Source organism: Paraburkholderia nodosa, from assembly GCF_001718195.1.
GTDB lineage: Bacteria > Pseudomonadota > Gammaproteobacteria > Burkholderiales > Burkholderiaceae > Paraburkholderia > Paraburkholderia nodosa_A.
Genome location: NZ_MCNV01000010.1, coordinates 1 through 112,850 on the forward strand (window position 1 = coordinate 1; position 112,850 = coordinate 112,850).

102 protein-coding genes and 1 rRNA gene (1 of these 103 running past the window's edge) are annotated in these 112,850 nt (G+C 66.1%); 55 read left to right on the plus strand and 48 right to left on the minus strand.

Features of this window, described 5'->3' with window-relative positions:
* Positions 1-116: 116 nt before the first annotated feature.
* The 4 genes from rrf to BFD71_RS18455 all read left to right on the plus strand — a co-directional run bounded on the left by rrf (position 117) and on the right by BFD71_RS18455 (position 2,535).
* A 5S ribosomal RNA gene (gene rrf, locus BFD71_RS18440) occupies positions 117-230 on the plus strand.
* 523 nt (positions 231-753) lie between these two features.
* Entirely contained in the window at positions 754-1,431 is a 678-nt protein-coding gene (locus BFD71_RS18445; protein ID WP_069265752.1) for a CsgG/HfaB family protein, read from the plus strand.
* Between the two features lie 58 nt (positions 1,432-1,489).
* Complete coding sequence (locus BFD71_RS18450) at positions 1,490-1,855, plus strand: DUF4810 domain-containing protein (RefSeq protein WP_069265753.1); 366 nt, start codon at positions 1,490-1,492, stop codon at positions 1,853-1,855.
* A 14-nt stretch (positions 1,856-1,869) separates the two neighbouring features.
* Positions 1,870-2,535: a DUF799 domain-containing protein gene (locus tag BFD71_RS18455; protein ID WP_069265754.1), complete on the plus strand. Its 666-nt coding sequence runs from the start codon at positions 1,870-1,872 to the stop codon at positions 2,533-2,535.
* A 95-nt stretch (positions 2,536-2,630) separates the two neighbouring features.
* Here BFD71_RS18455 and rpoD read toward each other — a convergent pair whose 3' ends face one another.
* The 4 genes from rpoD to BFD71_RS41465 all read right to left on the minus strand — a co-directional run bounded on the left by rpoD (position 2,631) and on the right by BFD71_RS41465 (position 6,806).
* Entirely contained in the window at positions 2,631-4,613 is a 1,983-nt protein-coding gene (gene rpoD / locus BFD71_RS18460) for an RNA polymerase sigma factor RpoD (protein WP_069265967.1), read from the minus strand.
* Positions 4,614-5,026: 413 nt separating this feature from the next.
* Positions 5,027-5,617: a class I SAM-dependent methyltransferase gene (locus BFD71_RS18465; RefSeq protein ID WP_069265755.1), complete on the minus strand. Its 591-nt coding sequence runs from the start codon at positions 5,615-5,617 to the stop codon at positions 5,027-5,029.
* Between the two features lie 150 nt (positions 5,618-5,767).
* The gene (locus BFD71_RS18470) at positions 5,768-6,205 is read right to left on the minus strand and encodes a GFA family protein (RefSeq protein WP_069265968.1); all 438 of its coding nucleotides are present in this window, start codon (positions 6,203-6,205) and stop codon (positions 5,768-5,770) included.
* A 259-nt stretch (positions 6,206-6,464) separates the two neighbouring features.
* A complete protein-coding gene (locus BFD71_RS41465; RefSeq protein ID WP_069265969.1) occupies positions 6,465-6,806 on the minus strand; it encodes a helix-turn-helix domain-containing protein in 342 nt (113 codons plus the stop codon).
* 79 nt (positions 6,807-6,885) lie between these two features.
* Between BFD71_RS41465 and BFD71_RS18480 the strand changes: the two genes are divergently transcribed.
* Positions 6,886-7,782, plus strand: coding sequence for a hypothetical protein (locus BFD71_RS18480; RefSeq protein ID WP_069265756.1), 897 nt, complete (start codon positions 6,886-6,888; stop codon positions 7,780-7,782).
* Positions 7,730-7,978, plus strand: coding sequence for a hypothetical protein (locus BFD71_RS18485; protein WP_069265757.1), 249 nt, complete (start codon positions 7,730-7,732; stop codon positions 7,976-7,978). Before BFD71_RS18480 ends, BFD71_RS18485 begins: the two co-directional genes overlap by 53 nt.
* Positions 7,979-8,191: 213 nt before the next feature.
* On the opposite strand, the gene bcsR is transcribed toward BFD71_RS18485, so the two are convergent.
* The 9 genes from bcsR to bcsB form a co-directional block, all read right to left on the minus strand.
* On the minus strand, positions 8,192-8,389 hold the full coding sequence (bcsR, locus tag BFD71_RS18490) for a BcsR/BcsP family cellulose biosynthesis protein (protein ID WP_256094794.1): 198 nt from the start codon (positions 8,387-8,389) through the stop codon (positions 8,192-8,194).
* Positions 8,390-8,400: 11 nt separating this feature from the next.
* Entirely contained in the window at positions 8,401-9,987 is a 1,587-nt protein-coding gene (bcsG, locus tag BFD71_RS18495) for a cellulose biosynthesis protein BcsG (protein WP_069265758.1), read from the minus strand.
* Positions 9,988-10,026: 39 nt separating this feature from the next.
* Positions 10,027-12,621 (minus strand): UDP-forming cellulose synthase catalytic subunit, encoded by a 2,595-nt coding sequence (gene bcsA / locus BFD71_RS18500; RefSeq protein ID WP_069265759.1) that lies wholly within the window; start codon positions 12,619-12,621, stop codon positions 10,027-10,029.
* Positions 12,618-13,451, minus strand: coding sequence for a cellulose biosynthesis protein BcsQ (bcsQ, locus tag BFD71_RS18505; RefSeq protein WP_069265760.1), 834 nt, complete (start codon positions 13,449-13,451; stop codon positions 12,618-12,620). Before bcsQ ends, bcsA begins: the two co-directional genes overlap by 4 nt.
* Positions 13,448-13,651: a hypothetical protein gene (locus BFD71_RS18510; protein ID WP_069265761.1), complete on the minus strand. Its 204-nt coding sequence runs from the start codon at positions 13,649-13,651 to the stop codon at positions 13,448-13,450. Before BFD71_RS18510 ends, bcsQ begins: the two co-directional genes overlap by 4 nt.
* A gap of 9 nt (positions 13,652-13,660) precedes the next feature.
* Complete coding sequence (gene bcsE, locus BFD71_RS18515; protein ID WP_069265762.1) at positions 13,661-15,514, minus strand: cellulose biosynthesis protein BcsE; 1,854 nt, start codon at positions 15,512-15,514, stop codon at positions 13,661-13,663.
* 72 nt (positions 15,515-15,586) lie between these two features.
* Entirely contained in the window at positions 15,587-19,726 is a 4,140-nt protein-coding gene (locus tag BFD71_RS18520; protein ID WP_256094795.1) for a cellulose synthase subunit BcsC-related outer membrane protein, read from the minus strand.
* Positions 19,708-20,985, minus strand: a complete 1,278-nt coding sequence (gene bcsZ / locus BFD71_RS18525) for a cellulose synthase complex periplasmic endoglucanase BcsZ (RefSeq protein ID WP_083245328.1) — start codon at positions 20,983-20,985, stop codon at positions 19,708-19,710. Before bcsZ ends, BFD71_RS18520 begins: the two co-directional genes overlap by 19 nt.
* Positions 20,986-21,047: 62 nt before the next feature.
* Entirely contained in the window at positions 21,048-23,465 is a 2,418-nt protein-coding gene (gene bcsB, locus BFD71_RS18530) for a cellulose biosynthesis cyclic di-GMP-binding regulatory protein BcsB (RefSeq protein ID WP_083245329.1), read from the minus strand.
* Between the two features lie 469 nt (positions 23,466-23,934).
* On the opposite strand from bcsB, the gene BFD71_RS18535 reads away from it, so the two are divergent.
* Positions 23,935-24,603, plus strand: a complete 669-nt coding sequence (locus tag BFD71_RS18535; protein ID WP_069265763.1) for an O-methyltransferase — start codon at positions 23,935-23,937, stop codon at positions 24,601-24,603.
* A gap of 101 nt (positions 24,604-24,704) precedes the next feature.
* Here BFD71_RS18535 and BFD71_RS18540 read toward each other — a convergent pair whose 3' ends face one another.
* Positions 24,705-26,936 carry a TonB-dependent receptor gene (locus BFD71_RS18540; RefSeq protein ID WP_069265764.1) on the minus strand — a complete coding sequence of 744 codons (2,232 nt, stop codon included), beginning with the start codon at positions 26,934-26,936 and terminating at the stop codon, positions 24,705-24,707.
* A gap of 115 nt (positions 26,937-27,051) precedes the next feature.
* Between BFD71_RS18540 and BFD71_RS40610 the strand changes: the two genes are divergently transcribed.
* The 3 genes from BFD71_RS40610 (at position 27,052) to BFD71_RS18550 (ending at position 28,872) form a co-directional block, all read left to right on the plus strand.
* Entirely contained in the window at positions 27,052-27,288 is a 237-nt protein-coding gene (locus BFD71_RS40610) for a hypothetical protein (RefSeq protein ID WP_141710720.1), read from the plus strand.
* A 160-nt stretch (positions 27,289-27,448) separates the two neighbouring features.
* On the plus strand, positions 27,449-28,180 hold the full coding sequence (locus BFD71_RS18545) for a PIG-L deacetylase family protein (RefSeq protein ID WP_069265765.1): 732 nt from the start codon (positions 27,449-27,451) through the stop codon (positions 28,178-28,180).
* Entirely contained in the window at positions 28,177-28,872 is a 696-nt protein-coding gene (locus BFD71_RS18550; RefSeq protein ID WP_069265766.1) for a 4-carboxy-4-hydroxy-2-oxoadipate aldolase/oxaloacetate decarboxylase, read from the plus strand. Before BFD71_RS18545 ends, BFD71_RS18550 begins: the two co-directional genes overlap by 4 nt.
* Before the next feature lie 92 nt (positions 28,873-28,964).
* Here the strand turns inward: BFD71_RS18550 and BFD71_RS18555 are convergent, their stop codons facing one another.
* Positions 28,965-30,092, minus strand: coding sequence for an aminotransferase class V-fold PLP-dependent enzyme (locus tag BFD71_RS18555; protein WP_069265767.1), 1,128 nt, complete (start codon positions 30,090-30,092; stop codon positions 28,965-28,967).
* Between the two features lie 210 nt (positions 30,093-30,302).
* Entirely contained in the window at positions 30,303-30,725 is a 423-nt protein-coding gene (locus BFD71_RS18560; protein WP_069265768.1) for a hypothetical protein, read from the minus strand.
* 167 nt (positions 30,726-30,892) lie between these two features.
* Here BFD71_RS18560 and BFD71_RS18565 point away from each other — a divergent pair, with 167 nt between their 5' ends.
* The gene (locus BFD71_RS18565) at positions 30,893-32,050 is read left to right on the plus strand and encodes an NADH:flavin oxidoreductase/NADH oxidase (RefSeq protein ID WP_069265974.1); all 1,158 of its coding nucleotides are present in this window, start codon (positions 30,893-30,895) and stop codon (positions 32,048-32,050) included.
* A 34-nt stretch (positions 32,051-32,084) separates the two neighbouring features.
* Here BFD71_RS18565 and BFD71_RS18570 read toward each other — a convergent pair whose 3' ends face one another.
* Positions 32,085-32,477, minus strand: a complete 393-nt coding sequence (locus BFD71_RS18570) for a cupin domain-containing protein (protein WP_069265769.1) — start codon at positions 32,475-32,477, stop codon at positions 32,085-32,087.
* 2 nt (positions 32,478-32,479) lie between these two features.
* A complete protein-coding gene (locus BFD71_RS18575; protein ID WP_069265770.1) occupies positions 32,480-33,070 on the minus strand; it encodes a LysE family translocator in 591 nt (196 codons plus the stop codon).
* A 101-nt stretch (positions 33,071-33,171) separates the two neighbouring features.
* On the opposite strand from BFD71_RS18575, the gene BFD71_RS18580 reads away from it, so the two are divergent.
* Positions 33,172-34,062, plus strand: a complete 891-nt coding sequence (locus BFD71_RS18580) for a LysR substrate-binding domain-containing protein (RefSeq protein ID WP_069265771.1) — start codon at positions 33,172-33,174, stop codon at positions 34,060-34,062.
* A gap of 27 nt (positions 34,063-34,089) precedes the next feature.
* Here BFD71_RS18580 and BFD71_RS18585 read toward each other — a convergent pair whose 3' ends face one another.
* Positions 34,090-34,980 (minus strand): LysR substrate-binding domain-containing protein, encoded by an 891-nt coding sequence (locus tag BFD71_RS18585; protein WP_069265772.1) that lies wholly within the window; start codon positions 34,978-34,980, stop codon positions 34,090-34,092.
* Positions 34,981-35,101: 121 nt separating this feature from the next.
* Between BFD71_RS18585 and BFD71_RS18590 the strand changes: the two genes are divergently transcribed.
* A complete protein-coding gene (locus BFD71_RS18590; RefSeq protein WP_069265773.1) occupies positions 35,102-35,842 on the plus strand; it encodes an SDR family NAD(P)-dependent oxidoreductase in 741 nt (246 codons plus the stop codon).
* 52 nt (positions 35,843-35,894) lie between these two features.
* Entirely contained in the window at positions 35,895-36,047 is a 153-nt protein-coding gene (locus BFD71_RS40615; RefSeq protein ID WP_370684288.1) for an NAD(P)-binding domain-containing protein, read from the plus strand.
* Between the two features lie 99 nt (positions 36,048-36,146).
* Here the strand turns inward: BFD71_RS40615 and BFD71_RS18595 are convergent, their stop codons facing one another.
* Positions 36,147-36,644, minus strand: a complete 498-nt coding sequence (locus BFD71_RS18595) for a hypothetical protein (protein WP_141710721.1) — start codon at positions 36,642-36,644, stop codon at positions 36,147-36,149.
* Positions 36,645-36,774: 130 nt separating this feature from the next.
* On the opposite strand from BFD71_RS18595, the gene BFD71_RS18600 reads away from it, so the two are divergent.
* Complete coding sequence (locus BFD71_RS18600) at positions 36,775-37,659, plus strand: bifunctional helix-turn-helix transcriptional regulator/GNAT family N-acetyltransferase (RefSeq protein ID WP_069265975.1); 885 nt, start codon at positions 36,775-36,777, stop codon at positions 37,657-37,659.
* 68 nt (positions 37,660-37,727) lie between these two features.
* Here the strand turns inward: BFD71_RS18600 and BFD71_RS18605 are convergent, their stop codons facing one another.
* On the minus strand, positions 37,728-38,987 hold the full coding sequence (locus BFD71_RS18605; RefSeq protein ID WP_069265775.1) for a LysR family transcriptional regulator: 1,260 nt from the start codon (positions 38,985-38,987) through the stop codon (positions 37,728-37,730).
* A 40-nt stretch (positions 38,988-39,027) separates the two neighbouring features.
* Positions 39,028-39,771, minus strand: a complete 744-nt coding sequence (locus tag BFD71_RS18610) for a GntR family transcriptional regulator (RefSeq protein ID WP_069265776.1) — start codon at positions 39,769-39,771, stop codon at positions 39,028-39,030.
* Between the two features lie 373 nt (positions 39,772-40,144).
* Between BFD71_RS18610 and BFD71_RS18615 the strand changes: the two genes are divergently transcribed.
* The 5 genes from BFD71_RS18615 to BFD71_RS18635 all read left to right on the plus strand — a co-directional run bounded on the left by BFD71_RS18615 (position 40,145) and on the right by BFD71_RS18635 (position 44,279).
* Complete coding sequence (locus BFD71_RS18615) at positions 40,145-40,990, plus strand: gallate dioxygenase (protein WP_069265777.1); 846 nt, start codon at positions 40,145-40,147, stop codon at positions 40,988-40,990.
* On the plus strand, positions 40,987-41,346 hold the full coding sequence (locus BFD71_RS18620; RefSeq protein WP_069265778.1) for a protocatechuate 3,4-dioxygenase: 360 nt from the start codon (positions 40,987-40,989) through the stop codon (positions 41,344-41,346). The genes BFD71_RS18615 and BFD71_RS18620 overlap by 4 nt, the downstream gene beginning before the upstream one ends.
* A gap of 193 nt (positions 41,347-41,539) precedes the next feature.
* The gene (locus BFD71_RS18625; protein ID WP_069265779.1) at positions 41,540-42,655 is read left to right on the plus strand and encodes a porin; all 1,116 of its coding nucleotides are present in this window, start codon (positions 41,540-41,542) and stop codon (positions 42,653-42,655) included.
* Between the two features lie 160 nt (positions 42,656-42,815).
* Positions 42,816-43,925 carry an NAD(P)/FAD-dependent oxidoreductase gene (locus BFD71_RS18630; protein WP_069265780.1) on the plus strand — a complete coding sequence of 370 codons (1,110 nt, stop codon included), beginning with the start codon at positions 42,816-42,818 and terminating at the stop codon, positions 43,923-43,925.
* Positions 43,926-43,985: 60 nt separating this feature from the next.
* Complete coding sequence (locus BFD71_RS18635; protein WP_028202455.1) at positions 43,986-44,279, plus strand: antibiotic biosynthesis monooxygenase family protein; 294 nt, start codon at positions 43,986-43,988, stop codon at positions 44,277-44,279.
* Positions 44,280-44,303: 24 nt separating this feature from the next.
* On the opposite strand, the gene BFD71_RS18640 is transcribed toward BFD71_RS18635, so the two are convergent.
* Positions 44,304-45,425 (minus strand): CmpA/NrtA family ABC transporter substrate-binding protein, encoded by a 1,122-nt coding sequence (locus tag BFD71_RS18640; RefSeq protein ID WP_069265781.1) that lies wholly within the window; start codon positions 45,423-45,425, stop codon positions 44,304-44,306.
* A gap of 19 nt (positions 45,426-45,444) precedes the next feature.
* Positions 45,445-46,029, minus strand: coding sequence for an ANTAR domain-containing response regulator (locus tag BFD71_RS18645; RefSeq protein ID WP_069265976.1), 585 nt, complete (start codon positions 46,027-46,029; stop codon positions 45,445-45,447).
* 411 nt (positions 46,030-46,440) lie between these two features.
* Between BFD71_RS18645 and BFD71_RS18650 the strand changes: the two genes are divergently transcribed.
* The gene (locus BFD71_RS18650; RefSeq protein ID WP_069265782.1) at positions 46,441-48,207 is read left to right on the plus strand and encodes a SulP family inorganic anion transporter; all 1,767 of its coding nucleotides are present in this window, start codon (positions 46,441-46,443) and stop codon (positions 48,205-48,207) included.
* A 64-nt stretch (positions 48,208-48,271) separates the two neighbouring features.
* Here the strand turns inward: BFD71_RS18650 and BFD71_RS18655 are convergent, their stop codons facing one another.
* A complete protein-coding gene (locus tag BFD71_RS18655) occupies positions 48,272-49,291 on the minus strand; it encodes an alcohol dehydrogenase (protein WP_069265783.1) in 1,020 nt (339 codons plus the stop codon).
* A gap of 150 nt (positions 49,292-49,441) precedes the next feature.
* Positions 49,442-50,410 carry a LysR family transcriptional regulator gene (locus BFD71_RS18660; protein WP_069265784.1) on the minus strand — a complete coding sequence of 323 codons (969 nt, stop codon included), beginning with the start codon at positions 50,408-50,410 and terminating at the stop codon, positions 49,442-49,444.
* 108 nt (positions 50,411-50,518) lie between these two features.
* On the opposite strand from BFD71_RS18660, the gene BFD71_RS18665 reads away from it, so the two are divergent.
* Positions 50,519-50,920, plus strand: a complete 402-nt coding sequence (locus BFD71_RS18665) for a hypothetical protein (protein ID WP_256094799.1) — start codon at positions 50,519-50,521, stop codon at positions 50,918-50,920.
* A gap of 285 nt (positions 50,921-51,205) precedes the next feature.
* Here the strand turns inward: BFD71_RS18665 and BFD71_RS18670 are convergent, their stop codons facing one another.
* Positions 51,206-52,105 (minus strand): LysR family transcriptional regulator, encoded by a 900-nt coding sequence (locus BFD71_RS18670; protein WP_069265786.1) that lies wholly within the window; start codon positions 52,103-52,105, stop codon positions 51,206-51,208.
* A gap of 189 nt (positions 52,106-52,294) precedes the next feature.
* Between BFD71_RS18670 and BFD71_RS18675 the strand changes: the two genes are divergently transcribed.
* On the plus strand, positions 52,295-53,071 hold the full coding sequence (locus BFD71_RS18675; RefSeq protein WP_069265787.1) for an SDR family NAD(P)-dependent oxidoreductase: 777 nt from the start codon (positions 52,295-52,297) through the stop codon (positions 53,069-53,071).
* Here the strand turns inward: BFD71_RS18675 and BFD71_RS18680 are convergent.
* A complete protein-coding gene (locus BFD71_RS18680; RefSeq protein WP_069265788.1) occupies positions 53,056-53,676 on the minus strand; it encodes a TetR/AcrR family transcriptional regulator in 621 nt (206 codons plus the stop codon). The two genes, BFD71_RS18675 and BFD71_RS18680, sit on opposite strands and share 16 nt — an antisense overlap.
* Before the next feature lie 174 nt (positions 53,677-53,850).
* Here BFD71_RS18680 and BFD71_RS18685 point away from each other — a divergent pair, with 174 nt between their 5' ends.
* The 4 genes from BFD71_RS18685 (at position 53,851) to BFD71_RS18700 (ending at position 56,599) form a co-directional block, all read left to right on the plus strand.
* Positions 53,851-54,621, plus strand: a complete 771-nt coding sequence (locus BFD71_RS18685; RefSeq protein ID WP_069265789.1) for an alpha/beta hydrolase — start codon at positions 53,851-53,853, stop codon at positions 54,619-54,621.
* A gap of 141 nt (positions 54,622-54,762) precedes the next feature.
* Positions 54,763-55,239 carry a carboxymuconolactone decarboxylase family protein gene (locus BFD71_RS18690; protein ID WP_069265790.1) on the plus strand — a complete coding sequence of 159 codons (477 nt, stop codon included), beginning with the start codon at positions 54,763-54,765 and terminating at the stop codon, positions 55,237-55,239.
* Positions 55,236-56,093, plus strand: a complete 858-nt coding sequence (locus tag BFD71_RS18695; protein ID WP_069265791.1) for a sigma-70 family RNA polymerase sigma factor — start codon at positions 55,236-55,238, stop codon at positions 56,091-56,093. The genes BFD71_RS18690 and BFD71_RS18695 overlap by 4 nt, the downstream gene beginning before the upstream one ends.
* A gap of 98 nt (positions 56,094-56,191) precedes the next feature.
* Positions 56,192-56,599 (plus strand): DUF2000 domain-containing protein, encoded by a 408-nt coding sequence (locus BFD71_RS18700; RefSeq protein ID WP_069265792.1) that lies wholly within the window; start codon positions 56,192-56,194, stop codon positions 56,597-56,599.
* 16 nt (positions 56,600-56,615) lie between these two features.
* On the opposite strand, the gene BFD71_RS18705 is transcribed toward BFD71_RS18700, so the two are convergent.
* The 4 genes from BFD71_RS18705 to BFD71_RS18720 form a co-directional block, all read right to left on the minus strand.
* On the minus strand, positions 56,616-58,418 hold the full coding sequence (locus BFD71_RS18705; RefSeq protein WP_069265793.1) for a chloride channel protein: 1,803 nt from the start codon (positions 58,416-58,418) through the stop codon (positions 56,616-56,618).
* Between the two features lie 12 nt (positions 58,419-58,430).
* Entirely contained in the window at positions 58,431-58,844 is a 414-nt protein-coding gene (locus BFD71_RS18710; protein WP_069265794.1) for a MarR family winged helix-turn-helix transcriptional regulator, read from the minus strand.
* Between the two features lie 120 nt (positions 58,845-58,964).
* Positions 58,965-60,122: an HPP family protein gene (locus tag BFD71_RS18715; RefSeq protein ID WP_069265795.1), complete on the minus strand. Its 1,158-nt coding sequence runs from the start codon at positions 60,120-60,122 to the stop codon at positions 58,965-58,967.
* Positions 60,123-60,401: 279 nt separating this feature from the next.
* Positions 60,402-61,007: a hypothetical protein gene (locus tag BFD71_RS18720; protein WP_141710722.1), complete on the minus strand. Its 606-nt coding sequence runs from the start codon at positions 61,005-61,007 to the stop codon at positions 60,402-60,404.
* 258 nt (positions 61,008-61,265) lie between these two features.
* On the opposite strand from BFD71_RS18720, the gene BFD71_RS18725 reads away from it, so the two are divergent.
* A complete protein-coding gene (locus BFD71_RS18725; RefSeq protein WP_069265797.1) occupies positions 61,266-64,844 on the plus strand; it encodes an indolepyruvate ferredoxin oxidoreductase family protein in 3,579 nt (1,192 codons plus the stop codon).
* Between the two features lie 15 nt (positions 64,845-64,859).
* Here the strand turns inward: BFD71_RS18725 and BFD71_RS18730 are convergent, their stop codons facing one another.
* From BFD71_RS18730 to BFD71_RS18740, 3 genes are all read right to left on the minus strand, one after another.
* Positions 64,860-65,618: a glycosyltransferase family 2 protein gene (locus BFD71_RS18730; RefSeq protein ID WP_069265798.1), complete on the minus strand. Its 759-nt coding sequence runs from the start codon at positions 65,616-65,618 to the stop codon at positions 64,860-64,862.
* A 240-nt stretch (positions 65,619-65,858) separates the two neighbouring features.
* A complete protein-coding gene (gene fabG / locus BFD71_RS18735) occupies positions 65,859-66,575 on the minus strand; it encodes a 3-oxoacyl-ACP reductase FabG (protein ID WP_069265799.1) in 717 nt (238 codons plus the stop codon).
* A 71-nt stretch (positions 66,576-66,646) separates the two neighbouring features.
* Positions 66,647-66,907, minus strand: coding sequence for a phosphopantetheine-binding protein (locus tag BFD71_RS18740; protein ID WP_069265977.1), 261 nt, complete (start codon positions 66,905-66,907; stop codon positions 66,647-66,649).
* Between the two features lie 527 nt (positions 66,908-67,434).
* On the opposite strand from BFD71_RS18740, the gene BFD71_RS18745 reads away from it, so the two are divergent.
* The 12 genes from BFD71_RS18745 to BFD71_RS18800 all read left to right on the plus strand — a co-directional run bounded on the left by BFD71_RS18745 (position 67,435) and on the right by BFD71_RS18800 (position 81,610).
* Positions 67,435-68,091: a hypothetical protein gene (locus BFD71_RS18745; RefSeq protein WP_069265800.1), complete on the plus strand. Its 657-nt coding sequence runs from the start codon at positions 67,435-67,437 to the stop codon at positions 68,089-68,091.
* A 68-nt stretch (positions 68,092-68,159) separates the two neighbouring features.
* Complete coding sequence (locus BFD71_RS18750) at positions 68,160-69,899, plus strand: AMP-binding protein (RefSeq protein ID WP_069265801.1); 1,740 nt, start codon at positions 68,160-68,162, stop codon at positions 69,897-69,899.
* Positions 69,896-70,939: an LpxL/LpxP family acyltransferase gene (locus BFD71_RS18755; RefSeq protein ID WP_141710723.1), complete on the plus strand. Its 1,044-nt coding sequence runs from the start codon at positions 69,896-69,898 to the stop codon at positions 70,937-70,939. Before BFD71_RS18750 ends, BFD71_RS18755 begins: the two co-directional genes overlap by 4 nt.
* A complete protein-coding gene (locus tag BFD71_RS18760) occupies positions 70,936-71,589 on the plus strand; it encodes an outer membrane lipoprotein carrier protein LolA (RefSeq protein WP_083245330.1) in 654 nt (217 codons plus the stop codon). The genes BFD71_RS18755 and BFD71_RS18760 overlap by 4 nt, the downstream gene beginning before the upstream one ends.
* A complete protein-coding gene (locus BFD71_RS18765; RefSeq protein ID WP_083245331.1) occupies positions 71,589-74,132 on the plus strand; it encodes an MMPL family transporter in 2,544 nt (847 codons plus the stop codon). Before BFD71_RS18760 ends, BFD71_RS18765 begins: the two co-directional genes overlap by 1 nt.
* Positions 74,129-74,989 carry a polysaccharide deacetylase family protein gene (locus BFD71_RS18770; RefSeq protein WP_069265802.1) on the plus strand — a complete coding sequence of 287 codons (861 nt, stop codon included), beginning with the start codon at positions 74,129-74,131 and terminating at the stop codon, positions 74,987-74,989. Before BFD71_RS18765 ends, BFD71_RS18770 begins: the two co-directional genes overlap by 4 nt.
* 29 nt (positions 74,990-75,018) lie before the next feature.
* On the plus strand, positions 75,019-76,224 hold the full coding sequence (locus tag BFD71_RS18775) for a beta-ketoacyl-[acyl-carrier-protein] synthase family protein (RefSeq protein WP_069265803.1): 1,206 nt from the start codon (positions 75,019-75,021) through the stop codon (positions 76,222-76,224).
* Between the two features lie 5 nt (positions 76,225-76,229).
* Complete coding sequence (locus BFD71_RS18780; protein WP_069265979.1) at positions 76,230-77,057, plus strand: beta-ketoacyl synthase chain length factor; 828 nt, start codon at positions 76,230-76,232, stop codon at positions 77,055-77,057.
* A complete protein-coding gene (locus BFD71_RS18785) occupies positions 77,054-77,572 on the plus strand; it encodes a hotdog family protein (RefSeq protein WP_256094800.1) in 519 nt (172 codons plus the stop codon). Before BFD71_RS18780 ends, BFD71_RS18785 begins: the two co-directional genes overlap by 4 nt.
* A 22-nt stretch (positions 77,573-77,594) precedes the next feature.
* The gene (locus BFD71_RS18790; RefSeq protein ID WP_069265981.1) at positions 77,595-77,888 is read left to right on the plus strand and encodes a hypothetical protein; all 294 of its coding nucleotides are present in this window, start codon (positions 77,595-77,597) and stop codon (positions 77,886-77,888) included.
* A 296-nt stretch (positions 77,889-78,184) separates the two neighbouring features.
* On the plus strand, positions 78,185-80,518 hold the full coding sequence (locus BFD71_RS18795; RefSeq protein WP_069265804.1) for a putative bifunctional diguanylate cyclase/phosphodiesterase: 2,334 nt from the start codon (positions 78,185-78,187) through the stop codon (positions 80,516-80,518).
* 126 nt (positions 80,519-80,644) lie between these two features.
* Positions 80,645-81,610: a chemotaxis protein gene (locus BFD71_RS18800; RefSeq protein WP_069265805.1), complete on the plus strand. Its 966-nt coding sequence runs from the start codon at positions 80,645-80,647 to the stop codon at positions 81,608-81,610.
* A gap of 152 nt (positions 81,611-81,762) precedes the next feature.
* Here BFD71_RS18800 and BFD71_RS18805 read toward each other — a convergent pair whose 3' ends face one another.
* Positions 81,763-82,548: a maleate cis-trans isomerase family protein gene (locus BFD71_RS18805; protein WP_069265806.1), complete on the minus strand. Its 786-nt coding sequence runs from the start codon at positions 82,546-82,548 to the stop codon at positions 81,763-81,765.
* Positions 82,545-83,789 carry a D-amino acid dehydrogenase gene (locus tag BFD71_RS18810; RefSeq protein ID WP_069265807.1) on the minus strand — a complete coding sequence of 415 codons (1,245 nt, stop codon included), beginning with the start codon at positions 83,787-83,789 and terminating at the stop codon, positions 82,545-82,547. The genes BFD71_RS18805 and BFD71_RS18810 overlap by 4 nt, the downstream gene beginning before the upstream one ends.
* A gap of 271 nt (positions 83,790-84,060) precedes the next feature.
* On the opposite strand from BFD71_RS18810, the gene BFD71_RS18815 reads away from it, so the two are divergent.
* The 5 genes from BFD71_RS18815 to BFD71_RS18835 all read left to right on the plus strand — a co-directional run bounded on the left by BFD71_RS18815 (position 84,061) and on the right by BFD71_RS18835 (position 89,722).
* Positions 84,061-85,227, plus strand: a complete 1,167-nt coding sequence (locus BFD71_RS18815) for a branched-chain amino acid ABC transporter substrate-binding protein (protein WP_069265808.1) — start codon at positions 84,061-84,063, stop codon at positions 85,225-85,227.
* A gap of 16 nt (positions 85,228-85,243) precedes the next feature.
* On the plus strand, positions 85,244-86,143 hold the full coding sequence (locus BFD71_RS18820) for a branched-chain amino acid ABC transporter permease (RefSeq protein ID WP_069265809.1): 900 nt from the start codon (positions 85,244-85,246) through the stop codon (positions 86,141-86,143).
* A gap of 3 nt (positions 86,144-86,146) precedes the next feature.
* A complete protein-coding gene (locus BFD71_RS18825) occupies positions 86,147-88,006 on the plus strand; it encodes a branched-chain amino acid ABC transporter ATP-binding protein/permease (RefSeq protein WP_069265810.1) in 1,860 nt (619 codons plus the stop codon).
* Positions 87,997-88,758, plus strand: a complete 762-nt coding sequence (locus BFD71_RS18830; protein WP_069265811.1) for an ABC transporter ATP-binding protein — start codon at positions 87,997-87,999, stop codon at positions 88,756-88,758. Before BFD71_RS18825 ends, BFD71_RS18830 begins: the two co-directional genes overlap by 10 nt.
* 175 nt (positions 88,759-88,933) lie before the next feature.
* Complete coding sequence (locus BFD71_RS18835) at positions 88,934-89,722, plus strand: AraC family transcriptional regulator (RefSeq protein ID WP_069265812.1); 789 nt, start codon at positions 88,934-88,936, stop codon at positions 89,720-89,722.
* Positions 89,723-89,749: 27 nt separating this feature from the next.
* Here BFD71_RS18835 and BFD71_RS18840 read toward each other — a convergent pair whose 3' ends face one another.
* The 9 genes from BFD71_RS18840 to BFD71_RS18880 all read right to left on the minus strand — a co-directional run bounded on the left by BFD71_RS18840 (position 89,750) and on the right by BFD71_RS18880 (position 98,085).
* The gene (locus BFD71_RS18840) at positions 89,750-90,649 is read right to left on the minus strand and encodes a LytR/AlgR family response regulator transcription factor (protein ID WP_083245332.1); all 900 of its coding nucleotides are present in this window, start codon (positions 90,647-90,649) and stop codon (positions 89,750-89,752) included.
* Positions 90,646-91,788, minus strand: coding sequence for a sensor histidine kinase (locus tag BFD71_RS18845; protein WP_069265813.1), 1,143 nt, complete (start codon positions 91,786-91,788; stop codon positions 90,646-90,648). Before BFD71_RS18845 ends, BFD71_RS18840 begins: the two co-directional genes overlap by 4 nt.
* Entirely contained in the window at positions 91,785-92,162 is a 378-nt protein-coding gene (locus BFD71_RS18850; protein WP_069265814.1) for a DUF2306 domain-containing protein, read from the minus strand. Before BFD71_RS18850 ends, BFD71_RS18845 begins: the two co-directional genes overlap by 4 nt.
* A gap of 154 nt (positions 92,163-92,316) precedes the next feature.
* The gene (locus tag BFD71_RS18855; RefSeq protein ID WP_069265815.1) at positions 92,317-93,840 is read right to left on the minus strand and encodes an ATP-binding response regulator; all 1,524 of its coding nucleotides are present in this window, start codon (positions 93,838-93,840) and stop codon (positions 92,317-92,319) included.
* Positions 93,837-95,246: a sensor histidine kinase gene (locus tag BFD71_RS18860; RefSeq protein ID WP_069265816.1), complete on the minus strand. Its 1,410-nt coding sequence runs from the start codon at positions 95,244-95,246 to the stop codon at positions 93,837-93,839. The genes BFD71_RS18855 and BFD71_RS18860 overlap by 4 nt, the downstream gene beginning before the upstream one ends.
* Complete coding sequence (locus tag BFD71_RS18865; RefSeq protein WP_069265817.1) at positions 95,239-96,366, minus strand: ATP-binding protein; 1,128 nt, start codon at positions 96,364-96,366, stop codon at positions 95,239-95,241. The genes BFD71_RS18860 and BFD71_RS18865 overlap by 8 nt, the downstream gene beginning before the upstream one ends.
* Positions 96,351-96,776 carry an ATP-binding protein gene (locus BFD71_RS18870; protein ID WP_069265818.1) on the minus strand — a complete coding sequence of 142 codons (426 nt, stop codon included), beginning with the start codon at positions 96,774-96,776 and terminating at the stop codon, positions 96,351-96,353. Before BFD71_RS18870 ends, BFD71_RS18865 begins: the two co-directional genes overlap by 16 nt.
* A 42-nt stretch (positions 96,777-96,818) precedes the next feature.
* The gene (locus BFD71_RS18875; RefSeq protein ID WP_069265819.1) at positions 96,819-97,178 is read right to left on the minus strand and encodes an STAS domain-containing protein; all 360 of its coding nucleotides are present in this window, start codon (positions 97,176-97,178) and stop codon (positions 96,819-96,821) included.
* 40 nt (positions 97,179-97,218) lie between these two features.
* Positions 97,219-98,085 (minus strand): STAS domain-containing protein, encoded by an 867-nt coding sequence (locus tag BFD71_RS18880; RefSeq protein WP_069265820.1) that lies wholly within the window; start codon positions 98,083-98,085, stop codon positions 97,219-97,221.
* 550 nt (positions 98,086-98,635) lie between these two features.
* Between BFD71_RS18880 and BFD71_RS18885 the strand changes: the two genes are divergently transcribed.
* From BFD71_RS18885 to BFD71_RS18915, 7 genes are all read left to right on the plus strand, one after another.
* A complete protein-coding gene (locus BFD71_RS18885) occupies positions 98,636-99,268 on the plus strand; it encodes an MlaC/ttg2D family ABC transporter substrate-binding protein (protein ID WP_370684290.1) in 633 nt (210 codons plus the stop codon).
* Positions 99,269-99,438: 170 nt separating this feature from the next.
* Positions 99,439-101,394 carry an AI-2E family transporter gene (locus tag BFD71_RS18890; protein ID WP_083245349.1) on the plus strand — a complete coding sequence of 652 codons (1,956 nt, stop codon included), beginning with the start codon at positions 99,439-99,441 and terminating at the stop codon, positions 101,392-101,394.
* Positions 101,395-101,478: 84 nt separating this feature from the next.
* Positions 101,479-101,730, plus strand: a complete 252-nt coding sequence (locus BFD71_RS18895; protein ID WP_256094801.1) for a hypothetical protein — start codon at positions 101,479-101,481, stop codon at positions 101,728-101,730.
* A 364-nt stretch (positions 101,731-102,094) separates the two neighbouring features.
* On the plus strand, positions 102,095-102,835 hold the full coding sequence (locus BFD71_RS18900) for a 3-ketoacyl-ACP reductase (protein WP_069265823.1): 741 nt from the start codon (positions 102,095-102,097) through the stop codon (positions 102,833-102,835).
* 228 nt (positions 102,836-103,063) lie between these two features.
* The gene (gene ligD / locus BFD71_RS18905; RefSeq protein ID WP_069265824.1) at positions 103,064-105,580 is read left to right on the plus strand and encodes a DNA ligase D; all 2,517 of its coding nucleotides are present in this window, start codon (positions 103,064-103,066) and stop codon (positions 105,578-105,580) included.
* A gap of 76 nt (positions 105,581-105,656) precedes the next feature.
* Complete coding sequence (gene ku, locus BFD71_RS18910) at positions 105,657-106,583, plus strand: non-homologous end joining protein Ku (RefSeq protein ID WP_069265983.1); 927 nt, start codon at positions 105,657-105,659, stop codon at positions 106,581-106,583.
* A gap of 29 nt (positions 106,584-106,612) precedes the next feature.
* Positions 106,613-107,419 (plus strand): tetratricopeptide repeat protein, encoded by an 807-nt coding sequence (locus tag BFD71_RS18915; protein ID WP_176732914.1) that lies wholly within the window; start codon positions 106,613-106,615, stop codon positions 107,417-107,419.
* A 78-nt stretch (positions 107,420-107,497) separates the two neighbouring features.
* On the opposite strand, the gene BFD71_RS18920 is transcribed toward BFD71_RS18915, so the two are convergent.
* Together BFD71_RS18920 and BFD71_RS18925 are read right to left on the minus strand one after the other, a co-directional pair.
* Positions 107,498-108,358, minus strand: a complete 861-nt coding sequence (locus BFD71_RS18920) for a class I SAM-dependent methyltransferase (RefSeq protein WP_069265826.1) — start codon at positions 108,356-108,358, stop codon at positions 107,498-107,500.
* Between the two features lie 34 nt (positions 108,359-108,392).
* Positions 108,393-109,376: a LysR substrate-binding domain-containing protein gene (locus BFD71_RS18925; RefSeq protein WP_069265827.1), complete on the minus strand. Its 984-nt coding sequence runs from the start codon at positions 109,374-109,376 to the stop codon at positions 108,393-108,395.
* Positions 109,377-109,542: 166 nt separating this feature from the next.
* Between BFD71_RS18925 and BFD71_RS18930 the strand changes: the two genes are divergently transcribed.
* The 3 genes from BFD71_RS18930 to BFD71_RS18940 all read left to right on the plus strand — a co-directional run.
* Positions 109,543-111,294: an IlvD/Edd family dehydratase gene (locus BFD71_RS18930; protein WP_069265828.1), complete on the plus strand. Its 1,752-nt coding sequence runs from the start codon at positions 109,543-109,545 to the stop codon at positions 111,292-111,294.
* A 75-nt stretch (positions 111,295-111,369) separates the two neighbouring features.
* Positions 111,370-112,725, plus strand: a complete 1,356-nt coding sequence (locus BFD71_RS18935) for an MFS transporter (protein ID WP_069265829.1) — start codon at positions 111,370-111,372, stop codon at positions 112,723-112,725.
* A gap of 40 nt (positions 112,726-112,765) precedes the next feature.
* A protein-coding gene (locus BFD71_RS18940) for a dihydrodipicolinate synthase family protein (protein ID WP_069265830.1) crosses the window boundary here: on the plus strand, positions 112,766-112,850 show its 5' portion. The gene runs 845 nt beyond the window's last position; 85 of the gene's 930 nt are visible here — the first part of the coding sequence; the start codon lies at positions 112,766-112,768; its stop codon lies beyond the right edge, outside the window.

Genomic DNA, 112,850 nt, shown 5'->3' on the forward strand with positions numbered 1-112,850 from the left:
CACACTATGTGTGTTGTGCCTGAAACAACACAACCCCAATTCAGCATCACCCTCTTTACGCTTCTTCCCGATTGGCTGTGGCGCGAACACAAAGCGCGACGCAGCAACCCGTCAAGCCTGATGACCATAGCGAGCTGGTCCCACCCCTTCCCATCCCGAACAGGACCGTGAAACAGCTCCACGCCGATGATAGTGCGGATTGCCCGTGTGAAAGTAGGTAATCGTCAGGCTCCTTATGCTGTAACGTCCAGAACCCCGGTGTCTCCGAAAGAGAACCGGGGTTCTGGCGTTTGGGCGCCAGAAAGAACGATCATTTTCTGCGACCTGACTTATTCGCAGTCGATAGCGAAAATCTCCAAATCGTCTTAAATAGCATTTCATGCGTGCGTCAATACACCTCAGAAATCGCGCAAACAAAAATCTAATTCGCATTAAATTGCAGATCTCCTAAAGTTTCTTCCTAATCCGGCCGATAGACGCGTGTGTAGTCAGCAACTACAAACTAAAGATCACACGCTACACGAATAAAAACCGGGGAGCTTCTGCGCATGCGCTCGCGTGCGGGAAGCGAGAAACATGCACGACCGATGGAATGACTTGCGCGCGCAGCGACGCACTGCGCCCTCTATTTCCGCCGCAACGACGCTTACGGGGACGCCCTGCGTGCTCCGCGTGCACGCCGCCGCCGTCTGGCTCCGCATCTCGCCGATCTCCCTTGTCCAGCCTCTTTTGCCCTGACAACAAGGAGAATTCATGAAGTCGTCCAAGACGTGGGGTGCGCTTCTCGCCGCCGCCACCATCGCAGCCCTTGGCGGTTGCGCGACCGAATCGTCGCGTTCGCTGCCCGTGCCGCCTGTCACCAGCGCGCAGCGCCCGCCCGTTGGTAAGCCGGTGCAGATCGCAGTCGGCAAGTTCGATAATCGCTCGAGCTACATGCGCGGCATCTTCTCCGACGGCATCGACCGGCTCGGCGGGCAGGCCAAGACCATCCTGATCACGTCGATGCAGCAAAGCGGCCGCTTCAGCGTGCTCGATCGCGACAACCTTGACGAGATCCGCCAGGAAGCGGGCTTCACCAGGAAGGCCCAGGCGATCAAGGGCGCCAACTACGTCATTACCGGCGACGTCACCGAGTTCGGTCGCAAGGAAGTCGGCGATCACCAGCTGTTCGGCATTCTCGGCAGCGGAAAGAACCAGATCGCCTACGCGAAGGTGAGCATCAACGTTGTCGATACCACGACTTCGGAAGTCGTCGCTTCGGCGCAGGGTGCGGGCGAGTACAGCCTCTCGAACCGCGAGATCATTGGCTTTGGCGGCACCGCGAGCTACGACTCGACGCTCAATGGCAAGGTGCTCGAGCTCGCGATCCAGGAAGCAGTCAACCATCTGGCCGACCAGGTCGACGCGGGCGCGCTGCGCTCCGCACACTGACCGCCTACGTCGGCCGCGCTTCACGCTGAATCAGAACAACTACTCATACGGGGTTTTCATGAAATACATCGGCACGCTTCGGGGGCTCTGCCTGCCCATCACGGCGGCAACGCTGCTGCTCGCAGGCTGCGCGAACACCACGCCGCCGCTCTACCAGTGGAGCGGCTATCAGCCCGGGGTCTACGACTACCTGAAGGGCGAGAAGGCACCGCAGCAACAGATCGATGCGCTCGAGAAGTCGCTGCAGGAAATCCGCGCGAAGGGCAACACGCCGCCGCCAGGCTTCCACGCGCAACTGGGCATGCTCTACGCGAACGTCGGCAACGACACGCAAGCCATGCAGGAATTCGACGCCGAGAAGCACCTCTTCCCGGAGTCGTCGACCTATATGGACTTCCTCATGAAGAAACCGAAACAACAATAAGCGAGCGTACCGATATGTCCAGATTTTCCACTCTCAAGCTCTGGCTGGCTCTGTCCGCGCTCGCATTGCTGGCCGCTTGTGCACAGCCGGTCAAGCACGCGGATTACACGGCGTTCAAGAATGCGCGCCCGCGCTCGATCCTCGTGCTGCCGCCCGACAACGCGACGACGGATGTGAATGCGTCGAACAGCATGCTCTCCCAGATGACGATGCCGCTCGCCGAGGCGGGCTACTACGTGATTCCGGTCGCGGTCATGGAGGAGACGTTCAAGCAGAACGGACTGACGACGGCAGGCGACATCCAGCAGACCCCGCCGGAGAAGCTGCGCGAGATCTTCGGCGCCGATGCGGTGGTGTATTCGAAGATCACGCAATTCGGGACGCAATATCGTGTGATCGACAGCGCGACGGTGGTGACGGCGACGGCGAAACTCGTCGATCTGACAACCGGCAAGGTGCTGTGGCAAGGCGCGGCCAGCGCCAGCAGCAACGAAGGGAACAACAGCGGTGGCGGCGGCCTGATTGGCATGCTGGTGGTGGCGGCAATCAAGCAGGTCGCGAATTCGCTGACCGACAAGAGCCACGATATCGCAGGTGTCACGAGCTATCGTCTGTTGCACGCGGGGCCGCCGACGGGCCTGCTCTACGGTCCGCACTCGCCGAAATACGGCACGGACTGACCGGCGGCGCTCGCGCCGCATAAAGAAAAAGCCCGTCACCGGAAGGTGACGGGCTTTTTTCAATCCAGCTCAAGGGAGCGCAGCAGTAAAACCGCTTAGCGCTCCAGGAACGGACGCAGCTTGTCCGCGCGGCTCGGGTGCATCAGCTTGCGCATCGCCTTGCTTTCGATCTGGCGGATACGCTCGCGCGTCACGTCGAACTGCTTGCCCACTTCTTCGAGCGTGTGGTCCGACGTCGTGTCGATGCCGTAGCGCATGCGCAGCACCTTCGCTTCGCGCGGCGAGAGCGCCTTGAGCGCCTCGTCGATGGCAGCGCGCATGTTCGCGTGAATCGCAGCATCAGCCGGCGAGGCCGAACCTGCGTCCTCGATCATGTCGCCGAGCGTCGCGTCGCCGTCGTCGCCTACCGGGCTTTCGAGCGAGACCGGTTGCTTGGCGATCTTGAGGATGCCGCGCACCTTCTCTTCGGTCATGCCCATGCGCGCGGCGAGGTCCGCCGGATGCGCTTCCATGCCCGTTTGCTGCAGGATCTCGCGCGAAATGCGGTTGAGCTTGTTGATCGTTTCGATCATGTGCACCGGCACGCGGATCGTGCGCGCCTGGTCGGCGAGCGCGCGCGTCACGGCCTGACGCACCCACCAAGTCGCGTACGTCGAGAACTTCCAGCCGCGGCGATATTCGAACTTGTCCACCGCCTTCATCAAGCCGATGTTGCCTTCCTGGATCAGGTCGAGGAACTGCATGCCGCGGTTCACGTACTTCTTCGCAATCGAGATCACGAGACGCAGGTTGGCCTTGACCATCTCGCCCTTCGCCTGACGCATCTTCGATTCGGCGACGGTCATGCGGCGATTGATCGCCTTGATCTGCTGCAGCGACAGCGATGCGGCCGCTTCGATCTCGGCGAGCTTGCGCTGCTCCGCCTGGATAGCCGGCAGGCTGCGCTCGATCGAGGGACCGTACTTGCTCGACGCGGCTGCGGCGCGCACGCCCCAGTCCAGATCGGTTTCGTGGCCCGGGAACTGCTCGACGAAGGCTTCGCGCGGCATGCCGCAGCGATCGACGACGATGGAGAGTACGTTGCGCTCGATCGCGCGAATCTGCGCGACCTGCTCGTGCAGCAGCGAGCACAGGCGGTCGATCGTGCGGGCCGTGAAGCGGATCGGCGCGAGTTCCGTCTGGATGTCGGCGCAGATCTTCATTTCCAGGGCCGTAGCGCGCGCATTGGCGTCCGTCGTACAGGCCATCTGTTCGAACAGCGCGCGAACGCGCGCGAAGATCGCGAGGCTGTCTGCCTTCAGTTGCGCGAGCAGGGCTTCGTTCGCCTTGCTGTTGTCGGCGTCGCTGTCTTCGTCGTCGCTCGAGTCGTCCGACTCTTCTTCTTCCGATGCCTGGGCTTCGACTTCTTCGCTCGCGTCTGCGTCGGCCGCCGTGGCCGGTTCCTGCGCCGCTTCGTCGCTGCCGATGCCGTCGACGAGTTCATCGATGCGCATCTCTTCAGCCGCGACGCGGTCGGCGTCGGCGAGGATGGTCGCGACGATCGACGGGCATGCCGCGATCGCCTGGATCATTTCCTGGAGGCCGTCTTCGATGCGCTTCGCCACTTCGATTTCGCCGGCGCGCGTGAGCAGCTCGCTCGAGCCCATTTCGCGCATGTACATGCGCACGGGGTCGGTCGTGCGGCCGAATTCGGAGTCGACGGTCGAGAGCGCGACTTCGACTTCTTCGTCGGCTTCGTCGTCGGCCTGCTGGTCGGCGCGGGAATCTTCGTTCAGGAGCAGCGTGTCGGCGTCGGGCGCCTGCTCGTACACCTGCACGCCCATGTCGTTGAACGTGGCGACGATCGTTTCCAGCGCGGCCGTCTGCGCGAAGTTGTCGGGCAGATGGTCGTTGATGTCCGCGTGGGTCAGATAACCGCGTTCGCGGCCGAGCTTGATGAGCGCCCGCATTTGATGCTGGCGTTTTTCGAGTTGCGAGCCTGCGTCCATGGGCGTCGTATCGCCGGTCTTGTCTTTGGACGAGCGGCGTGCGGGGCGGGCAGACGAGGTCAGCGCGTCGTCCCGGTCATGGCTTGTCAATACATTCTCCTCGAAGGGATAGCCCGACAAGGGCAAAAAGGGTCACGCGCCAGCGGCGTGGCGTCCTGGCGATGACGAAATTGCAGGGGAGTGGGCGGGGGCGCATGCCGGTCCCGCCAAGCGAGCGCCAAACGTCTGACGACGTGGCAGCCTGGATTTTCGTGCAATGCAGAAAGACCGCGTATGGTAGTGCGTTACGGCATGCGAGGCAACCTGAATCGTCGTGTTTGCGGCACATTGACCGCCTTCAGGGTCGTATCGTTTGGGTAGCGCTTCACCTTACATATTTCCTACATGAGTCCCTTAGACCATTTTTCAAGTGAGAAGTTCACGTTTTTGTCACTCGCCTGGCCTATGGCACGTTGATATTCCCCGCTGATTCCCCGTTGTCCGGTCGCCATGCGTGGCAGCGCTCACGCGCGAATCGCGACAATGCGTTGAACGCGTTTGCCGGAGGACCGGTTGACCGCCTCCTCGTCGAGCGCGATGGTCGTGCCCTCGAGCTGGCTGGTGACGAGCGCCGGATCGAACGCACTATATAGACGCCCCGCTGGGTCGCGCGCGCTGTCGCCGTCGGTGACGCGCCAGCTCAGATAGAGCACGCCGCCCGGCTCGAGCAGTTCGACGAGGCGGCGGCAGGCCGGGCCGATCTGCGCGACGGGCAAATGCATGATCACGGTCTCGCACAGGACGTTGTCAAAGCTCGCGGCGGGCACGCCCTCTAGCTCGGGCAACGTGGCCAGACCGAAGGCGCACTGCGGGTGGTCAGCGGTGGCCCGGGCGATCAGACCCTCCGACGCGTCGTAGCCCGTCGCGGGGTAACCATGGGCGTTCAGCCATGCCACGTCGCGGCCCGAGCCGCAGCCGATATCCACGGTCCTTCCGTGGGGCCGGAAATACCGCATGAGACGCGCATAGAGGTCGTCGGGCGCAGACTGGTTCGCCCATTCGGCTGCGTAGTTTGCGGCGCCACTCGTGTACGTCTCGATCGTCATGGAGTCCATATGGGGCTCGCGGTTCCTGTGACAAGAGGGAGGGACGCTTCGAGACTAGCCGATCGACGCAACGAGAGGCAGTCGCGCGGCGATACCGGTATCGCCGCTGCCACGCTCGCCGCTTGGCGCCGCGCGACGGCCACGCTGCACGCAGCGTCGTCAGGGCGGGAATTCGTCGTATTGGGGCAGCGAGTCGGCGATCTCGAACCACGGCGCTTTCGAGCGCACGAAGATATGGCCGGCGGGGCGAATGGCCGGCGGATCGGTCAGCGTGCCGAGCGTCACGTGCACATACGCTCCTTCGCGCACGACTGAATAGAGCAGCGAGCCGCAGCGGCCGCAATGGATGTCGTGGGCGGCCTGCGGATCGCCGTAGACCAGCGTCTGCCCTGCGCCCTCGGTGAGTCGCAGCGCCTCGCTTTCGATGCCCGCAAACGGCTTGAACGCGGAACCCGTGGCGCGGCGGCACTGCGAGCAGTGGCAATTGAATGCGTAGCGGAACGCATTGGCTACCGCATAGCGCACGGCGCCGCAAAGGCACTGGCCGCGCAGCGTGGCGGGAGCATTCGTGTGGTTGGGGGCAGTGTCGGCGGACATGATGGGCGCGGTGCTCTGGTGGCAAGTGTCGAACATTGCGATCGGGCGGCTGCGGTGTGCGCACTCACATCATACGTTTGAGTCGCCCGCGGCGCAGGAAAACGCAAAGGTCACCACATATGGGGATTGGCCGGCCAGTCATGGCCTCCGCACGGTTCGTGGCGCCCCTGTAGCCCCGAAATGCAAGCCGAATTTCCCATGGATGGTTACCTTTGGCGCCCTCGCGCAAAACGCACCGCCCAAGCCCACCCAGGCGAATCTACGCGCCCCGTTCCCTCAAGTCCTTCAATCCCTTGATGACGACAAGCAGCGCGCGGCCGTGCTCTTCCGAACCGTCCCACGCCTCGACGATCGCATTGCGCAGCAATTCGTTGTAGGCAGCCGCGTGCCGGCTGGACGGCAGCGCCTTCACACCATAGAAACTGCATAGCTTATTGAATGACGCGCTCCGGCGTACCCGCCTCCCGTTCGACGTGCGAAGACGCGAGACAGTAGGCTGGCTGACCCCGGAAAGCCGCGCAATTTCGCTGGCAGAGCGTGAATCGTCCGATAACCGCCGCAGCAGTTCCTGCACCGGAAAATGAGTATCTGGGGCTTCCATGTCATGCATTATACCTATACAGTAACGGTTATTGAATTGCTCGCCGAAATCGGCGGGCGGCTGCATTCCGAGGAAGTCGATGGCACTAAAACACCTACCGCCCACGTTTTGCTGGTCCCGTATCGGGCCAGAGGCCGGCATGGATCTCCCCACGCTGATCCTGCGCAAGGAGTGGGAGCGTCGGCAGGGCGGAGGCCGCTTCCTGTGGGGCATCGGCCAGTCGCTTGGCAACAGCGCTCAAATCGCCGCGCTGCGCACCGGCTCGCTTCTCGCGCTGTTTTCGCCGGCGGCAAGCCGCCCGCGCGTCATGCAAGACAAGCGCGGCAAGCGTGCCGGGGTGGTGGTCTGGAATGCGTGGGTCGACGCGAGCGGTCAGGTGCGCCAGCTTCCGCAGCATGTGTTCGTTACGAGCAGCGCCACGCTGCCCTCGGGCGCCGCACGCGAGCATCACTACGCGCTCGTGTGCGTCTCGCCAACCGAACTGAGCGTCGGCAGCTCACTGCGGGTGGTTCCGGAGCGGCTGCGCAGCGTGAGCACGGCGAAGGCGCCATGCCGCTCGCAGGGCACGGTGGTGGTGGATTGCGTCGAGCGCGCCGCCCAGGCGGGCGGCAAGAGCCATCCTCTCGTGTTCACGGCGGAGCTGGAGGCGCCATACTTCGTGCGACTCACACAGCCCACGCTCGTCAAGGCGCGCGACCTCGCGGCCATTCACGAGGCATCGCGCATGGGCGACTTCGACACCTACACAGATCTCACCAAACGCGTGCGCAGCGAAGCCTGCGCGCAGCAGGCGCGCGGCGTCACGCGCGATCTCTTCGACGTGCCGCCTGCCGATCACACGGCGTCTTCACGGCTTGGCGGAGCAAGAACGCGCCATGTCTCCCGGGCGGGAGACTGGACCCAGCTCACAATGGAACTCTTCCATGGCGATTCACATCCGTTCACAAGAGGCCGAGGCCGCGCAACGCTTTTTTGAGGCGAGCCGCAACGTCGACCGGGCATTTCGCGCCCTGCGTGCCGAGGCCCACGACCACGTGGCCGCGCCGCTCGCCTATGGCGCCGCGCAATCACGGCTCGATCACGCGCTGGACGAACTGGCGCGTGCCGAGGCGTTGTTCGATTCGGTGACTGACGTACAAACGCGTCAGATGAGGGATCATCAGGATCACTGAGGAAATGGTGCGAAGACCCGCCGCGACGCGGCGCGTACGGGTACGGGTCCCGCTACGCTGGTAACCATCCCGAGCCCGAGGCATTCGCGCGGCGCTCCTTCGCGCCCATGGGCCGCCCGCTGACTCGCATGCCGCTGGAGCGCTGCGTCCTCGCGCAGCGCGTGGAGCGCAGCGCTTTCTGAGCGCGCCGCAGAGGCGAGTTCGCGCGCGAGCTCAGCCCTTTTCCGCCTCCACCGGCAACTCCAGCACGGCCGCCACGAGCGGCCAGCGCTTCGCGGCCGCCTGCCAGGCGTCCTCGGCTTGAACGTCGAGATAGCGGTCGCGGTCCACGCCCTCGACGAGACGCGCGAGCGCGTCGATATCGCTCGGCAGCGCGGGACCACTGCGCGAACGCCGGCTGGATCCCCACAAGCGCATCGCCATCACTTGCCCTCCACCCACACGCCGTCCGGCGTATGGATCACATAGCCGGTTGGCGTCGTCATCGTCACCGTGCCTTCGTTTTCGCCGACCATGCGCGTTTGCGGCAGGTTGTTCGCATACTGCGCGAGCGGCGGCGCGCCGGTGGCGAACGGGCTGTGCGCCACGAGATTCGAAAGCAGCTGCGCGAGCGCGAGATAGCTCGTGGGCGTGTCGATCGTCGTCACGCCGCCGGTGTGCTCGCTGCCGGCCGGCAGCCCCACCACCTTCACGCCCACCGGCACGTGGACGATGTTCGGCGTGGGGATCTCGCGCATGCCGGCAATCTGGTTCTCTTCGCCCTGCAGCGCCGCGCCGTGTTCGGGTACGAAGACGATCACCGCCTTGCGGCCCGACTGCGCGACGAGGTCGATCAGCTTGTCGACGTCTCCGAGCAGCCGCTGCAGGCGAATCGGGTAGGACTGCAGGCTCGTGAGCTTGTCGTTCGGCGCGGGCAGCCGGTTGCCGTCGTGCATCGAGACCGTGTTGTAGTAGAGCGCGACTGGCCCGCCGCCAGCGGCAATGCGCTGCTTGTACCAGCGCGAAAGCGCGTCGTAGTCGTCGGCCAGCGCGGAACCGTCGAACTCCTTCATGAACTCCGGGAAGCCTTCGTTCGCGGGGATCGTCACGCCCGGCACGCCGATTTCACTGATCACCGTGCTGCGGAAATTGTCGAAACGGCCGTTGTGGTTGAGCAGCGCGTTCGGCGTGTAGCCGGCCTGCGCGAGCTGCGCGAACAGGTGGCACTCGGCAGGCGCGGGGTCGTAGAGCGCCTTGTGCGGCTCTTGCCCGCAGGTGGCGCGCAGCACGCGGATCGCGGCGGGCCCGCTATAGCTGGCACCCGAGCTGAAGTTCTGAAAGATATAGTCGAAGCGCGAGAAGAGCGGGTTGTTGCGCATCTTCACGACATCCATGTCGTTCCACGAGAGCGAGCAGATGTGCACCATGATGATGTCGAACTGCGCGTTCGCGTCGGTGGTGAGCGGCGTGAAACTCACGTGCCGGCCTTCCTCGTTGGCGCGGAACGCCGCGAGCTGCTGGTCGTAGCTGCCCGACTGCTCGTCGCGCTTCTTGCCGGTGCCGCCGTCCTCGTCGCCGTTGCTGGCGAGTGAAGCGTTGGCGGTCGCATTCGCCACGAACGAGCCCACGCCCTGCCAGACCGGCATGACGACGAGCGCGATCAACACGAGCGTCGTCACGCGTACCCAGCGGTTGATGAGGAAGTAGAGCAGCACGGCGATCACCGCCGACACGGCCATCGACAGCGATATCACGCGCCGCGTGAGCTCGAACATGTACGAGGGCGTGAAGGTGAGGAGCACGGGGATCTGCGAGATCGCCCGGCCGATGTCGGGCATGCTCGACTCGTGGTACGCAATGGCGATGCCCACGATCACGGCGATCACATCGCGCGCAATACGCAGCCACCGCCTGTGCAGCGGCACGAGCAGCAGGATGACGAAGGCGAAGTTCATCCACCACTCGGGCTTGAGCGTGCCGATCGAGTAGAGGTACAGCTTGGCGAGGAAGTAGAGATTCCAGAGACCCATAGTGTTTCGCGTTCCAGGGTGTAGCGGTGGTTCCGGTTATCAGGGCTGGCGGACCTGGCCGGCCCGGCGTCGCGTGAAGAAGTTTTCCAGCGCGTCGAAGAACGCGTCGACGAGGCGCATGTAGCCTTGCCAGCTCAGCTCGATCAGCTGAATGAGGCCGTGCAGCGGCGCGTCGGAGGGCGGCACGTCCTCCCATTCGAGCCAGGCATCGGCGCGGCCGAACGTGCATTCCACGAGCTTGCGCTCCATCTCCATCGTCATGCCGACGAAGCGCACGCCGAGGCGCCGGTCGGCCAGACGCGCGACCACGGCGGGGAAGTCGTGCTCCAGCACGCCGCGCGCGAGCGTCACGTTGATGCGCTCGCCGGGTTCGAGCTTCGCTACGGCGTCGGCGGGCAGCATGAGACCGAGGCCGCCCATCGAATAGTTCTCGGTCTTGCACGCGAGCGTGCGGCCGTCGGGCAGCGTGAGCATGGCGGGCACGCGCAGCGGAATGCGGTGCGCCACGCGCACCTGCTTCGCCTCTTTGGCCACGCCGAGCGCGAGCCCGAGAATGGTGAGATTCACGCCGGCCCAGAAGAGGTTCATGAACACGGTGGCGGGCTCGTCTGACCGCCAGATCGTGAGGCGGCCGATACCGGCGAGGACAGAGCACACGTTGATCGCGAGCAGCACGAGGTAGGGCTTCGAAATCGTCCAGTCGAGATACTCGTGCTCGATATGGCCGCCCTTCGAGGTCACGTTGAACTTGCCGAGCTTCGGATTGATGAGCGCCATGGTGGTGGGCAGCACGATGTACCACGCGAGCACGGACTCGTAGGCTTCGGCCCAGAACGAGTGCCGGTAGCGTCCCTGGATGCGCGAGTTGGCAATCGCGGCAATCACCAGATACGGCACCACGTAGGCGAGGATCACGGGCGCAGGCGTGTTGATCACGTGCAGTCCGAAATACAGGTACGCGCCGGGCATCACGAGGAAGATGAGCCGCGGGAAGCCGTAGAAGAAGTGCAGCATGGCGTTGCTGTAGCACATGCGCTGGAAGAACGAGAGTCCCTTGCCGATCCACGGATTGTCGACGCGGAAGATCTGCGTCATGCCGCGGGCCCAGCGGATGCGCTGGCCGATGTGGTCGGCGAGGCTGTCGGTGGCGAGGCCCGCCGCCTGCACGGTGCGCAGATAGGCCGACGTATAGCCGTGGCGATGCAGCCGCAGCGAGGTGTGGGCGTCCTCGGTCACGGTCTCGGTCGCGATGCCGCCAATGTGCTCGAGCGCCGAGCGCTTGATGACCGCGCACGAGCCGCAGAAGAACGTGGCGTCCCAGAAGTCGTTGCCGTCCTGGATCAGCCCGTAAAAGAGGCTGCCTTCGTTCGGCACGCGGTGGAACGTGTCGAAGTTGCGCTCGAACGGATCGGGCGAGAAGAAGTGGTGCGGCGTCTGCACCATCGCGCATTTCTCATCGGCGAGAAAGACGCCTATGGTCGTTTGCAGGAAGGAGCGCGTGGGGATGTGGTCGCAATCGAAAATCGCGATGTACTCGCCCTGTGTGAGCGGCATCGCGTGATTGATGTTGCCGGCCTTCGCATGCGTGTGTTCGTCGCGGCGCAGGTAGCCCACGCCCGCCTCGCGCGCGAAGTCGCGGAATTCGTCGCGGTCGCCGTCGTCGAGGATGTAGACGCGCAGCTTGTCGCGCGGCCAGTCGATCGAGCTTGCCGCGAACACGGTTGGCCGCACCACTGAAAGCGGCTCGTTGTAGGTCGGAATGTAGAGGTCGACGGTCGGCCAGTCGGCCGGATCGTCGGGCAGCGGCTGCGGCTTGCGGCGCAGCGGCCACGCGGTTTGCACGTAGCCGAAGATCAGCACGATCCACGTGTAAAGCTCGGCCGCGTAGAGGATGTAGCCGACGATGGCCTCGGCAGGGCTCGAAAGATGCAGCGTTTGCGTGCTGCGCCACCAGACGTAGCGGCCCGTCATGAGGATCGACAGCATCACCATGAGCATGGTGGCGAGGCGCCCCGGCAGGCGGCGCGCGATCATCACCACGACATACACGAGCAGGAACAGCAGCACCTGGCCGGCGAACGGCAGCGGCGTCGTGCACACGGCGACAGCCGCGACGAACGCGAGCCACAGGAGGCCCTGGCGCAGGTAGGGCACGCTGTCGAGCGCCGCCGAAAGCTTTTCGAGGTGCTGCTCGATGCCTTCCCACGGCACGTCGGGCAGCCGCGCGCCGACTGCCGCGCTCGCGCGCGAGGCGCGGCGATAGACGGGTTCGAGGCGCCTGTCGAGCCACGCGCGCAGTGCGAAGCGATGGTGTCCTTGCGGCGCCTTGTGAAGCTTGCGCAGATCGGCGGCGAGACGCTGACGCGGGCGCCGCGGGCGCAGGAAGATGCGCAGGAGCCACGCTCCAGCGGTGCGGTCGCGGCCGATGTTCAGGCGCTGGCGGATGTCCTTGCCGAGCCGCGCGAAGGCGAGCGCGGGCACGTCGCGCTGGCCCGGGCGCGGCGGCCGGAAGAAGGCGCGCAGCAGCCACTGGCCACCCGGCGCGTCGGGCGCGAGATTGAACTCGGGCGCGCTCACGCGGCGCAGCGACAACCAGAACGCCGTCCACAGGGCAGCGATGCGCTCGCGGATCATGACGTGCTCCCGTGCGCGACGTGTTGCGCGAGCAGTTCGTCGGGCGCATCGAGGCTCGCACCCGTGCTCCAGTGCGAGAGCCACGAGGCGATGCCGTGAAGGTCGTGCGCGGCTTGCGAGCTGGGCGCGCTCAGGCAGAAGTTTTCGCCCGCGGCGAGTGCGGCGGGCACACCGGTGTCCGCATGCACGAGATACGGGAGCATGGCGGCGCCCAGGCGCGCGCGCAGCAGTGAAACGACGTCCATGTGCAACTGGCGCGCGGGCACGACCGCATTGGCGACGAACACGCTGCGCTTCTGTGCGCGCACGAGCGCGGCGATCAGGCGCGGCAGCGTCGCGCAGGCGGCGGCGCAGGGTGTGAGGACGCCGAGCACGAGGTCGGCGGCATCGATCGCCTGACGCGCGTGCGCCGAGGGCCACGTGCCCGCATCGACGAGCGCGATCGTCTGCGCCGGCAGGTCCACGCGGGCAAGCAGTTCGCGCAGCCAGCCGGGGCGCGCGTCGAGCAGGGCGCAGGCGTCGTCGTCGTGCGGGTCATCGGATGCATGGCCGTCAGCGAGGCTGCCCCACGGCAGCACGAGCACGCCGTCGTCGCTTTGCAGCGCGGCGCGCGACCAGGCGTCGTCGGCGCCAGGGCCGCCCGCCAGATGCGTGACGAGGCCTTCGCGCGCGCTCTCGCGCAGCCCGAAATGGAGCGCCAGCACGTTGCGCGGGTCGCATTCCGCGGCGAGCGCAACATGTTCGCGCGCCGCCAGCAGACCGGCGAGCGCGGCGGTGAGGGTGGTGCGGCCCGCACCGCCCACGCTGGAGACGATGGCGATGGTCTTCATCGGCGCGGCCCCGTCTGGCTGAAACGGCGCTGGCCGCGAATCAGCAGGGCGTCGACCTGCGGCGGGAGCTGGAGCGGGCGCGAGCGCGCGGGGCGCAGCCACATGGGCACGAAGCGCGCGAGCCGCAGGCGCCAGCCGATCCAGTAGAGCGGCACGGCCAGTATCAAGCCCCAGACGAAGTAACCGAGGAAGATGTTCATGTCGCTCTCCTATGCTTTGAGCGGCAGCGGCGCGCGCTGCGGCGCGGCTCGCGGTTTCGCGTTGTCGGTGCGCGCGGCGGCGTCGAGCGCGGGCAACAGGTCGCCGTTTATGGGAGCGATGTTGACGGGCACTGCGGGTTCCGGCACTGCGGTTTCTGTCGTGGCTGCCGTCGCTGAGCCCGATGCGATCGCGGAAGCCGCCGCAGGCGGCACGGTCTGGCCGTTGGCCTGCACCGAGACGGCCGCGGGCGCGGCGGGCTGCCCCTCATTGATTGCGAGCCAGCCCGAATAGTCGGGCGGCGGCGTGGTGTCGATTTCCTCGCCGAGCGTGTCCAGCGCCTCCGTGATCGCGCGGCCGTCGCCGTAGCGCTCCTCGCCCTGGAACAGCTCCGCGAGCGAACGCTGGAACACGCGCCGGCACACGGCGTCGGCGTCGCTCATACGGCAGGCGAAGAAGAACACGTAGAGGCTGTCGCCGCTCGCCGTCACGATGTCGCCCGCGCGGCGCAGATGGCACGCCTTGAGCGCATCCACGTGCGCGACTTCCGGCATCAGCGCGAGGCGAATCAGCACGCTCGGCAGCTGGATCACGCGGCTGCGCTCCACCGCCGCGCGCACGAGTTCGACGAAGTGTGCCGCGCCCACGTAGCCGCTCTCTTCGCCATGCACCACGGCGGCGAGCGCCGCACGATAGTCGGCGGGCATGGGCCGCGAATACACCTGGCCCTGCAGACTGTCGACGATGGCCTCGACCTGCGCGAGCGGCGTCTGCCGCGCGATCACGCGGTTCGCGCCCAGGTTCAGCATGAGCGACTCGTAGCGCATGGCCACTGCGTCCTCGCGCACGATGATCTTGAGCGCTTCGCCGCACTGCAGGCGTAGCGTGTGCACCTGCTCCGCGAGCATTTCGAGGTCGCGGTTCACGCTGAATTCGAGAATCACCGTGGCCGCGACCGAAGTGCGCGCGGCGGCCACGGCGGCCTCGTTGTTATCGACGATCTGCCAGGCCGGCGGCAGTACGCGCTCGTGCAACATCGCGTCGCGCGAAACGATCACGCGGCCTTCGTCGGGTGCGAGCAGGCCCGCCTCGCCGATTTCGGTTTCGAAGGTGCCGCCGGAAACCGTGAGCCGGTGATCGGCGGCGGAAAAGCGCAGCGGCACGCTCTGGCTGCCGTGCACGGCATCGCCCGCGCGCCAGAACGCGACTTCCCAGTGATACTGCCCCTGCACCTGGTGCAATTGTGCGGCGCCCGCGAAGCGCGCCTGGAAGGCGGCGAGTTCGGGATGCTCCTGATCGTCGCCGAGGCCGGGCGGCGCTGCCACCATCAGCACGCCGTAGCGATGCTGCGCGCACCAGCCCGCGAGCTGCGCGCCTTGAGCGGCGAGCGCGGCGGGGTCCTGCCAGTTGAAGAACGCCTCCGCGCCTTCGATGAAGAACTGGCTTTCGGGCGCGGCGCACTGCCCGGCGAGCGCGTTGAGCGCTTCGATCAGCACCTGCGCGCCGTCGCGCTCCGGCAGTGTGCGTAGCGCGCATACGTTTGCCCATGCATGCGTCGAACCGCTCTTGTCGAGATCGACGCCTTGATCGCGCAGCGCCGCCGTGAGGCTCGCGCCGTCGCGCGTGGAAAGGACGGTGGCGGGACCTGTGAGCGCGGCGGCGGCGGTTTGCCAGAACAGCGCGTCGCGCGCGGGCGAGGCGCTCGCGTAGACCACGTGCACCTGGCCCGCGCCGAGCGAAGCGAGCGAGGCCGGCAAGCCGTCGATCGCGAGCGGCTCGCGGCGCGCGAGCCGCGAGAACAGCGAGCGGCGCGTATCGCGGCCGGCGCCGGCGGGCGCAGCGGAAAGGGTGGCGGGATCGTTCATCGTATTGCTCGTCTCGCGGATTGCATCGTCGCGGGTTTCATCGTCGTCATGCGCGCTCGCTCCGTGGCCATGTCAGTAGGCCGAATAAGGGACGACCGGCCGCGGCGGGAACGGCACCGGACCCTTTTGCGGGGAGAAGAAGTAGCGCAGGTAAAGCACGCCTACGTTCGGCGCATAGTCGCGCGAGCGGTCGAGCCGGAAGCGGCCGCCCACCACGAAGTGCTCCGTCACGCGATATTCGGCCGCCGCTTCGACCGCATAGCTGAAGCCGCCGCCCGAGCCGCCGCCAAAGAACGGCGAACCGAGGTCGTTGGCGCTCATGAACGCGAGCGCCTGGGCCTGCAGGCCTGGGCGCGTCGGGTAGAACGGCGACTCGTTCTCGTTCGTGAACGACATGCCCACCGATCCGTCGATCTCCCAGGAAAGCTTCTTGTAGCGTCCGGTCCAGTCGAGCGGAATGCTGACCGAAAAATAGCTCTGCGGACTGTAGTAGCCGCCGTTACCGAACGTGTAGTTGTGTTCGTTCTTCGAGTACTTCCAGTAATTGAGCGTGAGGCCGCTCGACACGATCTGGTCGGGCCGCTTGAACACCGACCAGTCGTAGCCGCTGCGAACCTTGAACTCCTGGTTCGTCTCCACGTTGGTGCCGGTCAGCAGGCCGAAGCCGATGCTCGTGAAGATCGTGCCCGGCCCGAAGTCCTGCGCGCCGCGCACGGTGAAGCCGTTGCGCACGACACCGCCCCACTTCTCGCCCGTGACCGGATCGATGCCGCCCGCATAGGAAACCAGGCTCGCGGTCACAGGGCGGCGCGAGACGTCGAGCGAGAGCGACGAACCGCTCGGGAAGTCGTGGCGATATTGAATGCCGCCCAGCACGCTCGTGATCGGGAAGCCCACCGGCGTGCTGCCGATGTCGGCGCGCCAGCTATTGTTCGCACCGCTGAACTCGTAACCCGCCGCGAGCGCGACGCCCGTCGCGGTCTCGTTGACAGAACCGAGCCCGGCGTTGCCGAGCGCGGCGATCTTGCCGTACTTGTACGCGATGTCGAGGTCGTTGCCGGGCAGCGTGCCCGCATTCAGATAGACCGTATCGGCGTGGAAGAAATAGTGGCCCGTATAGCCATCAGGAATGCGAACGTATAGCGGGACTTCGGTGGCGTGCAGCTCGGAAATGCCGGGGTCGCCCGAGAGGTTCGACTGATACCAGCCGGTCGCGACCTGCCCCTGCTTGCGGTCTTCCAGGCCCTGCAGCGCGCGGCCTGCCGACGTCGTGCCGTCGGCGTCGGGCCGCGTGCCTTCGGCCACTTCCTGCGTGCGCGAGGTGCGATAGAGGCTCGCGGCTTCGTTGTAGTTGCCGCGCGCCTGCGCAACGCGCCCCGCCTGGATCGTAATGTCCGGGTTGTCCGGATACTGCTCGCGCAACGGATCGACCACGGCGGAAGCCTCGTCGTTCAGCCCGAGCGCGGTGAAGCGCCGCGCCACGGCAAGGCGCGTGTCGATGTCGTTCTCCGCGGTGTCGGCCAGCACTGCGCGCACCATGTCGGCGGCCTCCCGGTCTCGGCCCATGCGCTCCAGCATACGCGCAACGGTGAGGCGTGCATCGGCGTCGTCGGGTTGCGTCACGAGCACCTTCTGCGCGGAGGCCATTGCGCCCTTGTAGTCGCCCTTCGCCTCGCGCAGATCGACGTCTTCGAGCCGCCAGCGCTTGGTCGTCTTGAGGCGGTCCGGCACGGCGTCGAGCGTATGGCGGGCGCCCGTCAGGTCGCCCGCCTCGATCTGACGGCCGGTTTCGCGCGCGACGAGGCGCAGCTCCTGGTCGTCGAGACTGGCCTTCTGTTCGTCGGTGATGCCGGGCTGATCGCGCGTCGCGTCGATCCAGTTCGCCCACGCGTCGTCGCGGTTGGCCGCCGCCAGCAGCTCGCCGTAGCGCACGCGCGCGCCGTTCGCCGCCGGGTCGTCGGGGTGCGCCGCGAGCCAGTCCTGCACGAGCTTCAGGCCCCGGTCCGGCTCGCCGATCGCGATCCACTCGCGCCCGACCGTGGCGAGCATCTGCGGGTCGTTGGCCGCGTTCGCGTCGGCGGCGGCGGAATCGAGCAGCGCGCGCGCCTCGTCTTCCTTGCCCTGAGCGATGAGCTGGCGGGCCTGCGCGATCTTCTTCTGCGCGGCGAGATTGCCCATTAGCTCGCGCATGCCTTCGCTGCGCTGTGCTTCGGGCACCGCGTCGAGTTGCGCGGCGGCCGCTTCGACGTCGTCCACGGAATTCAGATAGAGCGCCGTGGCGTAGCGCATGTCGGGCGCCTGCGAGACCTTCAGGCCGTCTTCCATGACCTGGCGGCCCAGTGCGGGCAGGCCCAGATCGCGATATTGGCGCGCGAGCCTGAAACGCGTCCATGCGTCGTCGGGCGTGAGGCGCACGGCTTCTTCGAGTTTCGCGATGGCCGGACTCTTGCGGTTGTCCGCGAGCAGCTGGTCCGCCTGGATCGAGAGCAGTTCGGCGTGCAGCTGCTTTTGCTCCGCGCTCGAACCGCTCACGCGCGGCGTCGTGGCGGCGATGAGCGGCTCGATCTCGCTTTCGCGGCCCGTTTCGCGCAGTACGGTCACGAGGCCGCGCAGCGCGTCCATGTCGGGCTTGGGCGCGTTCACGAGCGGCCGCAGCACGGCTTCGGCTTCGGGCCACTTCTTCTGCGCGATGAGCGCGTTGCCGAGGATATCGCTGGCGGTCGTGTTGCCCGGATCGAGCTTGAGCGCCTCGCGCGCGAGCGTTTCGGCTTCTTCGGGCTTGCCCTGCGAATTGGCTTCGCGCGCCTTCGCAATGGTGCCCCAGATGGTGGCCGTCTTTTCGAGGCTGCGCCACTTGCCGGCGTTGTCCGGGTCGAGCTTGAGGGCGCGCGCGAACAGCTCGCGCGCTTCGTCGTGGCGGCCTTCGCGCAGCCGCACGAGACCGAGCGCGCCGATGGTTTCGCCGTCGTTGGGGTTCGCGCGCTGCGCGCTTTGCAGCGAGGTTTCGGCATCCTTGAGATCGCCGCGATCGAGTTGCGCCAGACCGCGCGCGCGATCGGCGGCGCCGGGGCCGGGGGGCCGTGCACGCGCCTGGGTTGACGCTCGCGCGTTGCCCGCTGCCGTGGCCGGCGGCGCGCTAATGACGGCCGACGGGTTCTGCGCCAGCGCTTGCGCCTGCGCCTGGCCCTTCGCGCCGAGCTTCTTGCCGAGATCGGCGACGGTCTGCTTCGCGTCGGAGTCGTCGGGTACTTCCTGCAAATAGCGCAGATACCACACGTAATAGGCGGGATCGTCGTGCCCCGCGCTCGCGAGCGCGCGCCGCCACAGTTCGAGCGCGAACGCGCGGTTGCTGTCCTGGCGCTGGTACACGTGATAGATGAGGTTGAGGCCTTCCATGCGCGTGTCGGCGCGGTCGGTGAGCAGGTCGCCAAGGATCAGCGCGAGGCGGGGATCGTTCGGATTCTGCTTCACGCGCGTGCGCAATTCGCTGATCGCCTGCGCGCGGCCCGCGGTCGTGCCGGCCAGGATGCGGTAGTAGTCGCCCGCGAGATCGCCTGCGGGTGCGCCGTTCGGAAAGAGCTTGAGCAGGCGCGCCGAGGCTTCCTCGCTCTTGCCGGCGGCCGAGAGCAGGCGGATCTGGGCCATCTCCATCTTGCCGCTCGTGGCGACGCGGTAGGCGTCGTCGAGTTCTTTCGTTGCGTTCGCATTGGGCGCGATCTTCTTGAGCTGCGCGAGGATTTTCGCGGCTTCGGCCGGGCGGTTCGAGCGCAGCTCGATTTCGCCGAGCAACGCGAGCGCCTCGGGTTGCTGCGGGTCGAACAGCAGCGCTTTTTGCACGAGCCCGCGTGCGATATCCGGACGATTCTTGCCTTCCCACATGCGTGCGGCCGAGAGCAACTGCGCGGCCTGGGCGGAGGGCGTGGCGGCGTTGGCCGCCGGCTGCGGACCCGCCTGCGCGGATGCCAGATACGGCGAGGCCGCGAAGAGCAGCGCGACGATCGGCGCGAGTCTGGGTGCGAATCCTGGTACGCGTTTTGGTACGAGTTTGGGTACGAGGCGCGGTGCGATGTTCGGCAACAAGCGTTGCGGCATGCGTGAAACCGCTTCGCCTCGCAAGGCGTGCGCAGCCGCGCGCCGCGCCTCACGGCGCGCACTGCGCAGATGGGCGGCGCGGCGGGCAGACACGAGAGCGTTCAGCGCGGCGTGGGGCATGCGCTCGTCCATGCTGGGGCAACGCGACCTTGCGCGTCGAAATGGTACAGCCCGTCGAGGTAGCCGAGCCCGAACAACATCAGCACGCTGCTGTAGTAGCCAGGCGGCGACTTTTGCGCGAGCGTGCGGCCGCGCTCGACCTGGGCGTTCGCGAGATCGCTGCGGCCGAGTGCCGACAGATACGGCGCGACCGCGGCGGAAAAGCCGCCGTTGCCCTCGTTGGGCCCCGCTGTGCCCGTGGTCGTGTCGACGCGCTCGGGCGGAAAACCATGCGCGCCGACGAAATCCGCGAGCGGCCTGAAGGTGGCGAGCGTGCTGGCGCGCAGAGGGTCGTCGCCCGCGAGCATGCCGGCCCACAGATACACGCGGATGGCGTTGTACGCGCTTTCGGCATGCGTTTGCGCGTCGGGGGCGAAGCCGCCTTTCACGTGATATTCGACCCAGTCGGGCGAGTAGCCCTTGGGCGCGGTCTCGTTGACGAGTCTCGCCGACGAGGCGAGCAGCGCCTTCCATTCGCCCGCCTCCGGCAGCGCGAGCATGAAACGCCGCATGACCTGGAGCGGCACGTAGCTCGGGTTCAGGCGCCAGCCGTCCTTGCCGATCGTAAAGCCCACGGGTCCCGGCAGCACCGTGCGGCCGAGACCCGGCAGCACGGCGGTTTCCTCGCGCACGATGTTGCGGGCCATCACCGTGCCGAGCGCGGTGTAGCGGCGCTCGTTCCAGAGGCGTCCGGCTTCGAGCAGCGTGTAGGCGATCCAGAGATCGGCGTCGCTGGCGGGGTTGCTGTCGATCACGCCCCACTGCGGCTCGCCGGCATGCGCGGCGCCTGAAGTGCCAGACGCTGCCGACGCCGCAACCGGCTTGCCGTCCTCGCCGATGTCGCGCCGTCCCCAGATCCATGCCGGCAGATGCGTGGCGAGGTCGCCCTGCGCAAGATTGTTTTCGGTCCACGTAAGGACTTTGTCGAAGCTCGCGCGGTCGTTCGCGACCAGCGCAAAAAAGAGCGCGTAGGACTGTCCTTCGGAAACGGTCACCTGGCGCGGCGTGCTCGCGTCGATCACGCGGCCATCGGCGCTCAGCAGCGTGCTGCGAAACGCGTTCCACGCGGGCCAGGCGCAGGCCGCGGGGCTGGCGGATTTTGCCGCGCTGCCGCTGGCGCTGGCGGCCGGCGCGGCCGCGTGCGCTGTCGCAGCCGGCATCAGCAGCGCCAATGTTGCGAGCGGTGCGCAGGCAAACGCGCCCGCCGCGAGCCAGCGCATGAGCCGGGGCGCAAGCCGGGGCGCCAGAGCGGGCGCGAGCGTAGCCAAACCCGGACGCATCGTCAGGTCCCGGAGCGGCGGGAGGCCATGCGGCCGAGCGCCCAGAACACGGTGAGCGCAACGATCAGACCGGCCAGAATGCCCGCGAGCGCCATCAGTGCCGGGTAGCGCGAGATAAACACCCAGGCGCGCGCATACCACGGCAGATCGCCGACAAAATAGCGGTTGCCCACGCGCAGGCCCTCCACCTGGCCTTCGCGCACGAGCGTGAGATCGCCGTGCATCTGCGAGATCTTGCCGCCGTCCTGGAGCGCGTCGAGCACGTCGCCGAACTGCGCCGACGAAGTCGCGGCGAGCGCCACCACGCTCCTGCCTGACTTCAGCGGCGACTCGAAGCCGATCAGCGCCGCCATCGGTCCGCCGAGCGTAACGATCGAGCGGCCCGACGGCGTCGGGTCCTCGTCCTCGGTGCCGCCGAGCCAGCCGGGCCAGCCGCTGCGCTGGTCGCGCGTGGTCACCTCGGTCTTGCCGCGCTCGATGAGAAGCGGCAGGTCATTGCCCCACTTCTCGAGCAGTTGCGCGCCCGAGCCCGAACCGATCACGAGCAGGTTGCTGTCGCGCACGCTGTCCACCTGGCTGGCGGGCACGATCGTCAGGCGCAGCGAGGGGAGGCCCGTCCACTGGCCCATGTGGCCGAGCAGCGTGAGCACGGCTTCCTGATCCTTCGTGTCGGGTTGGTCCGGAATCACGAAGGCCGTGTCGGAGAGGTCGGCCATGCGCGTGAACGGATAGCCGCTGTTCGCGAAGTAGGCGAGGTTGGGCAGCGACGTGTAGTGCGCGAAGCCGCTGAAGTCGATGACCGAGTCGGGATCGACGGCCGCGCGCGCAACATCGTTGGCAGTCGAGGTGCACAGCCCCGTCTTCTGCGAATCGATATGGAACTGGAACTGGAACTGGTTGTCGCTGCCCACGCGGAACGCGGGGATTTCCAGATTCGTTGATGAACGGGTGTCCGAGCCCGAAAGCAGCGGCACGTTGATGCGCGCTTCGTCGGAGGCGCGCGTGACGGGACGCAGCCGTTGCGAGCGCACGAGTTGATCGTTGATGCTCACGTTGAGCACCGAGTCGTTCCATGCGGAAGGCGCCGTGTAGCGATAGCGGATGTCGAGCGGCACGTTGCCCCGCGCCCACGCATAGAGGTCGGCGGGCACGCGCAGATTCACGCGGATCGCGGGCGGGTTGTAGCCCGATACCTGGAGCTGCTGCGGGTCCGTCACCAGCTCGCGGAACAGCACGGGGCGGTCGGTGGGCACCCAGTTCGGCGCGTCGTAGGGCTTGCGCGCCGGGCCGAGATCGATCGACTTCACCATCACGCTGTTGCCGGCCATGCCGGCCTGCCCGAGCGCGACCGCGTAGGCGGCGTTCAGCAGTTCCTCGGGCGTGCGGCCCGCGAGCACGAGGAGCTTGCGGCCCGACTGCGGATCGGCGGCTGGGTTCGCCATGACCGAGACCGTGGGGCCCTTGATTTCCGGCAGGTTCAGCCCCTCGGGCACCTGGCCCGGCAGCACGAGCGCAATGGCGTTGGCGTCGGGCGGCACGGTGCGCGAGACCGGAAAGCGCGAGCCGCGATAGCTCGCGAGCGCGCCAAGCCACGACGAGACGACGCCCGCCGCGTGCAGCACGGGCACGCCCGCGTTGGCGGCGAGTACGAAGGGCACGCGCACGAGGCGGTTGTCGTGGCGGTCGAAGAACGGCACAGGCAAGAGCCCGAGGTCGTCGGGCAGCACGATGCCCGCCGTGTTGAGCGTGAGCGACGTGTCGGGGCTGATGTCGGCCCAGAGGCTCGAATGATAGGCATCCTCGCAATGATCGAGCGTGTAGTGCGCGATCATCTGCACGGTGATGCGGTTGTAGTCGGTGAAAAGGCGCGGGTCGAGATCGATCTCGCTCGTCACGAGCTGCCCGGCCGTCTCCTTCACGAGCGGAATCGTCGCGACGACTTCACCGTTCACAAACACCCTGAGATGCGAAAGCGAAAAGATCAGCGAGGGCGAGTAGGTGTAGACGAGCTTGAGCTTTGCGCTGGTCACGACTTCGTCGGTGCGAACGTCTACATTCATGCCGCCGGTGGGATCGAGGCCGCGCAGCGGGATCGGCCCGTACGCACCCATCTGGCGCAACGTGAACGTGCGCGTGCGCGGCTGCCCGAGCGGCGTCGAAGCGGCAGGCTCGGGAATGACGGAGCCCGGTGCCGTCTGGATGACAACGGGCCCCGTCACAGGGGCGGAAGCAGCGGCCGCAGCGGAGGCCGTAACTGGCGCTGCGGCGCGAGCGGAGGCGGGAACGTCGCTTGCTCCCGCCGCGGCCGCCTTTGTCGTCTGCGTAGCGGCGACAGCCGATTTGTCCACCGCGAAAAGGCTCGCCCCCAGCAGTAATCCGGCGACGAGCGCGCCCAGCCCAACTTGAACGGAGAGTCGCATCGCAACAGCCCTTTGTTTTCTTCGCAGTGGCTGTCTTTATCTTGCAAAGACAGCGGCTATGGCTATTGGCGGCGTGGTGCCGCCAAGCGTTATCTCGAAACGGCGTCAATGTGTGGTGGAGTTTAGCGGAGAGCCAAGGATCGCGCCCTATGAATGCACGTGTTTATGCCCGTTGCGTAAAGCGCGCAGATGACGGGCTGGCGCGGCCTGACGGCCGGTTTGACAGTTGGGCGCTCGGATTGGGCTGGCGGGTCGGCGCGCTTGACAATTCCTGCGCGCGCAACGAAAGGCGGTGGCGTTGCGAGCGCGCAACGCGGTCGCCGGAGATGGTGCGCCAAAAGCCGGCCCTCCGGTTCATTCAATTACTAAGGACGTCGAATCGATGGGGCATGCAGCCACCTCGCGCATGTGCAGTGTCGCGAGCGGTGAGGTAATCTTGGCGGCTCAGATCCAGAAGCGGAGCAGGGTAATGAACGAGCAAACGTGGCAAGCAGTGGACGACTGGTTCTGCGAGCGGCTGATCGGTCCCGATGATGCGCTCGACGGCGCGCTCGCCGCAAGCGCCAAAGCGGGCCTTCGCGCGATCAACGTGGCACCGAATCAGGGCAAGTTTCTGCATCTGCTCGCGCGCATCCAGGGCGCGCGGCGCATCCTCGAAATCGGCACGCTGGGCGGCTATAGCGCGATCTGGCTCGCTCGCGCGCTGCCCGATGACGGCGCGATGGTGTCGCTCGAATTCAGCCCGGAAAACGCGGCCGTTGCGCGGGCCAACATCGCGCGGGCGGGGCTCGATGCGAAGGTGACGGTCATGACGGGCCTCGCGCTCGAATCGCTCGATGCGCTCGTCGCGCAAGGCGTGCCGCCGTTCGACTTCGTGTTTATCGACGCGGACAAGAGCAACAACCCGAATTACCTCGAACGCGTGCTGAAGCTTTCGCGTCCGGGTACGGTCATCGTGGCCGATAACGTGGTGCGCGAAGGGCGCGTGGCCGACCCCGCGCATCACGAGGACGATGTGGTCGGCTTGCGTCGCTACTTCGACATGCTTGGAAACGACAGGCGGCTTGCGACCACGGCTGTGCAGACGGTGGGCAGCAAAGGCTGGGACGGGTTTGCGATCACGGTGGTGGGCGGGTAGCAAACGTCGATCGCCCATACACATGCGCCAAAGGCAAAAAGGGCCTGGCAGATGAACTGCCCGGCCCTTCGTCCGTCTAGCTACGCGCTGACGATCGCCGGTCAGAAGTCCGTCGTCATCGAGAACAACACGGTACGCGGCGCGCCCATCGTCAGATAGCCACCGTTGGTCGACGACCAGTACGCCTTGTTGGCGAGGTTATAAACATTGGCGCGGAACGTAGTCGGACGGCCGAACACGTTCGTCGCATAGCGCGCGCCGATGTCCACGGTGTCCCACGCCTTGATCGACATGGTGTTGGCCGCATCGAAATACTGCGGACCCGTATGCGTCCAGCGTGCCGAAAGCGTGAGGCCCTGCACCCCGGGCACGTCGTATTCGGCGCCCAGGTTGAGCAGGAAGCTCGGCACGCCTACCGGGGTCTTGCCGTCGGTCGAACCCCCGTCGGTGTCGAGTTGCACGGCGTTGATCCAGGTTGCGCCCGCGATCAGACGCACGCCCTTGTACACCTCGCCGAACACCGACGCTTCCACGCCGCGATGGCGCTCGTTGCCGTTGGCCACATAGGCGCCCGCGCTGTTGGTGTAGGTCTGCGGCTTTTCGAGCTGGAACAGCGCGAGCTGCGCGCCGTACTTGCCGTTGTCGTACTTCGCGCCCACTTCATACTGCTTCGTGCGCTCCGGCGCGAGCTGGTCGCCGTAGTTCGTCGTGCCCTGAGGCGCAATGCCGCCCGCCGAAAGCGACTCGCTGCGGTTCGCGTAGATCGAGACGTTCTCCCACGGCTTGACGACGAGGCCGAACAGCGGCGTGGTGATCGAGTCGTTGTAGTTCGAGGTCTGCAGCAGCGTCGACGACGAGTAGCCGTTCGACAGGATCTCCTGGTGACGCACGCCCACCGTAAACAGCACGCGGTCGTGGAAGAAGCCGAGCGTGTCCGAGGCCGAGACGCTGCGCATCAGGTTCAGTGCCGTGATCGGCGGGTTGCCGTCCATGCCGGCCTGATAGGCCGTCGCCGGATACGGCACCTGCACGCCGCTGTAGAGGCTGGTCGGGAACGAATTGGAAAGCGTCCAGCCCGACTGCGTTTCCACGCGCACGATCGAGGCGCCCGCGGTTACGAAGTGGCTCACCGGACCGGTGTTGAAGTGGCCGCGCACGCCCGTTTCCGCCGAGGTCGCGCCTTCCTTGCGCACGACGCCCAGGCGCGAGCCGGTGGTGGTCGTGGGATCGGTGTAGTAGGGCGAGAAGTATTCGCCGTGCTCGTTCGTGTGGCGCACGCCGCCCGTCACATACGCGGTCCAGCCGGGCAGGAAGTCGTATTCGGCGCGCAGGATGCCGACGGTGTCTTCCGCGTCGCTATACGACCAGGTCTGCGCGTAGTTGTGCGTCGCCGAGGGCACACCCGGAATTTCGTCGCCGAGCACATAGACGACGGGGCGGCCGTCCGAAACGTGCTGACGCTGATACATGAAGTCGCCTTCGAGACGCAGCTTCTCGCCGCGCCAGTCGAGCGCCACGGCCGTCTGGTTGGCGCGGCGCATTTCGCTGTCGATGCTCGTTTCGCCGTCGCGGTTGTACTGGTTCACGCGGATGCCGAACTGGTCGTTGTCGCCGAAGCGGCGCCCCACGTCGATATGCGTGCCGAACTCGCCCGAGGCGCTGCCTTCGAGCGTCACGCGCGTGAGCGGCTTGTCGTCGGCGCGCTTCAGTTGCAGGTTCACGCTGCCGCCGATCGAGGTGCCGTTGGGCGCCGCGCCGTTCAGGAACGCGCTCGCACCCTTGAAGATGTCCACGCGCTCGAGCGCAGCCGTCTCGACGAGCTGGCGCGGCGTGATGCCGTACAGGCCGTTGAGCGAGATATCGTCGCTGTCGAGCGTGAAGCCGCGAATGACGTATACCTCCTGGAAGTTGCCGTAACCGTAGGCGGTGCGCACGGCCGGGTCGTTCGAGAGCACATCGGCAATGGTGCGCGCCTGCTGGTCCTCGATCAGCTTCGCGGTGTACGTCGTCATGCTGAACGGCACGTCGATGTTCTTCTGCGAACCGAGCACGCCGAAATCGCCGCCGCGCGCCACATGGCCGCCGCCAAAAGTCGGCTGCAGGTCGCCCGGCAGCGCTTCCTGGGACGCCTGCACTTTCACGGTGGGCAGCGTGGCGTTGCTGGCGCTACCGGTTGCGGCGGCGCCGCTCGCTGCGGCGGGCGCCGCGGCGGTTTGCGCGAACGCCGCGGCGGGCAGGCTGAACGCGACGGCGATGGCGGCGAGGATCGCAACCCGGGAAGCGGGGAGGTGCGAAGGCAAGTTGGAAGGCGTGTGCAGACGGGATGCGGACATAAAAAGGGTCGTAGCGAAGGTGGCGCTGGCGCCTCGTGCTGCCTTGGCGCTGTGCGCAGGCTCCGGGCGAATGGTTATGCTTTGCCGGTCAGACAGGGCTCGCGGAGCTGGCCCCATGAACGGCCCGGAAAAGTATGCGGATTGTATTGCAAATGAGAATGCGTGTTATTTAAATATTGATGTCAGTCGTTGTATTCAGCGTTTACGCAACAATTTCAGCGTCAGGCATTCGATGTGGGCGCAACGAAAGGTTGGGAAATTCGGGGTCACAAGGCGTGCGTGCGCCGCGCGCGAACGCGCGGCGTCGTCCAGCGTCGTTGCGCGCTCAACCAATGCACAGCGCGACGCTTGACGCCGCATGGGCAAGACGCGGCCTGGCCCGTTTTCGAGGCGCGTTCCATGCGGCGCCGATAAGCAGATTCGATGCCTTTCGGCAGTCCTTTCGTTGGTTCGCACGGCGCGCTCAAACCTACAATGAGGCTTCGTGATGTTCGACGTCTGGTGAACCGGAAATGACTGAAAAATCGATGCTCGTGGTGAGCGCACACAGCGCGGATTTCGTATGGCGCGCGGGCGGTGCGATTGCCCTGCACAAGAAGAACGGCTATCGCGTGAAGGTGGTGTGCCTCTCGTTTGGCGAGCGCGGCGAGTCTGCGAAGCTCTGGCGCAAGGGCCCCGACATGACCATCGAGAAAGTGAAGGCCGCGCGCCGCGAGGAGGCGCTCGCCGCCGCCGAGATTCTGGGCGCGGAGTGCGAGTTCTTCGATCTGGGCGATTACCCGCTGCGCGTTTCCGATGAAGCGCTTCTGCGCCTCGTCGACGTTTATCGCGACGTGCAGCCCGCGTTCGTGCTGAGCCATTCGCAGAAAGACCCGTACAACTTCGATCATCCGCTCGCGATGCACGTGGCGCAGGAAGCGCGCATCATCGCCCAGGCCGAAGGCCACAATCCGGGGCAGAAGATCGTCGGCGCGCCGCCGGTCTACGCATTCGAACCGCACCAGACCGAGCAGTGCGAGTGGATTCCGAACACCTTCCTCGACATCACCGAAGTGTGGGACGTGAAACGCCGCGCCATCGAATGCATGGCGGGCCAGGAACACCTTTGGGAGTACTACACGCGTGTCGCGCAACAGCGCGGCGTGCAGGCCAAGCGCAACATCGGCATTGCGGCGAAGCGCGACATTCAATACGCGGAAGGCTATATGCGCCTGACGCCCGCAGTGGTGGGAGATCTGTCATGAAACGTGGTGTCGTCGTCACCCAGATTCCGCGCGCCGACGCGCGTCACATCGAAATCCTCAAGGAAGCCGGCACGGCCACCGTGCACGAGGCGCAAAGCCGTCTCGGCCTGCTCGCCACGTATCTGCGGCCCATTTATTCGGGCGCCGCGATCGCGGGCTCGGCCGTGACCGTGCTCATGCCGCCCTCGGACAACTGGATGCTGCACGTGGCCGTGGAGCAGTGTCGCGAAGGCGACGTGGTGGTGGCCGCACCCACTTCGCCTTGCGAAGATGGCTACTTCGGCGAGCTGCTCGCCACCTCGCTCGCGGCGCGCGGCGTGCGCGGCCTGATCATCGACGCGGGTTGCCGCGACGTGCGCGCACTGAAGGCGATGGACTTCCCGGTGTGGTCGAAGGCCGTTTCGGCGCAAGGAACGGTGAAGGAAACGCTCGGTTCGGTGAACGTGCCGGTGGTGTGCGCGCAGCAGATCGTGCACCCGGGCGACGTCATCGTGGCCGACGACGACGGCGTGGTCGTGGTGCCGTTCGCCACCGTTGCGAAGGTCGTGGAAGCGACCCAGGCGCGCCTCGCCAAGGAAGAAAAGACGCGCGCGGTGCTCGCGGGCGGCACGCTCGGCCTCGACTATTACGGCATGCGCGAGCGCCTGGCCGAAAAGGGTCTGCGCTACGTCGACACGCCGGCAGACGCGTGAGTCCGCAGCGTTTGACTTCACACGAGGCGCCAAAACGACAACGAGCGCCGCAAGGGCGCTCGTTTCGCTTCGCGATGACCTGACGAAGCGGGTTAAAGAATGCGGTCCAACGCCTTCGCGAACCTCGCGACCGTGCCTTCGATGTCATGCAGTTTTTCGAGGCCGAATAACCCGATACGGAAGGTCTTGAAGTCTTCAGGCTCGTCGCATTGGAGGGGAACGCCAGCCGCGATCTGCACGCCGGCATCGGCGAACTTCTTGCCGGATCGTATGCCGTCGTCGTCCGAATAGCTGACCACGACGCCCGGTGCCTCGAAACCTTCGGCCGCGACGCTTCGGAAACCCTTGCTCACGAGCAGCGAGCGAATACGCTTGCCGAGTTCGAGCTGCTCCGCCATTACCTTGTCAAAGCCGTATGCCTCGGTTTCCTTGATCACGTTGCGCAGCGTCGCGAGACTGTCCGTGGGCATGGTCGCGTGGTAAGCGAATCCGCCGCTCTCGTAGGCTTCCATGATCTGCAGCCACTTGCGAAGATCGCAGGCGAAGCTGGTGCTGGTCGTTGCGTCGATCCGTTCGCGGGCGAGCGGGCCGAGCATGACGAGCGCGCAACAGGGTGACGCGCTCCAGCCCTTTTGCGGTGCGCTGATCAGGATATCGACGCCGCTTTTCTCCATGTCGACCCAGACCGTACCGGAGGCGATGCAGTCGAGTACGAACATGCCGCCTACGGCATGCACGGCGTCGGCCACCGCGCGCAGATACGCATCGGGCAGCATCATTCCCGATGCGGTTTCGACATGCGGCGCAAAGACCAGATCGGGCTTGTTCTCCTTGATCGCCGCGACGACTTCTTCGACCGGGGGCGGCGCATAGGCGGCCTGCCTTCCCTGTTCGACCGGGCGCGCCTTCAACACGATCGATTCAGAGGGAATGCTGCCCATGTCGAAAATCTGCGACCAGCGGAAACTGAACCAGCCATTGCGAATGACGAGGCACTTCCTGTTCGTCGCGAACTGCCGGGCAACGGCTTCCATGCCGAAAGTCCCGCTGCCTGGGACGATCACGACCGACTTCGCGTTGTAGACTTTTTTCAGGGAGCTGGAGATATCCCGCATGACGCCCTGAAAGAGCTGCGACATGTGATTGATCGAGCGGTCGGTGTAAACCACTGAATATTCGAGGAGTCCCTCGCGGTCGACATTGGGAAGTAAACCTGACACGCTCGCCTCCGATAAAGGATGAACAAGGTGAGCAGCATGTGCGATTCGATGCTGCTGCACCCATGCAGATGGGTTGGTTGTCGCGACGAAAATAGATTCTAACGAATGCCGTCTGCAGGCTGGGGCATATTTTTCTGTGCTATCTGGCGCAAGTACAAAGCGCCTGGTGGCCCGGGGCAATGGTGCGATGCGGCAGAACCGGTGTCTGTCTCACGTGCGCGCGGGCGGCTGCGGATTGTTGGCCGGGTTCGTGTCGAACCGGTTCACGCTTTCGATGCCCAGCTGGTCAGCGAGGGCCGAGAGCCGAGCATACAGCCCGTCGGCGCTTTCCCTGTCGTAGACCGCTTCACCGCGAATGTATATCGCGAACGACTTCAGGTACTTCGCCTTTTTCGCTGGATTGGCGATCGTCTCTTTCGTCCATTGATATAGCGGATAACGTTCCCGCCCGGCGCGTTCCGCCTCTTCGACATAATCGGCGAATGCGTCGAACTGGCACTTCAAGGAGGCGTCGTAATCGCGCAAGACGGCTTCGAGTAAGTCGCGCCCCGCGTAGGAGCGGTTGTCCCGCAGCGCATCGGCCAACTCGGGCACGACGGTGATGCGGACCTGGAATTGCCACGTTTCTGCCATGCATGCCTCCTGCGTTGACGCACAGCATAACCGCTCTGGGGCGGCCGCATGCTGCCGCTCATGGCTATTCTCGTCGGGAATCGGGCTTATGAAGAATCTGCGAATTATCGCTCCGTCATGTGGCCACTACGATCTACCTGTCACTCATCACCCGGCAGAAGATTTTCATGTCCACACCCGCAGGCAAAGTCGCCGCGAATAGCGGCGCCACGACTGGCACCGGTTCGAGCCATCCACTGCTGTTCACGCCGATACAGATCGGCAACCTGAACCTCGCCAACCGGATCGTGATCGCCCCGATGGCCCAGTACTCGGCCGAAGAAGGGCTGATGAACGATTGGCACCTGATTCATCTCGGCCAACTGGCGCTTTCCGGTGCGGCGGCGCTCACCATCGAGGGGACGGCGGTCACCCCCGGGGGGCGCACGAGTTACGGCGACGTAGGGCTCTATTCCGACGAGAGCGAATTCGCCATGGCGCGCGTGCTGCAGAGCGTTCGGCGCTGGTCCGACACGCCGATTGGGATCCAGCTCAACCATGCCGGCCGAAAAGGCTCGCGGCAGAAGTTATGGGACGGCGGCGCACAGATTCCTCATGGTCGCGCAAACGGCTGGAACACCTACGGCCCATCCCCGGTTGCTTTCGCGGCCGGTGAGACACCACCCACTGCCCTGGACCGCAGCGGACTGGCCGCGATTCGCGATGCCTTCGCGGCCGCCGCGCAACGCGCCTCACGGCTCGACCTGAACTTCATTCAAATCCTCGGTGGGCACGGGTATCTGCTCCATCAATTCCTTTCGCCGCTCTCGAACCACAGGGACGACGAGTACGGCGGCTCGCTGGAAAACCGCATGCGCTTTCCACTCGAGGTCTTCGAAGCCGTGCGAGACGCGTTTTCGCACGATCGCCCCGTGACGATGCGGATCTCCGCGACGGACTGGATGGACGGCGGGTGGTCCGTGCACGACGCGATCGCTTTTGTCCACGCACTGGAGGCCAGGGGCTGCGCTGCGATCAATGTCTCGAGTGGCGGCTCGAACCCCGCCGCGCAAATTCCCGTCGGGCCCGGCTATCAGGTTCCCTTCGCACGGGCCGTGAAGCAGGCGACGACGCTCCCTGTCATCGCCGTCGGCATGATCACCGAGTTCGAACAAGCCGAATCCATCCTCAGCACGGGAGACGCCGATCTGATCGCGCTGGCCCGAGCGGTGCTTTTCGACCCGCGCTGGCCATGGCACGCTGCCGCTCACTTCGGAGCCCAGGTCAGGGCGCCGAAGCAGTATCTTCGCGCTCAACCCAGTCGGCTGCAAAAGGTGTTTGTTTGAAGCGGCGATGTCGATGTCCGCGGGCCAGGCCGCCTCAGCGCGCTTGGCCCAACTGCTCGTCGATCGTCCTCGTCAACGGCGATTCCACGCGCCCGGTATGCAATGTCTGCACGGGCTCGATCAGCACGACCCAGCATTCGTCCTCTGCGACGGGATTGTGCAGCGTGCCGCGCGGCACGACGTGCATCGAGCCCGCGGGCAGATCGACGACACGCCCGTCCTCATACTCGATTTTCAGGTGCCCGCGCACGACGAAGAACAGTTCGTCCTCGTGCTCGTGGTCGTGCCACACGAGCTGCCCGCGCACTTTGGCAACCTTCACGTACTGATCGTTGACCTGGGCGACGACTTTCGGCGACCAGTAATCGGACACGCCGGCGAATGCGGCTTCGAGGTCGAACGATTCGGCAAACGGATGACCGGACATCGTTATCTCCATGCTGGAATGACGGATGCGGCGAGCAGTACGCCCATCGCAAGGTTAAGGATGCGCCAATGGCGCGGCGTGCGAAAGAGGCGGGCGAGCAGCACGCCGAGCGCACACCACAGCGCGAGCGAGACGCATGCGGCCACGCCGAACGCAGCGCTGAGCAGCAGCGCGAGTCGGTTCGGACTGCTTGCGAGCAGCGCGAACGACGCCGCGGCGCCGATCGTCATCGCCCAGCTTTTCGGGTTGAGCCATAGCAGCAGGAATCCGTTGACGAGCGTGATGGGGTGCGCGGGGCCGTTACCTGCGTTCGGCGGCCCGCTGCGCGCGATGCGCCACGCGAGCCACAGCAGATACGCGGAGCCGACTGCCTTGACCGCCGTTTGCAGCGACGGCAGCGCGAGCAGCAGACCGCCCAGGCCGAGCCCGGCGACGGCGGCGAGCACAGCCAGGCCGATCGCGATGCCGAGCATCAGCGGAATCGAACGCGCGAAACCGAAGCGCGCACCCGAAGCGGTGGCGAGCGTGGTGGCGCCGCCGGGCGTCACGGTCGCAATGACGACAAACAGGAGAAGCGGCAGGATCGAGGTCATCGGTGCAGATCCGGAAGAATGAAACTTGCACTGTACGGATCGCCGCCGCATCATCAAAGGCAATAATCCTGATGCGATTCATTACGCGGCATAATGCATCCATGAGCCGAAACCTCGACCTCGATCTGATCCGCACCTTTGTTGCCGTCGCCGACAGCGGCAGCATGACGGTCGCCGCGAATCTGCTGCATATGACGCAAGGCGCCGTGAGCCAGCAGGTGAAGCGTCTCGAAGACGTGCTGGATTGCCTGCTGTTCGTGCGCAAGACGCGCAAGCTGGAGCTATCGCGCCATGGCGAGTCATTTCTCGTGAAGGCGCGCCAGCTGCTGCAGTTGAACGACGAAATCTGGGCCGATATGACGGGCCGATCACTGCGCGGCAGCCTGCGCGTGGGCGTGCCCTACGATCTCGTGACACCGCTCGCCCCGGCGATGAAGGCGTTCGCCGATGCGCATCCGCAAGTGGAGATTTCGCTCGTGTGTGCGGCGTCGCCGGAATTGAGTGAAGCGGTGCATAGCGGCCGCGTGGATATATCGCTGGTCGAATATGTCGAGAGCGAAGCCGAAGGCGAAGTCGTCCGCATCGAGCCGTTGGTATGGGTCAAGGGGCGCGGCAGCGATGCCTGGCAGAAGCGGCCGTTGCCGCTGTCGATGGTGGACGAGCGATGTGCCTTCCGGCCGGTCGTGCTCGGCGCGCTTGCAGAGGAGGGCATTGCGTGGCGCACGGTATTCGAGAGCGGCAACATCGAGGCGACCGCTGCGACGGTGCGTGCGGGCCTCGCGATCACGACCTGGCTCGCCTCCACGGTGCCGGCCGACCTCGAGACGCTCGCGCCTCAAGCAACCGGCTTGCCCGCGCTGCCGCCGTTCGCGATCTGCCTGCGATTGCCCGCGACGGTTCAGCCCGCGGCGCAGGAATTCGCGCGCCACGTGCGCGAATCGATGTCGAACGACGCAGGCACTCGACGCCCGCAGCTCGCGAGCATTGCCTGATCTCTTGCGTTCGAGGCCGTCGCGCTTCTACAAGCGCTGCGGTAGGGCATCCGCAAAAAAGTCGGTGATCCGGCGCACGCGCGCAGGCACGAAGCGACGGCTCGGCCAGACGATGCTGACATCACGGGCGTCCCCAATGAAGTCGTCCAGCACGGTGACGATGTCGGGATGCTCGAGTTCGGCGGAGAGCGAGAGCTTCGCGAAGAGGCCGATTCCCACACCCGCGAGCACGGCCGATCGTATCGTCTCGACGCTATTGGACGACAGGTTGCCTTGGACCGGCACGTTGAAGCGCCCTTGCGGCCCATGAAACGGCCAGTTCGCCGATTCCATCAGACCGCCATAGACGAGGCAATTGTGCCTCGCGAGTTCCGCAGGATCCTTCGGTATGCCGTGCTGCTCGAAATAGCGGCGCGATCCCACGCAGACCAGCGGGGTGCTCGCGATTTTCCGCACGACCGAATCTGGATCGTTGATGGTACCCACGCGAATCGCGAGATCGATTCGATCCTCCACCATATCGCGAACGAAATCCGACAACACGAGATCGACCCGAAGACCAGGATGGCGCGACAGCAGTTCGGGAATGAGCGGGAGAACGTGCAGGCGGCCGAACGTCGAGGCGGCGGCGATGCGGGCCAGGCCCGAGACATCGAGCGTGCTGCTGCTCAGTTCGTTGTCGGCTACCTCGATTTCGTCGAGCAACGGCTTGGTGCGCTCGTAGTATTTCTGCCCTTGATCAGTGAGAGTCACGCTGCGTGTGCTGCGGTTCAATAGCTGCACGCCGAGGCGTTTTTCCAGCGCACCGATCGCCTTGCTGATGGCGGACTGTGAATCGCCGGTTCTACGCGCCGCTGCGGAAAAGCCTCCCGCTTCGACAACGGCGATGAAGGCGTTCAATTCGTGAAATCGATCCATTGCATGTCTCTCGTGAGACCCATTCCCTCGAAGAATAGATCTCATGATAACTCCGCTGATTATCATTCGTTGGGGCGGCAATTACGATGTCGATTCCGTTCACCAACAAGCAGGAATTTCAATGTCGACTCTCACAGGCAAGGTCGCCGTCATTAGCGGCGCAACGACAGGTATCGGCTTGGCGATTGCCCAGCGGTTCGTCGCCGAAGGCGCGCACGTCTTTATCTTTGGCCGTAGGCAAGGTCCGCTCGAAGAGGCTGCCAAACTGATCGGACGCAACGTGACTGCGATTCAGGCCGACGCCGCGAACCTCGATGACCTCGACCGCGTCGCCGCGGCGGTCAGGGAAGAAAAGGGTGTCGTGGACATCATCGTGTCGAACGCGGGCTTTACCGAGCAGGCTTCGATCGACACCATCACCCCAGAGCATTTCGACAAGGCATTCAACCTCATGGCGCGCGGCCCCGTCTTTCTGGTGCAGAAGCTGCTGCCGATGATGACAGGGGGCGGATCGATCATCCTGGTTTCTTCGGCCATGCACGTCATGGGCATTCCCGGGCACACGGCCTACGCGGCGACCAAGGCCGCGTTGCGTTCCTATGCGCGCACCTGGGCCGCCGAATTCAAGGATCGCGGCATTCGCGTCAACATGCTCAGTCCTGGCGTCACCGACACGCCGATACTCGACGCCCAGTCGGCGACGCGCGAGGATCTGGTGAGCATGTACAAAAGCATGGTCCCGCTCGGTCGACTCGCCCGCGCCGAGGAGATGGCCAGCGCGGCACTCTTTCTCGCCTCCGAACAGAGTTCGTATATGACGGGCGCGGATCTGATGAATGACGGCGGCATCGGCCAGGTCTGACAACCGATGCACACAATCGGCCAAAGTGATTTCCTGTTATTCAGGAATACGAATGGAGGGTGCAATTAGCTATGCAATCATCGGGCTCGGCAAGATCGGCACGGCCATCGCGCAGGCATTTGCCGATCAGGGCATCGAGGTAGCCATGGCAGGCAGACGCCCGGTCGATTCGCTCGCAGCGCAGATTGGGCCGTCGCTGGATTGACCGGCCGCGCGCTAACTCGCTTGCCGCGAGAGCGCTTTCATAACGGGCATGGCGTTGCTTGTGGACGGACGCTGCCCGTTCGCCATGCGGGAGCATGGCTCACTGTACCCGCTCCGGCTGGGCCCGAAGCTTGTCCTTGATTGCGGTCAGGCAGTTCGTGAACTGGGTGCGAAGTCCCACGGAGTTGCCGCTCGGTGCGGCAAGGCTGTCGGTTGTCACAGTCCATCCGTCGGGCGTACGCGAGACATCGAGTTCGAAGTACTCGGCCGATTCGCTGTCGAGGACCACCGACTCGCGAAAGCTGCCCTTCGCCGAACGAACGACCGCCTCGCAGCCCTGCTGGAGCCTGGCCGGCGCATGAGCAGACAAACCGGGTGAGCCGTCGCGAAAGGGGACCGCGCCGTACATGCGGAACGCCTCGAATTGCGCCGGCATGGCGGCCGTGACGAACTGGATGTCCGAATCCGAAACGGCATTTCCGCATCCCGCGAGGGCGGTGACGAAGGCTGCGAGCGCGATGCGGGCGCAATGACTCCGGTTAGTGGGTTCTTGGTTCCTGCCTGCTCGTAGTCTCTGCGCAAACGTTAGCGTTCTCATCTCCACTATTACGGCGTGCGTTATGCATATATTTATCGAGGTTAACCCTGGCATCGCATTTGTTTGACTCGACGAGCGGGCAATGCATGCGCGGTTGACGGATTCGATATCTCTGACTAGAGTCAGAGATATGAGCGCGTCCTCGATTCCTCAGATTCGTCGGTTTAACCGCATCGTCGCGGAAAGCATCGGCGCTATCGACGATCATTTCCTCGGACGAGGCCGCCCGATGGGTGAATCGCGCCTGCTATGGGAGATCGGTGTCGAAGGGGCGGATATCCGTACGCTGCGCGCGCGGCTGAGTCTTGATTCGGGTTATGTCAGCCGTACGCTGGCGTCGCTCGAGCGGCAAAAACTGGTCGTTGTCCTCACCGATTCGAACGACCGCCGGGTTCGCCGGGCTTGCCTGACTGAGGCGGGTCTCGTCGAAAGGGCTGAACTCGAACGGCTCTCCGACGCGGTCGCGTTACGCGTGCTCGAACCTCTCGGAGAGAAACAGCGTCAGCGACTGGTCGAAGCCATGTTCGAGGTCGAACGTTTGCTGCAGGCATCGCTCGTGCATTTTGCGCTCGAGGACCCGGATAGCAGTGACGCGCGGTGGTGCTTTGAACAGTACTTCAGCGAACTCGACCAGCGTTTTGAAGCCGGATTCGACCCGTCCCTGAGCCTGTCGGCAGATGCTGTCGAACTGACGGCGCCCGCAGGCGCGCTAATCGTCGCGAGACTCCACGGCGACCCGATCGGCTGTGTCGCGCTGAAATTCCACAAGAAGTCCCCGGCCGAACTCAAGAGAATGTGGGTGAGTCCTTCCGCACGCGGTATGGGCGTCGGCCGCCGCTTGATCGTCGAGGCGGAGAAACGTGCCCGCCAGGCCAAGGCGCGCGTTATTCGTCTGGAGACGAATCGAACGCTGTGTGAGGCGATATCGCTATACAGGCAATCTGGATTCGTCGAAGTCGATGCATTCAACGCCGAACCGTATGCCCATCACTGGTTCGAAAAGCGCCTGGACTGAACGAGCGCAACGCTTTGCACTACGGACTTTCGATTCTCGCTGACGATCGTCTCATGGGGCTTGCGGATTCACCCCGCGCGCCGCCCCTCCACCACACGCGTTGCGGGCGCAACCTCCATCACCGCGAGCCGGATCGCGTCGATCAGCGCGCGTGCCGCAGGCGAGGGCGAGCCCTGCGCGCGCAGTGTCAGCCCGATATCGCGGCGTGTGTGCTGCAGCGGCACGTCGAGAATCACCAACTGGCCCGATTCGATTTCGTAGTGCAACTGCTGCGCCGAGAGCGCCGTGATCATGTCCGTGCCAAGCAGCAACCCGCGAATCACGGCGAGATCGGCGGTTTCGACGGTGGGCAGGGGCGGCTTGAGCTTCACGCGGCGGAACTGCGCTTCGAGCAGCCCGCGCGAAGGCGAATGCGTGCGTGAAAGTATCCATTGAGCATCACGCAGATCGTTGAGCGTGAGGCTATGCTTTTTCGCGAATGGATGATCGCGCCGCGCGAGCACGACCATGTCTTCCGACATCAATCGTTCGTTGCCGAGGCCGCTTGCCGCATCGTTTTCGCGCAGCGCGCCGAGCACGAAGTCCACGTCGCCCGCGCGCAGGCCCGCCACGAGCAGTTCATACGCGCTTTCGTCGGTCACGACGCGCACGCCCGGATGCTGCGCGGAAAGGCGCGCGATGGCGGCCGGCAGGATCAGCGTGCGGCCCAATGGCAGCGCGCCCACGGTCACCGCGCCCTGGATATTGCCGTGCAGCGCCGCAATATCGTCGGGTACGTGTCGCAGTTCGTTGAGCGCGCGCCGCACGTGCAGCAGGAAGGTCTCGCCCTCGGCCGTGAGCAGCACGCCGCGCGGTCCGCGATGGAAGAGCGTGACACCCGAGCCGCTTTCGAGCACGCGCATGGCGCTGCTCACGGCGGGCTGGCTGATGCCGAATGCATTGGCCGTGCTCGGCATATGGCGGTGCCGCGCGAGAGCGACGAATAGCTGCAGCCGCCGGGTGTTGAGCAGATACGCGGGAAGCGTGCCTTCGCTCAACGCGCGCCGGCGCGCCTGGCGCGCTGCACACCACTGCGCGAGTTCTTCCAGTTCGCCAAAAATTCGCGCGCAGCGCTCGAGCACCACGCGGCCCACGGCCGTGGGCAGCATGCCCGACGGTTTGCGCTCGAAGAGCGGCGCGCCCAGCGCCGTCTCCAGTTCCTGCACCGAGCGCGTGACGGCCGATTGCGCGCGATACAAGGCCGAAGCGGCGCGCGTGGCGCTGCCCGTGTCGGCAACGAGGCGAAAAGCGCGCAGATGCGCGAGGTTCAGGAGTTCGGGCTGGCTCACGGCTCGATCATGTCGTTTTGGGTGGGATACGCGCCGTGTCTCATGCGGCGACCGTGGCAACCATGGCAACTGCGGCGGCGGCGCCATCGTCGACCGCGCTCAGATGCAGCCGGTCGACCGAGAGATTGAGGCTCTCCTTCGAAATATGCGTGTGCTCTTTCATCAGCGCCTCGACGCGTGCGCCTTCGCCGTTGACGAGCGCGCCGACAATGGCGTGATGCTGGCGGTGCGCATACGAGAGCATCATGAACTGACGCTGCTGCGCGGCCTTGTCGAACACCACCGTGCCCGGCGAGACGAATGGAATCTTGTCGTTGAGCCCGAGCGCGGCACTCACCGCAAGATTGTGCGCCGCTTCCACAATCAGTGCGTGGAAGCGGCCGTTCATCGCGGCGTAGCGCGTTTCCGCTTCGCTGTCGAGCACGCCGGCCGCGAAAATCGCGTCGCCTTCGCGCAGACAGTCTTCGAGTGCGCGCGCGAGCGCCTGGTCCACGCCGCGCTCGGCGACCGTGCGCGCGGCGAGCCCTTCGAGCACGCCGCGCACGTCGATGGCGTTGAGCACGTCGGTCACCGAAAAGCGCCGCACGGTGTAGCCGCGCGCGCCCGAGCGCTCGACGAGGCCTTCGGTCGCGAGCACACTCAGCGCATAGCGCAGCGGCGTGCGCGAAATGCCGAGGCGCTCGGCGAGTTGCGCCTCGACGAGCCGCTCGCCGGGCTCGAGTTCGCCGGAGAGGATGCGCGTGCGCAGCGCCTGCACGATGGTTTGCTGGGTCGTCCCGTTCATGTCATGCGTGAATCGCAGCGGGCGAGGCGCGCGGCGTATGGCGCGCGCGGCCCTTGCGAGTTCGTTCTTTTGATATCTGTTTCGTTTATGAGGAGGTTGCCGGGGCGGATCGGCCGCACTTCCCGCAACAGGGTTTCAGGATACCAAAAACCGTTGCGGCGCGCGGGTTTGCGCGATCGGCCGAATGTGCGCAAGCGCGCACAAGCCTTGAATTCATGAGGGAAAGGGAAAAAATCGTGGTTAACCCTTGCTTACGGTTTGGGCGGCGTTTTTGTAATTTCGTATCCCAAGTGATGGATCGAAGGCGTCTGCCGGCGCATCCGGTCCAGCGCGGCGCGAGTGCGCCGCATGAACAGCAGCAGAGGGCAAGATCATGGCAAGAATAGTGGGCGGCATCGGCACATCGCACGTGCCGACAATCGGCATGGCATACGACAAGGGCAAGCAGAACGAACCCGCGTGGGCGCCGCTCTTCCAGGGGTACGAACCGGTGGCGAAGTGGCTCGCCGAGCGCAAGCCGGACGCGCTCGTGATGTTCTACAACGACCACGCCAACAGCTTCTTCTTCGACTGCTATCCCACCTTCGCACTGGGCGTTTCCGCCACGCACGAGTTCGCCGACGAAGGCGCGGGCAAGCGCGCGCTGCCGGACATCGCGGGCCACCCCGATCTCGCGATCCATATTGCCGAGCAGCTCGTCAACGACGAGTTCGATCTCACGATCTTCCAGGACAAGCCGCTCGACCACGGCTGCAACTCGCCGCTTTCGCTCATGCTGCCGCACGAAGGCGGCTGGCCCGCGGCGCTGGTGCCGATCCAGGTGAATGTGCTCCAGTATCCGCTGCCCACGGCGAACCGCTGCTACCGGATCGGCCAGGCGCTGCGCCGCGCGATCGAATCGTTCGAGCAGGATCTCGACGTGGTGGTGGTCGGCACGGGCGGCCTTTCGCACCAGGTGCACGGCGAGCGCAGCGGTTACAACAACACCGAATGGGACATGGAGTTCCTCGACCTGATCGTGAACGATCCGGAGCGCCTCGCACGCATGAAGCACGTGGACTACGTGCGCCTTGGCGGCGCCGAAAGCGTCGAGACGATCATGTGGCTCGCCATGCGCGGGGCGCTGGGCGGCAAGATCCGCGAAGTCCATCGCAACTACTATCTCGCGACCAGCACGGCGATGGCGGTCACGGTGTACGAAGAAGAGGGCCAGCAATGAATCCGCAACTGGTTGGCATCGAGGAACTGACGGGCACCTACCCCTTCGACATTCGCCAGAGCATGAAGGCCATGCGCCTGAATCGCTTCTTCTGGGAAATGCGTCTGGCGCAAGCGCGCGATCTGTGGCTGCGCGACCGCACGGCCGCCTACGACGCCGCCGCGCTCACCAGCGAGGAGCGCGCGCTCGTCGACGCGACGGACTGGCTCGGCCTCATTCAATACGGCGTGTGCTTCTTCGTGCTCGAGAAGTTCGCGCGCGTGGTGAAGATCACGAATCTCGGCATGTACGCCAGTATGCGCGGCGAAACCCTCGAAGCGTTCCTGAAGACGCGCAAGGTGCCCGACGCAGTCTGAGCGTTTGCCCGACCGTTTGATTTCCTGATTGACTTTTGCGCTCGGGCGGGCATTTTGCCCACTCGAACGCGTTTGACCCGCGTGGCCCCACATGCCGCGCGCTCGCTTGCGGCTCGCCGGATCTCGGGGCGGCGAGAGCGCTACCCTTCGATGCTCGAATAAACAGGTTTGTTCAAAACAGGAGACCTGGAGAATGCAGGATCATAAGCACTACAAAAAGATTGCATGGGCGATTACGGTGGCCATCGGTGTGATGGCGTGTGCTGCACCGGCGTTCGCGCAGAGCAGCGTGACGCTCTACGGCATGATGGACACGGGCATTACCTACGTGAGCAACCAGGGCGGCAAGCACAACGTCAAGATGGACGACGGCGTGAACGGCCCGAACCTGTGGGGCATGACCGGCACGGAAGACTTGGGCGGCGGCATGAAGGCCTTCTTCCAGCTCGTCAACCAGTTCCAGGTGGACAACGGCGCGTTCATGCCGAACAAGAGTCTCTTCAGCCGTACGTCGATTCTGGGTCTGAGCAACGACAAGCTGGGCAAGCTCACGCTCGGCAACCAGTACGACTTCATGACGGACTCGCTGTATTTCGCGGGCAACGATCCGGCGGAGCTCTCGGGCCATTTCTACGATTTCCGCGCAGGTCCGTTCCAGAAGCTCGCGCTGCCGAACAACCCGACTGGTTCGTTCGACTGGGACCGCATGGCTGGCGAAACCGTCAACAACTCGGTGAAGTATCTGTCGCCGACGTTCGGCGGCTTCAGCGCGGGCGCGATGTACAGCTTCGGCGGCGTGGCCGGTTCGATCGGCACGGCCAATGGCACGAGCTTCGCGCTGAACTACTCGGCACATGATTTCGGCGTGAACGCGGCCTATACGAACCTCAAGACCGTCGTGACGGGCGAAGGCGACGTGAGCGTGCGCAACTGGGGTATCGGCGCGCACTACCGTTTCGGCGGCTGGATCACGAACGCGCTCTTCACCACCGTGCACAACTCGGCCAACGGCGGCTCGGTGTATCAGGGCTCGGTGGGCGCGCACTACAACTTCACGCCTGCACTCAGCGCCGGCGCGTCGTACATGTACATGAAGGGCAACGACGTGGTCGACAACAATCACGCGCACCAGGTTGCGGCGATCGTCGATTACGCGCTTTCCAAGCGCACCAGCGTGTACGTGCTGGGCGTGTACCAGCGCGCCAGCTCGGGCGGTCTCGCGCAGATCAACGGCATGAACTCCTCGGACGGCGCTTCGAGCGGTCAGAGCCAGGCGGTTGCGCGCGTGGGCCTGCATACGCACTTCTGATGCACCGCTAGCTTCATCATCTCCGGCAGTTGTTTGACGCCGCCCGATCGGCTGATGGGGCGGCGTTTTTTCATGGTGCGCATCCTTTCACGAAAGGCTCGCGAATTGGGCAAAATAACGCCAGTCGCAACAGCACTCGCGTGACGAGAAAGGAAGTTTCATGACGGATACGGTGGATTGCGTCGTGATCGGCGCGGGCGTGGTCGGTCTCGCGGTTGCGCGCGCGTGCGCGCAGCAGGGCTGGGAAACCGTCCTCGTCGAGGCGGAAAACGCCATCGGCACGGGCACCAGCTCGCGCAACAGCGAAGTGATACACGCGGGCATTTACTACCCGCAAGGCTCACTCAAGGCGCGGCTGTGCGTGCAAGGCAAGCACAAGCTTTACGCGTATTGCGAAGAGAAGGGCGTGGAGTTCAGCCGTTGCGGCAAGTTCATCGTCGCGACGCACGAAGGGCAGCTCGATGCGCTGCGCGCGATTCGCGCGGCGGCCGCCGCCAATGGCGTGGACGACCTGCGCTGGCTCGACCGTGGCGAGGCGCGCGCACGGGAACCCGCGCTCGAGTGCGTGGCGGCGCTCGAATCGCCCTCCACGGGCATTGTCGACAGCCACGGTTTGATGCTCGCGCTACAGGGCGACTTTGAAGCGGCGGGTGGCATGCTCGCGTTTTGCTCGCCGGTCACGGGGGGCCTCGTGCGGCCGGGCCAGCCGACGCTCCTCAAGGTAGGCGGCGACGAGCCGATGGAATTGCTCGCCACGCGCGTGGTGAACAGTGCGGGCCTCTACGCGCAGCAGATCGCGGCATGCATCGAAGGCGTGCCGGCGCAATCGATTCCGCCGGGGCGCTACACGAAGGGCAATTACTACTCGCTGGCGGGCGCGGCGCCGTTTTCACGGCTCATCTATCCGGTGCCTGAGGAAGGGGGCCTGGGCGTGCATCTGACGATCGACCTGGGCGGCCAGGCGCGCTTCGGTCCGGACGTGGAATGGATCGACACGATCGACTACACCGTGGACCCAGGCCGCGCGGCGAAATTCTACGAGGCGATTCGCACTTACTGGCCCGCGCTGCCTGACGACGCGCTGCAACCGGGTTATGCTGGCATTCGCCCGAAGCTGGCCGAGGGCAAGCATGGCGGCGACTTCGTGATCCAGGACGCGCGCGAGCACGGCGTGAGCGGGCTCGTGAACCTCTACGGCATCGAGTCGCCTGGGCTGACGGCTTCGCTCGCGATTGCGCACGAAATCATCGAACGCCTGAAAACACACTGACTGCAGTGGCGGATCAAACGCGAATCAACGCGAATCAACGCGAATCACAAGGAGAACAGGATGGTCTACGAGATGGCGCATATCACGGTGAGCGCAGGCAAGAACGCCGAATTCGAGGCAAACGTGGCGCAGGCGCTGCCGCTCTTTCATCGCGCACGCGGCTGCCGCAGCGTGGAATTGCAACGCGGCGTGGAGGAGCCGAACCAGTATGTGCTCGTCGTGCAGTGGGACACCGTCGAAGATCACATGGTGCACTTTCGCGAGTCGGATGACTTTCAGGAATGGCGCCGGCTCGTCGGCCCGTACTTCGAGAAGCCGCCGGTCGTGGGGCACACGCAGGTCGTCGTGAAGTAAGCGGCTGGGCGCGGCCAGCCGCGCTTACGCCTTGATACCGAATCCCTCCACATACCCCACCGCGTCCTCCCCGTCCCAAACGCGTCCATCGACGAACGGCGCGGTGGCCGTCCCGGCCGGCCGCGCGATTCCCATCGCCGCCGCCGCTTGCCCGTACAGCGCGGTCTGGTTCAAGCCGCGCGCGATCTCGCGATAGTCGCTTCGGCGCGCGAGCATGCCCCATCGTTCGAACTGCGTCAGAAACCATACGCCTTCGGATTCGTGCGGATAGTTCACGCGGCCTTCCTCGAAGAACTTCATGCCTGGCGTGTGCGATGCCGGGTCCGCTTCGAGCCGTGCCGCGATCAGCGCGGCGTCCACCCCCAGCATCTCCGGGCGCGCGAGCCATTGCGCAATCTCGCGTCGATTGCCTTCGCCGTCCAGCCAGCGGCACGCTTCGAGCATCGTCTGTACGAGCGCGCGCGCCGTGTTCGGATGGCGCACCACGAAATCGCGCCGGCAGGCGAGCACCTTCTCGGGATGATCCGGCCAGATCGCCCCGCTCGCGATGATCGTGCGTCCTACGCCGCGCTGCTGCGCGAGCCCAGGCCACGGCTCGCCCACGCACAGGCCGTCGAGGCGATCTTCGGCGAGCGCGGCCACCATCTGCGGCGGCGGGATCACCACGCTCTCGATGTCGCGCAGCGGATGCACGCCTTGCGAAGCGAGCCAGTAGTACAGCCACATCGCGTGCGTGCCGGTGGGGAAGGTCTGCGCGAACACGGGCTTGCGCGCGAGCGTGGCGAGCGCGCGCGGCAGCGAGCCGTGTTCGGCGAGCGCATCTGAGAGACGGTTCGAGAGCGTAATGGCCTGGCCGTTGCGGTTGAGCACCATCAGCACGGCCATGTCGGTCTGCGGGCCGCCCAGGCCGAGCTGCACGCCATACACGAGGCCGTAGAGCGAATGCGCGGCGTCGAGCTCACCGGACAGCAGCTTGTCGCGCAGCGCCGCCCACGAGGGCTGGCGCGAGAGCTCGAGCGTGAGGCCGTGCGCGTGGCCGAACTCCAGCAGCTTCGCGGCGACAAGCGGCGCGGCGTCGGCGAGCGGCACGAAGCCGATCTTCAGATGGGTTTTCTCGGGCGCGGCGAGGGTAGGGGTGGCGTTCATGGGCGAGCTTCGTTCCTGCTCAATCGGGTCGTTCCTGCGCTTGCGCGAGCGCGACGATCTGGCGGGCGACTTCGGCGAGCTTCACGCTCTCGTTCATCGCGCGTTTGCGCAGCGCCGCGTAGGCCGCGGGTTCGGTCAGCTTCTGTTGCTCCATCAGGATGCGCTTCGCGCGGTCGATCAGCTTGCGCTCGGCCAGTTCGTTTTCGGCCTGCGTGAGACGCTCGCGCAACTGCGCTTCCTGTGCAAAGCGCGCGAGCGCGACTTCGAGGATCGGCGCAAGGCGCTCGCTCGCGAGCCCTTCCACGAGATAGGCGGTCACACCCGCATTCACGGCCGAGCGGATCAGCTGCTGGTTGGCATCGTGGCTGAACATCAGCACCGGGCGCGGCGCGGTGGCGTTCATCACCGCGAGTTGTTCGAGCGTATCGCGCGAGGGCGACTCGGTGTCGATGATGATGACGTCGGGCCGCTCGCGCTCGACGACGCGATGCAGCGCCTGCGGCGTGGCGGGCTCGGCGAGCATGTCGTAGCCGAGCTTGGCGAGCGCGTCGCGCAGGTCGCCGATAGGCTTGTCGGTGTCGGTTACGAGCAGTACGCGCAGCATGAGGATTCGGTGGTCGTCGGCATGACGTCTTCGACGGTTAATCGGTGCATTGCGCGCCATCGCTGGGCGCGCATGAGGGTTCAGCAAGGTGCGTGCCAGTTTGTCCGTTGGCCGCGAAGCCATGCCCGTTGGGGTTTTGGGCGCGCCGCGCAAAAACTCGGCGCGCGATGTGTTGTGCACCGCAGCAGTGCGATGGGCGATACGGCGCACCCAGTTGGCGCAGTGGTCGCGGGCGATGCCCGAAAAAGTGCCGGAGGGCAGCATGAGTCCGCGCTCAGGACTCCGGCGTCAAGACACGCGGACGCGGCGTCTTTTGTGACACGCATATTTCACCTATTCTTTTTAGCGCACGCCGTCGGCTCCACGATTCCCAGCGCCAGCATTCTCACGACAATTAACCGGCCAATGGAAATGGAAAGACCTGCTTCCCCCAACGCACAGCCCACCAGTGCCAGCGCAAGCCAGCCCTGGTTGCGCTGGCTGCCCGGCGTGACGTTGTTGAAGACTTATCAACGCGCCTGGTTGCTCAACGATCTCACTGCGGGACTCGTGCTGACTACCATGCTCGTGCCGGTCGGCATTGCCTACGCGGCGGCGTCCGGTGTGCCGGGTGTATACGGTCTCTATGCCACGATCATTCCGCTGCTGGCCTACGCCATTTTCGGGCCCAGCCGCATTCTCGTGCTAGGCCCCGACTCCGCGCTTGCCGCGCCGATACTCGCCGTGGTGGTGCAGGTAGCGGGCGGCGACCCCGCACGCGCCATCGGCGTGGCGAGCATGATGGCGATCGTTTCCGGGCTCGTCTGCGTGGTCATGGGGCTGTTGCGCCTCGGCTTCATCACGGAGCTGCTGTCCAAGCCCATTCGTTACGGCTACATGAACGGCATTGCGCTCGCCGTGCTCATTAGCCAGTTGCCGAAGCTCTTCGCCATCTCCATCGACGAGCAGGGGCCGATGAGAGACCTGCTCAGCCTCGCCCAGGGTGTCGCGCGCGGCGAGGCGAACTGGTACAGCTTCGCCGTGGGCGCGGGAAGCCTCGTGCTGATCCTCGCGCTCAAGCGCTTCGATAAAGTGCCCGGCATCCTGATTGCCGTGATCGTGGCCACGCTCTCGGTCAGTCTCTTTCATCTCGACACCGTGGGCGTGAAAGTGCTGGGCACGATTCCCCAGGGTTTGCCTGGACTCTCGCTGCCATGGGTCGCCAACGCGGACCTGGTCAAGATCGTGCTGGGCGGCGCGGCCGTCGCGTTGATCGCTTTCGCCGATACGAGCGTGCTCTCGCGTACCTATGCAGCGCGCTTTCATGCGCGCGTCGACCCGAACCAGGAGATGGTGGGCCTCGGCGTGGCGAACTTCGCGGCCGGCTTGTTCCAGGGCTTTCCGATCAGCAGCAGCGCCTCGCGCACGCCGGTTGCCGAAGCCGCGGGCGCCCGCACGCAGCTAACCGGCGTAGTCGGCGCGCTCGCCGTGGCGGCGCTGCTTATGGTCGCGCCCAATCTGTTGCGCTATTTGCCCAATAGCGCGCTCGCCGCCGTGGTGATTGCCGCCGCGCTCGGCCTCTTCGAAATCGCGGATCTCAAACGCATCTACCGGATTCAGCAGTGGGAGTTCTGGCTGTCGATCGGTTGCTTCGTGGCAGTCGCGGTCTTCGGGGCGATTCCCGGCATTGGACTTGCCGTCCTGATCGCCGTGATCGAATTCCTCTGGGACGGCTGGCGGCCCCATTTCGCAGTGCTCGGCCGTGTGGAGGGCGTGCGCGGCTATCACGACATCGAGCGCTATCCCGAAGCGGTGCGCACGCCGGGACTCGTGCTGTTTCGCTGGGACGCGCCGCTGTTTTTCGCGAATGCCGAATTGTTTCAGCAGCGCCTGATGGAGGCGGTGGAAGCGTCGCCCACGCCGGTGCGCCGGGTCGTGGTGGCGGCGGAGCCCGTGACGAGTGTGGACGTCACGTCCGCCGACATGCTGCGCGAACTGACTCATACGTTGCGCGAGCGCGGCATCGCGCTGCATTTCGCTGAGATGAAGGACCCGGTGCGCGACAAGCTCAAGCGCTTCGATTTGCTCGAAGACATCGGTCCGGAGCGCTTCGATCCGACCGTGAGCAGTGCTGTCGATCGCTATGTCGACGAGACCGGCCTCGCGAAGGACGAGGCCGGGCCGCAAACGGGACGGTAGTGAAAAGCCGATGCGGTGCCAGCCTCCCAGCGCCGCATCGCACCGCACTTCGCCTCGATGCGCGTCAGGCGCCGGGCTTGAGCACCACGCGAAAGCGCGCCTTGCCGCTCATCATCCGTTCATAGGCTTCTGCCGCGCGCGACAGCGGATATTCTTCGATCATCGGCTTCACCCCCGAGAGCGCGCTGAATGCCAGGGTATCCTGAGAATCGGCGGCGGTGCCCGAGGGCCAGCCCTGCACTGAGTGGCGGCCCATGATGAACTGCGTGATCGGCACTTCCACGGGCTCCTCCGATACGCCGATCATGATCAGCTTGCCGTTCAGGCCGAGCCCGCCCAGCGCAGCGCTCATGGCTTTGCCGCTCGTGGCCGTGGCGAGGATCACGCGCGCGCCGCCCAGCGCGAGCAAGGCTTGCGCGACGTCCTGCGAGGAACTGTCGATGTAGTGATGCGCGCCGAGCTGTTTCGCGAGCGGCGCCTTGTCCTGCCCGCGCGCGATGGCGACGGTGACGAAGCCCATTTTGCGGGCGTACTGCACGCCGAGATGGCCGAGACCGCCTATGCCGAGAATCGCCACGACATCGCCCGCGCGTGCGCCGCTGTTGCGCAGCGCGTTGAAGGTGGTGATGCCCGCGCACAGGAGCGGCGCGGCGTCGACGTCGGAGAGGTCGTCGGGCATGCGTGCAAGCGCTTCCTGCGGCGCCACCATGTAGTCGGCATAGCCGCCGTCGTAGCTGATGCCGGGAATCTGCCCGTTCTTGCAGAGCACGAAGTCGCCGTGACGGCAGTGTTCGCAATGGCCGCAGTGTCCGCCGTGCCAGCCCACGCCGATGCGCTGCCCAACCTTCCATTCGTCGACGCGCGGGCCAAGCTTTTCGATCACGCCTGCGATCTCGTGGCCGGGCACGCGAGGGAACTGCAGGCCGGGCCACTGGCCTTCCTTCGTGAGGGAATCGCTATGGCAGATCCCGCAGGCCTGCACCTTGACGAGGACGTGTCCCTCGGGCGGCTCGGGAATATCGCGCTCGACCAGTTCGAGAGGGGCGCCGGGTTTTGCTACCTGCACTACGTGCATCTTTGGCATCGTCTGCTCCTGGGAAAGAGAGGTTTGCACCGGTGATGTCGTGGCGACGTATGGCTACTGCGACATTGTAGGACGATGGTGCGAGCGCTTCGCGCTGCGCGGCGTAGGGGATGTTTGTTAGCGTTCGGCGTTTGTGAATGCTTTGCGGCATCAGCTTTCTATTCGCGACCCTGCGCGTTTTGCATCAGCTTTTACGCGGACTTTTCCATCGCCCGCCGTGCGGCTCTTCATATGGTCGATGAACGCGCGCAGTTTCGGCATGACCTGCCGGCGGTCCGGATAGCAGAGAAACACCCCGGGCCTCATCGGCGCGTAGGCCGCCAGCACCTCGATCAGTTCACCCGATCTCAACCCGGCAGCGGCCAGCGGCTCGGGTACCTGGGCGAGGCCCAGTCCTTCTAACGCAGCGCCCAGCACGGTGGGAAAGTCACTGGCGATGAGGGGGCCGGATACGGCGATCTCGATCGGCTCGTCTTCGTCGTTGAAGGACCATAGGGCGAGCGCGCCGTTGGACCGCCGCCATCGCAAGCAGGCATGCTGGCGCAGGTCGTTCGGGTGAGCGGGCGGGCTTGACCCGGCGAAGTAGCCCGGGCTGCCGACGACGATGAGACGGAACGGCGGCGTCATCGGCACCGCGACCATATCGGGAGCAACGAGATGACCCTGCCGGACAGCGGCGTCGAAGCCTTCGGCAGCAAGGTCGGTCACCTCCTTGCTCGCAGCAAGCTCCACCTCGACCTCGGGATAAGCCTTGCAGAACGACGTGACCAGCTCAAGCAGAGTGGGGATCACCGCGCGCGGCGCGGAGAGGCGCAGCAATCCCGCCGGTCGCTGGCCGAGTCCACGCGCCAGCTCACTGGCGGCGACCAGCTCCTCGAAGGCGGGCTTGGCGCGCGCAAAAAACTGTTCGCCGGCTTCGGTCAAGCCGACACTGCGCGAGTTGCGGATGAAGAGCGCTGCGCCAATGCGCGCTTCGAGTACACGTACTGTCTGGCTGATAGCCGAGGGCGTCACACCGAGCTCCGCGGCCGCCTTGCGAAAACTGCGATGCCGGGCAACGCTCAGGAACACTTCCACGCCGTCCAGCGCGCCCTGCCTGACTGTGAAGTTCTGCTTCATGGCCCGTCAACAATGTGATGGATAGCCGCGTGCGAATAGCGATGATACCTTGGCACCAGCCATTGGTCCGGAGCATCAGCGGCTCGCACCACAGTCACTGGACGCTGAATGGAACGCCTTCTTCTTAATTCGACCATCGCCTCTGTGCTGGTCGCTTCTGCTGGAGTTTCCATGTCGCAAACCATGCCTATGCCTGCCACGCCAACCACGAAGATTCTGGCGATCGGCACTTTTCCGCCGGGAACGGACATGCAACTTGTCCAACACACGCTTCCGACCGAAGTGCGCGAGACGGCGCAGCTTTACCTCGAGGGCAAGATTGATCAGTGGTATTCACTGCAAGACCAGGCCGGGGTGGCATTCATCCTGAACGTAACGGACGTCGACCAAGCGCATGAAATGCTCGAGGCACTGCCCTTGGGGAAAGCGCATTTGATGACGTTCTCGCTCTTCCCAATAGGCCCGCTGAAGCCATTGAGCAAGCTTTTGAATTCGCCTGCCCCCCAGTAGCAGGCACTGGAGCGTCCGGAGCATGCTGGCTTGCATCGCATATCAACGTTTTGAAACCCCTTTCAATCATGACTGGAAACGCCTTCTTCTCGACCAACCTGCTGCTTGGCTGCACAGCGTACTTCGTCGGCACCGCGAGTGCCGGGCCGAGCAACGCTTTGGGCGACGGTCGCAGCGCTGTCGTATTCGGGATCGCCGGGATCAAACTCCTGGCGACGCGTTTCTATTCCGGTTTCAGACTTCGCTTTCGCGTTGAACTGACGTTCGCTCTTCGGGGCGCGCCGGCTACTCACGCAACGTTGCGAGGGGAAGTCTGGCAACCAGTTCGTCGAATACGACACGGACTCGCCTCGACACCGGGCCGCGTTGGGGACGGTAGACGTATAGCTTCCAGGGATCGGGATCGAGGCGAGGTAGAAGCCGGACGAGTTGACCTCGCTGAATGTAAGGCCGAATCAGATATTCGGTGCATTGGCTGAAGCCAATTCCGGCGCAAGCTGCTTCGACCTCCACGGAAGTATCGTTGGTTACGAATGCAGGTGCAGCCGGCTGGAAGTGGCGTTCGCCGCGGAACATCCATGGCCACGGACGACCGCTTGCGGGGTCGATCAGGCACGTCACAGGCAGTGCTTCGAGGTCCTTCAAGTTCTTCGGTTCTCCCAACCGCGCGATCAATGCAGGCGACGCGACAGTCCACACCGGTAGTGGACCGATAGCGCGCGCGACAAACCGGTTGTCGCCAATTGCGCCCACACGCACGCCCAGGTCGATCTGCTCGTCCACGACGGCCGAGGGGGCATCCGAGAGTCTGAGATCGGCAATCAGACCGGAATGGCGGGCCATCAATTCCATCAAAATCGGCTGTACATAGTAGCGGCCCAAGGCTGACGGCGCGGTAATGCGCACAACGCCCATTGCGTCGTCGCTCATGCTTGCCTGGCCGAACAGACCGTCGACGCCTGCTAGCGCGGCCTGCGCGCGTGCGACGAACGACTGGCCGAAGGTCGTGATCTGCACGCGTCGCGTATTGCGATGGAACAGGGTTTCCCTCAGTTGCTCCTCCAGCTCACGCACCGCGCGCGTGACCACTTGCGGCGAAACGCCGAGTCGCGCGGCGGCTTCGCGAAAGCTCGTACACGACGAGGCGGCCAGGAAGATCCTCAGGAGATCAAGGCGATTGAGCATGATTGTTCCTGCGCTGAGAATGACGAGTCATTGTCGTTGAAAATTCCCAAATCAGGAATTGTGAAAGCGCGATTATTCCATTCACCTTCGAGGGCTGGGTATCCATACTTCGTTCCAGGCGTGAGGCAATGTAGCCGTGACAAGCGCGCCAGACCCTGCGCAATATCCACTGGAACCAAGGACGACATCATGAACACGATCAGCACACAACGGCAGCTCGAAGGCAAGATTGCACTCGTGACCGGCGCAAGCTCCGGTATCGGCCGCGCTTCGGCCGTCGAACTCGCCCGCCGCGGCGCAAAGGTCGTCGTGGCGGCCCGCCGCAAGGACGAACTCGACCAGCTCGTGCAGCAGATTTCGGGCGAGGGTGGCGAAGCGTCGACTTTCGTGGCGGACGTTTCGAAAGAAGTCGACATCGAGCGTCTCGTCGATTACACGGTGCAGACCTACGGGCGCCTTGACATCGCCTTCAACAATGCGGGAACCGAGGGCGTATTCGCGCCGCTCATCGAACAGGATTCCGAAAGATTCGACATGGTCTTCGACCTGAACGTGCGCGGCGTGCTGAACGCGATGAAATACGAAGCGCAGGTCATGCTCGAGCAAGGCGCGGGCAGCATCATCAACAACGCCTCGATGGGCGGGCTGATCGGTTTCGCGAACGCGTCGGTGTATATCGCGAGCAAGCACGCGGTAGTCGGCATGACCAAATCGGCGTCGATCGAATGGTTCCGCCAAGGCATACGCGTAAACGCACTGTGCCCGGGGTTGATCGAGACGCCGTTCCATCATCGCGGCATCTGGCCATCGGCCGAAGTGCAGCAGCAGTTCGCCGCCGGCACGCCCGCTGGCCGCTGGGGCACCGCGCAGGAGATGGCGACGATCGTGGCGTTCCTCGCCTCCGACGACTCGAGCTACGTTTCAGGCCACGCTCTGGTGGCCGACGGCGGCTACTCGGTCGCCTGACCGGTGGAGCGGGTGCGTTTGCGAGGCTTGACCAGTCTTTCGACCGCATCCTCGGTCACCTGCTTGAACAGCTCGACGTTCGCATACGCCCGCGCAGCGAGCATGGCGCCGTAGACCAGCGAGACGAGCGTGGCCGCTTCGGCGTGAACCGACGAATCCAGTTTGAGGAGATCGCCCTTCACGCCGGCTTCGAGCACCCGCTCGAGCCACGCCGTCAGGTGATCGAAGAACGTCTTCACCCCTTGAGCCACTTCTTCGGGCAGCGAAGGCAGTTCGGCGCCCAGCATGCCCGCGACACAGAACGGAGCCGTGTCGTCGGCAATGCAGCGCTCCCAATGGCCGATGTAGGCGCGCAACTGTGCGATGGCGTCCGCGCCGCTCGCCTCCAGCGCCGCCACATCGGCGTCGAGCGCTTCCTGCCACGCGTCCAGCACCGCCACCACGAGATCGGTCTTGGCGGGGAAATGGTGGTGAATGCTGGCCTTGCGAATGTCGATCGCATCCGCGATGTCGGCATAGCTGAAGCCGTTGTAGCCGCGCCGCATGATGAGCTGCCGTCCCGCCGCAATGATCCTGTCGGCCGTCAGTTCGCCGCTTACTGTCATTTTGCCTACCATCTAGTCGGTTGAATTACCGACAGCTTACGCGGAGCGGGAACCCATTGCCACCCCCAAGTCGCCTGCAAAATTTTTCTTGCTCCGCAGCCATCCTACTAGTAGGATGGCTGCGTCGAACAGGCGACGCCCTGTCGAGCCCTCAAAATCACCTGGAGCATGAAAATGAAGATTTCCTCATACGTCACCCGCATCGCCGCCGCCGTTGCCCTTTGCGCCGTCGCGCTCGGCTCGCAGGCCGCCACGGCCGCACCGGTCAAGAACATCGTGCTCGTGCACGGCTACTTCGCCGACGGTTCGGGCTGGCAGGCCGTGTCGAAGATCCTCACGCGCGACGGCTATAAGGTGTCCGTCGTGCAGGAGCCGGAAACGTCCTTCGCCGACGACGTGAAGGCGACGACCCGCGTGATCGACGCCCAGGACGGCCCGAGCATCCTCGTCGGCCACAGCTACGGCGGCGCGGTCGTGACCGAGGCGGGGAATGACGACAAGGTCGCGGGTCTCGTCTATGTGGCCGCGTTCCAGCCCGATACGGGAGAATCGCCGCTCGAACTGACGAAGAAGACACCGCCGGCCACCCAGGCGATCAAGGCCACCGCCGACGGCCACCTGTATATCGACCCGGCGAATTTCCACGAGGATTTCGCCGCCGACCTGCCCGCCGCCGAGGCCCGCTTCATGGCCATCTCGCAGGTCACGCCCGCCGCGCAGTCATTCGGCGTTCCGATCGCGCACGCCGCCTGGCGAACGAAACCGAGCTGGGCCGTCGTGGCGACGGCGGACCGTGCGATCAATCCCGATCTGGAACGCTTCATGACCCAGCGCGCAGGCAGCAAGACGGTCGAGATCAATTCGAGCCACGTGGTCTACATGTCGCATCCGGCGGAAGTGGCGAAGGTCATCGAGCAAGCCGCGGCGCAGTCGGCCAAAGAGTGATGCAGCGTGACGAGCCGCCTCCGGCCGTGATACCGGCCGAGGCGGCGCAATTGTCGCTAACGAACTTTTTTCGCCCCAATGTCACACGCGGCCCAGGCTGTCTCGTCATGTCATGGCAACCCAACCGAAAGGAGATGCAACATGACTGCCAAGCTCGACCTGTTCGCCGCCGCCCCGACCCTGATGAAGTCCTGGATGGGCACTTCGCTCGCCGTGTCCGGGAGCCTCGAGCCGAGCCTCATTGCGCTGGTGGAGGTGCGCGCGTCGCAAATCAACGGCTGCGCGAATTGTCTTAACATGCATACCGCCCACGCACGCGAGGAAGGCGAGACCGAACAGCGTCTCTACCTGCTTTCCGCGTGGAAAGAAGCGCCTTGCTATACCGACCGCGAACGCGCGGCGCTCGGCTGGACCGATGCCCTCACGCGCCTTTCCGAAGGTCATGTGCTGGAGGAGGCACGCGCGGCGCTCACCGACCACTTTACCGAGGAGGAGCAGGTGAAGCTCACGCTGATGATCAATGTGATCAACGGCTGGAACCGCCTTGCGGTCGGCTTCGGCCTGTGGGTCGATCCGGCGGCGGCGAAGGCCATGGCCAGGAAGATGGTTGCCGCATGACGGACGCTGGCCTCACGGACGCCGCGGCGAGTTTCGATCCGCTGCGGCGCAAGCTGATCCGCGTGGCGTACCGCATGCTCGGCTCGGTCGCCGACGCCGAGGACATCGTGCAGGACGCGTTCATCCGCTGGGCGGACGTGGAGCGCGACGAGGTGCGCGTGCCCGAGGCGTTCCTGCGCCGCATGGTGATGCGCATGTGCCTCGACCAGCTCAAATCGGCGCGGCATCAGCGCGAAACCTATGTCGGTCCGTGGCTGCCCGACCCGGTCGTCGAAGAGGACGAGCACGAGGACGTCACGCTGCCGCTCATGCTCGCGCTCGAACGCCTCTCGCCGCTGGAGCGCGCGGCGTTCCTGCTGCACGACGTGTTCGGGCTCGAGTTCGACGAAGTCGCGGCCACGATCGGGCGCGAGAGCGCCGCATGCCGCCAGCTCGCGGCGCGCGCCCGCACTCATGTGCGAGAGGCGCGCCCGCGTTTTCATGTGGAGAAAGCGCGCGGCCTCGAACTGGCGCAGGCGTTCTTCGCGGCGTCGCGCAGCGGCGACATGAGCGCGCTGGGCGCCATCCTTGCCGATGACGTGAGCCTGCACGCGGACGGCGGCGGCAAGCGCCCGGCGATCGGCCGCCCGGTGTTCGGCTTCGAGAGTGTGATGAAGCTGCATGCGCAGCTAGCCGACCTGTTCCGCAAGAATGGCTCGACTTTCGTGCGCGCGGGTTTCATCAACGGCCTGCCCGGCTTCGTCTCGCGCGAGGCCGATGGCGAGTTGCAGACCACCGCGCTCGAGATCGAAGACGGCAAGGTCACGGCCATTTACGTGATGCGCAATCCGGACAAGCTGCGGCATCTGCACTGAGATGTGCGGCTTCCGGGCGGCCCAAGCCGCCGTGCACAAACGTTCCAGACTTGCAGCGGCGTTTCGAGGATCATGACTGCCTCGAAAAAGGAGGCAGCATGTTCGATACGAAAGTCGCGCTGGTCGTGCGGGAAAATCTCGCGGTCTGGCAGAAGCTCAATGTGACCGCGTTTCTCGCCACGGGCATTGCGGCGGCGGTGCCCGAAGCGCTTGGCGAGCCCTACGAAGACGCGCGCGGGCAACGCTACGGCAGGATGCTGGGCCAGCCGATGATGATCTATGGCGCCGATGTCGGGGGATTGCAGGCGGCGCTGCGGCGCGGCGTTTCGCGCGAACTCACGATCGTGCCGTATGTGCACGCCATGTTTTCGACGGGCCACGACGCGGCGAACCGCGAGGTCTTTCGCGCCGAGGACCCGGAGAATCCCGATCTGGTGGGAATCGCGTTATACGGCCCGAAGAACGCGGTCGACAAGGCCGTGAAGGGGCTGGCGCTGCATCAGTAGACGCGCGCCGTTTCCATCACCCCGCCTTGCGCACCGGCGGAAAGCGCCGCTTGCTGTTGCCCATGGGAATGCGGCGGAAGCGCTCCTTCTTGTGCTCTTCCTCGAAGTGCGCAAGCGAGAGCTTGACGAGGTCGCTGCGCGAGACGATGCCCACGAGCCGCCGCGATTCGCGGTCGGCCACCACGGGCAGGCGTTCGAGCCCGTGAATCGCGAGGCGCGTGGCAACCTGCCGGCAGGTTTCCGCGGGCAGCGCCATGTCGGGGGAACGTTGCGCGAGCAACGAGCCGAGCGGCGTGTCGAGGGCTTCGGTCGCGGCGCTCGCGCGCACGGCGTCGAGCATCGAGCGATCCACCACACCGAGCACCGCGCCGTCGCGCAGCACCGGGAAGGCGCGGCGCTGCTGGGTCGAACCGAAATAGCGGTCGAGGGCTTCGCGCACGGTGACGTTCGCGTCGATCGTATCGACGGTGCGGGTCATCACTTCATCGACGTAATGGCGCTCGAGCGGATCGACGCCGTACTCGCGATAGATGTGATAACCGCGGCGCGCGATCTTTTCGGTCATGATCGAGCGCTTCATGACGACCGTCGCGAAGCCGTGCGCAACCAGCGTGGCCGTGAGCAGCGGCAGCAGCGCATTGGTATCGTGCGTGAGGCCGAACGCGAACACGATGGCCGTGAGCGGCGCGCCGAGCGTGGCGCCGAGCGTCGCCGCCATGCACACGAGCGGCCACAGCGCCGGGTCGCTGCCGGGCAGCACGTGGCTCAACACCGAGCCGAGCCCGGCGCCGAGCATGAGCAGCGGGGCGAGCACGCCGCCCGAGGTGCCGGAGCCGAGCGCCACGACCCAGATCACGGCTTTCACCACCAGAATCGCAATGGCGACCTGAAGAACGATGTGCTGATGCAGCAGATCGCCGATCACGTCGTAGCCCACGCCGAGCGCGCGCGGCTCGATGAAGCCGCCAATGCCCACCACGAGCCCGCCGATGGCCGGCCACCACGACCAGTGCAGCGGCAGATGGCCGAACAGGTCCTCGACCTTGTAGAGCGCCGCCGACAGTCCCGACGCGAGCGCGCCAGCCAGCAGCCCTGCGATGATGCACGAGAAGAGCGCCACGGCGTGCGGCGGCAGGGTCTGCATGGGAAAGAGCGGCGCCGTGCCGAAGAACACGGAGCGCGCGAAGCCGGCCACCGCGCACGCGAGCGCCACCGGCAGGAAGCTGCGCGGGCGCCATTCGAACAGCAGCAGTTCGACGGCGAGCAGCACGGCCGCGACCGGCGTGCCGAACACGGCGGTCATGCCCGCGGCTGCGCCCGCCACGAGGAGCGTCTTGCGCTCGGCGGAGGTGACGCGCACGCACTGCGCGAGCAGCGAGCCGAGCGCGCCGCCCGTCATGATGATCGGGCCTTCCGCGCCGAACGGGCCGCCGCTGCCGATCACGATGCCCGACGAAAGCGGCTTGAGCACGGCCACCTTCGGCGACATCTTGCTCTTGCCGAACAGAATGGCTTCGATGGCTTCGGGAATGCCGTGGCCGCGAATTTTTTCGGAGCCGAAGCGCGCCATCATCCCGACGATCAGTCCGCCAATCACCGGCACGACGATGACCCACGGCCCCAGCGTGTTGAGCGCGGGAGAGCGGTCGGCGAACGAGAACTGGCCGAAGAAGAACAGGTTCGTGAACCAGTGGATCAGGCTCAGCAGCACGAACGCCGCGAGCGTGGCCAGTGCGCCAATCACGGCGGCCAGCGCGCTGATGCCGGGCAGGCGTGCGTTCGCCGAGAAGTCGCGCTTGTGGGAATCGTCGGAATGCATGGTGAGCAGGCCCTAAAGATCGATACGCGGAATGGTGAATGCGCCCTCGAGCGACTTCAACTCGGCGCGATGCAGTTCGGCCAGGCGCGCGAGCAGCTTTTCGCCGGCAGCGAGCAAATGCACTTCCACCTGGCGCCGGTCGCGCTCGCTCACGCGGCGCTCGACGAGTTCGATCGCCTCGCAGCGCGAGACGAGCGCCACCACGCCGTGATGCTGCGCCTGCAAACGCTCGGCCAACTCGCCGATGGTCGCCCACGTGCGGCCGGGGTAACCCTTCACATGCAGCAGCAACAGGTATTGCAACGGCGTGATGCCCTCGGCCTGCGCGGCCTGCTCCGAGAAGCGCTCGAAGCGGCGCATCTGGTAGCGAAATTCGGACAGCTGTTCAAAGTCGACCTTGTCGAGCTCGCGCGCGCTTTTTTTCATCGGGAGTCCCTGGAACGGTTTAGTCTCCTAATATATCACGATATGACATTTATACCCGAAAACGCCTGTCACGTCGGCATGCGGCCAGGTGTATGGCCGCGATTCTGGCCGCCAAGCGGTTCAGGCCGGTGCCTGCTGCGGCGTCTTCGCCTGGTGATAGAGCCCGGAGATCAAATCGGCCTGCGTGATGATGCCCGCGAGCCGGTGTTCGTGATCGACCACCGGCACATGGTGGTGCCCGCGGCCCGCAAAAATACGCACGAGTTCGACGATCGGCGTCGTGTTCGCGACGGTGAGCACATGCGTGGTCATCAGCGTGCCGACACACTGGCCGGACTCTGCGTGCGGCCGGAACAGGCGCGCAATCGCGCAAAGCATGAGACGCAGCGGATGCCGTTCGCGCCCGTCGTGGGCGAGGTCGGCGCGCGTGACGATGCCTTTCACCTGGTGATGCGCGTCTACCACGGGCAGTGCCTTCACGTCGTGGCGCTTGAGCAGCGAGCGCGCTTCGCCCACGGTCGTCGCGGGCGTGATGCTCACCACGTTGGCCGACATGACGTCGGCGCAGGTCAGTTCGCCGAAGCTGCGCGCGTAGGCGCGGATCTCGGCGTCCTGGAGCACGGCTTCCAGGTCGTCGGTGTCGATGTCGAGCATTTCGTCGCGCTCGCGCAGCACGGCTTCGAGGTCGGCACGCGTGAAACCGGCTTGCGCGGGGACGGGGCCGGCCACCCGCGGGCGCCGCGCGGCATGCGGATAGCGATGCCCCGTGGCGGCGTGATAGACGAGCGCGCCGCCGAGCAGCAGGAACGACTGCAGCGCGACGGGCACGAATACGAACTCATAGCCGAGCGCATGCACGGCCGGGCCGCCCAGCACCGCGGTCAGCGCGACTGCGCCTGAGGGCGGATGCACGCAGCGCAGCGTAAACATCGCGACGATGGCCACGGCGATGGCCGCGGCGGCGGCCGGCACGGGGTCATGGATCCACATCGCCGCGGTCACGCCCACGGTGGCGGAAACGAGATTGCCGCCGATGATCGACCAGGGCTGCGCGAGCGGGCTGGCGGGGACGCCGAACAGCAGCACGGCGGAGGCGCCCATCGGGGCGATCAGGTACGGAATGCCCGCATCGCCGCCAGGCAGCCGGTGCGCGAGCGCGCCCGTCACCGCGATGCCGACCAGCGCGCCGCCGCCCGAGCGCAGGCGCTCGCGCCATGTGATGGTGACCCTGGAAGGGGTGAAGCGGGTGAGCCAGCGAAGGACCTTGAAGCGTGACACGATTCGGAGCGGAAACGGATGGGGAGCGCAGACGGCTCGGCGCCGCCCAAAGAATAGGGATAATATCGCAATATGATATATATCGCGTCACTTAGTCGCGGCGATGTTGTACCGAGGATGCGCTTCGGGCAGGAATTTTTGGGGACGCAACCGCAACCGCGCGGCGGGCGGCGGCAGGTGAGGCAAGGGGAGGAGGCGCCGCCAGAGGGATGCCGCGGCGCATTTTCGGCAGGCCAGCGAACGCTGGCCGCCGGTTTGAACTTCAATCCTTAGCCAGCCTTAACCGGCATGCGGCGGCTGACCCGCGAAACGCGGCGCGGGAGCGGCGTTGGGATGGCCGTCGGGGTGGCGGTGATGGCCGGCATTGGCGTTGGCGCTGGCGTTCGCGTTGCGGTTCGGTGCGGGCGGCGGGCGATGTTGGGCGGTGTGCGCCGGCGGATGCCCGCCCGGCTGGGGCCGGTATCCATGCGGCGGCGTGCCGTGCGGCTGCATCGTCACGCGCACGCGCTGGGGCTCGGACATGTGCGCATGTTGCATCGGCAGATGGCCTTCGTTATGCGCCATCACCACCCGCAGTTCCGCGCGGCGGTGCAGGACTTCGCCGCGCAGATCGCCGCGGCCGTAGTAGCGGCGCTGGCGGTGGCCGTCCGGCCCCACGATCCAGATATACGTGCTGCCGCCGGCGTAGACCACGTCGCGGTCGAGCACGACCGAGACATAGGCGTCATACGGTTGCGGCACATAAACGGGTTGTGCGACGACGACAGGCGGGGGCGGCGGCGGCGGAGCGACAACCACGGTCGTGGGGCGCGCGGGGGCGGTGGCGACTCGGGGGCTCGAGACGCAGCCGCTGATCAGCAGGGTTGCGGCCAGGGTTCCGAACAAGACAGATGCAGATGGCAGGGCGCGTGGTTTCGCGTGCAAGCGGGACTCCGGAATGAGTGGTTGCTGGTCCCGCGTGTTAACGGCAAATGCCCGAGGCGCTTGAGCAAGCGCCCGTCGACGCGGGGATGACTGCGCGTCCAGCCATCCGTTTTTCGCATACCGGTGTTCCCAATTTGTGATTTTACGATGGCATATCGGCTTCCTATACTCGCCCGGAAAACGTACCGATGAAGTACCGATTCCGGAGACAGCCCCGCCATGAACGCCCCAGACCGTGCCGCCGTAGACGCTGCATCGCTAGCCGCATCCGTTTCGCTCGACGATAAATACACGCTAGAAAAGGGCCGCGTGTACATCAGCGGCACCCAGGCGCTGGTACGCCTGCCCATGCTGCAAAAGGCGCGCGACCGCAAGGCCGGCCTGAATACCGCGGGCTTCGTCTCGGGCTATCGCGGCTCGCCGCTCGGCGCGCTCGACCAGTCGCTCTGGAAGGCGAAAAAGCACCTCCAGGCCCACGACGTCGTGTTCCAGCCCGGCGTGAACGAAGACCTCGCCGCCACCGCCGTGTGGGGCACGCAGCAGATCAATCTCTGGCCCGGCGCGCAGCGCGACGGCGTGTTCGGCATGTGGTACGGCAAGGGCCCCGGCGTCGACCGCACCGGCGACGTGTTCAAGCACGCCAACTCCGCGGGCAGCGACGCGCGCGGCGGCGTGCTCGTGCTCGCGGGCGACGACCATGCGGCGAAGTCGTCGTCGGTTGCGCACCAGTCCGAGCACGCGCTCATCGCGGCGGGCATTCCCGTGCTCTATCCCGCGAACGTGCAGGAATATCTCGACTACGGTTTGCACGGCTGGGCCATGAGCCGCTACTCCGGCTTGTGGGTCGCCATGAAGTGCGTGACCGACGTGATCGAATCGACCGCGTCGATCGACCTGGACCCGGATCGCGTGGCAATCGTCACGCCCGCCGACTACACCATGCCCGAAGGCGGGCTCAATATCCGCTGGCCCGACACGCCGCTCGCCCAGGAAGCGCGCCTGCTCGACGAGAAGTGGTACGCCGCGCTCGCCTATGTGCGCGCGAACCGCCTGAACCGCGTGGTGATCGATTCGCCGCGCGCGCGCTTTGGCATCATGACCGCGGGCAAGGCGTATCTCGACGTGCGCCAGGCGCTCACCGACCTCGGTCTCGACGACGAAACCTGCGCGCAGATCGGCGTGCGCGTGCTCAAGGTGGGCTGTGTGTGGCCGCTCGACGCGCAGGACGCGCGCGGCTTCGCCACCGGGCTCGAAGAAATTCTCGTGGTGGAGGAAAAGCGCCAGATTCTCGAATACGCGCTCAAGGAAGAGCTCTACAACTGGCGCGAAGACGTGCGTCCCAAGATCTACGGCAAGTTCGACGAGCGCGACAACGAAGGCGGCGAATGGTCGGTGCCGCGCGGCAACTGGCTGCTGCCTGCGCACTACGAACTCTCGCCCGCACTGATCGCCAAGGCCATTGCGCGGCGTCTCGCGCGCGCCGACGTGCCCGCGGAGGTGCGTGCGCGTATGCTCGCGCGCGTGGCGATCATCGAGGCGAAGGAACGTGAGGCAGCGAAGCCGCGCGTGACGGTGGAGCGCAAGCCGTGGTTCTGCTCGGGCTGTCCGCACAACACCTCGACGAATGTGCCCGAAGGCTCGCGTGCGCTGGCGGGCATCGGCTGCCACTACATGTCGATGTGGATGGACCGCAAGACGGAAACGTTCAGCCAGATGGGCGGCGAGGGCGTGGCGTGGCTCGGCCAGATGCATTTCTCGGGCGACAAGCACGTGTTCGTGAATCTCGGCGATGGCACGTACTTTCACTCAGGACTGCTGGCGATTCGCGCGGCCATCGCATCGAACGCCAACATCACCTACAAGATTCTCTACAACGACGCGGTGGCGATGACGGGTGGCCAGCCCGTGGACGGCGTGCTCACCGTGCCGCAGATCGCGCATCAGGTGCATGCCGAAGGGGCGAAGCGCATCGTCATCGTCACGGACGAGCCGCAAAAATACGACTCGAATATCGTCTTGCCGGCGGGCGTGGATGTTCACCATCGCGACCAGCTCGACAGCGTGCAGCGCACGTTGCGCGAAATCGCCGGCACCACCGTGCTGATCTACGACCAGACCTGCGCCACCGAAAAGCGCCGTCGCCGCAAGCGCGGCGCCTATCCCGACCCGGCGCGCCGCGCGTTCATCAACGACGCCGTGTGCGAGGGCTGCGGCGACTGCTCGGTGCAATCGAACTGCCTGTCCGTCGAGCCGCTCGACACGCCGCTCGGCACGAAGCGCAAGATCAACCAGTCGTCGTGCAACAAGGACTTTTCGTGCGTGAAGGGCTTTTGCCCGAGCTTCGTGACGGCCGAGGGCGCGCAGTTGCGCAAGCCGCGCGCGGCGAACGTGTCCAGCGCCGCAGCGATCGATTTCGACGCGCTGCCCATGCCGGTGCTCCCGCAACTGGCGAAGCCTTACGGCATCCTCGTGACGGGCGTGGGCGGCACGGGTGTCGTGACCATCGGCGGCCTGATCGGCATGGCCGCGCATCTTGCAGGCAAGGGCGTGACCGTGCTCGACATGGCCGGGCTCGCGCAAAAGGGCGGCGCCGTGCTGAGCCACGTGCAGGTGGCGGCGACGCCCGCCGCCTTGCACGCCACGCGCATCGCCACGGGCGAGGCGCGCCTCGTGATCGGCTGCGATGCGATCGTCTCCGCTTCGGGCGACGTGCTCTCGCGCACCCAGCATGGCGTGACGGTCGCGGCGATCAACAGCGGCGCGACGCCGACCGCGGAATTCGTCAAGAATCCGAAGTGGACGTTTCCGGGCGCGCAAACCGAGGCTGAACTGCGTGCGAGCATCGGCGAGGGCTGTGCGTTCGTGGACGCCAATGCGCTCGCGTTGGCCTTGCTCGGCGACACGATCTACAGCAATCCGCTGCTGCTGGGCTATGCGTGGCAAAAGGGTTGGCTGCCGCTCGAACTCGCGCATCTGCGTCGCGCGATCGAACTCAACGCCGTGGCCGTGGAGAAGAACCAGCAGGCGTTCAACTGGGGCCGCTACGTCGCGCATCATGGCGAGGCGGTCGTGCGCGCGCTCACCAGGACGCAGGCAGAGCCGCAAGCCGTCGTTCTGCGCATGCCCGAATCGCTCGACAAGGTGATCGCCGCGCGCGAAGCGCTGCTCACGGCGTATCAGAACGCCGCCTATGCGCAGCAGTATCGCCGCGTGGTCGAGCGCATTCGCGTGAAAGAGACAGCGCTTGGCTGCGACGCGAAGCTGCCGCTCACGCGCGCCGTTGCCGTGAATCTCGCGAAGCTCATGGCCTACAAGGACGAATACGAGGTCGCGCGTCTCTACGCCGATCCCGCGTATCTGCAGAAGCTGCGTGAGCAGTTCGAAGGCGAGCCGGGACGCGACTACAAGCTGAACTTCTGGCTCGCGCCGCCGCTCTTCGCGAAGCGCGACGAGCACGGTCATCTCGTGAAGCGCCGTTTCGGTCCGTGGGTGCTGCCGGTGTTGCGCACGCTGGCCCGCATGAAGGGGCTGCGCGGGACGGCGTTCGACGTGTTCGGCAAGACCGGAGAGCGTCGCGACGAACGCCGCTCGATTGCGCAATACGTCGCGCTCGTGGACGAATTCTGCGCGAGCCTCGACGCCCAGCGCCTGCCCGTCGCGCTGCAGCTGGCGGCGCTGCCCGACGAGATTCGCGGCTTCGGCCACGTCAAGGCGCGCAATCTCGCGGCGGCCGGCAAAAGGCAGGAGCGCTTGCTGGCCGACTACCGCACGAGCGCAGCGATGCGCGCCACGGCGTAAGAAGCCATCGAGCGATCAGGGCAGCAGGCGCCTGCCGAGCAAGCGCGGCAGGCGCAGCGCGAAGCCGCTCACGAGCCGCAGATGCATGCCCGCGAGCAGCAGGTTGTCGCGCACATAGTTGAAATGCGAGACCCCGCCTTCATCGGCGCCGAAGTAACGCACCGGCGCTTCGATCTGGATGGGCCGCACGCCGGCCCAGCACAGGCGCACGGCGGCTTCGGGATCGAAGTCGAAGCGGCGCATCCACGTCTGGCGGTGCATGATCGCCTTCAGTGGCGCGATCGGGTACACGCGAAAGCCGTATAGCGAGTCGCCAATGCCGGCCCACAGCGTCTCGAAGTCGGCGAAGAAGTTCGACAGGCGTCGTCCCTGCACGCGCAATTGCGGCGCGCTCGCGTCGAACTTCGGCAGGCCCAGCACCATGGCGTCGGGCGCGGCCTGCGAGGCGGCCATGAATTCGGGAATCAGCGCGGCGGGGTGCTGGCCGTCGGAGTCCATCGTCAGCACGTGGGTGAATCCGCGCGCCGCGGCGGCTTCGAGCCCCGCGAGCACCGCGCCGCCCTTGCCCCGGTTGTCGGGCAGCACGATGACGTGCAGGCCGGGGTCGTCGTTGGCCATGGCCTGCAGGCGCGCGGCGCTGCCGTCCGTGCTGCCGTCCACCACGACCCACACGGGGTTCCATTGCGCGCGTGCGCTGCGCACGGTTTCGTCGAGCTTGGCGCCCGGGTTGTAGCTCGGGATCAGGACGAGATGCGTGGACGAAGGCGTGGCCATGGCAGCGGGTGCCTCGACAGCGTGAGACCCTGTAAAAATTCTAGGTCGCGCCGCTGCGCGCGCATAACCGCCCGGGCGGACGTCCGGCGCATCGTGCGCGGGGACGTCGTATCCGGATGCTTCGGCGCTCGCGCCCGTGCTGGTGCCGGGCGCGGAGCGCGACTGCCGCTTTGCGTCGAAGGGTTGCACAGACACTCGTATTTCCTCAGAGGATGCAGCAGCGGAAAACGCGCCGCGTGTTCAAGCCAGGCCGCCGTTGATCGAGAGCACTTGCCCTGTCACATAGGCGGCCGCGTCGGACACCAGGTACGCCACCATGCCCGCGACTTCCTCGGGCTGGCCGGCGCGCTGCGCGGGCACGAGCTGCTTGATGCGCTCGGCGGGAAACGCGTGCTCCGCCATGGGCGAAGCGATGATACCGGGCGCCACGGCGTTCACCGTGATGCCGCGCGAGGCCAGCTCCAGCGAGAGCGATTTCGTTGCGCCGATCAGCCCGGCCTTCGCGGCCGCGTAGTTCGCCTGGCCGCGATTGCCCATCACGCCCGCGAGCGAGGCGATGTTGACGATGCGCCCGTGGCGCGTACGGATCATCGGCATGAGGAGCGGCTGGGTCACGTTGAAAAAGCCGTTGAGCGAGACGTCGATCACGCGGCGCCATTGCTCCCGGCGCATGCCCACCAAGGGCGCGTCGTCGTGAATGCCCGCGTTGTTCACCAGGATCTGCACGGGCGCGTCGTCCACGAGCCGCGCGAGCGCGGCTTGGGCCGCGTCGGCGTCGGTCACGTCGAAGGCGATGGCGTGCGCGCTGCCGCCCGCCGCGACGATGCGCTGCGCGACGGCTTCGGCCTCGGCCAGACGCCGGTTCGCGTGCACCCAGACCTCGTGGCCCGCCTGCGCGAGCGCCACGCTGATGGCCTGTCCGAGTGCGCCGCTGCCGCCTGTCACGAGTGCACGCATGGGTTTTCCTCCCTCAATCCTGGCCAGGTCCTGGCCTGCGCCGGCAGTCATGGCACTACGCGCCGCGCACGTCAGCGCACCCGGTGCGCCGCGACGTAGGCGGCCAGCGAGCCGAGCGTCGCGAAGATCTTTTCGTTTTCCGGATTGTCCGAGCGCAGCTCGAAGCCGTACTTCTTCGAGATCAGCAGCGCAATTTCCAGGATGTCGATCGAGTCGAGCCCGAAGCCTTCGCCGTAGAGCGGAGTGTCGGCGCCCACTTCGTCGAGCGAGACATCTTCGAGATTCAGCTCTTTCACGATCTGCGTGGCGAGCTCTTGTTCCAGTGCGTTCATCATGCGTGGGCTCTCCGGGCGTGCGGGTCGAAAGCGCCGGCCACCCGTTTTTAGGGTTCGTTTGATGTAAAAGTTACCAGGATTCTAAGTGAAGGGTATCGGTGCGTATACCGTGCTCCCAGCCGAAAGGGTTACAGAGGGTCGGTGCCAGGCGCCGCGCTTTTTTGGGATCGGAACGCGCGAGACGCTTGCACGGCTTCGGGCCTGTCTGGATCGGACAAAAACCCCGCCTGACGCGATTCCGAACATTCAGTTACAAACCGGCATCCGGCAGGACAGGTGATCGGGTCCCGCCAATCTTAAAATGTGCGTGCCTGAACACGCTTGCAAGAAACCGGCCCGATACTTGCGTTTCTTAAGAGGATTCGGGGCGCTTGCCTCACCCTACGATTCACTTACGAGTCCATTTGCGATATTTGCCAGATGCCCTCTTTGCTTAGCCAGACCGCCCTGGGTCGCACCGGGGCCGACCGCCCGCCGGCGCCCTGCGTACGGCCCTCTGGCGCGCGCGTGCGCGGAGGCGGGCGGTGAGCGCCGTGGCCGCGGCAGCGCGCGCGGCGCTTGGAGTGGCGGCTGTGGCCGCCTGGGAAATCGGCGCGCACTACGCGGTCGCGACGCCCGGCGCGCACGGCTTCGGCCTGGCCATGGCGCTGGTGCCCCCGCTCGCGATCGCGCCGGCCGCCGCCGCGCGTTCGCCGCGCCGGGCGTGGCTGCTGCCGCTGTGGACGCTCGTGGTGCTCGCGCTATGGTTCATGCGCACGCCGCTTGCTTGGCACTTTGAGTGGGGACTGTATCTGGAGCATGTGAGCTTCAACCTCGCGATGGCGTTGCTGTTCGGGCGCACGCTCGCGGCGGGGCGCGTGCCGCTTTGCACGCAGTTCGCGTCGATGATTCACGGCGGCGCGCTGACGCCGTCCGTCGCGCGCTATACGCGCCAGATCACGCTCGCATGGACGGTTTTTTTCGTCGCGATTGCCGGCGTTTCGACGCTGATGTTCGCGGTTGCACCGATCGTCGCGTGGTCGACGTTCGCCAACTATCTGGCGTTGCCGCTCGTGGCGGTGATGTTCGTCGCCGAGCACGCATGCCGGCGTTTCGTGCTGCCCGGCGAGGCGAATGCCGGCATGCTCGACGCGATTCGCGCATACCGGCAGACGACCCAGGCGCACGCGGAGCATTCCTGATCATGGACGCCGCTCGCCAGCCTGAATCAAAGCAGGGAACAACGCAGGAATCCGTATTGACTGAAGTTATGCAGACTCATCCGCTCGTTTTTCATACGTCGCCCGATCAGGTCATGGCCTGGCGCGACGGCGCGCCCGTCACGGTGCGCGCGTTCCTCGCCGATGTCACGCGTGTGGCCGCGGCACTGCCGGCGGGCGGCCACGTATTCAACGTTTGCCGCGACCGCTACCGCTTTACCGTGGGCCTGTGCGCGGCGCTCGTCTCTGGCCGCATCAGCCTGCTGCCCTCGACGCAGACGCCGGAAACGGTGCGCCAGCTCGCCTCGTTCGCACCCGACGCGTTCTGCCTGCACGACGCGCCCGATTGCGCCATCGACCTGCCGCGTTTCGCGTATCCCGAAGCCCGGCAGGAAGCCGACGGGCACGCGCCGTTCGCCGTCCCGCGGATCGACGCCTCGCGCGTCGCGGCCTACGTGTTCACGTCGGGGTCCACCGGCGCGCCGGTGCCGCATGCCAAGACGTGGGGCGTGCTGGTGGCGGGCGTGCGCGCGTCGGCCGAGCGGCACGGCCTGCTCGCCGCGCGCGACTGCACGATCGTCGGCACGGTGCCGCCGCAGCACATGTATGGCTTCGAAGTGACCGTGTTGCTGCCGCTGATCGGTGGCTTCGCGTTCAGCAACCGGCTGCCGTTCTATCCCGTCGATATCCGCGACGAACTCGAAGCCGTGCCGCAGCCGCGCGTGCTCGTGACCTCGCCGATCCATCTGCGCGCGCTGCTCGCCACCGATCACGCGCTGCCGCCGGCCGAGCTGGTGCTCTCCGCCACCGCGCCGCTCTCGGAAAAGCTCGCGCTCGAAGCGGAAACGCGCTTGAAGGCGCCGCTCGTCGAAATCTACGGCAGCACCGAAACCGGCCAGATCGCGACGCGCCGCACCGCGAAGGGCGCAACGTGGCAACTGTTCCCGCAGGTTCGCTTCGAAGCGCGCGCAAGCGCGGTCCAGGACGACGAAGGCTCCACGATGTGGGTTTCGGGCGGCCACGTGGAAGAGCCGGTGCCGATGGGCGACGCCATCGAACTGCTCGACGCGCAGCGTTTCCTGCTGCACGGACGCAAGGCGGACCTCATCAACATCGCGGGCAAGCGGACCTCGCTCGCCTACCTCAACCATCAGCTCAACGCGATTCCTGGCGTGGTGGACGGCGTGTTCTTCATGCCCGCGCACCTCGAGCACGATGCGCATACGGGACACGACATCGTGCAGCGCCTCGTCGCGCTCGTCGTCGCGCCCACGCTCACGCTTGCCGATCTGCAGCGCGCGCTGCGCGAGCGCATCGATCGCGCGTTTCTGCCGCGTCCGCTGCTGTTCGTCGATTCCCTGCCGCGCAACGACACCGGCAAGCTGCCGCATGACGTGCTCGCGGCGTTCGTCGCGCGGCAGATGCGCGGCGGCCTCGCGCCCGCCAAGCGGGAAGCGGGCGACGCTTTGGCCAAACCGGCGTCAACGCTTTCGTTCGCGATTCCCGCCGATCATCCCGCGCTGCCGGGCCACTTCCCGGGTCACCCGATCGTGCCCGGCGTCGTGCTGCTCGATCACGCCATCGACGCGATCGGCGACGCGCTGAACCGGCCGTTCACCACGTTCAAGCTCGGCACCGCGAAATTCCTGAGCCCGGCTGCGCCTGGCGAAACGCTCGACCTCGCCTGGGACGCGGCGGCGAGCGGCGCGATCCGCTTCACGTTGCGCGCGGGCGCGCGCGATGTCGCGAGCGGCGTCATCAGCGACGAAAAAACCGGAGCGCAGCCATGACGAAGCGCACCGACTGGGCGAACCAGCAGGAGCGCAGCAATACGCTGCTCCTGCGCATCATGACGTGGCTCTCGCTGCGCCTCGGCCGCCGCGCGGGCCGCGTGCTGCTGCATTTGATCGCGCTGTATTTCGTGCTGTTTTCGCCGCGCGCGTGCGCCGCCTCGCGCGATTACCTGCGCCGCGTGCTGGGCCGCCCGGCGCACTGGCGCGATATCTACCGCCACGTGTTTACATTCGCGTCGACGATTCACGACCGCATCTACCTGGCGAACGCGCGCTTCGACATGTTCGATATCCGCCCGCACGGCCATACGCTCGTGGACGAGACGCTCGCCAAGGGGCGCGGCGTGTTCCTGATGGGCGCGCATCTCGGCAGCTTCGAGATCGTGCGCGCGCTCGGCCGCACGCGGCCCGACCTGCGCGTGGTCGTGACGATGTACGAAGAGAACGCGCAGAAGATCAACGCGACGCTCGCCGCCGTGAATCCCGCGGCGAAGCCCGAAGTGATCGGGCTCGGCCAGGTTGGCTCGATGCTGAAGGTGCACGAGCGTCTTGACCAGAACTGCATGGTGGGTATGCTCGCGGACCGCACGCTGCTCGCCGACGACGCCGCCACCATGCGCCGTATGGCGTTTCTCGGCGAACCGGCGGCGTTCCCGCTCGGGCCGCTCTACATGGCCGCGATGCTCAAGCGCCCGGTGCTGTTCATGACGGGCCTGTATCGCGGCGGCAATCGCTACGACGTGCACTTCGAAACGCTGGCGGACTTCACCGACGTGCCGCGCGAGTCGCGCCAGCGCGCCATCGACGCGGCGCTCGTGCGCTACGTGACCCTGCTCGATCGCTATTGCCGCCTGGCGCCGTACAACTGGTTCAACTACTACGACTTCTGGCAGGGCGGCAGGCAGGGCGCGATGGTTGGCGCAACGGCATCGGCAACTGCGGCGGCGAGCACTGCAGCGCGTGCGCCGGCCACGGTGCGCCGCCGCGAGACGCGCCCCCATGCCGAGCTACCTGTGCACGAGGTGACCGACGCATGAGCGCGAACCGCCGTTGCGCAACCTTGCGCACTCGCTGCCAGCGTGCGCTGGCGAGCGCCGCTTTCCTAGCCGCTTCCGTCATGACGGCGGCCGCGCCTGCCGTGCCGGCACAGGCCGCCGAAACCGCGCAGCCCGCGTGGACGCTCGACCGCCTGATGTCCACGCTCGCGCAGCGCAAGTCCGGCCGTGCGAGCTTCACCGAGACGAAGTACCTCTCGATTGCGACACAGCCCGTGGAGTCGTCGGGCGAACTCGTGTTCGTCGCGCCCGATCATCTGGAAAAGATCACGCAGAACCCGAAGCCCGAGCACCTCGTGGTGGACGGCGACATGCTCACCGTGCAGCGCGAGAACCACAAGTACACGCTGGCGCTCGCGCGCTATCCGGAACTGGGTGCGTTCATCGAGAGCATCCGTGCGACGCTCGCAGGCAACCGCTTCGCGCTGGAGCAGGTGTACAAGGTCGCGCTCACGGGTGAGGGCGACGACTGGACGCTCACGCTCACGCCGCTCGACTCGCGCATGCGCAAGGTAGTGAGCACCATCACGATCGACGGCACGCGCGACGCGATGCGCAGCGTCGCGATCCAGCAGGCAGACGGCGATCATTCGGTGATGCGCCTGCATGCCCTTTCCGCGGACGCGAACTGATGGACCCGCGCGCCCATCCGGTCCTTGCGCGCGGCGTCGCGCTCGTGCAGCGCCGCGCCGTTGCGGTGTGGCTGCTGTGCCTCGTCGCGTGCGCGGTGGCGATCGGCCGCGCGAACTTCACCGCCGATCTCTCGGCGTTTCTGCCGCGCTCGCCGAGCCCCACGCAGCAAGTGCTCGTCGATCAACTGCGCGACGGGCTGGCGTCCCGGCTCATTCTGATCGGCATCGACGGCGGCTACGAGAGCACGCGCGCGGAGCTTTCGCGCCGCGTGGCGGCGAGCCTGCGCGCCGACCCGCAATTCGTGGCGATCCACAACGGCTCGGGCCAGAACGACGCGCGCGACGAGCAGTTCATGTTCGCCCACCGCTATGTGCTGAGCCCCGCGGTCACGCCGCAACACTTCACGGAACAAGGGCTGCACGAAGCGCTGGGCGAGAGCCTCGATCTGCTGACTTCGTCGGCGGGGCTGGTTGCCAAGGACCTGCTGCCGCGCGACCCGACGGGCGAAGTGGCGGCGATGGTCGGCCAGCTCGATAGCGCGGCGCAGCCTGCGAGCCGCGGCGGCGTTTGGGCCTCGCGCGACGGCCGGCGCGCCGTGCTGGTGGCGCAAACGGCGGCCGCCGGCTCCGACACGGACGCCCAGTCCCGCGCCATCGACGCCGTGCGCGCCGCTTTTGCCGCCGCCACGCGCACCTTGCCCAATGCTTCGGCCTACCAGGTATCGCTGACGGGGCCGGGCGTGTTCGGGGTCGCCACGCGCGACGCGATTCGCCACGACGTGGAACGCCTCTCCACCCTGAGCCTCGTGCTGATCGTCGCGCTGCTGCTCACGCTGTACCGTTCGCCGCGCACGCTGGGGCTCGGGCTCCTGCCGGTGTTCTCGGGTGTGGCGGCGGGCATTGCGACGGTTTCGCTCGTGTTCGGCACGGTGCATGGCTTGACGCTCGGCTTCGGCACGACACTGATGGGCGAGGCGGTGGACTACTCGATCTATCTGTTCGTGCAGTCGTCGCAGGGTGGCCCCCGCGGCGCGCCTCAGGGCCGCGAGTCGATGCGCGCATGGCTCGCCGCTTACTGGCCGACCATCCGCCTTGGCGTGCTGACCTCGGTGTGCGGCTTCGCGACGATGCTGTTCTCGGGCTTCCCCGGCCTCGTGCAACTCGGGCTCTATTCGATCGCGGGCCTCGTGAGTGCCGCGCTCGTCACGCGATTCGTGCTGCCGCAACTGTCGGGCGGAGCAGTCGCGATCCGCGATGTGTCGCGTATCGGCGCGGCGCTCGCGCGCCTGGCGCACGCCGCACCGCGCCTGCGTTGGCCGCTCGCGGCGCTCGTGCTCGCCGCGCTCGCGTCGCTCTGGCTGCATCGCGACGACCTCTGGAGCCACGAGCTTGCCGCCTTGAGCCCCGTGCCCGCCGCGAGCCAGGCGCTCGACACGCGCCTGCGCGCGGACGTGGGCGCGCCCGACGTGCGCTATCTCGTGGTGATTCCGGCCGCGAGCGAGCAGGCCGCGCTCGAAGGCGCGGAGAAGGTCGGCGCGCAGTTGCAGCCGCTCGTCGAGCGTGGTGTGCTGGGCGGCTTCGAGAGCCCCGCGCGCTACCTGCCGAGCGACGCCACCCAGCGTGCACGCCTCGCGAGCCTGCCCGGCAAGGACGTGCTCACGGCGCGCCTGCAGGAGGCGCTCAGGAACCAGCCGGTGGATGTGAGGCCCGACGCCTTCGCGCCGTTCCTCGCCGACGTCGAGGCGGCGCGCAACGCGCCGCTCGTCACGCGTGCGGACCTCAAGGGCACGTCGATGGCGCTCGCCGTCGATGCGCTCCTGACCCAGCGCGACGGCCAGTGGAGCGCCATGCTCGCCTTGCGCGCGCCGCGCCATTCACAAGGCGCGCAGGCCATGAATACGCCGAGCCTCGACGCCAGCTCCGTGAGCGGCGCCGTCGCCCGTGCGAACGTGCCGGGCGCGCTCTTCGTCGACATGAAGGCCGAAGCCGACCGCATGTACGTGGACTACGTGCACGAAGACATTCGCCTCTCGCTCGCGGGTTTCGCCGTCATCGTCGTGCTGCTGGTGTTCGCGCTGCGCTCGTTCTCGCGTGCGGCGAGGGCGCTCGCGCCGCTCGTCGCGGCGGTGCTGGTCGTGGCCGCGGGATTCGCGCTGGCAGGCGTGTCGCTCACCATCCTGCACCTGGTCGGCATGCTGCTCATCGTCGCCGTGGGCTCGAACTATGCGCTGTTCTTCTGCAAGCGCGACGACGAAGCGGGCATCACGCCGCGCACGCTCGTCTCGCTCCTCGTCGCCAATCTCGCGACGGTGGCGGGCTTCGGCCTGCTCTCGCTGTCTCATGTGCCACTGCTCGAAACGTTCGGGCTGACGGTGGGGCCGGGCGCGATGCTCGCGCTCGTGTTCGCGGCGATTCTCGCGCCGCCGCTCGTGCACAGCAGCGACGAGGCGCACCTGAGCGCCGATACGCGCGACGAGCGGCGGCACGCTCGCCCGCGTACCGAACCCGCGCAGATGACCCACCCGCACGGAGGCCGCGCATGAATTCGGCTTCGTTGCGCGCTACGCATGCGACGCCCGCGTCCGCCACGGCGCGCCGCTGGAGGCCGTCGCCGTTCATAAGCGGCGCGGCGGCGCTGCACGCGGGAGCGGCCGCCGCCGTGGTCGCGCAGCCGCACGCGTGGCCGTGGGCCGCGGGCAGCGTGGTCGCGTCGCATCTCGCGCTGATCGCCGCGGGCCTATGGCCGCGCAGCGCGTTGCTCGGCCCGAACTGGACGCGCCTGCCCGAACACGCGGGGCAGCGCATCGCGCTCACCATCGACGATGGCCCGGACCCCGAAGTGACACCGCGAGTGCTCGACCTGCTCGACCACTTCGATGTTCGCGCAACCTTCTTCTGCATCGGCGATCTCGCGCGACGCCACCCGCATCTGGTCGAAGCGATCGTGGCGCGCGGCCATGCCGTCGAGAACCATAGCCAGCGCCATCGGCATACGTTTTCAGTCTCGGGGCCAATCGTGATGAAGCGCGAGATCGAGGCGGCGCAGCGCACGCTCACCGAAATCGCGGGGACGCCGCCGCGCTTTTTCCGCGCACCGGCGGGCCTGCGCAATCCGTTCCTCGAGCCGGTGCTGTGCGGCCTCGGCCTGCACCTCGCGAGCTGGACGCGGCGCGGCTTCGACACCCGCGCGAAAGAGGCCGGCACGGTCACGCACCGCCTGCTCGATGGCCTGGCTGCGCGCGACATCCTGCTCGTGCACGACGGCCACGCGGCGCGCGACGCAAGCGGCAAGCCGCTCGTGCTCGACGTTCTGCCATCGCTCCTGCGCGCCGCTGCAGAACGCCAGCTGCAGTGGACCACACTGCGCGCGTGCCTCGACGGCGAAGCCGGTCAACCCTGATCCACCGCTGCGCAAACGGAACGACTGACGTGAAACCACTGATCCTTTCGCATTTCACCGCTACCAGCTGCCTCGGGCGCGGGCTCGACGCGACGCTCGACGCGCTGCGCGGCAAGCGCGGGGGCCTCGCGCGCTGCGACTTCGCGCGCGCGGACCTCGATACGTGGATTGGCGAAGTGGCGGGCCTCGAGAGCGAGACGCTACGCGCCGACCTCGCGGACTATGCGTGCCGCAACCACCGTCTCGCGCAGATCGGCTTCACGCAGGACGGTTTCGCCGAACACATTCAGGCCGCCGTCGCGCGCTATGGCGCCGAGCGGGTGGGCGTGTTCGTCGGCACCAGCACCTCGGGCATTCTCGAAACCGAAAACGCCTACCGGCAGCGGGACCTGGAAAGCGGCGCGCTCAAGCCGGGCTTTCATTACGCGCAGACGCACAACCCGTTCGCGCTGGCCTCGTTCGTGCGCGCCTATTTTGGCCTGCGCGGCCCGGCCACGTCGATTTCTTCGGCCTGTTCCTCGGGCGCGAAGGTGTTTGGCTCCGCCCGCCGCATGATCGAAGCGGGGCTGATCGACGCGGCCGTGGTGGGCGGCGTCGATTCGCTCTGCCTGACGACGCTGTACGGTTTCAACTCGCTCGAACTGCTTTCGCGCGATCCGTGCCGCCCGTTCGACGTGAACCGCAACGGCATTTCGATTGGCGAGGCCGCGGCGTTCGCCTTCCTCGAGCGCACGCCCGACACGCTGGACGACGACGCCATCCTCCTGCTCGGCGTGGGCGAATCGAGCGACGCGCATCACATGTCGTCGCCGCATCCCGAAGGGCTCGGCGCGCGCGCCGCGATGGCGCAGGCGCTTTCCACCGCGGGCGTGGCCCCAGGAGAAATCGGCTACATCAATCTGCATGGCACGGCCACGCCGAGCAACGACGTTGCTGAAAGCCGCGCGATCAACGCACTGTTCGAGCGTACGCCATGCAGCTCGACCAAGGGCGCGACGGGGCATACGCTCGGCGCGGCGGGTGCGCTCGAAGCCGTGATCGCGGCGCTCGCGCTGCGCCATCGTTTCGTGCCCGCCGGCGTCAACACCACGCAGCCTGACGCCGCGCTCGGCCTCGACTACGTGCTGGAAAGCCGCGAAGTGCAAGTCGGCGCCGCACTCAGCAATTCATTCGGTTTTGGCGGCACGAACTGCAGCCTCCTGTTCGGGCGCGCGGACCGCGCACATCACGGATGACCGCCATGAAACTTTCCGTATTCATCGAAAGCGTCGGCGTGATCGGCCCGGGTCTCGCCAACTGGCCGCAGACGGCCGACGTGCTCGCCGCGCGCGCGCCCTACGTGAGCGCACGCACGGTGCTGCCGCCGCCGGAGGGGTTGCCGGCGGCAGAGCGCCGCCGCACCGGGGCCGTCGTCAAGACCGCGCTCGCCGTGGGCCACGAAGCCGTCGCGGCGAGCGGTCGCGACGCGACGACGCTTGCCGCCGTGTTCGCGGCCTCGGGTGGAGATGGTCAGAACTGCCACATAATTTGCGACGCGCTGGCAAGCGACGACCGCCTGCTTTCGCCCACGCGTTTTCACAACTCGGTGCATAACGCGCCCGCGGGCTACTGGAGCATCGCGACGCGCGACCGGGCCGCATCGAACGTGCTGTGCGCGCACGACGGCAGCTTCGCAGCGGGGCTGCTCGAAAGCGCGTGTCAGGTGGCCGTGGATGGCGTGCCCACCTTGCTGATCGCCTACGACGCCGACTATCCCGAGCCGCTGCACGCGTTGCGTCCCGTGGCCGATGCATTCGGCGTCGCGCTCGTGCTCGCGCCGCAGGCCAGCGCGACGACGCTCGCGCGCCTCGACGTGACGCTCACCGAAGCGCTCGCGACGCCGCTCGCCTCGCCTGAACTCGAAGCGCTGCGCACGAACAATCCCGCCGCGCGTGTGCTGCCGCTGCTCGAAGCGCTCGCGCGCATGGATGCATCCGGCCAGCGTGCGAGCGTGGTCATCGACTACATGCCCGAGCTGCGTGTGCAAATCGACGTCGAGCCCGTGGACGCGTCTGGAGAGGGGGCATGACGACGCAAGCCACTCTGCCCGCTACGCTCGCGGACGTGATCGCGAACGCCGCGCCGGGCGCGCCGCTCGACCGCGCATGGATCGCGGCGCGCATACCGCATAGCGGCGCGATGTGCCTGCTCGACGCGGTACAGTCATGGGATGAGACGCGTATCCGCTGCATCGCGACCAGCCATCGCGATCCGCACAATCCGCTGCGCTCGCGCGGCCGCCTTGCGACGGTGTGCGGCGTGGAGTACGCGGCGCAGGCCATGGCGGTGCATGGCGCGTTGCTCGGCGCACTGGACGGCGCAGAGGCCGAGCGTCCGCGCGTCGGTTTTCTTGCGAGCGTGCGCACGGTAGTGGCGCATATCGAGCGCCTCGACACGCTCGCCGCGCCGCTCGCGATCGAAGCCGAACGCGTGAGCGGCAGCGGCAACACGGTACTCTATGGTTTTACGGTGCGCGGCGAGGGCCGCGTGCTGCTTACGGGACGCGCGGCAGTCATGCTCGACGCGTCCGCAGTCATTCGATGACAATACAAAAGGGAGCCCGATGATGAAATCCAAACGGTCCATACTTGCCGCGCTCGTGCTGGGCATGGCCAGCACGATGGCGCACGCCGACCTTCACGAAGTGAAGGAGAACATCAAGCACGACTCGAAGGAAGCGGCCACGAAAACCGGCCACGCCGCACGCGACTTCGGCCACGCCACCGCGCACGCGGCGAAGACGGTGGGCCACGGCATCGCGCATGCGTCGCGCGAAGGTTACGAGGCCACCAAGCGCGCGACCAAGCGCGTGTTCCACAAGGACGGCAGCGGCGAAAGCAGCGAGAAGAGTCAGGCGTAAGGCGTTTTTTGCGATGTACCGGCGCGCGTAGGCGTTTACCCTCGCGAACCCCTACGCGCCGCCCATACCCCTCCACCCGGCGCGCCTTCCCGTCCGCGCCCTGTTATCCGGCTCGCCGCCGGCCCGTGCCTTTCGCCCCAACGCTTCAAGAATCGCGCCGCCCTTGCCGTTAACGCAGGGGCGGCGCAATCGCTCGCCTGACGGCGAGCGGTGTGCCGCGCACCACATTAGAGATCGAGCCGGCCGCGGGCGCTACCTGCACCACAGGCACCGCGGCAACAAGAGGGGAAGAAGGTATGGTCTATTCCCAAGCGGCGGGAGCGTTCGGCGCAGCGGGATCACGGGGCGGTCAGTCGGAGGTGTCGAAAGAACCGGACGGGCCAACCAGCGGGGCCGCGAACGGAACCGATGCGGCGCTCGCACAGGAGCGCAGCGTATTGCGGCTGGTGTCGCGCAGCATGCCGCTGCCGGAACTGCTGGCGGAAGTCTGCTGTCGCGCCGGGCGGCTGCTGGGCGCGGGCGCAAACTGTGCGGTCCTGCAACTCGATGCCGACGGCCAGCGCCTGCGCATCGGCAGTGCGCCGAACTTGCCGGCGCAGTATCACGCCGCGTTCGACGGCACGCCGGTCGGTTCCGGCACGAGCCCGTCCGGCACGGCGATCGCCGAGCGGCGCACGATATGCGTGGAGGACTACGAACTCGCGCACGAGTGGGGCGAGTACCGCCGCATCGCGCTCGACAGCGGCCTGCGCGCGGTCTGGACGACGCCGCTCGACGACGACAACGGCGGCGTGCTGGGCGCGCTCGCCGTGTACCAGAGCCGGCCCTGGCGGCCCAGCGCGGCCGAGGAGGCGCTGCTGTGCGACATCGCCCACAGCGTCGCGGCCATGCTCAACCAGCAGACCATGGCCGAGCGTCTCGCGCTCAGCGAGGAGCATCATCGCCTCGTGGTGGACCACCTCAACGAAGGCATCGTGATGCAGGCCCGCGACGACACCGTGCTCGCCTGCAATCGCAGCGCGCGGCGCCTCCTGCGCCTGCCCGAGCACGCTGTCGGCATGAGCATCATGCAGGTGATTCCGCGCGTGCTCGACGAAAGCGGCAAGCCCCTGCCCACCTCGAAGCGCCCGAGCATGAAGGCGCTCGAGACGGGCAAGCCGGTGCTCGGCGAGACCGTCGGCCTCGAACTCGCGGACGGCGAGATCGTCTGGGTGAGCGAGAACGTGCTGCCGATCTTCCGGCCCGGCGAAAGCGAGCCGATTTCCGTGGTGGTCTCGTTCACGGATATCGGGCCGGTGCGCGAGGCGCAGCAGCAATTGCGCTACCTCGCCACGCGCGACGCGCTCACAGGCCTGTACAACCGCACCTTCCTCGCCGATCGCATGCACGCGATGCTGGAGCGCGCTACGTGTTCGGCGAAGCCGGCGCTCCTCTTCGTCGATCTCGACGGGTTCAAGAAGGTCAACGACACGGGTGGCCACGAAGCCGGCGACTCGCTGCTGCGCGACGTGGGGCGGCGCCTCACCGGCTGCGTGAGCGAGGGGGACACGCTCGCACGCGTGGGTGGCGACGAATTCGTGATCGCGGTGTGCTGCTACAAGGGCGTGGACGACCTTGTCGCGCTTGCGCAGCGCGTGCTCGGCGCGCTTGCCGCGCCGTTTGCGGTCGCGGGCAACGAGTACTACCTGGGCGCCTCGATCGGCATCAGCCTGTATCCCGACGATGGCCGCAGCGCCGCCGCACTCATGCGCAACGCCGATTCGGCCATGTACGCGGCCAAGCAGCGCGGCACCAACCAGTTCCAGTTCTTCACGAACGAGTTGCGCCAGCACCTGCAGCGCCGTTTCCAGATCGAGCGGGGGCTGCGCCGCGCGCTCGCTTCGGGCGAACTGCGCCTCGTCTATCAGCCGATCGTGGATGGCGAAAGCGGCCGCATGATCGGCGCCGAGGCGCTGCTGCGCTGGGAGAGCGAGGAGCTCGGCCAGGTCTCGCCGGTGGAGTTCATCCCCGTGGCCGAGGACACCGGCATGATCATCCCGATCGGCCAATGGGTGCTCGAGCACGCGTGCCGCCAGGCCGCGCAGTGGCGGCGCCTCTTCGCGCCCGACTTCGTCATGGCGGTCAACTTCTCGCCGCGCCAGATCGCGGACGGGCTGGTCGAACAGGTGGAGGGGTGCCTCGCGCGCACGGGCCTCGCGCCCGACGCGCTCGAAGTGGAGATCACCGAAGGCATTCTGATGAGCGACAGCCAGAGTGTGCTGCCTCTCCTGCACGCGCTGAACGCCATTGGCGTGCGCATTTCAGTGGACGATTTCGGCACCGGCTACTCGTCGCTTTCGTATCTGAAGCGCTTTCCGCTGCACCATCTGAAGGTCGATCGCACGTTCGTGGCGGGTCTGCCCGACAACCGCGACTCCGTGGCGATCACCTCGGCCGTCGTGGCGATGGCGCATTCGCTCGGCATGCGCGTGACCGCCGAAGGCGTGGAAACGCCCGAGCAGGCGTCGTTTCTGCGCTCGCTGCGCTGCGAGCGGCAGCAGGGCTACCTGTTCGGCAGGCCGGTGAGCGCCCAGGGCTGCGCGGCGCTCCTGCGCGAGCATGCTGCTGGCCGCGTGCGCGAGGGCGTGTGAGCGTGTCCTGATCCGGCACGCTCGTGCGGGAGCGGCAGGCTCAAGATTTCCCGCGCCAGGCCGTAGACGTTGGCAGAGAGCGGATGCCGGACGCATCGCGCCACACGTAAAGGACACCAGAGAATCATGGATAGCGGCTTCGCAATCGACGAACGAACCCGCCTGACGAGCACGAACCAGTTCGAGCTGCTGCTTTTCCGTCTCGGCGCGGCGCCGGGCAGCGACGTTGGCGAAGTCTTCGGCATCAACGTTTTCAAGGTACGGGAAATTCTGAGCATGCCGGCGATCACACCGATCGCGGCGTCGTCCCCCTACGTGCTGGGCGCGGCGAACATCCGCGGCCAGGTGATGCCCGTGATCGACCTGCCGCGGCTCATGGGCTGCGAGCCGGTCACGGGCCTGAACATCCTGCTCGTGACCGAATTCGCGCGTTCCACCCAGGGCTTCGCGCTCGAAAGCGTGGACGAGATCGTGCGGCTCGAATGGAGCCAGGTGCTGACCGCCGACGTCACGATGGGCAACCGCGTAACGAGCATCGCGCGGCTCGAGAACGACCCCGAGAGCAAGAAACTCGTGCAGGTGGTGGACGTGGAGCAGGTGCTGCGCGACGTCTTCCCGGCGCAGCACGGCGCGGTCGTGCCGGAGGAGGTGGGCGAGCCCGCGATGATTCCGCCGGGTGCGAAGGTGCTGGCCGCCGACGACTCGGGCTTCGCGCGCGAGCTGATCGGCCAGAGCCTCAAGGCGCTCGGCGTCGAATACACGATGGCGAAGACGGGACTCGAAGCGTGGAAGCAGCTCGACGAGATTGCCAGGAACGCGGAGCGCGACGGCGTGCGCGCGAAGGATCGCATTGCGCTCGTGCTGACCGACCTCGAAATGCCGGAGATGGACGGCTTCACGTTGACGCGCAAGATCAAGGCGGACCCGCGCACCGTGGATATTCCGGTGGTGATTCATTCGTCGCTCACGGGCACGGCGAATGAAGCGCACGTGAAGAATGCAGGCGCGAGCGGCTACGTGGCGAAATTCGCCGCCGGCGACCTCGCGGGGGCGATTCGCAGCGCGCTCGCCGGCAAGCCCATTTACGCCTGATTTCATCAGCGGATGTTCGCGCCGGTGCGCAATGTCTGCGCAAGATCGCCGATGGCGATTACGGCAATCTCGGTGACGCTTCAACGCTGGCCGAGCCGCGTGTCGTGAAGGAGTCGATCGATCATCGCGTTGCTCAGTCGTGCATTAGCGCATCAACACGCGAACAGGCGCCCCAGCTGCGGCTCGCTATCCTGCACCCCCGCGAGCCGCAGCGCGTGCCACGCCATCGCGTAGTTGCTCGACAGCACGGGCTTGCCGGTGTGCGCCTCGATCTGAGGCACGAGCGCGGCCACGCGCAGGCTGGTGCACGACACGAACACCGCATCGGCATCGTCGTGGCGCGCCAGCGTTTCTATCGCACTGCGAATTGAACTCGCATCGATGCGCGCCACCTCGTTGTCGTCCGCGTGCTCGAACGAAGCCATGCGTGTGACGGCCACGCCGCGCGCCTCGATGTAATCGCGCATGAAGTCGTTGATGGTACGCACGTAGGGTGTAAGAAGCGCCACGCGGCGCACCTTGAGCGCCTTTAGCGCGGCGAGCGCGGCCGTGATCGGCGTGGTGCAGGCAATATCGGGCCGCGCCTCGCGGATGCGTGCCGCAACCTTGTCTTCGCCTATCACCATCGAAGCCGACGTGCAGCCGAACGCCACCACGTCGAGGCGCTCGCCGGGCAGCATGAGGTTCACGGCGGGGGCGATGCGCGCCTCGATTTCCGCGAGGCGAGGCGGCGTGATGTCCGGCGAATTCTCGAGCCTGCTCTCGTAGAACGCCACGCCCGGCTGGCGCAACAGATCGCGCCATTCGTATTCGATCGTATGATCGGTGGCCAGCACGACGAGGCCGATCGCGGCGCGGCGGGCAATGCCGCCGTCGAGCGCGAAGCCGAGCTTCGTGTAGGCATCCTCGTGATCTTGCGGCGGTGCGGTAATGGTCATCTCAGCATCAATCCCGTCATGTCGAGTTCGGGCTCGCGCCCGGCCATGATGTCGGCGAGCAGTTTTGCGGTGCCGCACGACATGGTCCAGCCCATGTGTCCGTGACCCGTGTTCAGAAAGAAGTTGCTATGGCGCGTGCGGCCGATCAGCGGCGTGCCTTCGGGCGTCATCGGCCGCAGCCCGGCCCAGTACGCCGGCTGCGTGTAATCGGCGCCCTGGGGAAAGAGTTCGCGCGCCGCCTGCATCATGGAAGTGAAATCGGCGGGCGTGTGGCGCGTGTCGTAGCCCGCGAAATCCGCGGTGGCCGTGAAGCGCAGGCGCGCGCCAAAACGCGCCCATGCCACGAGGTGATTCTCGTCGACGCCACCCATCTCGGGCGGCCGATGCCCGGGCCCGCAGGGGAACGTGGCCGAATAGCCCTTCACCGGATAGACCGCGATGCGATAGCCGAGTGGCCGCGCGAGGATCGGCGACCAGGAGCCGAGCGCGAGCACGTAGTCGTCGCCCTGAATCATGCCCGCGCTCGTGCGCACGCCGGCAATGCGGTCGCCGGTGGCTTCGATGGCCTCGATCGGGGCGTCGAACACGAAGCGCACTCCCATACGTTCGCAAACTTCCTTGAGCCCGCGCGTGAAGCGGTGGGCGTCACCGCTTGCGTCGCTGGGGCAGTAGATCGCGCCCGCGATGCGCTCGCGGGCGTGGGCGAGCGCCGGTTCGCGTGCTGCAACGGCGGCGGCGTCGAGCGTTTCGAGCGGCAGTCCGTTTTCCACGAGGATCGACATGTGGGCGCGGCCGCGCTCGAACGAGGCGGCGTCGCGATAGAGATAGAGCAGGCCGCGGCTGATGAGGTCGTATTCGAGCTGCTCGCGCGCCGTGACCTCTTGCAGTTGATGCTGCGAATAGCGGCACAACTTGACCTTGCGCGAGGTGTTCTCGCGCGAGCGCGCCTCGGTGCAGTTGAGCAGGAATTGCGCGCACCAGGCCCACATATGCGGATCGGCCTTCAGGCGCAGGCGCAGCGCCTGGCCTTCGACGAACAGCGATTTGAGCAGGATTTTCGGCGCACGCGGCGAGGCCCACGTGTACGAGTGCCCCGGCGCGACGAGCCCCGCGTTGGCGAAACTGGTTTCGAGTGCAACGCCTGAGCGTCGCTCGATAACGGTAACGTCGCGGCCGTCGCGCGCAAGGTAATACGCGCTCGTGACGCCCGCGATGCCGCCGCCCAGTACGATGGTCTTCATTCGCACCCCTCCATGCGTGTATACAAATTACCTTCACGCTGCCGCGAGCGCACGTAATTTGTATACGCGCATACCCTAGGCAGTTAAACGGTGACGTGCATCTATCATGGATAAGTCGTTATGCGCCGGTCCCATGCAAGCCGCGCGCCATGAGCGCGCGAGACCTGCAGGGCATCGCACTGGACGAATTATTTCGTTTCGCTAACTGACCGCGCGGGCTCGCCTGCGTTGCGGCATCGCCCGGTCGGGTCCACGCTCAGGAGCCGCTCACATGAATCCTCAGAACAATGGCGCGCTGCACACAACCCTCGCGCTCACGCTCTTTTCGCTCGCGGCGCTGGCGCCTGGACTCGCCCAGGCGCAGACCATCAAGATCGGCGTGCCGGTGCCGCTTTCGGGCAGCAGCGCCGCAGCGGGCACGGATATCCTGAACGGCGCGAAGCTCGCGGCCGCGAAGATCAACGCGGCGGGTGGCGTGCTCGGCAAGCAGATCGAACTCGTGCCCGAAGACGACGCATGCGACGCACAAACGGCGGTACAGGCCGCGCAGAAGCTCGTGGACGCGGGCGTGGTTGCCGTGGCGGGCGGCTACTGCTCGAGCGCGGCACTGCCCGAATTGACCGCATTCCATCGCGCCGGCATTCCCTACGTGCTCGATGCCTCGACCAATCCGAAGCTCACGGAAATGGGCTACGACAATGTGTTCCGCACGATTGGCCGTGACGACGAGCAAGGGCCTTTCGCGGCCAGCTTCATCAAGAATTCGCTGCACGCGAAGCGCGCGGCAGTGATCGACGACAACACGACCTACGCCAAGGGTCTCGCGCAGAACACCGTGGAATCGCTCAAGAAGATGGGCGTGGACGTGGTCTATGCCGACTCGATCACGCCGGGCCAGATGGATTATTCGCCGACGCTCACCAAGGTTTCCTCGCTCAAGCCGGACGTGATCTATTACACGGGCTATTTCTCCGAAGCGGGTCTGCTCGTGAAGGAAGCGCGCCAGGTGGGCCTGAAGATGACCTTCATGGGCGGCGACGGCACCAATGACCCCACGCTCATGAAGACGGCAGGGCCAGCCGCCGACGGCATGATCATCACGACTGCGCCGCTCGCACAGTTCCTTCCTGGTGCGCACGACTACCTCGATCGGTACAACAAGAGCTATGGTCAGGGGCCGGGACCGTACTCGGTGTACGAGTACGACGCCGTGGGCGTGACCGCCAAGGCCATCGCCGAAGGCAAGTCGGCAAAGCCCGCAGACATCAGCGCCGCGCTGCACAAGATCACGGACTACCAGGGCGCCACGGGAACGATCGGCTTCAATCCGAAGGGCGACCGCAGCCGTGCCGTGTACATCACGGTCGTCGTGCATAACGATCAGTTCGAGCCTTACCAACGCCAGGATGCCAGCGGCAAGTGGGTGGCTATGAAGTAAGCGTACCGGGCCGCTCATGAGCACCTTCTTCCAGTTCGTCATCGAGGGGCTGACGATCGGCTCGTTCTACGCGCTCGTCGCCCTCGGCTACACGATGGTCTACGGCATTATCCGGCTCATCAACTTCGCACACGGGGATCTCTTCATGGTGGGCGCGTTCGTGGGCTGGACCGCGCTCGCCGCGCTCGCGGCCGCTCGCCTGCCGCTCGCGCTCGCGCTGTTCGTGGCCTTCGCGGTGGCCATGCTCGCGACCGGCGTGCTCGGCGTGGCGATCGCGCGCGTGGCCTATCAGCCGTTGCTGCGCGCGCCGCGCCTGTCCATTCTCATTACGGCGCTAGCCGTTTCTCTGCTGCTGGAGAACGGCGTCCTGATTGCCTACGGCGCGGGCTTTCGTACGTACCCGCACCTGCTCACGCATACCGGCTTCGACGTTGCGCAAGTGCACATCACGTTCGCGCAGATCGGCATTATCGCGGCCAGCTTCGCGCTGATGATCGCGCTGTATCTGTTCGTACACCATACGTTCGTCGGTACGGCCATGCGCGCGCTCGCCATCGACCAGGATGCGGCGCGGCTCATGGGCATCGACGTCGAGCGGCTCATCCAGCTCACGTTTTTCATCGGCTCGGCGCTCGCCGCGGTCGCCGGCGTGATGGAAGGGCTCTTCTACACGCAGATCAACTTCTTCATGGGCTTCGTGCTCGGGCTGCGCGCGTTCACGGCGGCCGTGCTCGGCGGCATCGGCAATATTCCGGGGGCGATGGTGGGCGGCTTCCTGATCGGCTTGCTGGAGGCGTTCGGCGCGGGGTATGTGTCCTCCCAGTGGACCGATGTGTTCGTGTTCGGTGTGCTGATCGCCGTGCTCGTGGTGAAGCCCACCGGGCTGTTCGGTGAACGCGTGGTCGAGAGGATGTGAGACATGCGCGCGCGGGCCACGGACACTTCATGGGTCGTTTCCGGCGTGCTGCTCGCGTTGGCGATCGCGCTGCCCAAGTTCGCGAGCGGGTATGTCGTCGATGTCGGGCTCACCATCATCACCTACGCGATTCTGGGCCTCGGATTGAACATCGTCGTGGGCTATGCCGGGTTGCTCGACCTCGGTTACGCTGCATTTTTCGCCATCGGCGCCTATACGACGGCGCTGCTGGAAACGCTGCTGCACTTCTCGTTCTGGGCGACGCTGCCGTTCAGCCTGGTGTTCGCGGGCGCTTCCGGCGTCGTGATCGGCTACCCCACGCTGCGCCTGCGTAGCGACTATCTCGCCATCGTCACGCTCGGCTTCGGCGAGATCACGCGCATCGTCGCCACCAATCTCGACATTACCGGCGGCCCGAACGGCATCTACGGCATCGAGCCGCCGAGCCTGTTCGGCTTCGAATTCAGTTCGCCGCGCTCGGTGTATGTGCTAGGCATGGCGTTCTTCATCGTCGTGCTGGTGTTCGCCGTGCGGCTCGGACGCTCGCGCCTCGGGCGCGCTTGGACCAGCATCCGCGAGGACGAAGCCGCCGCCGAAGCGGTGGGTGTCGCGACCCTGCGCGTGAAGATGCTCGCCTACGTGATCGGCGCACTGATCGGCGGCCTCGCGGGCAGTCTGTTCGCCGCGCGCTTCGGCACGATCGACCCCACGGCGTTCACCTATCTGCAGTCGGTGACGATTCTCATCGTCGTCGTGATGGGGGGGCGCGGCAGCATTCCCGGCGTGATACTCGGCGCGCTGATCGTCGCGGGGCTGCCGGAAATGCTGCGCTTTTTGAACCTGTGGCGCATTTTCGGCTTTGCCGTGGCGCTCGTCGTGCTCATGTTGTTGCGTCCGCAAGGATTGTGGCCGGCGCGCGTGAGGCGCGCCGCGCCGCGGCCCGAAGAGGAAACGGTGGCGCACGAAGCGGAAGCCGCGGAAGCGGCGGGCAAGGAAACCGAGGCGGCCGTTTCCCTCGCCGATAGCGGCGGCCTCGAAGCCGCCGCCGCGCGCGAAACCCTGCTCGAGGTGCATGACCTCGAGCGCCGCTTTGGCGGCGTGCGCGCGATTGGCGGCATTACCTTCCAGGTGCGCAGCGGCGAAATTCTCGCGTTGATCGGCCCGAACGGCGCGGGCAAGACCACGGTGTTCAACTGCCTGACGGGCGTAATCCGGCCGAGCGGCGGCCGCCTCGTCTGGCGCGGCGAGCCGCTTGGCGGCGGCGCGCCCCATCGCAACGTGCATCGCGGCATTGCGCGTACGTTTCAGGGCATTCGCCTGTTTAACCATATGAGCGCATTCGAGAACGTGCTGATCGGCATGGATCATCGCCTGCACACGGCCCTTGTAGCGGAACTGGTGGGCACGCGCGCCGCGCGCGCCGAGGCGGCCGAGCACGGCGCACTCGGGCAGCGCTGGCTCGATCTGGTGGGGCTCGGCGCGCGGGCGAGCGAATATGCCTCGGACCTTCCCTATGGCGATCAGCGCAGGCTGGAAATCGCCCGCGCGCTGGCGAGCCAGCCACGCTTGTTGCTGCTCGACGAGCCCGCCGCCGGCATGAACCCAACCGAAAAGCACGCGTTGATGGCGCAGATCCGCCGCATCCGCGACCTGGGCGTGACCGTGCTGCTGATCGAACACGACATGGCGCTCGTGATGGGCGTGTCCGACCGCATCATCGTGATGGACCATGGCGAGATCATTGCTCAGGGCACGCCCGCGCAAATCCAGAACGACCCGGTGGTGATCGACGCCTACCTGGGCACGGCGGAGGAAGACGACGGACCCGACGCCACGGACGGGGAGAAGTCGCTATGGGGGTAGAGACGTCCGACAAACTCCTCGACGTTCGCGACCTGCGCGTGAACTACGGCAATATCGAAGCGCTGCACGGCGTTTCGCTCGATGTCGAGCCGGGCGAGATCGTCGCGCTGCTCGGGGCCAACGGCGCGGGCAAGACCACGACGCTGCGCACCATCTCCGGACTGCTGCGTCCGCGCGGCGGCAGCATCGGGTTCGAGGGGCAGGCGCTCGTCGGGCTGCCGTCGCATCGCATCGTCGCGCTCGGGATCGGGCACGTGCCGGAAGGGCGCCGTATCTTCGGCGGGTTGACGGTCGAGGAGAACCTGCGCCTGGGCGGCTACCTGTTGCGGCGCGATGCCGGCGCGCTCGATCAGGGCATTGCTCAGGCATACGAAACATTCAGCCGGCTGCGCGAGCGCAAGGACCAGCTTGCCGGCACGCTGAGCGGCGGCGAGCAGCAAATGCTCGCGATTGCGCGCGCGCTCATGCTCAAGCCCAAACTCGTGCTGCTCGACGAGCCTTCCATGGGGCTCGCGCCCAAGCTCGTGCGCGCTATCTTCGAAGTGATCGCGCGCATCAGCCACGCGGGCACGGCGGTGCTGCTCGTGGAGCAGAATGCGCGGCAGGCGCTGCGCATCGCGAACCGCGCCTATGTGCTGGAAGGCGGCCGCGTGGCGCTCGCGGGTTCGGCCCATGAACTGGCCGACGACAACCGCGTGCGCGCCACCTATCTCGGCGGCAGCGCGGCGGCGCAGGAGGGCGGGGCCGTCTAAGGGCACCAGATCGGTTCTCTGGAAAATTCATTATTCATATAGAGAATCATTATCGTTCGCATTAGCAATTAATCATCATCCGATGCAAAATACGAGACAGCGCGGGCCGACGCATCGGGCATAAATTGCGCAAAACGGACATTTTTCTGGAAAATGAGCGAAGGAAGATTCGACCGTGGATCAAATATGGCGGCGACCGCTTGAAATCCCGCACCGCAAGCTCGAACGGCCACTCGTGGCGGCAAGCTACCAGTACGACGCTGCCCATAAGGGATCGTGGCTTTCGCACGATCAGGGGCGGTTCGTCTTTACGGAGAGCGGGGTGCTGCGTGTGACGACGCCCAGCGGCATGTGGACGCTCGGGCCGCAGCGCGGGCTGTGGATCGCGCCGCGCGTGCGCCACGAATTGATCGCGACGACCGCGGTGAGCCTGCATAGTGTGTCGTTCGAGCCGCAGGCGTCGCCGTGGCCGGAATCCGCATGCCATGCGATGCGGGTTTCACCGCTGTTGCGCGAACTGGTGGCCGCGCTGGTCGAAGACCGCGAGCGCGGCCCGGAGTGCCGCTACGCGCTCATTACGCCGCTGTTGCTCAGCGAAATGCGCAATGCGCGCGAGGCCTCGGGCGGCGGGTTGCCGCTGCCGCTCGACCGGCGCTTGCGGCAGATTTGCGATTTCCTGCTGGCGGCGCCTGCCAACGGCGACTCGCTCGCGACCTGGGGCGAGCGCGTGGGGGCAAGTGAGCGCACGCTCGCGAGGCGCTTCAAGGACGAGACCGGGTTGACGTTCGGCCACTGGCGCCAGCAGCTGCGCATCGTCGAGGCCGTGTCGAGGCTCGCCCAGGGCGTGCGCGTGGCGGAGATCGCGGCCGAGCTCGGCTATGCGAATTCGAGCGCGTTCATCTCCATGTTCCGCAAGACGATGGGCGAGCCGCCCCAGCGGTATTTGAAAAGCGAGCCGCGTTGAAGGCGTTTGCCGTTCTCGTGGCGCGCGTCACATCTGCTTGAACAGGTGTGCGTACTGGCGGCTTACATCGAGAGCGCCCGCGTGGCCGCGCAGCCTCAACGTCATCTTCCCGATCGCGCTGACCGAGGCGCATTCCACCTGATCCACGTTGACCACCGTGCCGCGGTGAACCTGCCAGAAGCGCGCCGGGTCCAGTTGCGCGGATAACTCTCGCAGGCTCGTGCGGATCAGCAATTCGCCGCTGTGCGTCGTGACCACGACATATTTGTCGGCTGCTTCGAAGTACAAAACATCTTCCACCGGCACCATGCGGATGTCGTTGCCGCTCGAGGCGCGCAGATATCGCAGCGGGGCCCCGCGCGGGGCGCTTTCCGCATTGCCCGCTCGTGCACCGGCGCGCGCTTCGCGAACATCCTGGGTGATCGTTTCGAGCTGGCGCAGCACGCGTTGCAGATCGGCCTGCATCTGCGGCGCCTCGGCGTCGTTTGCCGCCGATCGCGCGAGCCGGACGCGCAGGCGCTCCACCGTCCGCGCGAGCCGCGCAGTCTCCACGGGCTTGAGCAGATAGTCGATGGCCGCGGCCTCGAAGGCCTCGAGGGCATAGGCGTCGTAGGCGGTCACGAACACGATTTGCGGCGGCGCGGCGAGATTCGCGCACGCGCGCGCGACATCGAGGCCGGTCGCGCCCGGCATGGCGATGTCGAGGAACGCGACGTCGGGCGTCAGCGCGCCGATGCGTTCAATGGCTTCCTGGCCGTTGCCGGCCGTTGCCACGATGCGCAGTTCCGGCCACGCGGCGGCCAGTTCGCGCTCAAGCGCCGCGGCGATCAGCGGCTCGTCCTCGGCGATCAGTGCGGTCGGGGTGTCGGGCGAGCGGTGCGAGGCGTCGCCGTGTTGCGCCGTATCTGCGGGCGCGTGGCGTTTCATGATCGGGACTCCTGCACGCTTGCACCAACAGTATCGCGCAGCGGCAGCGGCAGCCGCACCCGCGCAACGAGGCCATGCGGCACGTTCTCGATCAGCGTGAGCGCCGCCTGCTCGCCATAGAGCGCCGCGAGCCGCTCGCGCACGTTCACTAGCCCGACGCCCGCGCCCTGGGTGCCCGGCGTCGCGCCAAAACCCGGGCCCGTATCGGTCACGCTCAGCTCGACATGGTCACCGTCGCGCCGTGCGGCAACGTCGATTCTGCCGCCCTCGAGCGCACCCTGGATGCCATGCTTGAGCGCGTTCTCCACGAGCGGCTGCAACAGCATGGGCGGCACCGGGAGGTCGGCGCAATCGTGCGGCAGGGCGAGCGCGTAGGCAAGGCGCGGGCCGATACGCATGGCATGCACGGCGAGCATCGAGTCGAGCACCTTGAACTGCACCGCGAGCGTTTCGCTTTGCGCGCGCGAGGCCTCGAGCGTCGCGCGCAGGAAGCGGTTGAGGCTTGCGAGCAGTTCGCGCGCACGCGGCGGGTCGGACGCGATCAGGCTGTCGAGCGTCGCCAGCGTGTTGAAGAGAAAGTGCGGCTCGATCTGCGCCTGCAGCGCCTGCAGGCGCGCGCTGAGCGCCGTGCGCTCTGCGGCTTCCTTTTGCCATGCCGTGCGCGCGACCTGTTCGCTCAGCTCGGCAATGCGCGTGCGCGACCAGCCATACCAGGTGACCAGCAGCGTGGCGGTCAGCGCGATCCAGCCGGTGAGCGCGAGATCCTTCGTCGCGAACGCGTTGTGCAAGCCGATTCCGAGCACCACGCTCGCGATGCCGCGCCCGAGCGACGCGCCGAGCACGATGGCGAGCACCATCGCCAACGCGAGGCGCGGCCCCGTGAGCGCATTCTGGCGTTGCAGAAAGAAGCGGGCGACGTCGAGCAGCAGCATGATCGAAAGCCCGATCGCCTGGCTGAAGACGAGGTTGTCGATGAAGCGCTCGTGAACGCCCGCAGCGGTGAGCGCGACCGCAATCAGCGCATTGCCTATGACGACGATCACGCCCTCGCGCGCGAACCCGGCGAGCAGGACATTGGCCGTCGGCGCGGGGAGGCGGGCGGCGGCGTTCGGAAACTCGACGTGCATGCCAGGAATCATGCGAACCAGCTCGTGACGATGAGGTTGAGCAACCGGTGCGGCGTCGCAACGGCGGCAAGACCGGCCGCGATGAGGCTGAAGAACGAACCGCGCATGGCGAGGCGATGGCCGCGGACGTTGCCGTGGCGGATCGCCCAGATGGCGCGCCCGACGCTTACGAACGTCAGCAGCGACAGGCCGTGCACCCAGGACAGATGCCCCGGATGCAGCTCGCGGATATCGAACGAGCTGAGCGCGGCGGTAAACATCGTCAGTGCCCAGAGGCGGCCGAGCCACTTGTGCCGCGCGCTGCCCTTTTCGGCCAGCATGACGGCGGTTCCGAGTATGACAGAAAGTGTTGCGGCGACGACGTGCGCAGCAATGATGGCAGACATGCTGGCTCTCCATGGCGGGTCGAGCGGGGGCGATGTCTGCAGTGTGGTGAGTGGGGGCGGGGCGGGCGAGGGGGATGCGACGAAGTGTGGGGAAACGGGCGCGAACGGGGCCTGGGTGGCGCGAACGGTCGGCGGCCGGACCGCGCGGCGCCACTCAATCCGGCGGCGCGTTGTCGATTTCCCGCAGAATCTCTTCGAACGGCGCGGGCTTGACGAGATGCCGGTCGAAGCCTGCCTCGCTCGCTGCCTGGCGGTCGCGCTCCTGGCCGTAGCCCGTCAGCGCGATCAATTGCACGTGCGCAGTGGCCGGCCCGGCGCGCAGCGCCTTCGCAAGCGCGTGACCGTCCATGCCGGGCAAGCCGATGTCGAGAATCGCGACGTTGGGCAGGAAGCTCTGCGCGAGCGCGAGTGCGCTCGGTCCGTCGTGCGCCACGCGCACCTCGTGGCCTTCGAGTTCCAGCAGCATGAGCAGCGAAGTAGCGGAATCGACGTTGTCGTCGGCGATCAGCACGCGGCGGCGCGGCGGCGCGATTTGTTCCCCGGCGCCCGGCGCTTCGTCGCGCGGCGCTTCGCACTGCGACGCCCGCGCGAGCGGCAGACGCACGACGAATTCCGAGCCGTGTCCAAGCCCGTCCGAATGGGCGCTCACCGAGCCGCCATGCAGTTCCGCGAGTTCGCGCACGAGTGCGAGGCCGATGCCGAGGCCGCCGTCGGCGCGCTTCACGGCTTCGCGCGACTGCATGAAGAGCTCGAACACGTAGGGCAGCTCGTCGGGCGCGATGCCGATGCCGTTGTCGCGCACGCGAATCAGGATCTCGTAGACGTCCTGTTCGAGCCGCAACGCGATCTGGCCGCCTTCGGCCGTGTACTTCGCGGCGTTGGAAAGCAGGTTGCTCATGATCTGCGCCACGCGTATCGCGTCGCCGGTCACGTGGCACGGCTCGCAGTCGATCTCGACCGTGAGCGTTTGCGATTTCGCGTCGAGGAAGGGCCGGCTCGTTTCCACGGCGGTCTGGACGATCTCGCGCAGGTCGAGCGTGCTCATCTGCAGCGCGATCTTGCCGTGCGAGATGCGCGAGACGTCGAGCAGGTCGTCGACGAGGCGGCCGAGATGCTCGACCTGGCGGCTCGCGATCTGCCGCGCGTCGGCGCGCATGACATCGTTCGCGCCATGGCGCGGGTCGAGTAGCGCGATGGCGTTGCGAATCGGCGCGAGCGGATTGCGCAGTTCGTGCGCAAGTGTCGCGAGGAAGCGGTCCTTGCGGCGGTCGGCGTCGCGCAGCGCTTTTTCGGCCGCGTAGAGGCGCAGGAGCGCGCGCACGTTCGCCACCAGCTCGGCGGGCTCGACGGGCTCGGTGAGGTAGCTGTCGGCGCCGCCGTCGAGCGCGAGAATCTTGTCGCGCGTCTGCACCGCGGCGGCGGAGGTCTGCAGCACGAGCGTGGAGTTCGTTTCCGGGTCTGCCTTGATAAGGCGGCACACTTCGATGCCGCTGAGGTCGGGCAGCTTCACGTCGAGCAGCACGATCGCAGGCGCCTGTTCGCGCACGGCTTCGAGCGCGGCCTGGCCCGTCGCGGCTTCGATCACGGCGTAGCCGGCGTGGCGCAGCACGCGCGACTTCACGTAGCGCGCGCCTTCGTTGTCGTCGACGTTGAGGATCAGCGTGGTCTGCGCGTTCATGGCGCCGCGTCCCCGGAGGTCTCGGGTTCGTCCTCGACGGACGTCGCGAGGCACACCGGCACGTTCAGGCGGAACGTCGAGCCCACGCCGGGCTCGCTTTCCACGCCCACTTCGCCGCCCAGCAGCGCCGCAAGCTTGCGGCACAGCGGCAGGCCAAGACCCGTTCCCTTCACGCGCTGCTGGAGGCGGTTCTGCACCTGGCCGAACTCCTCGAAAATGATCTGGTGGTGTTCGGGAGCAATTCCGATGCCCGTGTCCGCAACGAAGAAGGTGATGCGCGCTTCGTCGCCGTCGCCGGGCATGCACTGGGCGCCCACGCGAATCTGCCCGCGCTCGGTGTACTTGAGCGCGTTCGAGACGAAATTGCGCAGGATCTGCGTGAGTTTGGGTTCGTCGGTGTAAAGCTGCGGCAGGCCTGCCGTGGAACCGAAGTCGAGCGTGACCTCCGGCGTATCGAGCAGCGGCATGAGCATGGTGCGCAGCGCGGCGAAGAGGTCGGCGGCATCGAACCACGTGGGCACGACTTCGGTCTTGCCGGCTTCGATCTTCGCGAGATCGAGCAGGTCGTTCACGGTCTCGCCCAGGCTTTCCGCCGACGAAAGAATCAGCTTGACCTGGCGTTCCTGCTCCACGCTCAGGTCGCCATCGAGCCGGTTGAGCAGCAGGTTGGCGAGCGCGCGGATCGAACTGAGCGGTGTGCGCAATTCGTGGCTCATGTTAGAGAGAAAGCGCGTCTTCATCATGTCGGCGCGGCGCAGCTCCTCGGCGCGCTCGTCGAGTTCGGCGTAGAGCGCCACCACGCCGCGGTTGGTCGCTTCCAGCTCCTGCGTGAGGCGCGAGAGTTCTTCCTGGCGTTCGCGCAGTTCGTCGAGCGCCGTCACGAGTTCGCGGTTCTGCTGCTGCAGTTCTTCGAGCGAGTCGCCATGCGCGCCTTCCTGCGGACTGCGTGCGGCGAGTTCGTGCACGATGCGCTCGAGTTCCGGGCCACTCGCCTCGCCGCGCTCGTGCGGCAAGTCGCGCGTCATGGTGACGGTCGTGCCGCCAGTCGACGAGCAAATCTCGAAGCGGTCCATGAGGCGGCGGCTGCCCGTGATGCCGAGGCCCATGCCGCCCGGCGAGCGATAAGTGCCGTCGAGCACGGCTTCGAGTTCGCGCACGCCGGGGCCCTGGTCGCTGACCTGCACGGCGAGCGCTTCGCGCGGCCGCTCGCCTTCCAGCGCGAAGGCGACTTCGCCGCCGCCCGCATATTCGAACGCGTTGCGGGCGATTTCGGAGACGGCGCTCGCAATGCGCGTCTGGTCGAGCGGCGAGAAGCCGAGTCCGGCGGCCAGCTCGCGCGCGCGGCGACGCGCGGCGACGACGTCCTGGGCGGTTTGCAGCCGGATGCGCAGCAGGGGCTTATTCATGATTCAACTGTACTCCGGGGCGGGCGCGCACGACGACGACGGTGGCGTCGTCGCGCCGGCGCGCGAAGTCTCGGTAGAGAACGGCCGCGATCACGGCGGCGGGCTGGTTGGCGAGGCCGGGCCAGGCGGCGAGGTCCCAGCGGGTGCCGATGCCGTCCGAATGCAGGACGAGGAGCGCGTTCTCGCTCCACGTCAGCTCGAACTCCTGGGTGCCGCGCATCGTGTGGCCCACGATGCCGTTGCGCGAGACGAGCTGATAACACTCGCGCGCGGGTGGTGTGCCTGCGCCGGCGGAGCGCTGCGCGTGGCCGGTCGAAGCGCGGTTATCGATGGGGCGGCCCGCGCCATACGCGACCGCCGAGATGTTGCCCGTGCCGCAAAACGCGAGCGCGCCGCGCGCCAGATCGATGCGCACGAGCGCGAGCGCCGCGCCGCGCGTGGGGCGCAGGGCCGCGTGCGAGAGTTCCATGAGTGCGGCGGGCGCGAGGCCGGCGCGGCGGCGCAACACGTCGAGCGCGGCCACGGCGGCCACGTGGGCTTCGGCACCGTGGCCGAGCCCATCGGCGAGTGCGAGCGTGAGGCCGCTCTGGTCGGCCTGCGCCTGCCAGCCGTCGCCGCAGACTTCCTCGCCGGGGTAAGGCACGCAGACCCCGCCGATCTCGGGTCGGGTGAATGCCGCGAGCGCTGCGTTGACGCCGCTTTTCTGCACGAGCACGCGCAACACCGTGCCCGCGCCCGGCTGCGAGTAAATGGCGAACTGGTTCGAGAGCCGCCGGATCGCGCCGAGCCCGGTGCCGGGCGTCCCGGTCGTGGAGTGGCCGTCGGCGAGGGCGATGCCCACGTCGGCCATGCCGGGGCCGCTGTCGAGCGCGATCAGCTCCACCGCGCCCTCCAGCGCGCGCACGAGCAGTTCGCCGTGGCCGGCATGCTTGAGGATATTGGTGGCCGCTTCCGTGAGCACGATCGCGAGGCGGCCGGCGTCGGTCTCGCTGAGCGCCGCAAAGCGCGCGGCTTCGCTGGCGCCGCGGCGTGCAAAGGCGACGCCGCTGGCGTCGCCGATCTCGAAGGAGCGGTGGGTGCCGCCGGCAGAACCGGCCGCGCCGTCTAGCGTACTTTCCATTTCGTGATGGTGACCGTTGTACCGCTGCCCGGTGTCGATTCGATCGTGAACTCGTCGCACAGTCGCCGCGAGCCGCCGAGGCCGAGTCCCAGGCCATTGCCGCTCGTGAAGCCGTCCTGCAGCGCGCGCCCGATATCAGCAATACCCGGACCCTGATCGACGAACGAGAGCCGCAGTCCCACGCGCACGCCTTTTTCCAGCACGTCGAGCCGCGCATCGCCGCCGCCGCCGTGCTGCAGCGTGTTGCGTGCGAGCTCGCTCGCCGCCGTCACGAACTTGGTCTGTTCGATGAGCGAGAAACCCTGCGCGATCGCGGCGTCGCGCACGATCTGTCGCAGCCGGACGATTTCCTCGTCCGATCTCAGGCTCACCTGGGCCGCAAGCCTTCCGGTCGTGTCGTTGCTATTCATGGTTGAACGCAAGAGACGTGCTAGCTAACGGAGTCATCGGACTCAACGGAGCTGCCGCTGCTTGAGCAGCGCCATGCCTTTTTCGACGTTCAGCGCGGTGCGCACGCCCGACAGCGTGAGACCGAGCTCGACCAGCGTGATCGCCACGGACGGCTGCATGCCGACCACCACGGTCTGCGCGTCGAGCACCATCGCCATGGCGGCCGTGTTGCTGATCATGCGGCCGATGAACGAGTCGACCACGTCGAGCGTCGAGATGTCGATCAGCACGCCCTTGGCCGACTCTTTCACGATGCGCTCGGTAAGGTCGTCCTGCAGTGCGATCGCAAGGCGGTCGTGCATGTCCACCTGGATCGTGACGATCAGGCAGTCGCCGAGGCGCAGAATCGGAATGCGTTCCATCGTGTGCGGTTCCCCGTGCTTCAGTGGCGCTGAGTGGCGTTCAGGTCGTGGCCTTCGGCGAGATGATGGTCGCGCCGATGCGCTGCAACGCGATGACGAAGGCGTCGGCGAGCGTGGACTTGGTCGTGACGTTGGTGAGATCGACGCCCAGATGCACGATGGTCTGCGCGATCTGCGGGCGGATGCCGCTGATGATGCAGTCCGCGCCCATGAGGCGCGCGGCGGCCACGGTCTTGAGCAGATGCTGCGCGACGAGCGTGTCGACGGTGGGCACGCCCGTGATGTCGATGATCGCGAGGCCCGCACCCGTGTCGACGATCTTCTGCAGCAGGCTCTCCATGACGACCTGGGTGCGCGCGGAATCGAGTGTGCCGATGAGCGGCAGCGCGAGGATGCCTTCCCAAAGCTGCACGACGGGCGTGGAAAGCTCGAGCAGTTCTTCCTGCTGGCGCGCGATGATCGCTTCGCGGCTCTTCTGGAAAATGTCGGTGGTGTAGATGCCGAAGCCATCGAGCAGCAGGTTGATCTGCCAGCTCACATGGGCGAGCTCGGCGGCGTTGTTCGCATACGCCTCGCGCAGCCGCGCATAGAGCGGCTCCTTGAACGAGAACACGAAGGTGGCCGTCTCGACAGGCGTGTAGCCCTGACGTGCGCGATGCGCCGACATGTCCGCGAGGAATGCGCGCACCGGCTCCCAGTCCGGGCTGCCCGAATCGAAGGTTCCGGTGTTAGGCAGCGTGTCGAGAAAGACATTCAGGAACGCCGAAAACTGCTCGCGAATTTCCCCCTCCATCGCAAGGCCGCGGCGCAGCGCGATCGGCAGATGCAGGCGCAGCCATTCCGCGAGCAGCGTGTCGCGATGCTGGCCGAGGATGTCCGCAATGCGAACCTGTTCCGGTGTGTTCATGCGATCTCCTGAGCGATGGGGCCACGCCTCCTTTCGGGACGAACCGCTGAACCTTGCACCCTCGTATCGATTCGATCCCAATTGCATGGCAATTGAACCGATTACGCGGTCAGTCAAGGCGAGCGAACGGGCGGGCGTGGGGCTGCATGCGTTTTTCGTGCCCGCTGGTCCGCGCAACGACTGCTGGGCCTGCAGCGCACGGAGCGTCCGCTTTGCCATGACGCGCTTGTAGTTTTTACAGGGCGGTCGTTATGTGCAGATGAGTGAGCCTTGTTTTCGGGTGGCGCGCTATGTCATGGAATGGTATGTAACTTGCTTTGCCGTAGCGCCTTTCGGGCTGGAGGCGTTCCTCGGAAGCCGGTGCGCGGGCTCGCACGCCCCGCGCGTGAAGGCATGAACGCACGAGCCGCACAGGGATCCGACCGGACCCCGCCCGACCCGCTAGACTGAGCGCTGGCGTGCGCTTGCGCGAAGCGTGCGGTTTGTCGATTTCGCGCCCGCTCGCCTCTCCCGCCATTGCCCAGAGATATCGATGACCAGGTTATTCCGCATGACCGCGCTGCTTGCGTGGTGTCTGTCGTTCCTGCCCGCTACGGCGGCATTCGCTCAATCGGCCCAGGTGGACCAGTCGGACCCGCAGGCGCTCATCAAGACCGCCACGCAGCAGATCCTCGACGAGGTCCGCACGAAGGCCATCGCGCCCGACGATATCGCGCGCATCCAGGATATCGTCAACCGCGACATTCTTCCGTACGTCGATTTTCGCCGCACCACGCGCCTCGCCATGGGGCCGCACTGGCGCACCACGACGCCCGAGCAGCAAGCGCAGATCGAGCAGCAGTTCCAGCTGCTGCTGATCCATCTCTACTCGGGCGCCATCGCGCAACTCAAGCCTGACCAGAAGATCGAGTACCCGCCCATGCGCAGTTCGCCAGGAGACACCGACGTCGTCGTGCGCACGCTCGCGCAGACCAGCAGCAATCCGGTTGAAATCGATTACCGCCTGTACAAGACGCCGCAGGGCTGGCGCCTTTATGACCTGAACGTGCTCGGTGCGTGGCTGATCCAGACCTATCGCCAGCAGTTCAACGAGAAGATCCAGCAGGGCGGCGTGGACGGGCTCATCCAGTTCCTGACCGCGCGCAACCAGGAGCTCGTCACGGGCAAGACGCAGACGCAGTGACGTGCGGTTTTTGCGTCCGCCTCTCGCGACCTGCGAAAATCTGGACGGCTACGCCTCACGTATGGAGGCGCTGTACCATTTCCAGGTGCGCCTCGTGCGTATAGATGGGCCGTGCGCTTGCCCGAGCCCGCGCGGCCCCGATGTTTCTTTTTTTGCCGATCCGATCCGACATGAATTTCCCGCTGCCGCCGCAGGGCCGACGCAACCGGGTGTTTCCGCCAAGCCCGCCGACGCTGCACAGCCTCGCCTCCGTCATTACCGGCGTGGTCGTGGTGTGCGGCCTGTACTTTGGGCGTGCGGTGCTGATTCCCATTACGCTCTCGGTGCTGCTGAGCTTTCTGCTGGCGCCGCTCGTGACCACGCTGCGGCGCTTTCATCTGCCACAGTTCCTCGCCATCCTCGTTGCGGTGCTTTCCACCGTGCTCGCGCTTGCCGGTGTGGGCGCGCTGATCGCCGCGCAGGTCTACCAGCTTTCCGCCTCCCTGCCGCAGTACCAGGAAGAGATCGAGCAGAAAGTGCAAACGGTGCAGGAAAAAACCGTAGGCCGCGCCGATTCGCTGATGTCGCGAGCCGCCACCGCGCTGCAGCGTGTGACGCCCACGCCGCCGCCCGCGCCGCCGCAGCCGCGCGGGCGCGCGGCGCGCAATCAGCCGCAGCAGCCCATGCCCGTGGAGATCCATAATCCCGCCCCCACGCCGCTTACGCTCGCGCAAAAGGCGCTCGCCCCAGCTATCGCGCCGCTCGAGACGACCTTCATTGTGCTGGTGGTGACGATCTTCATCCTGTTCCAGCGCGAGGATCTGCGCGACCGGCTCATCAGCGTGTTCGGCTCAGACGACCTGCACCGCACCACAACCGCCATCAACGACGCCTCGCAGCGGCTCTCGCGCTACTTCGTCGCGCAAGTCGGCGTGAACGTCACGGTGGGCGGCGTGATCGCGCTGGGGCTGGCGGGCATCGGCGTGCCGGGCGCGCTGTTGTTCGGCGCGGTGGCGGCGCTCATGCGCTTCGTGCCGTACATCGGCATCTGGATCGCCGCGATCATGGCGACCATCGTCGCCGCGGCCACGCAGCCGCAGTGGACCATGGGCGTCACGACGCTGATCTTCTTCATCGTCGTGGACGTGGTGGCGGGGCAGTTCGCCGAGCCGATGGTCTATGGCAAGCGCTCGGGCCTTTCGCCGCTGGCCGTGGTAGTGGCGGCGATCTTCTGGAGCTGGCTGTGGGGGCCCGTGGGGCTGGTGCTTTCCACGCCGCTCACGCTGTGCATCGTCACGCTGGGCCGCTACGTGGACCGGCTGAACTTCCTCACGATCCTGCTCGGCGACCAGCCCGCGCTCACGCCTGCGCAAACCTGCTACCAGCGCCTGCTCGCCGACGATCCTCATGAAGCGCTGCTGCAGGCGGACCGGCTGCTCACGAGCATGCCGCTCATCGACTACTACGAGCAGGTGGTGTTCGAGGGCCTGCGCTTCGCGCGCAACGACGCCTTGCGCGGCGTGCTGCCCGGCGAGCAGGTCGCACGCATCAACCAGGCGCTGCTAGATATCGTCGAGGATCTCGAATCCGTGGACGATTCTCGCCATACCGCAGCCGAGGAGGAGAGCGCCAGGAAGTCCGTCGAAGGCGCGGACGAAGGCGCGAAGGTAATCGAGTTCACGCTCTCGCCGGACGCGGGCGAGGTGCTCTGCGTACCCGGACGCGGCGCGTTCGACGACGTGGCGGTGGCGATCGTCGGCCAGTTGCTCATGCGGCGCAACATTCCCTGCACGGCTACCACCTACGACGAAGTGCGCGCCACGCGCGGGGCCATGATCGACGAGCGCTCGCCGGCCATCTGCCTGGTGTCGCTCGATGCGCCCGAGTCGGCGCCGTACCTGCGCAATCTTGTGCGGCGCCTGCGCGAGCGTGCGCCCGACGCGACCATCGTGGTGGGCATCGGCGCGGCGCTGCGCGACGACGGCGCAGGCATTGCCGACGATCCCGGCACGCTCTTCCCGACCTCGCTGCGCAACCTCGTGGAGGAATGCGGCGCGGCGCTCGTGCCGGCACACACGCCGCAAAGCGAAAAGGGGGCGGCAGCACCGGATATGCAGGATCAATATAGTGCGGGAGCAAAATTGTGACAGTCATGCCCGTGTCACATTAAGGCTCGAATATATGCGGCCCTGTGCCCCTGGTTGCGGCATGAAAGTTACTGGGAGACGACATTGCTGAGCCCTAAGGAATTCGCCACGCTGATGCTGGTCCGCCATTCGCCGGACCAGATCGACATGAATCGCCAGGAACTGGACACGCTGCTCGAGCGTCAGCTGGTTGCGCTCGAGCATTGGACGGAAGGCCACCGCCGGCTGTCGCTCACGATTGCCGGCCGCTCGCTGCTCGAAGCCGTGGGGCGGCTGGAATACGTGACGGGTTTGCCCGAGGGGTATGGCAACGAGCGCCTCGCCGCCGGCCTTTGATGCTTGTCTGATTCTCCCGCAGTGAGCCTGCGCGCGGCCCGGCCTCGAATGGAGCCGGGCCGTATCTTTATGCAAAACACATTTCCCCGCTTGCATTTACTGAGGCATGCCAGGTAATTGTGTGCTTTTGCCCACGCCCGAAGGCGTGATCGTCTTGTGTCCCCCAAAGGGCGCTGCTACGCTGAGTCGGTTCTCCGGCGGTATGGAGCGAAGGCCGGCGCACGCTGTCTTACGGAAGGATTGCGGCAGGCGTTTTCCTGTACGGGTATTTCCCCATCGCCCGGCTTGGTGGCGCTCGTCAAACTGACTCCATCCTCCAGAGTCTTTCCCAACTCACCTACCCCCTAAAGCAAAAGGAGGATCTATGGCAAAGCGTATTGCCTACGTGACCGGCGGCATGGGCGGCATCGGAACGGCCATCTGCCAGCGTCTGCACAAGGATGGCTACACGGTGGTCGCGGGCTGCGGCCCGAACTCGCAGCGCAAGGCGCGCTGGCTCGACGAGCAGAAGGCGCTGGGCTACGAATTCGTCGCGTCCGAAGGCAACGTGGCCGACTGGGACTCCACGGCTGCCGCGTTCGAGAAGGTGAAGAAGGACGTCGGCGAGATCGACATCCTCGTCAACAACGCCGGCATCACGCGCGACGTCGTGTTCCGCAAGATGACGCACGAAGACTGGATCGCGGTGATCGACACCAATCTCACGAGCCTCTTCAACGTGACCAAGCAGGTGATCGACGGCATGATCGAGCGGGGCTTTGGGCGGGTGATCAATATATCGTCGGTCAACGGGCAGAAAGGCCAGTTCGGTCAGACGAATTACTCTACGGCCAAGGCCGGCATTCACGGCTTCACCATGGCGCTCGCGCAGGAAGTGGCGACCAAGGGCGTGACGGTCAACACCGTTTCTCCCGGCTATATCGGCACGGACATGGTGAAGGCGGTGAAGCCCGAAGTGCTCTCGAAGATCGTCGACAGCATTCCGGTGCGGCGCCTCGGCGAGCCGCAGGAAATTGCCTCGATCGTGGCGTGGCTCGCGTCCGACGAAGCAGGTTTCTCGACCGGCGCGGACTTCTCGCTCAACGGCGGCCTGCACATGAGCTGAGCATTGCCGCGGCTTCTTGCGCGGTGCTTGTGAGCACAACGAAGTGATCTGGCGGGAGCGGCGAAATGCCGGCTCCCGCCTCGTATTTGGGGCGCCGGTTTTGTGCTGGGTCTGGAAGCGGCGGCCGGAAACCGCAGCGCAGGGCACGTGAGGCAGGCGCGCTCGCGCATTCGCGCCACGCGTTCCACTTGCGACGCACCAGGCGAGAGTTCTTCCTAGACTATCGTCATGGCCTCGACCCGCGACCGCAATCCGTCATCACCGCCGCTTTCCCGCTACGGAAAAAAGCGGGATTTCAGTGTCACGCCTGAACCGGCGCCGCCGGCTGCCAGTTCGCCCGTTGAAAATGGACATCTGGGCTTCGTCGTGCAGAAGCACTGGGCGAGCCGGCTGCACTACGACTTCAGGCTCGAACTCGACGGGGTATTGCTCTCATGGGCCGTACCCAAAGGTCCGTGTTACGACCCGAAGGAAAAACGGATGGCCATTCACGTGGAGGACCATCCTGCCGACTACGCGGGTTTTGAAGGCACCATTCCGGCAAAGCAATACGGCGCTGGCGACGTGATCGTCTGGGACCGTGGCACCTGGGAACCCGTCGGTGATCCGCGTGAGGGGATGACTGCGGGCAAGCTGGTCTTCCGTCTCCACGGCGAAAAACTTGCCGGACTCTGGGAGCTGGTCCGCATATCGAAGCCCGGCGACAGGCAAGACCAGTGGATGCTGTTCAAGAAGCGCGATGCCTGGGCGCAGCCGCTTGCCGAATACGATGTCATCAAGGCGCTTCCCGATAGCGTGACGGCGAAGCCGCTCGGGCTCATCGAGGAACGTGCGCCGCGGGCAGCGAGGCCGGCGCGCAGCGAATCGTCGGAGATCGACCTTTGCGCGGCGGTGTCTGCTCCGTTGCCTGCCAGGCTCGAGCCCCAACTCGCGACCCTGGCGCCATCACTTCCCACAAGCGGTGATTGGGTAACGGAAGCCAAGCTCGACGGCTATCGCATGCTGTCCCGCGTCGCCAAAGGCCGTGTGCGACTCATCACACGAGGCGGTCATGACTGGACAGCGAGGTTTCCCGCGCTTGCAGCAGAGGTCGAGGCGCTTGCGCTCAACAGCGCGTGGCTGGATGGCGAAATCACCGTCCTCAAAAACGGCCTTCCCAGTTTCGCTGCGTTGCAAGATGCGATAGACGGCAACGCGAATCAAGACATCGTCTACTTCCTGTTCGACCTGGTGTACCTCGACGGGAAAGACCTCAGGAAGGTGCCGCTGTGGTCGAGGCGCATGCTGCTCGCGCAGCTTCTTCACGATGCCGGTGAGCACATCCGGTTCAGCGAGGACTTCGAGGCGCCCCCGACCCAACTGTTCGAGGCCGCCTCGGGCCTGGGCCTGGAAGGCCTCATGCTCAAGCGCCGCGACGCGCCTTATGAGTCGGGGCGGACCCAGACGTGGCTCAAGGCAAAATCCCGGCTCCGGCAGGAACTGGTCATCTGCGGGTTCACGGCCCGAGGCGGTAAAGACGGGGAGATTGGCAGCCTGTTGCTTGGCTATTACGCAGACGGCAGGCTTCGCGACGCTGGAAGCGTCGGCACCGGCTGGGACGCCAGGATCGCGCGGGACCTGTGGGCGCGGCTGACGCCGCTCGAAGTCGATGCGGCACCCTTTGAAGTCGACGTCGCGAGGTCGCGCCGGTGGGCCCGGCGCTCGGCCGGCAGTGAGCGGTGGGTTCGCCCTGAACTCGTCGCAGAGGTCGAATTCGCGGACTGGACCGCCGATGGCGTCATCCGGCAGGCCTCGTTCAGAGGTCTGCGCATCGACAAGCCGCCAGGCGGCGTCGTCCGGGAGGGGGGGAAGACGCAGGCGCCGGAGCCGCAACTGAAGCTGAAAATCACGCATCCGGAACGCGTCGTCGACCCATCGACGGGTGTCACGAAGGCGGACCTCGTGCGCTACTACGCGAGTATCGCGGAGCGGATGCTGCCTCACCTGAAGGCCCGGCCCATTGCGATGGTTCGCGCGCCGGCAGGCATCGCCGAAGACCTGTTCTTTCAGAAGCATGCCGAGAGAACAGGCATGCCCGGATTGACGGCTCACGACCGCAGTCTCTGGCCGAATCATCCGCCCCTCTTGAGCGTCGACACGGTCGATGCGCTGCTGTCGGCGGCACAGATGAACGCCGTCGAGTTTCACACCTGGAATTCGACCGTTCGACGACTCGACAAGCCCGACAGGGTCATCTTCGACCTGGACCCAGGCGAGGGCGTGAAATGGGGACGCGTTCAGGAAGCGGCGCTGCTGGTTCAAACGTTGTTGTCGGAACTGGGGCTGCACGCCTGGCTGAAGACGAGCGGCGGAAAGGGCTTGCACGTCGTCGTGCCGCTTGCGCCGCGGCTGGACTACGATGCGGTCAAGTCGTTCTCGCAGGCATTCGTGCGGCATCTGGCGAAGACGATTCCCGAGCGCTTTTCGGCGACCGCCGGGGCTTCGAACCGGGTCGGAAAGGTCTATGTCGACTACTTGCGCAACGGCAAGGCACAGACCACCGCTGCGGCATTTTCCGCGCGTGCGCGACCCGGGATGGGCGTCTCGATGCCGGTCGCCTGGGAGCAGTTGAATGACCTCAAGAGCGGGGCGCAGTGGACCGTACAAACGGCCCGCGAGTATCTGAGCTTCCAGCAGCAGGACCCGTGGGCCGATTACTGGTCGGGGTCGCAATCGTTGGCACCGGCGATAAAGCGCCTAAAATGAAACGACCGCCACTCGGCGGCGGCACGCGCTTTGCGTGAGCGACGTGCCGAACCTGCAAATCCGCGAGGAGAAGTCCATGCCCGCCCGCTCAATTGCTTCCCTGACGCTGTCCTTCGGGCTCGTTTCGATTCCGGTGAAGCTCTATACCGCTACCGAGAGTTCGTCCGACATCCGGTTTCACATGCTGGCGCCCGACGGCTCGCGCGTGAAGCAGCAATACGTCTCCGAGAAGACGGGCGATGTCGTCGAGCGCTCGAGCATGAACAAGGGCTACGAATTCGAAAAGGACCGCTTCGTGGTCTTCACCACCGACGAGCTAAAGGCGCTGGAAGACGCTGCGAGCCATGTCGTCGAAATCATGGCCTTCATCCCGGAAGAGGCGATCAACCCGGTCTTCTACGACAAGGCCTACTACATTGCACCCGACAAGCGCGGCGGCAAGCCGTATAGCCTCTTGCAGCAGGCGCTCGTGCAGAGCGGTCGCTGCGCGTTGGCGAAATGGGCGTCGAAAGGACGGACGCGGATCGTGCAGGTGCGCCCCGAAGAAGATGGACTCGTCTTTCAGCAACTGCTGTACGCCGACGAGGTTCGCTCGCTGGCTGATCTCCATGTCGAACATGTCGACGTATCCGATACCGAGATGAAACTCGCGCTGCAGATTATCGAGCAGGGCTCCGAGGACAATTACGACCCGACTGCGTACGAAGACGAAGAGAAGAAGCGCATCCTCGCAGCCATCGACGAAAAGATCGCAGGCAAGCAGGTCGTCGTTCACGAGGCTCGCGAAGAGCTTGCGGGTGGCGGACAGGTTATCGACCTGATGGATGCATTGCGGGCGAGTTTGAAGGGTGGCGCGAAAGCGAAGGCCGCTCCGGCGCCCAAGCGTAGCAAGAGCGCGGAGCCCGTTACCGAACTGCCTGTCGCGCCCAGGACGCGCAAGCCGCCGGCGCGTGCCACCAAGGCGCCCGCTGAAGCGCCTGCCAGGGTGCGGGCACGCAAGTGACGCCACAAGTCGCCGCGCGCGAAATTTCGATGCGCGAGTTGCAGGCCATGCTGGGCGTTTCCCGGAGGGTGGTATCGGGCCTCATTGCTGCAGGATTCGTCAACCCGTCACGCGGACCGCGAAACGCCTACCGCTTCACGTTCCAGGACGTCGTGCTGCTGCGTACGGCGTTGCAGCTGCGCGATGCGCGTATTCCACCGCGCAAGATCATCATGGCGCTCACGCGGCTCAGAGACGAGTTGCCCGATCAGTTACCGCTTACGGGGATTCGCGTATCGGCAGTCGGCAACGACGTGGCCGTGCGAACGGGTCCTTCGCAGTGGGATGCCGCCACCGGTCAGTTCCTGCTGGATTTCGAAGTGGCGCAGATCAAGGGCGATGTCGTGTTTCTCGACTCGGCGCCTGCTCAAAAGAATCTCGCGCATCAGGCGCAGGAGTGGTACGACCTCGGCGAACAGTTGAGAGCATCCGATGTGAACGGCGCTGAACGGGCGTACAAGAAGGCTATCGCGCTATCGCCGCAACCTTTTTATCCTGCCTACGTTGACCTGGGCGCGCTGCTGTGTGAACTCGAATCCCGGTGCGAAGATGCGCTGCATGTATTCGATGAGGCGTTGGCTCACTTTCCCGACGATGCCGTGTTGCACTTCAATCGCGCGATTGCGTTCGAGGAGCTGGGACGCTTCGAAGACGCCGAGCGAAGCTATATGCGCTGCCTCGAACTCGACCCGACGTACGCGGACGCTCACCACAACCTGGCCATGCTGCTCGAAAGACGTGGCGACCCGCAGGGTTTGGTTCGTCATTTGAGCGCGTATCGACGGTTGACTACCTAGACCGTGCAGAAGGTGGCAAGTTGGCCGGCATGTGCGCAAAAACACAGCTTTCCCCGCACAGACCGCGACAACCCCGCCTCAAACCGTCGCCACCAGAATCGACTCCCCGCTAGCCGGCCTCAGCCCATCGCTTCGTCCTGCGAAGTAAAGTGCGGTGAGATCCGCGGTCGAAACATGACGCGCATTGCGCAACCCGGCCTCGCTTGCCAGCGCAAGCATCTCATCGGGCGCGAAAAAGCTCACGAACGGCGTACCCGCCGCCTTCGCGCGTTCATACACGGCGGCATGCTGCGAGCGCTCGGGCTCGTTGATGAGTTCGAGCGGCAGGAGGAAGGTCATGACGAGCGTCGAGCCCGGTGCGAGCTGCGCGATCTGCCGCAACGTCGCGAGGTTCGCCTCGCGCGTGAGATACATGGAAACGCCCGTCGAGGCGATCACCGCGGGACTCGCGGCATCGAACCCTGCCGCGGCGAGCCGTTCCCACCACGTCTCGCCGGCTTCGAAATCCACCGGCACGAAGCGCAGCCACGCCTGCTCGCGATACCCCAGCTCCATGAGCCGCTGACGCTTCCATGTCTGCGTGCCCGGCTTGTCCACTTCGTACACGTGCAGGCGCGAGGCGATTTCGGGGTGGCGCTGGGCGAACGTGTCGAGTCCCGCGCCGAGAAGCACGTACTGGCGGGCGAGCCCGTTAGCGGTCTGTTCGGCGACAAGGTCTTCGACAAAGCGCGCGCGCCCGACGATCGAGGCACGATAACCGCGCGTCCCTTCAGGGTGCATATCGGGCCGCTCGCGCCAGTTCGACTCCGGTGCGGCGATCTGCATGCCGGTTTCGTCTTCGAGCACGTGGGGCGCATCGTCGACCTGGACGTGCAGCGCGCGCCACAGCGCGACGCGAATGGCGGTGCTGTCGGGAGCGGCGGGATGGCTGGCGGGCATGGTTCGGTCCTCTCGCGCGGGTTTCGTCGCACGATTATCGCGCGCCTGGCTCGCGGCCGTGTGTCCCGTAGATGTCGGCGCTCACCTGCCGCAACGCCTCGATCATCACGCTCGCCGCGGGCGTGAGGAGGCCGTCCGCGCGCGTGATGATGCCGAAGTCGTCCATCTGGCAATCCATCGGCACGGGCAGGATCGCGACCATGCCGTGCGCCGCGTAGTAGCGCGCCACGTCTTCGGTGAGCACGGCGATCATGTCGCTTTGCTCCAGCACGCGAGTGATGAACAGCAGCGCGGGTGTCTCGACCACGTTCGATGGGGGCGCGAGGCTCGCGCGCTGGAACATCAGCTCGAAGCGGTGGCGCAGCACGCTGCCAACGGGCGGCACGACCCACGTGGCGCGCGCGATGTCGGCGAGCGCGATCGGTCGGGCTTCGTCCTGCGCCGCCACGAGCATGGGGTGCCCCGGCCGGACCACGGCGCACACGGGCTCGCCCGCGAGCGGTTCGTAACGCAACTGGAGCTTGTCGTGCTCGGCGGACAGGCGGCCCAGCACCACGTCGAGCTTGTCTTGCGCCAGGTGTTCGAGCAGCACGTTGCTGGCGTCGATCTCCACGGAGACGCGCAGGTTCGCATGCGTGCGCTTGACCGCCGCAACGGCCGCCGGCAGCACGCGCACGCCCGGCGAGGTGATCGCGCCCACCGCCACGTGGCCAAGGCGCCCGGCCTTGAGCGCGCTCAGTTCCTCCTGCGCCTGGTCCAGGCTGCCGAGCACGGCGCGCGCGTGGCGGATCAGCGCGTCGCCGTACAGCGTGGGCCGCATGCCGCGCGGCATGCGTTCGAACAGCACCGCGCCGAGCATGTCTTCGAGCTCGCGCAGGAGCTTCGAGGCGGCGGGCTGCGTCATGTTCAGCGCCGCCGCCGCGCGGTGAATGTTACCTTCCTCCGCCAGCGCCACGACGAGGAGCAATTGCCGCGTTTTCAGCCGCGTGCGCACGTACCAGGGGCTCGTATCGAGCATGTCTCCGCCTGATTTCCCAAATAGTTTTAGGTGTTTATACCAATGCCGATTTCGATATCGGAAGCGTCCATTATTTCATTAGGAGGTTATCAGACTTCTCCGTAGACTGTCCCGAATCCATCGCTCGAAGCACTCGGCGAACTACTCGCTCTACACAACGAACACGATGTCGGATACCAAACCCAAACTGCGCTCCCAACAGTGGTTCGGCACCACGGACAAGAACGGCTTCATGTACCGAAGCTGGATGAAGAATCAAGGCATTCCCGATCACGAATTCGATGGTCGCCCGATCATCGGCATCTGCAACACCTGGTCGGAACTCACGCCCTGCAATGCGCATTTCCGCAAGCTCGCCGAGCACGTGAAGCGCGGCATTTATGAAGCGGGCGGCTTCCCGGTCGAATTCCCGGTGTTCTCGAACGGCGAATCGAACCTGCGTCCCTCGGCGATGCTCACGCGCAATCTCGCCTCCATGGACGTGGAAGAGGCGATTCGCGGCAACCCCATCGACGCCGTCGTGCTGCTGTGCGGCTGCGACAAGACCACGCCCGCGCTGCTGATGGGCGCGGCGAGCGTGGACGTGCCCGCCATCGTCGTGACCGGCGGCCCGATGCTCAACGGCAAGCACGAAGGCCGTGACATCGGCTCCGGCACGGTCGTCTGGAGGCTGCACGAGGAGCTGAAGGCGGGCGAGATCAACCTGCATCAGTTCCTTTCGGCCGAAGCGGGCATGTCGCGCTCGGCGGGCACCTGCAACACCATGGGCACTGCCTCGACGATGGCCTGCATGGCCGAATCGCTCGGCGTTTCGCTGCCGCACAACGCCGCGATTCCCGCCGTCGATTCGCGCCGCTACGTGCTCGCGCACATGTCGGGCATCCGCATCGTGCAGATGGCGCTGGAAGACCTGAAGCTCTCGAAGGTCCTCACGCGTGAAGCGTTCGAGAACGCCATCCGCACCAACGCCGCGATTGGCGGCTCGACCAACGCCGTGATTCACCTGAAGGCGATTGCCGGGCGCATCGGCGTCGATCTCGAACTGGAAGACTGGCAGCGCATTGGCCGCAACACGCCGACCATCGTCGATCTGCAGCCGTCGGGCCGCTTCCTGATGGAAGAGTTCTATTACGCGGGCGGCCTGCCGGCGGTGCTGCGCCGGCTCGGCGAAGCGAACCTCCTGCCGCATCCCAATGCGCTCACGGTCAACGGCAAGTCCATCTGGGACAACGTGCGCGAGGCGCCCAATTACAACGATGAAGTGATCCGTCAACTCGACAACCCATTGATCGCGGACGGCGGCATCTGTATCCTGCGCGGCAATCTCGCGCCGCGCGGCGCCGTGCTCAAGCCTTCGGCGGCCACGCCCGAGCTGCTCAAGCATCGGGGCCGCGCCGTGGTGTTCGAAAACTTCGACCACTACAAGGCGACGATCGCCGACGAGTCGCTCGATGTCGACAAGGACTCCATCCTCGTGATGAAGAACTGCGGCCCGCGCGGCTACCCCGGCATGGCCGAGGTCGGCAACATGGGCCTGCCGCCCAAGCTGCTGCGCCAGGGCGTGAAGGACATGGTGCGCATTTCCGACGCGCGCATGAGCGGCACGGCTTACGGCACGGTGGTCCTGCACGTGGCGCCCGAAGCGGCGGCGGGCGGCCCGCTCGCGGCGGTGCGCAACGGCGACTGGATCGAGCTGGACTGCGAATCGGGTCGCCTGCATCTGGACATCAGCGACGAGGAACTCGCGCGCCGTCTGAGCGATGTCGATCCGGCGGCCGCGCCCGGCGTGGCGGAGCAGCTGGGCAAGGGCGGTTACGCGCGCCTTTACGTCGATCACGTGCTGCAGGCCGACGAGGGTTGCGACCTCGACTTCCTCGTGGGCAAGCGCGGGGCGGCGGTGCCGCGGCATTCGCACTGAGCGGTTGATGCAATGAGCCAGGGCGCGCCGGCGCGCTGAGCGCAGCAAAAGAGAAGAAACGAGCCTGGAGACACGATGACGAACCCGCAGGTGCTGCAACACGAAAGCCCCGCTGCAATGGTAAGCGCCAGCAGCGAGGAAAAGCACATCGTCGGCCATATCGCGCGCCGGCTGCTGCCTTTTCTCGCGCTGATCTATGTGGTGGCGTACGTCGATCGCACCGTGGTCGGCTTCGCGAAGCTGCACATGAACGCGGCCGTGGGCCTGTCCGACGCCGCCTACGGCCTGGGCGCGGGCCTCTTCTTCATCGGTTATTTCCTCTGCGAAGTGCCGAGCAATCTCGCGCTCGCGCGCTTCGGCGCGCGCGTGTGGTTCGCGCGCATCCTCTTCACGTGGGGCGTGATCACGATGCTGATGGCGCTCGTGAGCGGCCCGAAGAGCTTTTACGCGTTGCGCTTTCTACTTGGCGCGGCGGAGGCCGGGCTCTATCCCGGCATTCTGTATTTCCTCACGCAGTGGTTCCCCATGCGCCACCGCGCGCGCGTGATCGGCCTGCTCGTGCTCGCGCAGCCCATCGCCGGCATCGTCACGGGCCCGATCGCGGGCGCGCTGCTCGAAACGCACGGCTTTTTCGGCATGTCGAGCTGGCAGACGCTCTTCGTCGTGAGCGGCCTGCCTGCCGTGCTGCTGTGCATTCCCACGCTGCGTCTGTTGCCCGAATCGCCCGCGCATGCACGCTGGCTCGACGACACAGAGCGCCGCTGGATCGCGCGCGAACTTGCCGCCGACCAGCGCACCTACCGCCTCGACACGCATCGCAACCCATTCAGCGCGCTCAAGGACCGCCGCGTGCTGCTGCTTGCGCTGCTGTTCCTGCCGTTTCCGCTGTGCATCTATGGTTTGTCGCTCTGGTTGCCTACCATTATCAAGGCGTTCGGCGTGAGCGATTCCACGGCGGGCCTGCTTTCCGCGGTGCCGTATCTGTTCGCGGTGGTGGGCTTGCTGATCGTGCCGCGCCATTCGGACAAGCATCGCGAACGCTACGGCCACATCGTCGTGGTCTCGGGCGTCGCGGCGCTGACGATGGCCGCGAGCGCGTGGTTTCACGCGCCGGCGCTGCAACTGCTGTTCATCTGCCTGACCGCTTTTTCGATCTACTCGATTCAGGCCGTGGTCTGGGCGCTGCCCGGCGAGTTCCTCACCGGCGCGAGCGCGGCCGTGGGGATCGCGACGATCAACTCGCTCGCGAATCTCGGCGGCTATCTCGGCCCCTATGGCATCGGGCTCATCAAGGACGCGACGGGCAGCCTGGCGGCCGGGCTTTACTTTCTCGCGGCCACGCTGGTGTTCGCGGTGCTCGTGACGTTCGCCGTGCGCGCGGTGCTGCGCACGCCTCGCCGCAGCACGGGAGAGCTGGCGAGCGAATCGTAAAGGCGCGGCCTGACACTCTTTCTCAAGCAGGACTGAAGACATGACTACGAGCCGTACGCCCCGATTCAGGGGCATTTTCCCCGTCGTGCCGACCACGTTCACCGAAACGGGCGAACTGGATCTGG

What these genes read in the sequence shown, in the direction of transcription:
- BFD71_RS18445 (WP_069265752.1), top strand. Translation starts at nt 754, where the DNA reads ATGAAGTCGTCCAAGACGTGGGGTGCGCTTCTCGCCGCCGCCACCATC.
- BFD71_RS18450 (WP_069265753.1), top strand. Translation starts at nt 1,490, where the DNA reads ATGAAATACATCGGCACGCTTCGGGGGCTCTGCCTGCCCATCACGGCG.
- BFD71_RS18455 (WP_069265754.1), top strand. Translation starts at nt 1,870, where the DNA reads ATGTCCAGATTTTCCACTCTCAAGCTCTGGCTGGCTCTGTCCGCGCTC.
- BFD71_RS18465 (WP_069265755.1), bottom strand. Translation starts at nt 5,617, where the DNA reads ATGGACTCCATGACGATCGAGACGTACACGAGTGGCGCCGCAAACTAC.
- BFD71_RS18470 (WP_069265968.1), bottom strand. Translation starts at nt 6,205, where the DNA reads ATGTCCGCCGACACTGCCCCCAACCACACGAATGCTCCCGCCACGCTG.
- BFD71_RS41465 (WP_069265969.1), bottom strand. Translation starts at nt 6,806, where the DNA reads ATGGAAGCCCCAGATACTCATTTTCCGGTGCAGGAACTGCTGCGGCGG.
- BFD71_RS18480 (WP_069265756.1), top strand. Translation starts at nt 6,886, where the DNA reads ATGGCACTAAAACACCTACCGCCCACGTTTTGCTGGTCCCGTATCGGG.
- BFD71_RS18485 (WP_069265757.1), top strand. Translation starts at nt 7,730, where the DNA reads ATGGCGATTCACATCCGTTCACAAGAGGCCGAGGCCGCGCAACGCTTT.
- bcsG (WP_069265758.1), bottom strand. Translation starts at nt 9,987, where the DNA reads ATGGGTCTCTGGAATCTCTACTTCCTCGCCAAGCTGTACCTCTACTCG.
- bcsA (WP_069265759.1), bottom strand. Translation starts at nt 12,621, where the DNA reads ATGATCCGCGAGCGCATCGCTGCCCTGTGGACGGCGTTCTGGTTGTCG.
- bcsQ (WP_069265760.1), bottom strand. Translation starts at nt 13,451, where the DNA reads ATGAAGACCATCGCCATCGTCTCCAGCGTGGGCGGTGCGGGCCGCACC.
- BFD71_RS18510 (WP_069265761.1), bottom strand. Translation starts at nt 13,651, where the DNA reads ATGAACATCTTCCTCGGTTACTTCGTCTGGGGCTTGATACTGGCCGTG.
- bcsE (WP_069265762.1), bottom strand. Translation starts at nt 15,514, where the DNA reads ATGAACGATCCCGCCACCCTTTCCGCTGCGCCCGCCGGCGCCGGCCGC.
- BFD71_RS18520 (WP_256094795.1), bottom strand. Translation starts at nt 19,726, where the DNA reads ATGCCCCACGCCGCGCTGAACGCTCTCGTGTCTGCCCGCCGCGCCGCC.
- bcsZ (WP_083245328.1), bottom strand. Translation starts at nt 20,985, where the DNA reads ATGCGCTGGCTCGCGGCGGGCGCGTTTGCCTGCGCACCGCTCGCAACA.
- bcsB (WP_083245329.1), bottom strand. Translation starts at nt 23,465, where the DNA reads ATGCGACTCTCCGTTCAAGTTGGGCTGGGCGCGCTCGTCGCCGGATTA.
- BFD71_RS18535 (WP_069265763.1), top strand. Translation starts at nt 23,935, where the DNA reads ATGAACGAGCAAACGTGGCAAGCAGTGGACGACTGGTTCTGCGAGCGG.
- BFD71_RS18540 (WP_069265764.1), bottom strand. Translation starts at nt 26,936, where the DNA reads ATGTCCGCATCCCGTCTGCACACGCCTTCCAACTTGCCTTCGCACCTC.
- BFD71_RS40610 (WP_141710720.1), top strand. Translation starts at nt 27,052, where the DNA reads ATGAACGGCCCGGAAAAGTATGCGGATTGTATTGCAAATGAGAATGCG.
- BFD71_RS18545 (WP_069265765.1), top strand. Translation starts at nt 27,449, where the DNA reads ATGACTGAAAAATCGATGCTCGTGGTGAGCGCACACAGCGCGGATTTC.
- BFD71_RS18550 (WP_069265766.1), top strand. Translation starts at nt 28,177, where the DNA reads ATGAAACGTGGTGTCGTCGTCACCCAGATTCCGCGCGCCGACGCGCGT.
- BFD71_RS18560 (WP_069265768.1), bottom strand. Translation starts at nt 30,725, where the DNA reads ATGGCAGAAACGTGGCAATTCCAGGTCCGCATCACCGTCGTGCCCGAG.
- BFD71_RS18565 (WP_069265974.1), top strand. Translation starts at nt 30,893, where the DNA reads ATGTCCACACCCGCAGGCAAAGTCGCCGCGAATAGCGGCGCCACGACT.
- BFD71_RS18570 (WP_069265769.1), bottom strand. Translation starts at nt 32,477, where the DNA reads ATGTCCGGTCATCCGTTTGCCGAATCGTTCGACCTCGAAGCCGCATTC.
- BFD71_RS18575 (WP_069265770.1), bottom strand. Translation starts at nt 33,070, where the DNA reads ATGACCTCGATCCTGCCGCTTCTCCTGTTTGTCGTCATTGCGACCGTG.
- BFD71_RS18580 (WP_069265771.1), top strand. Translation starts at nt 33,172, where the DNA reads ATGAGCCGAAACCTCGACCTCGATCTGATCCGCACCTTTGTTGCCGTC.
- BFD71_RS18585 (WP_069265772.1), bottom strand. Translation starts at nt 34,980, where the DNA reads ATGGATCGATTTCACGAATTGAACGCCTTCATCGCCGTTGTCGAAGCG.
- BFD71_RS18590 (WP_069265773.1), top strand. Translation starts at nt 35,102, where the DNA reads ATGTCGACTCTCACAGGCAAGGTCGCCGTCATTAGCGGCGCAACGACA.
- BFD71_RS40615 (WP_370684288.1), top strand. Translation starts at nt 35,895, where the DNA reads ATGGAGGGTGCAATTAGCTATGCAATCATCGGGCTCGGCAAGATCGGC.
- BFD71_RS18595 (WP_141710721.1), bottom strand. Translation starts at nt 36,644, where the DNA reads ATGAGAACGCTAACGTTTGCGCAGAGACTACGAGCAGGCAGGAACCAA.
- BFD71_RS18600 (WP_069265975.1), top strand. Translation starts at nt 36,775, where the DNA reads ATGAGCGCGTCCTCGATTCCTCAGATTCGTCGGTTTAACCGCATCGTC.
- BFD71_RS18610 (WP_069265776.1), bottom strand. Translation starts at nt 39,771, where the DNA reads ATGAACGGGACGACCCAGCAAACCATCGTGCAGGCGCTGCGCACGCGC.
- BFD71_RS18615 (WP_069265777.1), top strand. Translation starts at nt 40,145, where the DNA reads ATGGCAAGAATAGTGGGCGGCATCGGCACATCGCACGTGCCGACAATC.
- BFD71_RS18620 (WP_069265778.1), top strand. Translation starts at nt 40,987, where the DNA reads ATGAATCCGCAACTGGTTGGCATCGAGGAACTGACGGGCACCTACCCC.
- BFD71_RS18625 (WP_069265779.1), top strand. Translation starts at nt 41,540, where the DNA reads ATGCAGGATCATAAGCACTACAAAAAGATTGCATGGGCGATTACGGTG.
- BFD71_RS18630 (WP_069265780.1), top strand. Translation starts at nt 42,816, where the DNA reads ATGACGGATACGGTGGATTGCGTCGTGATCGGCGCGGGCGTGGTCGGT.
- BFD71_RS18635 (WP_028202455.1), top strand. Translation starts at nt 43,986, where the DNA reads ATGGTCTACGAGATGGCGCATATCACGGTGAGCGCAGGCAAGAACGCC.
- BFD71_RS18640 (WP_069265781.1), bottom strand. Translation starts at nt 45,425, where the DNA reads ATGAACGCCACCCCTACCCTCGCCGCGCCCGAGAAAACCCATCTGAAG.
- BFD71_RS18645 (WP_069265976.1), bottom strand. Translation starts at nt 46,029, where the DNA reads ATGCTGCGCGTACTGCTCGTAACCGACACCGACAAGCCTATCGGCGAC.
- BFD71_RS18650 (WP_069265782.1), top strand. Translation starts at nt 46,441, where the DNA reads ATGGAAAGACCTGCTTCCCCCAACGCACAGCCCACCAGTGCCAGCGCA.
- BFD71_RS18655 (WP_069265783.1), bottom strand. Translation starts at nt 49,291, where the DNA reads ATGCCAAAGATGCACGTAGTGCAGGTAGCAAAACCCGGCGCCCCTCTC.
- BFD71_RS18660 (WP_069265784.1), bottom strand. Translation starts at nt 50,410, where the DNA reads ATGAAGCAGAACTTCACAGTCAGGCAGGGCGCGCTGGACGGCGTGGAA.
- BFD71_RS18665 (WP_256094799.1), top strand. Translation starts at nt 50,519, where the DNA reads ATGGAACGCCTTCTTCTTAATTCGACCATCGCCTCTGTGCTGGTCGCT.
- BFD71_RS18670 (WP_069265786.1), bottom strand. Translation starts at nt 52,105, where the DNA reads ATGCTCAATCGCCTTGATCTCCTGAGGATCTTCCTGGCCGCCTCGTCG.
- BFD71_RS18675 (WP_069265787.1), top strand. Translation starts at nt 52,295, where the DNA reads ATGAACACGATCAGCACACAACGGCAGCTCGAAGGCAAGATTGCACTC.
- BFD71_RS18680 (WP_069265788.1), bottom strand. Translation starts at nt 53,676, where the DNA reads ATGACAGTAAGCGGCGAACTGACGGCCGACAGGATCATTGCGGCGGGA.
- BFD71_RS18685 (WP_069265789.1), top strand. Translation starts at nt 53,851, where the DNA reads ATGAAGATTTCCTCATACGTCACCCGCATCGCCGCCGCCGTTGCCCTT.
- BFD71_RS18690 (WP_069265790.1), top strand. Translation starts at nt 54,763, where the DNA reads ATGACTGCCAAGCTCGACCTGTTCGCCGCCGCCCCGACCCTGATGAAG.
- BFD71_RS18695 (WP_069265791.1), top strand. Translation starts at nt 55,236, where the DNA reads ATGACGGACGCTGGCCTCACGGACGCCGCGGCGAGTTTCGATCCGCTG.
- BFD71_RS18700 (WP_069265792.1), top strand. Translation starts at nt 56,192, where the DNA reads ATGTTCGATACGAAAGTCGCGCTGGTCGTGCGGGAAAATCTCGCGGTC.
- BFD71_RS18705 (WP_069265793.1), bottom strand. Translation starts at nt 58,418, where the DNA reads ATGCATTCCGACGATTCCCACAAGCGCGACTTCTCGGCGAACGCACGC.
- BFD71_RS18710 (WP_069265794.1), bottom strand. Translation starts at nt 58,844, where the DNA reads ATGAAAAAAAGCGCGCGCGAGCTCGACAAGGTCGACTTTGAACAGCTG.
- BFD71_RS18725 (WP_069265797.1), top strand. Translation starts at nt 61,266, where the DNA reads ATGAACGCCCCAGACCGTGCCGCCGTAGACGCTGCATCGCTAGCCGCA.
- BFD71_RS18730 (WP_069265798.1), bottom strand. Translation starts at nt 65,618, where the DNA reads ATGGCCACGCCTTCGTCCACGCATCTCGTCCTGATCCCGAGCTACAAC.
- fabG (WP_069265799.1), bottom strand. Translation starts at nt 66,575, where the DNA reads ATGCGTGCACTCGTGACAGGCGGCAGCGGCGCACTCGGACAGGCCATC.
- BFD71_RS18740 (WP_069265977.1), bottom strand. Translation starts at nt 66,907, where the DNA reads ATGAACGCACTGGAACAAGAGCTCGCCACGCAGATCGTGAAAGAGCTG.
- BFD71_RS18750 (WP_069265801.1), top strand. Translation starts at nt 68,160, where the DNA reads ATGCAGACTCATCCGCTCGTTTTTCATACGTCGCCCGATCAGGTCATG.
- BFD71_RS18755 (WP_141710723.1), top strand. Translation starts at nt 69,896, where the DNA reads ATGACGAAGCGCACCGACTGGGCGAACCAGCAGGAGCGCAGCAATACG.
- BFD71_RS18760 (WP_083245330.1), top strand. Translation starts at nt 70,936, where the DNA reads ATGAGCGCGAACCGCCGTTGCGCAACCTTGCGCACTCGCTGCCAGCGT.
- BFD71_RS18765 (WP_083245331.1), top strand. Translation starts at nt 71,589, where the DNA reads ATGGACCCGCGCGCCCATCCGGTCCTTGCGCGCGGCGTCGCGCTCGTG.
- BFD71_RS18770 (WP_069265802.1), top strand. Translation starts at nt 74,129, where the DNA reads ATGAATTCGGCTTCGTTGCGCGCTACGCATGCGACGCCCGCGTCCGCC.
- BFD71_RS18780 (WP_069265979.1), top strand. Translation starts at nt 76,230, where the DNA reads ATGAAACTTTCCGTATTCATCGAAAGCGTCGGCGTGATCGGCCCGGGT.
- BFD71_RS18785 (WP_256094800.1), top strand. Translation starts at nt 77,054, where the DNA reads ATGACGACGCAAGCCACTCTGCCCGCTACGCTCGCGGACGTGATCGCG.
- BFD71_RS18790 (WP_069265981.1), top strand. Translation starts at nt 77,595, where the DNA reads ATGAAATCCAAACGGTCCATACTTGCCGCGCTCGTGCTGGGCATGGCC.
- BFD71_RS18795 (WP_069265804.1), top strand. Translation starts at nt 78,185, where the DNA reads ATGGTCTATTCCCAAGCGGCGGGAGCGTTCGGCGCAGCGGGATCACGG.
- BFD71_RS18800 (WP_069265805.1), top strand. Translation starts at nt 80,645, where the DNA reads ATGGATAGCGGCTTCGCAATCGACGAACGAACCCGCCTGACGAGCACG.
- BFD71_RS18805 (WP_069265806.1), bottom strand. Translation starts at nt 82,548, where the DNA reads ATGACCATTACCGCACCGCCGCAAGATCACGAGGATGCCTACACGAAG.
- BFD71_RS18810 (WP_069265807.1), bottom strand. Translation starts at nt 83,789, where the DNA reads ATGAAGACCATCGTACTGGGCGGCGGCATCGCGGGCGTCACGAGCGCG.
- BFD71_RS18815 (WP_069265808.1), top strand. Translation starts at nt 84,061, where the DNA reads ATGAATCCTCAGAACAATGGCGCGCTGCACACAACCCTCGCGCTCACG.
- BFD71_RS18820 (WP_069265809.1), top strand. Translation starts at nt 85,244, where the DNA reads ATGAGCACCTTCTTCCAGTTCGTCATCGAGGGGCTGACGATCGGCTCG.
- BFD71_RS18825 (WP_069265810.1), top strand. Translation starts at nt 86,147, where the DNA reads ATGCGCGCGCGGGCCACGGACACTTCATGGGTCGTTTCCGGCGTGCTG.
- BFD71_RS18830 (WP_069265811.1), top strand. Translation starts at nt 87,997, where the DNA reads ATGGGGGTAGAGACGTCCGACAAACTCCTCGACGTTCGCGACCTGCGC.
- BFD71_RS18840 (WP_083245332.1), bottom strand. Translation starts at nt 90,649, where the DNA reads ATGAAACGCCACGCGCCCGCAGATACGGCGCAACACGGCGACGCCTCG.
- BFD71_RS18845 (WP_069265813.1), bottom strand. Translation starts at nt 91,788, where the DNA reads ATGATTCCTGGCATGCACGTCGAGTTTCCGAACGCCGCCGCCCGCCTC.
- BFD71_RS18850 (WP_069265814.1), bottom strand. Translation starts at nt 92,162, where the DNA reads ATGTCTGCCATCATTGCTGCGCACGTCGTCGCCGCAACACTTTCTGTC.
- BFD71_RS18855 (WP_069265815.1), bottom strand. Translation starts at nt 93,840, where the DNA reads ATGAACGCGCAGACCACGCTGATCCTCAACGTCGACGACAACGAAGGC.
- BFD71_RS18860 (WP_069265816.1), bottom strand. Translation starts at nt 95,246, where the DNA reads ATGAATAAGCCCCTGCTGCGCATCCGGCTGCAAACCGCCCAGGACGTC.
- BFD71_RS18865 (WP_069265817.1), bottom strand. Translation starts at nt 96,366, where the DNA reads ATGGAAAGTACGCTAGACGGCGCGGCCGGTTCTGCCGGCGGCACCCAC.
- BFD71_RS18870 (WP_069265818.1), bottom strand. Translation starts at nt 96,776, where the DNA reads ATGAATAGCAACGACACGACCGGAAGGCTTGCGGCCCAGGTGAGCCTG.
- BFD71_RS18875 (WP_069265819.1), bottom strand. Translation starts at nt 97,178, where the DNA reads ATGGAACGCATTCCGATTCTGCGCCTCGGCGACTGCCTGATCGTCACG.
- BFD71_RS18880 (WP_069265820.1), bottom strand. Translation starts at nt 98,085, where the DNA reads ATGAACACACCGGAACAGGTTCGCATTGCGGACATCCTCGGCCAGCAT.
- BFD71_RS18885 (WP_370684290.1), top strand. Translation starts at nt 98,636, where the DNA reads ATGACCGCGCTGCTTGCGTGGTGTCTGTCGTTCCTGCCCGCTACGGCG.
- BFD71_RS18890 (WP_083245349.1), top strand. Translation starts at nt 99,439, where the DNA reads ATGAATTTCCCGCTGCCGCCGCAGGGCCGACGCAACCGGGTGTTTCCG.
- BFD71_RS18900 (WP_069265823.1), top strand. Translation starts at nt 102,095, where the DNA reads ATGGCAAAGCGTATTGCCTACGTGACCGGCGGCATGGGCGGCATCGGA.
- ligD (WP_069265824.1), top strand. Translation starts at nt 103,064, where the DNA reads ATGGCCTCGACCCGCGACCGCAATCCGTCATCACCGCCGCTTTCCCGC.
- ku (WP_069265983.1), top strand. Translation starts at nt 105,657, where the DNA reads ATGCCCGCCCGCTCAATTGCTTCCCTGACGCTGTCCTTCGGGCTCGTT.
- BFD71_RS18915 (WP_176732914.1), top strand. Translation starts at nt 106,613, where the DNA reads ATGCGCGAGTTGCAGGCCATGCTGGGCGTTTCCCGGAGGGTGGTATCG.
- BFD71_RS18920 (WP_069265826.1), bottom strand. Translation starts at nt 108,358, where the DNA reads ATGCCCGCCAGCCATCCCGCCGCTCCCGACAGCACCGCCATTCGCGTC.
- BFD71_RS18925 (WP_069265827.1), bottom strand. Translation starts at nt 109,376, where the DNA reads ATGCTCGATACGAGCCCCTGGTACGTGCGCACGCGGCTGAAAACGCGG.
- BFD71_RS18930 (WP_069265828.1), top strand. Translation starts at nt 109,543, where the DNA reads ATGTCGGATACCAAACCCAAACTGCGCTCCCAACAGTGGTTCGGCACC.
- BFD71_RS18935 (WP_069265829.1), top strand. Translation starts at nt 111,370, where the DNA reads ATGACGAACCCGCAGGTGCTGCAACACGAAAGCCCCGCTGCAATGGTA.